Here is a 115,343-nt window from a genome sequence, read left to right as displayed (position 1 = left end):
ATTATTGAGCACTTACGTGGAAGCTCTTCCTAAGCTGATCAACGAGCGAACCGGAAAAATTCACACGTCGTTTAACCAGGCCATAGCGGCAACCGGGCGTTTGAGTTCGAACAATCCCAATTTGCAGAATATTCCCATTCGGGATGAAAACGGACGGGAAATCCGGAAAGCATTTGTTCCGTCGGATGACAAGCATGTTTACCTTTCGGCCGACTATTCTCAAATTGAACTGCGCATTATGGCAGCCATTTCAGCTGACAAGGCGATGATAGAAGCTTTCCGCAAGGGTGAGGACATTCACGCGACTACCGCAGCGAAGATTTACGGTGTCCCGTTGAAGGAAGTCACGTCCGACATGCGTCGGAAGGCCAAGACGGCCAATTTCGGCATCATTTACGGCATTTCAGCCTTCGGGCTATCCCAACGATTGAATATTCCGAGAACGGAAGCGAAACAGCTTATTGACGGCTATTTTGAGAACTTTAGTCGTGTGAAGCAGTTCATGGATGAGCAGATTCACAATGCCCGCGAAAAAGGTTACGTGGAAACGCTGATGGGACGGAAGCGCTACCTGCCCGATATCAACTCAAGCAATGCGGTGGTACGCGGCGTAGCCGAACGAAATGCTATCAATGCGCCCATTCAGGGCTCGGCCGCTGACGTTATCAAAGTTGCAATGATCAACATTCACAGGAAGATGCAGGAGAAAGGAATGAAATCGAAGATGATGCTGCAGGTGCATGATGAATTGAACTTCGATGCGCTGAAAGACGAACTGGAAGTGTTGAAAAAGCTGGTCAAACACGAAATGGAACACGCCGTAGAGCTGAACGTACCGCTGACTGTTGATATGCAGTCGGCCGCCAACTGGCTCGAGGCCCACTGATAAAATTTCTGTCGGGGCGTCAGGTGAGTGATACCACTTGCGCCCCGGTTGCTTTTTGCAAATCGGCGGGAGCGAGACGGAGCTGCAAACCGCGTTGCCCGGCACTAATGAAAATCTCCTCAAGTTCGAATGCCGATTCGTCGATGAAAACCGGGTAATTCTTTTTCATTCCTAACGGAGAACAACCGCCGCGAATGTAACCGGTAAGCGGCTCCAGTTCTTTCATCAGAACCATCGCCACCTTTTTGTTTCCGCTGGCTTTAGCTGCTTTTTTCAAATCGAGCGAGGCAGCGCCTGGTATCACGCACACAAAAATCCCGTTTCGGTCGCCGCGAGCCACCAGCGTTTTGTAGACTTTTTCTACCGGAAAACCGGAAACTTCAGCCAGGTGTTCGGCACTCAAATCATTTTCATCGACCGTATATTCAGCCAATTGGTAGCTAATTTTCTGGCGGTCGAGGATACGGGCAGCGTTGGTTTTCTTCATCATTCGTTGTTACAGTTCAAATTGGCGAAAAGCGTGGCTCACAGCTTCATCATATTTGGCTTCCGACGTGGCTTTTTTCACTTTCTTGAATACCTTTCGCGGTTCCGGAAAGCTTTCGCTGAAATAGCTCCAAAACTTAATCATCCTCATTTGTTGGTGGCTAAAGCCGCTCAGTTTTTCAGCGTAAGCGGAATAAATTTCAGAATGAAAATCTCGGAGAAGCTGAACTTTCTCTTTTTCCGTTGCAGTGGAAGTCCCGTTTATTTCCGAAGCCAGAAAAGGATTTTGCAAAATTCCACGGCCTATCATGAGTGTGGAAACATCTTCCCGTGAGGCATAATCTCTGGCGTCGTCGGCAGTTAATATATCTCCGTTATAAATCAGCGGACGCTGGCAAATTTCTTTGGCTTCCGTGAATAAATTTCGGTCAGCTTCGCCTTTGTACAAATCTTTGGCAATGCGCGGATGCAGGATGACTTCCGTTACCGGGAAATCGTTGAGCACTTGCAGAACGGGGGAAAGTTCGTCTTTCGACTCCAGGCCCGCCCGCAGTTTCACCGAAAGGGTAATTTCAGGAATGGCAAATGCATTCTCCAGGATTTCCCTGATTTTATCGGGATGGGGCAGAAGTCCGGCACCCCGGCCACGACGCGTTACCATCGGGTAAGGACAGCCCAGATTCCAGTTCATTTCACGGTAGCCCAACTCCATAATTTTATTGGCCAGCGATACAAATTCGTCGGTGGTGCCGGCCAGAATTTGCGGAACCGGCAAAACATCCGGATTATTTTCCGGCAGAATATCCCGCCAGGTTGATTTCTTCACCGAACCATTGTTTTGAAGGACGAGGTAGGGTGCAAAATATTTGTCCACTCCGCCGAACAACCGGAAATGCGCGTTACGGTAAACGGCATCGGTATATTCCTGCAACGGCGCGAGGTAGATTGGAATGGGATTCTTTTCTGCTTTCATTCCTGCAAAAATAAAGAGGATTCCCGGTCGGTGGTCACACGAATTGAAAAATGTGAGCCTGTATTGCATTATCCAATATTTTATATCTTTGCAGAGCCTGAAAAGTGCCTTATTTTATGGTGATTTCCCCTTTATTACAAAGTCAGCAAAGTGATTCTCTGCGAGTGGACTCGCTGGTGCAGCCGATTAAAACCGAGACGCACCAGGATACAGCCAAGCCGGTTCTGAAAGTTCAGCGCCAGACGGCTGTCGATACCTCAGCTGCCCGGATATTCAGGCAGATGGCCATCCGGGATTCAATCGCGAAAGCGCAGGCCGAGCAGGCTGCCAGGCGAAAAGCCCGTGCGGCGCGACAGGCGAGAATCAAGGCACAGCAAAAGCAAGATTCGATTCAGGCGGCGCAGCAAGCCCAGGCCAGCGATACGCTGATGGTTCATCAGGACTCACTTCAGGTGGATTCGCTAACCACTGTACAGGATACACTGCACCAGGATACTCTGACGACCGAATTGCCTATGATCCCGGTAGGGAAGGAAGGAAAGGAATTCGCTTCCGTTCGGCAAGATTGGTTGTTAGGAGTTATTTTGTTGGCATTGATTCTTTTTGCATCGGTTCGGTTGGTTTTTGGTAAATACCTCAATCACCTGTTTACCAGTTTGATTAACTATTCTACAGCCAGCCGGCTATTCCGCGAACGCGGTTACAAAATTTCCCATGGTTCTTTCCGTTTGGATGTGATGTCACTTGTTGTGACGTCAGTTTTCGTTTACCAAATTTCCAATCACGACGGAAGTTTTACCTGGCTCGGACTGGGAAGTTACAAGTTGTTAATAGCATACTTCATTTTACTAGGTGCCTACGGTATTGGAAAGATGATTTTGTACCATCTGAGTGGCGTTCTGTTTATGCGGGCACCAGTGGTTTCGGAAGTGTTTTTTAACTACGGAATATATACCAAAGCTTTAGGAATTTTTCTGCTACCCATCATAATTGTGACGTCTTTGGCACCCGAGTGGTCCAAAATTATGTTTGTAGCTGGAATATCGATTACCGTTGTACTCTACACGGCATCACTGATCCGGGGAGCATTGGTTGCTCTGAGAAATGGTATTTCTATATTCTATTTGATTTTGTACCTTTGTATCCTTGAAATTTTTCCGTTGCTTTTGGTTTATAAGCTCATTTTCGGGCAAGTATAAATCAACACGCAAACGCTTTTCACCCAAAAAATCTTGAAAAATTGAAGATCAAGAGCATTTTAGTATCGCAACCAGAACCTACTTCAGCTCGATCTCCCTACAAAGATCTTGCTGAGAAAAACCATTTGAAGATTGATTTTCGTCCGTTTATACAGGTTGAAGGGATATCTTCAAAAGATTTTAGAAAAGAGCGCATACAGATTCTGGATCACACAGCGGTTATCTTCACCAGTAGAACCGCCATCGACCATTTCTTCCGTATTGCTCAGGAACTGCGCATTACCGTTCCTGATTCCATGAAGTATTTCTGTATTTCGGAAGCGACCGCCTTCTACCTTCAGAAATACATCGTTTACCGGAAGAGAAAGATTTTTTACGGCAATGGAAGATTTGCCGATTTGGTTGACATCCTTAAGAAACATAAGGATGAAAAATACATCATCCCGCTTTCCGATATCCATAAGGCGGAAATACCTGAATTACTGGATAAAGCAAAGCTAAAGTACACCAAGGCGGTCATGTATCGCACGGTAAGTAGCGACCTTTCGGATTTGAAAGATGTGAATTACGATATTCTCGTATTCTTTAGTCCGTCCGGTATTAAATCATTGCTGCAGAATTTCCCTGATTTTGAGCAGAATGATACCAAGATTGCTACCTTTGGTCCATCCACTGCCAAGGCAGTTCGCGAAGCTGGTTTGAGACTGGATATCGAAGCTCCGGTCCCTGATGCGCCTTCCATGACCATGGCACTGGAGAAATACGTAAAGGATTTTAACAACAAGAAATAAATCAAAGCTTTCAAATAGCTTCGGAGAGAAAGGGGGATGGTTATTCCCCCTTTTTTGTACCGGAAAAACGTATGGCACGTTATACATTTCATAAAGAAGAACGGCTTTGCAGCCGGAAGCTTATCGGAACGCTGTTTGAGTCCGGGCGGTCTTTTCTTTGCTATCCGCTGAAGGTAGTCTACTATACTCCGGAGGTGTGGGAGGGAGATTTTCCGGTGCAGGTAGGATTTACCGTTCCTAAAAAGAATTTTAAACGTGCTGTGAAGCGGAATCTTTTAAAGCGCAGGATACGTGAGGCTTATCGTTTGCGAAAGCATGAGTTATACGAGTACCTGGAGACCACAGAGCAGCAACTGGGTGTGATGTTTATTTACGTGGGGAAAGAGCAGTTAAGCTATCGCAAGATTGAAGGCAGCGTACAAAAAGCTATTAACCGATTGAAAAAGGAACTGACCAAGAGTTCCAGCGCTGAAAAAAAAGCATAAAAAAAACACGGGCAAAAGCGTGTAAGGTGCTCCGGGGCCCGTGTTACATGACTGGTAAATAGTTTATTTCTTCTCAATCAATTCTGTTTGCTGACGTACTGAATCTTCGTGAATCAGCTGGAACAAAATCTTGATAAATGTTTCATCGAGGTGTAATTTGCCGGCCAAGCTGGTGCGGTCGTCCATCATCTGAGCCCACCGGTTAATCTGAAGTGCCGTTACTTTATTCTGCTTCTTATACTCACCGATTTGTTTCACCAATTCCATCCGTGAAGCAAGAATTTCCATCATTTCGTGGTCAATCTGGTCAATACGTCCGCGCAATTCTTCGAGTTTGTTTTCGAAATTCGGGTCGTCCGAGCTGGCATATTTAATTACCAGTTCATCCAGTATTTTGCCCAGATCGGCAGGAGTAACCTGTTGAGCTTTGTCGCTCAATGCACAGGATGGATCGATGTGGGATTCAAGCATCAGGCCATCCAGTCCCATATCGAATACTTTTTGCGAGATCTCCAGCAAATATTCACGTTTTCCGGCAATGTGGCTCGGATCACCGATAATCGGGAGATTTGGCAGCAATCGTTTCAGTTCGATAACCGTTTTCCAACCCGGGTAGTTTCGATACTTCGATTCCCGGAAGGGAGTAAAGCCGCGGTGAATAGCCACCAGGTTTTTAATTCCGGCCTGGTTCAGGCGTTCCAACGCACCTACCCAGAGTTGAACATCAGGGTTCACCGGGTTCTTTACCATTACCGTCTGGTCGGTACCCTTGAGCACATCGGCAATTTCCTGCACAGTGAACGGAGAAGCCGTCGAACGGGCGCCAATCCACATTACGTCGATGCCAGCTTTCAGGCATTCTTCCACATGTTGAGCGTTCGCTACTTCTGTTCCAACAGGTAAACCGGTCTCTTCTTTGATCCGTTTCATCCACTCAAGCCCGATAGAACCAACGCCTTCGAAAGAGCCAGGACGGGTACGGGGTTTCCAGATGCCGCCGCGATAGACAAATACACGCTTGTCTTTAGCCAGTTCGCGGGCAGTAGCCAGTGCCTGTTCTTCTGTTTCGAGGCTGCAAGGACCGGCAACCAGCAGGGGATTGTCGATGTTAGGCAGCCAGTGGCTTATAGGCATGATATCCAATTCAGCAACCATTGGGTCAATTTTTAGGAGTAAATAATTGAATTATTGTTTTTTCTTTTTTTGTCATCGATTGATTTCCACCGTCGAGCACGCTGCGAATGCCATTGGCGTGTTTGATGAGCTCCATCATTTCGCCGGCATCTTCGTTTTGAATGCTCTTTTTAAAGGCTTCCAGGTGCTTTTGGTACTCACCGATGGCTTCCACCATGTAATCGCGGTTTTGATGGAAAATAGGCCCCCACATTTCCGGCGAACTTTTGGCCAGACGCACAGTGGAACGAAATCCACCGGAAGCCAGGTCGAAAATGATGCTCCGGTCTTCTTTGGCCAATACCGCGTTTGCCAGTGCAAAAGCAGTAACGTGCGGTAAATGCGAAACAAACGCCGTGTTGTGGTCTTGTTCGTCACTGCTCATGTAAGCAGTTGACATCCCGATGGATTGATACATTTTTTCAATCAGCGCCACATGTTGCGGACGGGATTTCTCCTGGTCGCAAATGATGCAGATTTTGTCTTCGAACAAATTTTCAATTGCAGCAACCGGTCCGCTGTTTTCCGTTCCCGACATCGGGTGGGAGGGCACGTAATTTCCGCGCTTCGGATGCTTTTCAATCAGGCTGACAATTTCTCGTTTGGTCGAACCCACATCGGTGACGGTTGTATTTTCCGGAATCAAATCCAGCACTTTCGGAAGAACGATTTTGATTTTATCCACCGGAATAGCAATAACGACAAGGTCGGTTTGTTGAACGGCAGTTTCCAATTCCTCGTAACGGTCGGCAATTCCCAGTTCAACAGCTTTTTTCCCGTGTTCGGGATTGCTGTCGACACCCACAATTTCCGTGGCAAAGCCGGTTCGTTTCAGGTCTTTGGCAATGGAGCCGCCAATTAATCCAAGTCCGATAATCGTTACATTCATAGTGGCAATATCTTAAATTCGTTATTTGCTATAAGTTAGACATAAAAAAAGGTCCCCAATCATCTTGGGGACCTTTCTGTTTCATATCGTTTCGTTTCAGACAATACTTTACCGGTCGATCCCCGCTCTGAGGCCGAAATAATAAAACCAGTAATAAAAGCTATTGTTCTGAAATTGATTCATCGCTTTGTTTTTTCTCTTGGTGTCAAAGTAAAACTTAAAAATCTAAAAAAACAAATGCATTTTCCTTTCGGAATGAAAATTTGTGGTGATTTTAACACTAAGGTAACTTAACAACGTTTTATTTCCAGATGTCGGGACGGTACTTAGTGTCTTCCCCGAGCACCAGCGAAAGATACGACTCGTAGCGTGTCACCGGGATTTCTCCGGCTTCGAGAGCGGCCTTCACGGCACAACCGGGTTCATGAATATGCGTGCAGTTGTGGTATCGGCAATCTTTCAGCAATTTAAAAATCTCGGGGAAGAAGTGTGAGATCTCTTCCTTCTCCATGTCGATTACGCCAAAACCACGGATTCCGGGCGTATCGATGAGGTAGCCACCACCATGCATTTCAAACATTTCGGAAAACGTGGTGGTATGTTTTCCCTGGCGGTGATAATCGGAAATTTGTGCCGTTTTCAAATCCAGTTCCGGATCGAGCCGGTTGATGATGCTCGATTTTCCGACACCAGAGTGTCCGGACAGAACATTGATTTTGCCGCGCATGTCATCGCGAAGCGTATCGATATTGAAATTTTTTTCGGCTGAGACCTGGTAGCATTTGTAACCGATTTCCTCGTAGGTCCAAAGGTATTCTTCCAGTTTCTGGTAATCTTTCTCGTTGTAAATGTCGAGTTTGTTAATCACCAGACTGGCCGGAATCCGGTAAGCTTCGGCAGTCACCAGGAAGCGATCGATAAATCCCGGTAGGGTAACCGGGTCTTTGATGGTGATAATGAGAAAAGCCTGGTCAATATTGGCGGCAATAATCTGGCTCTCTTTCGACAGGTTGGAGGCTTTCCGGATAATGTAATTACGGCGTTCCTCAATGTCGGTGATTACCCCGATCGTGTTATGTGATTCGTTTTCTTCGACCCGATAAGTTACGCGGTCACCAACGGCGACCGGATTGGTGGTACGAATTCCTTTCATGCGGAATTTACCTTTAATCCGGCAATCGATAATCTCTCCGCTTTCCGTTTTCACAGAATACCAACTGCCTGTTGAACGTATGACCAGTCCTTTTTCCAAACTCGTGTAATTTTATCGTGTAAAACAAGTTGATGTCTAAAACCGTTTCAAAGTAAATGAAAAATAGCGTTATCAGGAAGTTGACAGGAGGACAGAGGCTTTTTCATTCAGGATAAGGCTTTGTGCACAGGGGATAGAGCCTGATAACATCTCTTAACAGGAAAATTGACGATTGATAATTTTGGTTTTATTACCTTTGCTTGATTCCAATTTTTATGAGGAGTAATTTACAGATTGATAATCCATTCGAACTTTTACGGGCAAATTGGTAATTTCACTAATGCTCCGTTGCAGACAAACAAACGGAAGGGATATCGTATATTAAGCATTAAATAAAAAAACAAATATTCTGAGTGGGACGGGCCAATGGCAACCAACTTTCACGAAAGGTTGCTGAGAGTATGGCGTACCCGGAGTTATCCGGGACTATCTGACCCTTGAAAAGAAAAAAGAAACACATGAAAAAAAGACGATTTCTGAAAACGGGCCTGGCGTCCTTACTGGTACTGGTATTGGCCTTTTCCTTCTGGGGATTTAACCGCGATCAGAAGAATTTCCAGATTGCTAAAAACCTGGATATCTACTATACGCTGTTCAGGGAACTGAATCTCTTCTACGTGGATCCAATCGACCCCGGGAAACTGGTCAAAGAGAGTATCGACGACATGCTTTCCTCACTTGATCCTTATACCGTCTACATTCCGGAATCGGAAATGGAAGACTTCAATTTCATGACCACCGGAGAGTATGCCGGTATCGGAGCGCTTATCAGCAAACATGGCGACGAAATTGTAGTGGCGGAACCTTACAAAGGATTTCCGGCGCAGAAAGCAGGTCTGAGAGCAGGTGATGTTTTCGTGGAAGTTGATGGGAAAAAGACAGCCGACATGAAAGTATCCGATGTTTCGGAATTACTCAAAGGACCGGCGAACAAGCCGATTCGTTTGACAATGCAACGTCCCGGCGAGAAGAAGCCGTACGAAGTGAGCATTGTTCGTCAGAAAATACAAATCAATCCGGTTCCTTATTACGGAATGCTGGATGACAGCGTCGGCTACATTCGTCTCACCAGCTTTACAGCCAATTGCGGTGATGATGTGAAAAACGCGCTGCTCGATCTGCGCAACAACAAACACGCTAAAAAACTGGTACTCGACTTGCGCGGAAACCCAGGCGGTTTGCTGGTGGAAGCAGTGAAGATTGCCAATCTATTTGTGAATCAGGGACAGGAAATTGTCAGTACGCGTGGAAAAGTAGCTCAGTGGGATAAAACTTACCGGGCAACCGAAGAACCGGTCGACACCATTATGCCATTGGTTATCCTGGTGAACAGAGGTTCCGCTTCGGCGTCCGAAATTGTGACCGGTTCGATGCAGGATCTGGACCGTGGTGTAGTGATGGGAACACGAACCTTTGGTAAAGGTTTGGTACAAACCACCCGCGATTTGAGTTATAACTCAAAACTGAAAGTAACCACGGCTAAGTACTACATTCCCAGTGGTCGCTGTATTCAGGCATTAGACTATGCTCACCGCAATCCTGACGGAAGTGTGGGAACGATTCCGGATTCATTAATTTCGAAATTCAGCACCAAGCACGGACGTACCGTATTTGATGGTGGAGGCATTTCACCTGACGTGAAAATCAATCAGGATCAACTGAGCAACATGGTCGTGCAATTGGTACAGAAGTTTATGATCTTCGATTTTGCCACGCATTTTGCCAATACGCATTCCAAAATTGCCCCTGCTGACGAATTTACCATCACCGATGATATTTACAATCAGTTCAAGGACTATGTGAAGGAACATCACTTTACGTACGAATCGAAAAGTGAACAGGCGTTGCAGGATTTGATTGAAACTGCCAAAAAGGAGAAATATTACGACGGAGCTGCAGACGCTTTCAAAACGTTACATGCCGATCTGTCGCATAATATCGATCAGGATTTGACCCGTTTCAGCGGCGACATCAAAGATTTACTGCGCGACGAGATTGTATCGCGGTATTATTACCAGAGCGGCGCTATTCAAACATCCATGAGAGATGACAAGGATATTGAAGCTGCGATTAAACTCTTGCATAATCCTGCTAAGTACAAAGCGTTACTGGCACCGGATAATGTAATCAGTGCAATGAAATAATTTGTTATGCTTTAGATATAGAAAATGCCCGCTTGCCGGGCATTTTTTCTTTGCACGAAATAACTTTTCAATTAATCGAATATGAAACCTAAGATTTTAATTACGTACCGGATTCCGAAGGAAGGTATCCGTGAACTGGAAGAGAAGTTTGATGTCGTTTATCCTGAAAAAGAAGAATTTTCTCCTGCTGACATCGAAGAACTAATTGTTGATTGCGATGCTGTTTTGTCGGTCTTTATTCGCCCGATAAATGCCGAATTGATAGCACGTGCACCGAAGTTGAAAATCATTGCCAATTTCGGGGTGGGGTACAACAACATCGATGTGGCGGAGGCTACCCGTCGTGGAATCGCGGTTTGTAACACGCCCAACGCGGTTACCGAACCAACAGCGGAAATGGCTCTGGGCTTGATGCTTGCAGTTATGCGCCGCATTGCCGAAACTGACCGTAACTTACGCACGAATCCCGATTTTCAGTGGGGAATGATGCGTAACCTGGGCTTCGGTTTAACCGGAAAAACATTGGGAATTATTGGCATGGGAAGAATCGGAAGAGCATTGGCCCGCCGGGCTGTTGCTTCGGGAATGAAGATCATCTACAACAACCGCAATCGCCTTGATGAGTCACTGGAAAAGCCTCTCAATGCGACCTACGTCTCGATGGATGAATTACTGAAGCGCTCGGACGTGATTTCGGTGAATACGCCTTTGACGGCGGAAACGCATCATCTTTTAGGCGAAAATGAGATGCAAAAAATGAAGGATGGCGTTTTTGTAGTCAATACCGCGAGAGGACCCGTGATCGACGAAAAAATGCTGGTTAAATACCTTCGAAACGGGAAGATTGCCGGAGCTGGCCTGGACGTGTTTGAAGAAGAGCCTAAAATCACGCAGGAGCTTTTTGAGATGGAGAATGTGGTTCTCACACCGCACAACGCAACCGGAACCATCGAAACACGGATTGAAACAGCCCGCGAAGCTTCACAAAACATTATCGGCTTCTTTTCCGGAAGAAAAGATATCTCGATTGTCAATCCGGAAATTTTCGCATAAAAATATCCCGCTGAAAATCGTCAGGTAAACGAAGATCAGCGGGATATCACATACATGCAAATAGGATCTTACCACTCAAATTCTGTTGGGAAGAATACGGTAAGACTTAAAATGAGTATGATAATGACCACCAGCGCAACAAAGAAAAGCGTTACTCCCATTTTGTAACGTTTGTTGCTTTTAACCAGTTGCTGTACAGATATAATCTTGGTGATCTTATTAACGATTTTTTTCAGTGCCATCTGGTCTTTCACGATATAATCGTAGGCACCGTATTTCATGGTATTAATAGCGACATCAATGCTGTCCTGTCCCGATAAGAAAATGAATTCGATTTCGGGATGTACTTTTTTTGCGGCTTTCAGCACGTCGATACCGTTCATTCCCTCCAAAAGATAGTCCTGAATAATGATATCTGGTTTTTTATCCAGGGCGTTCAGACAATCTTCACCACTGGTATAAGTTTCTACCCGATTGAATTTTTTAGAGCGTAGATAACTAACAACAAGTTTGTTGTAAACCTGATTGTCTTCAACAACGAAAATTAAGGGATCCTTAAGATTTTGCATGTCTGCCTGATTTTGATTTAGTCGCAATTGCGATGATGAAACGCTGTGTAATAATTATCAAATTGTTGTTTTCAGAAATAGAGTGAAGATAATAATTTTTTATGATTACCATCTTGAATATCTAATTCTCTACTACAACGTGGTTTTAAGATTATTTATTACCAAGAAAGTTAAAATATTTCAAATTTTAAATTCCCTCTGACCAAAACATCCCCCAAATAATCAGATTACTGGCTAAATATTTGAAGGCCATGAAGTAACTTTTTCCAGTTTTTTGCCAATTCTATTCCGTCATCAAAAAGCAGGTCACAACCGTTATCTGTCAAAATATCGTCATCCAGAATGCCTGTATTAATAGCCACTGTGAACAATCCTGCAGCTTTCGCTGACTGAATTCCCAGCGGCGCATTTTCGATAACCATCGCCTGCTGCCTTTCCAAATGAGACTTTTCCAGAGCCATTAGGTAAGGTTCGGGGTGCGGTTTACCATGTTTCACGTCTTTTCCGGTTACGACATGCGTCGGATCAATCAAACCAGGGAAATCGACCTTTAGGTTGTCGATGAAACGCATATGCGACGAGCCGGTAACAATCCAGATTTCGAGGCCGGCATTTTTCACTTGTTCCAGCATATTTTTCATTCCCTCCACGGGAAGAGCACGCGACATGGTGTGCAGTATCTCAGTCTTACGCCGGTAAATCTTTTGAATCTCATCATCGGTTGCCGTTCGGTTTTGCGCTTCTTTTACTGCAGTTAAAACTGTTGAAGCACCGGTTCTTCCCTCGTTCAGATAGGCCAGCTCTTCATGAAAATGAATTCCGGCTTCGGTGAAAGCTTTGGTCCACGAGGCGGCATGATGTCCCATCGAATCATACAACACGCCGTCCATGTCGAAGAAAACGGCCTTTAAATCAAAACGATTCAGTTGTTCCTGTTGAAGATATCTTTCTATCGCGTCGTTAAACATCTTATCTCATTTAATCCGGTAAAATCTCCTGCACACGACCCACATCACCCGAAGTTAACCGCACCTTAATGCCATGCGGATGTGTAGGCGAATTGGTCAGAATATCTTTCACAACTCCTTCGGTACGTTTGCCGGTCCGCTGATCTTTTTTCAGTACGATGGATACATGCAATCCGGGCTTTATATTCGAACGTTTTTTACCATCCATAGCTTTTCTATTCTTTTTGCAAAGAAAGTGTATTCGGTTGACCGGAAGATGAAGCCAGCGTTATTTCCTGTATAATCGGGTATTATCTGGTACGAAAAGTTTCAAAAGACGGTGAGATGGTGTAGTTTCGTCATGAACATTTAAAAAATGAAGAAATGCTGCTGGCAATCGATATTGGTAACTCGAACATCGTTTTCGGTATTCACGATAGTGAGAAATGGGTGAATGAATGGCGTATCCTGACGGTGCCCGATAAAACTGCCGACGAATATGAAGTCATTTTCCGGTCGTTGCTGACCAACTCGGTTGATTACGTGGAGAAGGTCGACCGGATTGTGGTGAGTAGTGTAGTTCCTCAGCTTTTGCGTGCCTTTACCGAAATGTTGGATTCGTTGTTCACAGTCAAGCCTTTGATTGTCGGACCGGAAATCTATCCGATGCTTCCGCTGAAGGTGCTCAATCCCTACGAAATCGGAACAGATTTGATTGCCAATTCGATGGCTGCATACAAGCGGTTTGGTTCGCTGTGTACTGTGGTCGATTTTGGAACTGCTTTGACGTTGACGACGATTTCGGATGATGGAGAAATCCTGGGGGTTTCCATTGCACCGGGATTGAAAACAGCAATCAAATCGTTGACCGGAAATACGGCCCAATTGCCTTCCGTGCATTTAACTCCGCCGCCTTCGGTGTTGGGCGAAAATACGGTTCACGCTTTACAATCGGGTGTTGTGCTGGGCTATTCGGGATTAGTGGATCACCTGATTGATCTACTCCGGAACGAGTTGGGAAATTCTCCGGAAGTAATTGCCACAGGCGGTTTGGCCAACGTGCTGTCACCCATTTCGAGATACATTCGTGTTGTAGACCAGCAACTGACACTCGAAGGTTTGCGCCTGATTAGCGATTGTGTAGCAGTATAAAAAAAGCCGGCTTTAACGGCCGGCAACGTATTTTACGATTCAAGTGAATAGCGCAATTGGTCGAGCATAATCGGAACGTCTTCTTGATCGACTCCCTGCCGAAGCAGATGTTCCAAATCTTCCCCGAAGGCATCCATAAATTCCGCTTCCGAGTTTTCTCTGTCCCGAATGCTTTTTCGGTACCATTCCAACGCTTCTTTGCGATTCCCGAGGCACCATTGCACGTGTCCCATGTTCATCAGATCGTATTTGTTGGGCGATCCTTCCGTTAACTTCCGGTAGTAATTCTCTGATTGTTCCAGTTTTCCAACCAGCAACGATGACCAGGCAATCGGGCGCCAAACGTTTTTGTTTCCGGGCGATAAGTACTCTACCTTAAAATAATACTTTAATGCATCCTCGTACTTTTTCAGCTCCATGTAACAATGCCCGACCGAGATGTGTGTACTCAGGTTATCGGGTTCCAAAATTTCGGCCTGTTTGTAATAATCCAACGCCTTCTCCGGTTCTTTCAGGTTGCGGTAACAGAGTGCTATTTTCTTGTGGTTCCAGATTTTATTGACGTCGAACAAATCCGCTTTCAGATAATACTTAAGCGCTTCCTCGTAATTGCCGGTTTTCTGATAACAAAAAGCCACTTTTTGGAGAAGTTCGCCATCTTCGTTTTCCTGCAAAAGCATGAGGTAAATTTCCGACGCTTCTTCAAAGTAGTTCTTGGCAAAGTAGAATTCGGCCATGTTCCGGAGGATGCCCAAATCTTCCTGTAAAAGAGGACGGAACGTGTTTTTATTATGAAAATCTAACCGCCAGGCGAATACATCTTCAAAATCGGTGTGGTTGGGGTGTAACTTAAAGAAACGGTACAAATCCTGGATGTATTGATTGGAAGCTACTTCGGCAGCTTTGTTGGGCGAAATGGCCAACTCATCCTGTTGCAATTCCTCCATCTGGTCCATTTCCGCCTTGAGCGAACCGGACATCATCTCCTTGTATTCATTCGGAATATTCTGCAAACTCAGGCAGAACGAGTATTTATCGGAGTTACAAAGCATCGGCGATTTCACGATGGCTTCCATGAAGGTGTTGGTCGCTTCATCGCTTTTGTCTCCGGTCACGCTGCTGATTTCGGGATGTTGCGGGAAAAACGGCATGAACCAGTTCACAAACTCACTGAAAAACGGGAAATTCTTCAGCATTGAAAAGGAACTCATAAACACATCGGCGCCTTCCATCTGCAACTCCGACAGCTCTTCCAGTTTATCCATCAAGCCGGGCGAATCGCTGAAAATGTCCTGCCAGTCGGGGTTTTTGTCGTCCACCATGCCTTCGCCCATCAGGTTGTCCATGTTCAGTTTGTTCCGGAGGTTCGGACTCAACCGCATCATTTCGGGGAGGATTTCGTCCTGCAGGCGACGCTGCAATTCTTCAGTTTCCTTGCTTCGAATGAATTGAAGAATCACTTTCTCGAACAAACGCTTGAACTCCGGATCTTCGTTCAGAATAGCCAGCCGGCCTGTAATCTGCGTAAAGAAGGGAAGACGCAAATCATACTGGTACAAGGTAAGCATCAGGCCAACCAACGCTCGCTGACGCACCAACTCATCGGTGGTATCGTAAGCTTCAAAGAGCAGATTGAATTTATGTTCGTCGAAATAACGGGCCAGACTGAAAGTAAGTGCCGTAACCAACAATGCCTTTTCGTGAACCGGAATGCTTTCGCCGGAAAGGAAGCTACGGGCAAAGCTCATTTCATCGTCATTCAGCAAATCGCGGAACCAGAGATGGTAGAAAACGTAATTCAGCTTTTCCAGGTGAGCGCGGGCTGCCTCTTCTTTTCCCGGCTGGGCCGAAATCGATTCATCAATCAACGACTGCAACTCGTTGTGCACGTGAAACTCCTCAATTTCCTGAAGTGTTTCCGAAAGATTTTCGACGTATAGTCCCGCAAAGCCTCTTTTCTTCTGGTAAGGAAACAAGTTGGAGAAACGCATTTTCAGGTTTTCGGTCACCTTGTCTGCCAACTCGAAAGTCGAGACCAGCAAATGGCGGTACACCTTCTGTCTTTCGGGGTCGTTAATCCCTTCGACCGTGTACTGCAACATGTATTTGTAGGTCTGCTCGAGATCGTGGTATTCATCGCGGAAATCGCCGGAGCCAGTTTCAGTAATCAGCTGTTCCAGCAGATCGAATGCGGGTTTCAGCTTCCGCGAAGCCAGTAATTGACAAATCTCGTTGAACTTTTGCGTTATCTCCTGATCATTCATAATGTATTCTTCCTATGTAAGCGTTGTTGGCAGAAATAGTCTTTCCGGTTATTCATCGATCAAAAGCTGAACCAATCAATCTCCTTTGAGAACCAATGAACGGTGGAAAGTTGGCTATTAAAACTTTTCATTGTAATAAAACACAGTAAATCAAATAATTACCGCCCCAGGATTGAGCGCGGACAAAATGCCCCGTTTTATGACAATTTGTCCTGAATATCGGTTGTTGCTCAACATGGAGCTACCGATTTAAATTTACTTGCCGTGTAACCAAGATAGAGGTTTAAGCGTCATATCACAATAATGTGATAGGTAAATCAAATCGTAAGGAAGTTGTTGACAACCTAATCCATGAAAACAGCAGGTGATTTTGCATCTTCAGAATCAATTGAAGCATGAGTAGACAGGAAAAACAAGAGATTATTGTGTTCTCCGTATCGGCGATAATCCTGAGTTCGTTAATTTGTTTTGTCGCATACAAAACTGACAATTCCAATTTATCCATATTATCTGTTTTCACTCCTTCCGTTCTTGCTCTTGTTTTTACTGCCATCAATAAAGGGAAGAAAGGAGTTGATGAATTGTTTGTTAAACAAACGATTCGGAAAACGAAGTTCAAATGGCTTCTCGTTTCCCTGCTTGGAATTCCTATTGTTGCTTCATTGGCTGTGCTTACCTCTTTGAATTTCGAACTTTCAAAGTTTAGTTTGAGAACTTCTCAGCTGATGCCCCAAGTGGTTGTCATCATATTAATTGCGTTGGGAGAAGAATATGGCTGGAGGGGATTCTTACTACCACGGTTGTTGAAGCGACTCAGTTTATTCTCGTCAGCAATAATACTTGGGTTCATATGGGGTTTTTGGCATTTCCCAGCATATCTGATTGGAACCGGAGTCCCTTTGCAGATGAACTTCCTGGTTTTCTTGTTGTGGGTTGTTTTGGGTTCCCTTTTTATCGGATGGATTTATTATTACACAAGAAGCGTACTGACATCTATACTGGCACATATCAGCGCGAACCTCGCTTTCAATTACCTGATGTTTTTGCCTGAGTTTACCGGCAGCATGAAGCCATTTTGGTTTTTCATACTCTATTTGTCAATCATGATGCTGGTCGTCCTGTATGTCACGAGAAAAGATTTAGTAAAAAGCTCTGCCGGAACATTGGATGCAACCTTCGCTAAATGAAGTCGTCTTTTTAATATGAATATTTTTTTGTTCAAGAATAAACCATACCAAATCTTATAAAGCATGAAAAACAAAGTTCTCTTTTCCGTTTTTACGCTTTCACTGATGTTCATTTCGCTTTCACTTTCTGCCCAATCCTGGTGGAACTTCGGGGGAGTGAAGGGAAATGGAAATGTCGTGAAAGTCGATCGTCACCTGACCGGATTCGATGAAATTTCCGTTAGCAGCGGTCTCGATTTGTATATCTCACAGGGAGATAATGAATCTGTTGTCGTTGAGGCTGATGAAAATTTGCAGGATATCATCATAACCAAAGTCGATGGTAACCGGTTGAAGTTATATGTCGATAAATCCATCCGGAATGCAAAGGCCATGAAAGTTCATGTAACCGTGAAAGACCTGAAGGAGCTGAAAGCTTCTGCCGGTTCCGATGTTAGGACCCAAACCGGCTTGACGGTTAGTTCGCTGGAGATTGGCGTTTCCAGTGGTTCGGATGTGAAGATGGAGGTATATGCTGATCAACTTTCGGGAGGAACCAGTAGCGGCAGTGATTTAACGTTGCGTGGGAAGGCAAAGAATTTCCATGCCGATTCTTCCAGCGGTTCCGACATTAACGCCTATGACCTGGCTGCTGAGGATTGCACCGCAGAAGCTTCCAGTGGTTCTGATATCCGTCTGACTGTAAACGGAAATTTTGAAGCACACGCGAGCAGCGGCGCTGATATTTATTACAAAGGAACACCTACATCCATCAACACCCACAGTTCCAGCGGTGGTGATGTAAACAAGAGATAAGAAAGTGTAAAGCTATTGGAGGCCGGTTTCTGAAGAAGCCGGCCTTTTTTGTTTCTTTACATTTTGTTTATCAAGAATTCATTACCATGAATCCCAAACATATTGTCATTACCGGCTCCACCCGCGGAATCGGGTTGGGAATGGCCCGGGCTTTTCTTTCCATGGGACACTTTGTCTCCGTTTCCGGAAGGCATCGGGAATCGGTGAATACCGTTGCCCGCCGACTGCAACAGGAATTTGGTTCCGAAAAAGTGGCCGGTTTTGTAGTTGATGTTGCAGTGCCCCGTAGTCTCGATCAGCTTTGGCTAAAGGCCTCGCTTTGGAAGCCGATTGATATCTGGATCAACAATGCCGGAGTGGGGCAGTCGGATGAGTTGTTTCATCATATTCATCCGGAAGAAATCAACGGTGTGATTCAAACCAACCTGATGGGTGTGATGAACGGAACCCGCGTCGCTTATTTGCACATGAAACAACAAGGGCACGGAGCGATATACAATATGGAAGGTTTCGGCAGCGGCGGAAGGATGATGCCCGGGATGACATTGTACGGAACGACCAAACGGGCTCTTCGGTATTTTACGCGCAGTTTTGCTAAGGAAATGGAAGGGGAGCGTGTTTTGATTGGGACATTGAGTCCCGGAATGGTGGTCACAGATTTGCTGCTCGATTCAGTAAAAAAGAATCCGGAAGCCCATCAACAAAGCATCCGTATATTCAACATTCTGGCTGATCGGGCAGAAACAGTGGCTCCTTTTCTTGCCGGGGAAATTCTAAAAAATCAGAAAAACGATGCGAGAATTGCCTGGCTGACCAGTTGGAAGATTGTATTTCGTTTTTTCCTCTCTTTCTTCCACAAAAGAACTCTGATTTTGGATGAAGATTTAAATAGTTAATATGTTATTTAATAGATAATTAATTCATTATATTTAAAATTTTAATACAAGTAACGAAATCCGATTCTTTTTCAAGAAATCTTTTCGAAGTAATTGATTTATTGAATACTTTAGTTGTATTTAATTAGAGTATTGATGATTAGTGTTATATGAAAATTAATAATGCGGAAGCTATCGTGATGATGATAACGAACCATCGAAAGGTCGATTCCGGTATTTTTTTCACAACTGTAATCCCAAGGAAGGCGCCGGCTGCTATGGCCGGAAGAATAAGAATATCGACCAGAAGGGTTGACCAATGAATTGTTTTCCAAACAAAAACATGCAGTGGGAACTTCGACAGGTTGACAATGAAAAAGAACCAGGCCGTGGTACCGATAAATACTTTCTTCGGAAGGTGCAAAGCCAACAGGTAAACGGCAAATATGGGGCCGGCCACGTTGCCAATCATGGTGGCAAAACCTCCGGCCAATCCCATCAAAGCTGCAAACCAGGGAGAATCGGGAACAGACTCTTTTTTCGCCACCCGGTCGCGCCAGAGCATAATTCCTACCGAAACAAAAATGGTAATCGCAATTAGTCGCTTGAACTGTAGGTCATTCACTTTCTCACCAACCCACAATGCAATTAGCACGCCCGCTAACGCCCAGGGCAAAGCCCGTAGCAAGTGTTTCCAGTTAGCATGTCGATGGTAATAACTTACGGCAAATACATCGGCCATAATGAGAATAGGTAGCAACACTCCGGTTGATTGTTTTCCTCCGAAGATGGAAGCGAGAACTGGGACGACCACCATGGAAACTCCGGGAACGCCCGTTTTCGACATGCCAATCAGCATTCCGCTAAGGGCAATTAAAATCCAATGAACCGGAGTTAGATGAAAGGAATCGAGCAAGCTGAGCATAAAAGGGATTTAAATTCAGCTCAAAATTAAGATTAATTCAGGGGTTTTGTAATTTTAGAACGTTATCATAGAGTTTATTCAGATGAATCGTACCATTAATCGCCGACGTTTTATGGCAACCACCTTATCAGTCCTGGCCGGAATTTCATTTCCTTCTTTTGCCTTTGGAAGAAGGAGGAGAAGGAAACTTCGCATTGGGATTTTGACCGATATTCATTATGCCAATCGCGAGCCCAACCTGGAAAGCAACCGCTATTATCGCCAGTCGCTGCAGAAGGTGCGGGAATGTGTTGAGGTGATGAACAGGGAGAAAGTGGATTTTCTGATTGAGATTGGCGACCTAAAGGACCAGGGCGATCCGCCTGATGAAAGTGAAACGCTTTCTTATCTGGCAGCCATTGAGTCGGAGTTGCAGGATTTCGACGGACCGGTTTTTCACGTGCTCGGAAACCATGACATGGACAGTCTTTCCAAAATCCAGTTTCTCGACCATATCACCAATCATGGACAGTACGATTCGCTGAATTACTACTCGTTTTCCGATCACGGTTATCATTTCGTTGTGCTGGACGCGAACTACTCACCGGATGGTTCGGATTACGACCGCGGAGATTTTGATTGGACAAAAGCTTTTGTTCCACACCAGCAACTGGAGTGGTTAAAAACCGATCTGGCTTTAACCGGTAAGCCGGTTATCGTTTTTATTCACCACCAGCTCGATTCGGCGAAGGTTCCGGATGATAGACATTGCCCGGTAAATGCTGCCGAGGTGCGACAGATTTTAGAAGATTCGGGAAAGGTGAGAGCGGTTTTCCAGGGACATTATCATGCTGGAAGTTTCTCTCAAATCAACGGCATTTTTTACTATACCCTGAAAGCGGTAGTGGACGGTAACGGACCGGAAAATAACAATTACGCAATTGTTGAGCTAAACGATGAAGAACCTATCAAAATCAGAGGGTTTCGTCAAACAAAAGACCAAATATTTAAATAATATTATTTTCAATTAGGTTGAGAGGACTAGATTTAGTCTATTAATAGAGATGGTTTTATTTAAATGTCTAGTAATAAAAATTTTATGATATTTAAATTAATGGATTTTAGAAGCTGGTTTCAATTGCTTTCAACTCTTTTTCTGAATAATTTTTAAACCATTCCTTTAACTTTTCGCGTGCCAACTCCCTGTGTTTGTCTTTGATGTTCTCTTTTAGCAACGATAGGGCCAGAAAAAGGACGCTTATGTCGTCGGTAAAGCCAATCAACGGAGCAAAATCCGGAATGGCATCAGCGGGGAAAATAAAATAGCCCAAAGCGCCAGCAAGGTAGAGCTTATTCTTGAAGGCAACTTCCGGATCATTCAGCATGTAATACAGCAGCAAAGCCGGATAGACCACTTTCACGCCCGCTTTTCCTCCATACATTTTTAGCTTTTCCCGAAAGGAGGACGGAGAGTAGTATTTCGTAAAATCGCGCAGTCGCATGAAACGAATATAAGTAAATCATCGGGAATGCCAAACAGTTCTATTTCAGACTCATGTTGGTATAATCGACACGGGTATCCCGGTATTTGTCGACAATCCGGTCGAGGATTTCCAGAACGTGTGTATGTTCTTCCGCCCGAAGGAGCGCAATCCGCAATTCACGAAAATCGGGGACACCCGGAAAATAGCGGGCAAAGTGGCGGCGCATCTCCCAAATGGCTTGCTTCTCGTACTCTTTCCACGAAAGTGATTGCTCCATTTGTTCTTTGATAACCTCGACAATTTCGGGGACAGTGGGAGGAGGTAACATTTCGCCGGTTTGGAAATAATGCTTGATTTCGCGGAAAATCCATGGGCGGCCGATGGCACCGCGACCAATCATCATTCCGTCAACGCCAGAAATATCCCGCGCTTCTTTCGCTTTTTCCGGACCATTGATATCACCATTCCCGACAAGGGGAATTTTAAAACGGGGATTACTTTTCACTTTACCAATCATTTCCCAGTCGGCCTCGCCGGTGTACAGCTGCTGGCGGGTACGTCCGTGAAGAGCGAGCATCTGAATGCCGACGTCCTGCAATCGTTCGGAAACTTCCACGATGGGTTTGTCATTGTCGTCCCAACCCACGCGGGTTTTAGCCGTTACCGGAAGATTGACGGCTTTGACGATTTGGCTCGCCATCTCAATCATCTTGGGAATGTCTCGCAACAAACCGGAACCAGCGCCTTTGCCGGCAATTTTTTTCATCGGGCAACCGAAGTTGATATCGATGTAGTTGGGCTGAAAGGTTTCGGCTACTTTGGCGGCTTCCACCATCGAATCAATATTGGCGCCGTAAATCTGGATGGCAATGGGGCGGTCGAACTCGAAAAGCGTCATTTTCCGCTTGGTTTTGTTCACGTCGCGGATGAGCGCTTCGGAAGAGATGAATTCGGTCGACATGACGTCGGCTCCGTATTTCTTACAGATGTACCGGAACGACTTGTAGGTCACGTCTTCCATCGGTGATAAAAACAATGGCATTTCGCCCAGTTCGAGTTCCCCAATCTTCACAATACCAGTTTTTTAAATTTTGCGTGCAAATATAAAAATTATTTAGTCGCCGAAAATCCAGAACAATAATGGCCGAAATTCAGTTTCATTAACTTGAATTCAGCGTGAGCTTTGCTCTCGAATGTTAACTTTGCCATGAATTCATTGAATGTTGATAATCATTTCTTAAACAGATACAAGTGAGATTCCGAATACTACGCACCTCAGGTCCGTTTACGCAGTTGATGTTTGCCACACTGGTGGTTTTGATTTTGGCCGTCGTGGCTCTGTTTGTTGGCTTTTTGCTGGCCATGCCGATATTTCACTTGAGCATCGGCGATATGGGCGCTGCCATGACCAATTTTTCGTCGCCGCAAGGAGTCGTTCTGATGAAATACTTCCAGACGGTTCAGGCCATCGGAATTTTCGTCATCCCGCCGTTCATTATCGCCTGGGTGTTGAGCGAACGTCCGATTAGCTATTTGCATCTCGATAAAATCACGACGTTTAAAAGCATCATCCTGGTAATGGTGTTGGTGTATTTTGCCAACCCAATGATTAACTGGATGGCTGAATTCAATTCGGGCTTGCAGTTACCTGACTGGCTTTCCGGTGTTCAGGACTGGATGAAAGCCTCGGAAGATCAGGCTGACCAGATTACCAAAGCCTTTCTGCATGTCGATGGTTTGGGAGGAATGTTCTTCAACCTTTTCATGATTGGATTGCTGCCGGCCATTGGTGAAGAGCTGCTTTTCAGAGGCATCGTACAACGGATTCTGAAGGACTGGACGAAGAATGCGCATGCAGCCATCTGGCTCAGTGCGGCGCTGTTCAGTGCTTTGCACATGCAGTTTTTCGGATTTTTACCAAGAATGATGCTGGGAGCACTGTTTGGCTACCTGCTCGAATGGAGCGGTTCTCTTTGGATTCCGATGGTTGGGCACTTCGTCAACAATGGTTCTGCTGTGATTATTTCCTATTTGATAGAAAAGGGAGTGGTCAGTTCCAGCGTGGAGAAAGTCGGAACATCAGACGGGCAGGGGACGTACCTCGCCATCCTCAGCCTGATTTTCGTGATGGTACTGCTGAGATCGTTCTACGTACAGGTGCGTGGAGCGGGAGAGTTGTGGACTACCACCGAAGAGCCGAATCCACCGGTTGATTAAAACGAAAGGTTCGTCTGCATTTTGCCGGCGTCGATTTTCTTTTTCTCGCTGGGGCGGAAGAAATAAACGATGCCGTATTCCTGTGCTTTCTGCCTTTTTTCTTCATCGGAAAAATGGCCATAGTGCAGTTCTACCTCATTCCAGATATTCAGAATTAATTCGTCGGCCTCTTTGCGCATTTCGGCTACTTTCTCCGACCAGCGCGCTGTGTTGCTCTGAAGTGTCTTCTGAAAATGATAGGCATCGGCAAATTGGTCGTATTTCACTTTTACAACGGCGATACTTGGATTGTAAATCGGACTTCCGCCGTGCATACTACGTTGCTGCTCTCCGTCGATAATTTTCTTTCCCCACTCCAGTAAATCCGATTCGAGGACCAATGAGGGCAGTTTATGGGTTTGGGTATCCATTCCATAGAATTCCCTCACTTCGGGCTTAATTTCGCCTCTAAGGATACAAAAATTGAGTACCTGGATAAAGTGTGAGACATAGAGGCGGGCTTTCTTCACCACCTCGTTGTATTTACGGCTATTGGCCGATTGTTGCCGTTTGGCTTGTTTGAGCTGTAGGATAGCACTTTCGAAGCCCGGAAAAAAGGCTCGTGCTTTGGTTAACGTGGCTGTCGAAAAAGCCAGGTCATCAATCGACTTCTGGAGGGCGATGTCGGTTGCAGCCTTTAAAGCCCGCAGGCGGGCCTGATCAGTGTTGGGTAATCTGCGATAAGGCATGAGCAAGCTATTGTTTTGATTGAATTATGGGATGAGAGCGAAGTTATAAAAAATGAAATGGAATTCAATATTCGCTGAAGAGTTTAACAATAACTTTAGAAACCGAGAGGTGTGAATACGAAAAAAGACTCCCTGTAACAGAGAGCCTTTCATCTATTGCTTGCTTGAAAGTTGATTGTTAATCAGAGAATTTCGCTTTCAGATATTCCCGGTTCAAACGGGCGATATGTGAAATAGAAATATTTTTCGGACAGGCCAGTTCGCAGGCACCGGTATTGGTACAACCACCGAATCCGAGCTCATCCATTTTGGCTACCATCGCTTTCGCACGACGTTTGGCCTCTACTTTTCCTTGCGGAAGCTTGGCAAACTGCGATACTTTGGCCGCTACAAACAGCATAGCCGAAGAGTTTTTACAGGTAGCAACACAGGCACCACAACCGATACAGGCAGCTGCGTCCATTGCTTCTTCAGCGTCAACCTGCGAAATCGGGATGGTATTTCCATCAGGGACACCGCCGGTATTAACCGATACATAACCACCAGCTTGTTGGATTTTATCAAAAGCCGTACGGTCAACAATCAGATCCTTAATAACCGGGAAAGCACCTGCGCGCCAAGGTTCAACCGTAATGGTTTCCCCATCTTCGAACCGGCGCATGTGCAACTGGCACGTGGTAATTTCGCTGTCCGGTCCGTGCGCATGACCGTTGATATACATGGAACACATACCGCAGATACCTTCGCGGCAGTCGTGGTCGAAAGCAATCGGGTCTTTGCCTTCGCGAATAAGCTGGTCGTTCAGGATGTCGATCATTTCGAGGAACGAACTACCCTGTGAAACATTTTCCACCTCGTAAGTTTCAAACCGACCTTTCTCGGAGGGATTGTTTTGCCTCCAAACCTTGACGTATATTTTCTTTAAGATTTTATCAGCCATTTTCTTAATTGTTTAGATTTAAGTAATTGTACCCGGATTTCTTTTTCCGGATACGGTACTTAACTCTTATTTATAACTTCTCTGGGTGAGTTTCACGTTCTCGAATACCAGCTCTTCGCGGTGCATCACCGGCTCTTTGTCTTCGCCCTGGAATTCCCAGGCAGAAGCATAACAACCAATTTCGTCGTTACGTTTGGCTTCACCGTCTTCGGTAACTGATTCTTCACGGAAGTGGCCACCGCACGATTCGTTGCGGTTCAGCGCGTCACGGGCCATCAGGTCACCAATGTCGAGGAAGTCAGCCAAACGGCCGGCTTTTTCAAGCTCCGGATTGATGTTATTCATTTCACCGGGAACGCGTACATTGCTCCAGAACTCTTTCTTCAGTTCGGCAATCTCTTCGATGGCTTTTTTCAGGCCCTCTTCGTTACGCGACATACCCACGTATTCCCACATGATGTGACCCAGTTTTTTGTGGAAGTAATCCACCGGCTGATCTCCTTTGATGTTGTAGAGTTTTTCCAACCGTCCGGTTACATTCTTTTCAGCCTCATCAAATTCGGGTGTATTGGTGTCAATCTTTGGTACCATGATTTCGCCAGCCAGGTAATCACCAATGGTGTAAGGCAGGATGAAATAACCGTCGGCCAGACCCTGCATCAATGCAGAAGCTCCGAGGCGGTTGGCACCGTGATCAGAGAAGTTAGCTTCGCCAATGGCATACAATCCGGGAATCGAAGTCATCAGGTTGTAATCAACCCATGTACCACCCATAGCATAGTGGATAGCCGGATAAATCTGCATCGGATGCGTGTACGGATCAACATCGGTAATCTTTTCGTACATCTGGAAAAGGTTACCATAGCGTTTTTCGATGGTTTCGCGACCCAGACGCTCAATGGCGTATTTGAAATCGAGGAATACCGCTTTACCTTCAGCATTTACACCGAAACCTGCATCGCAGCGCTCTTTGGCAGCACGTGATGCAACGTCGCGGGGAACGAGGTTACCGTATGACGGATAACGGCGTTCGAGGTAAAAGTCTCGGTCCTCGTCTTTGATATCGACAGCACTGATTTCGCCTTTGCGGAGACGCTCAGCATCTTCTTTTTTCTTCGGCACCCAAACCCGTCCGTCATTACGCAGCGATTCGGACATCAACGTCAGTTTCGACTGTTGTGAACCGTGAACCGGAATACAGGTTGGGTGAATCTGTACATAACAAGGATTGGAGAAGTAAGCGCCCTTTTTGTAGGCCTGCCATGCGGCAGAACCGTTAGAACCCATCGCGTTGGTCGACAGGAAGAATACGTTTCCGTAACCTCCGGTTGCCATTACCACAGCGTGCGCACCAAAACGTTTGATTTCGCCGTTTGTCAGGTCGCGGACAATAATTCCGCGGGCTTTTCCGTCGACAAGCACGACGTCGAGCATTTCGTGACGGGCGTACATTTCTACGCTGCCGGCATCAATCTGGCGGTTGAGGGCAGAGTAAGCACCCAGCAATAACTGCTGTCCGGTCTGTCCGCGAGCGTAAAATGTACGGCTGACCAGTACACCACCGAATGAGCGGTTGGCTAGCGTTCCTCCGTATTCACGTGCAAACGGAACACCTTGTGCAACACACTGGTCAATAATGTTGGGAGAAACTTCGGCCAGGCGATAAGTGTTCGCTTCGCGGGCGCGGTAGTCACCCCCTTTAATCGTATCGTAAAACAGACGATAAACCGAGTCGTTATCGTTCTGGTAGTTTTTTGCAGCGTTAATACCGCCCTGTGCGGCAATGGAGTGGGCGCGGCGCGGACTATCCTGGTAACAGAATGCTTTCACATTGTATCCCAGTTCGCCCAGCGATGCGGCAGCCGAAGCTCCGGCCAGTCCGGTTCCCACAACGATGATATCAAGTTTTCGTTTATTGGCAGGACTTACTACGCGGATAGCAGCTTTATGACGAGACCACTTTTCGGCCAACGGGCCTTCAGGTATTTTGGAATCTATGTTGCTCATGTCTTAAATGTCTTTAAGGTTCAATTAAAACTTAATGAGGAAATACAGCGGGATGTAAGCAAATCCGGCACCGATGAGGAAAGCCACCAGGTGAGCCAGAAACTTCAGACGAATCATCCATTTGCTGTTATTCAGGCCAATGGTTTGGAAAGCGCTCCAGAAACCGTGAGAAATGTGGAGTCCGACCAGAATACCTCCCAGGATGTAAATGATGTCGTAAACCGGATAATGAATAAATAGGTTGGCTACGAGTGCGTATGAGTTATGAACGCCGTCTTCCAGTCCCGGTCCCGGTTGATTCAGCAGTGGGTCGCCGGTGAAACGCATCTTTACGTAAAAATTGAAAAGGTGGATGATCAGGAAGATAAGAACCATGCCTCCCAGAATGAACATGTTCTTTGCCGGTGCATACCATTTCAATAAGTTGTCGCCGGCCTGGTATCCCTTCGGTCTCGCCTTCATGTTTTCGAGGGTAATCCATCCCGACCAAATAATGTGGATAATGAAACCAAGTGCCAGGATCGGTTCCATTATTTTAATAATTGGATTTGTAGCCATGAAATGCGCGGCCTCATTGAACAAAACTCCCGAGTCGTCAAACGTCAGGAGCAGGTTCAGTGTAAGGTGAACAAACAGGAAAATAATCAGAAAAAGTCCTGTTAAGCTCATAAAAAACTTCCGCCCAATCGAGGCTTTCATGAAACTGCTCATAAGTCCTTGTTTTAAGTAAATTATTCCATGTATGATTTGTGTTGCAAAAAAATCATCACAAATGTAGACGATGACCATATGCTAAACAACATAACCAGAGGTAAACCAAATAATTTATACTGTTTCTATTATTCCGCAGAAATTATCTGTTTTGGCCATCAATCCTACTATTTTCCGGCTTTTCCACCGAAAATTTCAAAAATTTTTCTAAAAATAAACTTTTCTCTTCGATGAAACCCACATGTCCGCAATTTTCCAACCCGACGAAAGTAGCATTTCGGATATGATGAGCTTCGTTCCATTGTTTGGCAGCTGCCAGTATTTTGTCTTCTTCCCCGGCAATTATCAGTACCGGAAAAGAAGCAGTGTTCAGAAATTCGAGGTACGACGGCCTTCCCATAATGGCTCGGATTGCCCGAACGGCCGCTTCCGGCGATACCCGGGAAGCCATTTCGCGCAACCGGTCATGCAACTCCGGGAACCGATTGAGGTTACAAGGCGCAAAGTTGTTGTGCAACGAATTGCGAATAATCAACTCCAGCCGTCCTTTTTCAATCAAACCCATTTCGCGGCGTCGCAGGTTCAGATGACTTTCCGATGCTTTGTCGGCTGATGCATGCAACAAAGCCAACCGTTTTACCCTTTTGGGGAAGAGGCCGGCAAAAGCCAGTGCATTATATCCTCCCATCGAATGTCCTGCCAGTGTCAATTGACCTGTATGGCCGATTTCTTCCAGAAGACTGTGCAATTCTTTCGCAAAATCGATAAAAGTATAGCCTTCCGGCGGAAGCTCGGAATGGCCGTGACCGGGGAAATCGACTGTCAGAATCTGAAAATGCCGGGTAAGTTCCGGCAGAAGGTCATCGAAAATATCCGATGATTCCAGGTACCCGTGAAGCAAAACCAGTAACTCACCTTCTCCCGAAAGGGAATAGGACAATTTACGACTGTTGGAGAAATGGTAAAGCTGGGTCTGGTTCATCCGTGCAAATTAACACATTTCTTCTTTTTCAGCAGGCGAATTGGAAGCATTTTATCCGTATGAGTTATGATAAATCAAATGTTTCAAAACATCATTTTATGTAGATATGAAAATGTATGATTATAATTTCGTTGTTATGATTCAATTTTGGGATTATGCCTTCTTTTCTCCCTCATATTGAAGTTAAAATCAAGATGTTTAATCATCAGGTGAAAATATTAAACAAAAATATTTATCTTGGTGTTTTATTTCAGACAAAACCAACAAAATGAAGAAAATACTATTCCTGATTGTAACCTTACTTATTTCGTGGCCCGTGTTCAGCCAGCAGGAGAATAACGGCGTGGTGAAGGGGCGCGTTTTCAATGCCAGCAATAACCAGCCGGTTCCCTTTGCCAATGTGGTGGTATTTGGCACCAATACCGGAACGACAGCCGACATTAACGGTAACTTTAAGCTAACCGGATTGACACCGGGATTTATCAAGTTGCAGGTTTCATCAGTTGGTTTTCAGATAAATATCACTGAATCCTTCCGGGTGACCAACGCCAGCGTAGCCGAGATTAATATTCCGATGGAGGAATCAACGGTCAATCTGGATGCCGTCACCGTGAAACCTTCCCAATTCCGGAAACGGGAAGAAAGTCCGGTTTCGTTGCGGAGCATTGGCATCGATGAAATCGAAAAGAATCCGGGCGGCAACCGCGATATTTCCAAAGTTATTCAGAGTTATCCGGGCGTATCGTCCACGCCTGCCTACCGGAATGATGTGATTGTCCGGGGAGGTGGTCCTTCGGAGAACCGCTTCTTTCTGGATGACGTGGAAATTCCAAACCTCAACCACTTTGCCACGCAAGGTGCTTCGGGAGGTCCGGTTGGTATCATCAATGTCGATTTTATTCGCAATGTGGATTTCTATTCCGGTGCTTTTCCGGCCGACCGGGGAAATGCTCTGAGTTCGGTGCTCGAGTTCAAACAGAAGAATGGAAACAGCGATAAGATGAAATACCGGGCCACACTGGGCGCCTCCGATTTGGCCCTGACGCTCGACGGGCCTTTGTCAAAAAACACGACGGCGATTTTCTCGGCCAGGCGTTCGTACCTCCAGTTCCTTTTTAGTGCGTTGGGGCTTCCCTTTTTGCCCACGTACAATGATTTCCAATTTAAGGTTCGCACCAAAATCGACGATAAAAACGAGGTGTACTTTACAGGAATTGGCGCCCTGGACCAGTTTAAACTGAATACCGACGCGAATGAAACTGAAGAGCAGCGCTATATTTTGGGTTACCTGCCGGTGAACAGACAGTGGAGTTATGCGGGCGGTGTTGTTTACAAACACTACCGTGAAAAAGGGTACGACACCTGGGTGCTGAGTCAGAACCGGCTCAACAACATTCAGTACAAATACCAGGACAACATCGAAAAGCCGGAAAACCTGCTACTCGATTACGATTCGTATGAGCGGGAAACCCGTTTTCGTTTTGAGCACAACTACACATCATCCAACGGGTTTCGGTTGAACTACGGCACGGGCCTGCAATATGCCGAATATTTTAACCGTACCTACCGAAAGAATTTCATCAACGGGCAATTGACCGAACTGAACTACCGGACGGATTTGTCCTTCTGGAAGTATGCATTCTTTGGTCAGTTAAGCCGCCATTTCTTCGACGAGCGCTTGGTGCTTTCGTTGGGGGTGCGAACCGATGCCAACAATTACTCATCTGAGATGAATAATTTGTTGAAACAGCTGTCGCCCCGTTTTTCAGCCAGCTATAATTTCACTCCTTCTTTTTCGGTCAGTATGAATACCGGCCGTTATTACCAGTTGCCCTCTTACACTACCATGGGCTACCGCGACAATTCGGGCTCTTTGGTCAACCGGCAAAATGGATTGAAATACATCTCGGTGAATCATTACGTAGCCGGAATAACCTGGCAGCCGCAGCCCGACCGGCAATTCTCGGTAGAAGGATTCTATAAGGGCTACAACGATTATCCGTTTTCGGTTGCCGATTCGGTTTCGCTGGCCAGCAAAGGAGCCGATTACGGAGTTTACGGCGATGAAGAAGTTTTGCCCATCAGTAACGGACGGGCCTACGGTTTCGAAATTCTGGGGCGCGACAAAGATATTCTGGGTTTCAACACTGTGTTTTCTTACACTTACGTTCGAAGCGAATTCCGCGAAGGCGATGGAAAATACATTCCGGCGTCGTGGGACAACCGACATATTTTCAATATTACTGCCAGCAGAAGCCTGAAGAAAAACTGGGACGTTGGTTTCAAGTGGCGTTACGTGGGCGGCGCTCCTTACACTCCGTGGGACATGAAAACATCCTCGCTTCGAACCGCTTGGGATGCGCAGGGGCGTGGTTACCTCGATTACAGCCGGTATAACCAACTCCGGCTGAAAGCTTTTCATCAGCTCGACTTCCGGGTAGATAAATCGTATTATTTCAAGAAGTGGTCGCTGATGCTGTATGTGGATGTGCAAAATGCCTACAACTTCAAAGCCGATCAACCGGCTGACCTGGTTCTGGTGGAAGATGCCAACGGGAATCCGGTTATCGACCCGAATGATCCGAGCCGTTATGAGTTAAAAACCATCAGTCCGGAAAGCGGCACTGTACTTCCTACCATCGGTGTAATGATTGAGTTTTAAGGAAAAAAGTGGCGATACCCGAAGGCATCGCCACTTTTGAACATTGTATGGACTTGAAAAACATTTACTTTCCTAAGCGCTCCTGAATAAGCACCGGGATTTCGGCTGGCTTACGGGCAACCGGAACTCCGGCTTCCTCGAACGCTTTAATTTTTTCTGCAGCTGTACCGCTTCCGCTGGAAATAATAGCACCAGCGTGTCCCATCCGTTTTCCGGGAGGTGCTGTCTGACCTGCAATAAAGGCTACTACCGGTTTGGTCACCTTTTCTTTGATGTATTGGGCTGCACGCTCTTCGGCATCACCACCAATTTCACCAATCAGCACAATAGCTTCCGTTTGCGGGTCGTTCTGGAACATTTCCAGTAACTCTTCATAGTAGAGTCCGGCAACCGGGTCACCGCCAATTCCTACGCAGGTACTTTGTCCGAGACCATTCGTGGTCAACTGGTTCACCATTTCGTAGGTAAGCGTACCACTTCGGCTCATCAAACCTACATTTCCTTGCTTGAAAATGCTTCCCGGAAGGATACCAACCAGCGCTTCGCCGGGAGTGACCAGCCCCGGACAGTTGGGTCCAATCAGTTTGGTGCCGTTCTTTTTCAGGTAGGGCATTAGTTTCACCATATCCAGTGTGGGAAGACCTTCGGTGATGGTAATCACCAGCTCTACGCCTGCTTCAGATGCTTCATAAACAGCATCAGCGGCAAATTTCGGTGGAACAAAAATGATGGATGCATTGGCCTTGGTTGCTGCTACGGCGTCTTTCACCGTATTGAAAACCGGAATATCGCCGACTTTCTGTCCACCTTTACCCGGTGAAACACCGCCAACGACATTGGTTCCGTATTCTTTCATTTTTTGTGCGTGGAAACTACCGTCACGACCGGTAATTCCCTGTACAATGAGGCGGGTATCTGAGTTGATTAGAATGCTCATTTGATTTGAATTAAAAATTGAAACAAAGGGTAAATCAGTTAATTAATTTCAGGAAACGTCAATTAAACAGTCTGGCTGGCCATTTCGATGGCTTTTTCAGCAGCTTCGCCCATGGAAGCAACCGTTACCAGGTTGGTTTTCTTCAAAATTTCCAAACCTTCAGCGGCATTGGTACCGGACAGGCGAACCACAATCGGGATGTTGATATTCATCTGGTCCAGTGCGCTGATAATACCTTTGGCTACATCATCGCAACGAGTGATACCACCGAAGATATTAATCATCACGGCTTTCACGTTTTTGTCGGCCAACAGCAGGTTCATGGCGTCAATTACCTTCTGCGGGTTCGAGCTACCACCAATATCGAGGAAGTTGGCGGGTTCGCCACCGTAAATCTTGATAATGTCCATGGTTGCCATGGCCAAGCCGGCGCCGTTCACCATACAACCAATGTTACCATCGAGTTTGATGAAACTTAATCCTTTTTCCTTTGCTTCGATCTCTGTCTTCTCGTCTTCGGTAGGCTCACGCATTTCCAGAATTTCCGCTTGACGGAACAGGGCGTTGTCATCGAAGTTCATCTTACCGTCGAGTGCCATCAGGTTACCGTCAGCAGTAATCACCAGCGGGTTGATTTCGGCCAGTGAAGCATCGGTATCCATGAAAACACGATAGAGTTTTTCGAACAAATCGGCCCCCTGGCGAACCAGCTTGATGTCGTCGAAAAGTTTGAAAGCAATCTGCCGTGCCTGGAAAGGCATCAAACCGATTTCGGCATCGATAACGAATTTGTGAATGGCATCGGGGTTGTCCTTGGCAACCTCTTCAATTTCGACACCACCTTCAGCGCTGGCCATAAACACAACCGACTTGGTGTTCCGGTCGATGGTCAGACCTACGTAAAATTCGTCGGTAAACGAAATGGCTTTGGCGGTCAACACTTTCTCGACAGTGTAACCTTTGATGTCCATGCCGAGGATCTGATTGGCTGCATCGACCAGTTCTTCTTTGGTTTTAGCGAGTTTTACACCTCCGGCTTTACCGCGTCCTCCGGCGAGAACCTGGGCTTTTACCACAACGGGCAATCCCAGTTTGTCAGCGGCTTTTTCCACGTCTTCAACTGAGTGACAGAGAATCTCATCCGAGACCGGGATCTCATAATCGGCAAATATCTGCTTTGCCTGGTATTCGTGAATTTTCATTTAATGCTGGTTGTTAGAGTTTTTAACTAACTATTTGAATAAAATTTTTACAGTCGTTCAATGAGCTAACAGGGTGTTTTTATGTAAAATTTCCCTGATAAATAAGCCTCTAAAGTATTGAAAAATATGAATAAATAAATATGTTGTATATCACATGAAAGAGGTTCGAAAAAGCATGCATTGTGCTCTTAAATGAAATCCGCTAACTTTAGAGGGTTTTCCATCATTAACAAAAGAATAGGTGATTGGTTTTACCTATCGCGAATTCATTTATCCATTGTAAATATTTGCTTATGCGTTCACATGAAATTGATTATCGTATTGTTGGCGGAGACCTTCAGTTTGTGGAGGTGGAACTCGATCCGGGAGAGACCGTAATTGCGGAAGCCGGAGCGATGATGTACATGGAAGATTCGGTGAGTTTTGAAACCCGAATGGGGGATGGTTCCGAAGCCAACCAGAGTATATTGGGAAAATTATTATCAGCCGGAGGTCGGTTGCTTACCGGCGAGTCACTTTTTCTGACCCATTTTACCCACCGGGGATTGGGAAAAGGACACGTGGCTTTTGCGGCACCTTATCCGGGAACAATTCTTCCGATTGACCTGCCCAACCACGGAGGTTCTATTTTGGCTCAGAAAGACGCCTTTTTGTGTGCCGCCTACGGGACAAAAGTGGGAGTGGCGTTGAACAGAAAGCTGGGCGCTGGATTTTTTGGTGGCGAAGGTTTTATTCTTCAGCGTTTCGATGGTGATGGTAAAGTATTTGTTCATGCCGGTGGAACAGTTGTGGAGCGGCAACTGAACAACGAAACATTGCGGGTAGACACCGGCTGTATTGTCGCATTTGAGCCATCCATCGATTTCTCAATTGAATCAGCTGGAGGTTTACGCTCCATGATTTTTGGTGGTGAAGGAATTTTTCTGGCGACCTTACGGGGAACCGGAAAAGTATGGTTACAGTCGATGCCGGTGAGCAAACTGATTAAGGCATTAGCTCCGGCAGGTAAAAATCAGGGAAAAGGCGATAGCTCCATTCTGGACAATTTGTTCGAGCGTTAAAATATTAGACAAAGCCCCGGAAAGTATTTAACTGCCGGGGCTTTTTATGATCTGTCAAAATATTTGCTTTATTCAACTTTTAACTCGGCATCCTTGCTGAACCAGGTGCCGTCGAGGTTGATTCCTTCCACATGTACGTTGTACGTCGACTTAAGCTTACTGGTTTTGAAGTTGAGAACAGTCTCTCCATTTCCATTTGTAAAAACCACCGGAGCCCACAGCAATGTCGATTGCAAATTGTACTTCACTTTCCCGAAAGGCTGAGGTGAAAAATTTCTTGACACTCGTAAACCTTTTTCGTATTCCGGTCCCGCTTCTTTTTTTGGTTGTATGCGTTCCCCCTTCTTCGTAGTAATTTCAATAACACCGACCGAGTTTAGCCCGGTGTACTTAGCCACATCCGAAAGTTTGGTTGACACGTTGATATCTTCCACGGTCAGTGGCGGAATCGCACTCAATGTTGATGCGGAGGTTCCCAGTTGCTGTCCGTCGACCACGATTAACGCACCGCCCTGGTTCATCAAACTGTTGTGTGAGCCTTTGAAGACAATTCGTTCCCCCATCAAATCGAAAGGTTTAATCATATTAATGATATCGAGCAGATTAGACGACTGGTCGAGATATGCTTTCCAGAAATCATCTTTTCTTTTGTTGGGTTCGATTACCTTATCAGGAACAGAAGCGAACAGGTCGGGATTGCTCTCAAAATATGATGCCTGTAGGAGTCCCATTTCTGATTTCCACGGATCGGCTACCGGTTTGCTGTTGATGTAATCAACCACTTTTTCCGCAAAGCTTTTGTCCAGTTTAACCGTGAGATCTTTCTTGCCTGAATCGTCGGTAGCGGTAATGGTCAGGTTGCCGGGGTTCGACAGGAGCGGCGAATCAATGGAAAAGTGCCCATTCTCGTCGCTGGTGGTGTTGAACATCTGCATACTGGAGTTAACGATGTTGATTTTTGCATTGGCTACGGGCTCATCCTTCCGGTTGAAAACCATTCCGGAAAGGCCGATATTCAGTTGTTCAGGCGCCTCAGTGGTTGAGTCTTTATATGTGCGGACTTCGTCCCAGTTAAAATTCTGCAGATGATTGGCCATCAGATAGAATTTAAACGAAGTAGCGTTTTTCTGCGCTTCAGGGTTCGAAAGCGGAATGGGCAGGGAAGTGCCGCAGTTTAACTGGGCGATTCCACTGGCTTTGGGAATATCCGCCCGCGCATCTGTTACCGACACGGCCACTTCTCCTTTTACCGGTTTTCCGTTCTCATCGGTTAGCTTGATACGGATCTTTCCTTCCTGATCAGTGCCCATCGATTCAGGGAATTGCGTTTTTACTGCGACCGATTTTTCTTTGTTGATATTGATAAGGCTCTGTGCCCGAAGTTTTCCCATATCGTCGAAAACGGAGAAGAGCGTAACTCCCTGACGAAAACTGCTCAGGCTAACCGGAATTTTACCGGCTGCCCCGATTTGGAATTCCGAAGCCCAGACTACTTCACCACGGTTGACAGCCAGCATGGAGTATTTATTTTTTTCACTGCCGGCCGGTCTTTTTAACGTGATCCAAAGTGTGTCGGCATTACTCTGGTTGGCGGTAATGGAAACAGCCTGCGCATCAGGTTTCGGCAACGGAAATTCCTGGCCTTTGCCGGGCTCACTGGTGACGACCAGCTTCAACTGGCTGTCATTCTGGGACACCAGGCTAAAAATTCCCAAGCCGGGAGCAATGGTTCCTGCTTTGGCCAGCAGTTTGCCGTTATGATCGACGACATCACCATTGACTACAATTGGATTGCCGAATGCATCGGAAGCACGAAATGCGACCATTTGGGCTGTTGCCGGTACCAGGTTCCCTCCTTCCGGGAAAAAGTGAATGTTCAGCGGTTCATTGGCAAGCGGCACATGGTTGCTGAAATGATAGTCTTCTTTATTTTCATTGAAATTGACAACCAGCATCATGGGCTTTTTCAACTGTTGATTGGGAGCGTTGAAAGTGATGAATGCACTTCCGTTTTTCTCGGTTTTTACTTTCCCCGAAGCAAAAGTGTTGTCGCCCGATTGTACCGTGTATTTTACCCGCACGTTCGATTCCGGTTTCCGGCTAAGATCCGTGACAAAGAGTTTGGCTGTCACCGTTTCGCCTGCCTGATAATTTGGCTTGTCGAATACCATGTTGTAGTGGAGGTTGTGCTGTTCGGGACTTTTAATGATAATGCGTTTGTAAAAAACCTGGTTCACGGGTCTGAAAGTCATTTCCGGAGTGTAGGCGATCAGGTAATAGTGGCCCTGCTTCACAGATTCCGGAATCTTGAAATCACCGTTGGTAATCCCGTTTTGAAGCTTGAACCGGTCGCTTCTGATTTCATCACCGTTGTCGCTGACCAACCTGACATCCAACTCGAGGCTTTTCAGCGAAGGAAGATGTGTGAGCACATCGGTTACATAGCCTTTGAACCAAAGACTTTCACCTGGCCGGTAAAGTGACTTATCGGTTGAAACATAGACTTCCTGATTCACGGTTTGCAAGCGGTAATTATTTAATTGATTGGTCAGTTGATCAATCAGATGAGGCTTTTCTGTATCCTGGGCGTGCAGCCATCCGGCGAACAGGAAAATCCCCGAAAGAACAAGGCGGACAATTGATTTCATAGCGATGGTGTTATTATTGATTTTTATTTTTAGTTGAATCGACGTTTTGTTTTAACGCATTACGCAGATCTTCATCTGGTTTAATCACGTTGTAGTTTTCCCAGAATTGCGGATCATAGTCACCGATAAAGTCGGTGAAAATGTCGTTCGACCGGAAAATTCCTGAGGGACCAAATCTGGCCCTTCGCGGAAACCGGTATTGCTGGGTAACCACCATGTCGGAAACACTCCGGAAAATAGAGCGCTGATGGTTTTCCTTATTGCGTACCCGGAACTGTACATCGGTACGCGCCATGTAGAAACTCCATTTTCCGTTTAATTCCCGGTAGGTAATTTTATATTCGGCCCTGATGGGCTGTGTTTTAACGTTATGCGGCTGTTTCTTGATAAACGATTCGCCCAGAATTTTCAAGCTCTTGTTATCCAGTGAGAAATCGGCCATAATAAGGGCATACGATTCGGCGTCGATAAGGAAGTAACCGTTGAAGCAGGGATAATCCACCCGCTCTTTTCGCGAAAATCGGATAACCCAGGCCACCCGGCCGTTATATACAATTGGTTGTTCGAATTTGTAGCGGTAAATCTGTTCGTATTGCGGATCGAGAAAACTTTCGAGGTTTTTCACTACATCAAGTTTGGTGATGTAGTAGGGGCCTCCCTGAATTTTGAGTTTTACGTCTTTGTATGAGCGGTTGAATTCACTTTTTCGCCCTTTGATAAACCGGACCCTATCGCTTCGAACCCCTCTGTACGGACTTTTGAGCATCTCCATCACGGCTTCCCACACTCCCATATATTTGCCGTCTTGTCTGACAGTTTCACGATAGAATGTGGTCATGAGCTGGGGAGTCAGGGTGTAATTGTCGACAATATGCGATCTGAACCGGGCAATAATTTCTTCAGGCTCGACCGGTTTGACCCTAACTTCGCGCAAGCGGTACGATACAGGTTTGAGGTCGATTTGACCGACATTTTTCAGGCTATCGGGCGTAATGCGATATTCGACATAGCCCAGACATCCGATAAGGACATCATGGTCGAGCAATCGTTGCGGGATAACCAAATCAAAACGACCGTCGGAGTTGGTGATGGTACCAATGCTCTGACCGTCGATGGTGACAGATGCGTACGGAACCGGTTCATGATTGTCGCGATCGATAATTTGTGCCGAAACACGCAATGGCGCCTTTTCGATGTATTTGATAATGATTTGATTATCGATAACCTCAATTTGGTAGTCAGCGGCCGGAAGAAGTTGACGCAAGACACTCTTCAACGGCTTTTTTTCGACATGACACGAATAAAGCCCCTGGGGCAGAATCTGAGGGTTGTACGAAAAATAGAGGTCGTTTTCGAGCACCAATTGGTCGATGATATCTTCGACCGATGAACTGTCGATGGAAATTGTGATAGGACGTTGTAGTACGGAAATAGCTTCCTGAGCACGTACTCCGGGCACAAGAAGGCATATCAGCCACAATAGAATTCCATACTTTTTAAACATAGGTTTAGAAAACTTTTTGCAGGCGAAAATCGGCTCTTATCAACTGTCCGTCTCTTTTCACCAGCATTTTTATATTTCGGTTCTCCCGACTCATCAGGAGTTGGTTGATTTCGCTCAACGAAATGTCTTTGGCCGCTGTATGGTTGATGTATACTATCACATCGTCGGGCAACAATCCTGCCAAATCGCCGGGAGAGCCCTCCCGGACATTGATGATTTTGTAATACGGCAAGCCCGGCATCGGATTCACAATATCGATTCCGCTCATATTATCATAGAACGGTTTGTGAACATGGCGTCCCGGCTGCAACAGCATCCGCTGATTTTGATAATCGATTACAACCGTAAAACGTCGCAAAATCTCGCCTCCAACACTCCCGTTTCGCTGTTTTCCGAGCGTTCCTCCAATGTGGCTGGTATCTGGGAACGAAGCTATCGGTTCGGCAAATTCTATGTTGCCAATCCGGATAGCCTGTATCCGGCCTTTCTTCCCGTAAAGGTTACCTGCCATTCCTCGTCCCAGGAACGTTTCGATACTGTTTCCCGGCGGCTGAAGCCGGTTATCAGAAACCGGAGATAACCAAACGGCATCACTGAATCCCAAGTCGACCATCAGTTTTACCGGAACGATTTCATCATTTTCCATGGTTACAGTGGCTTTCATCAGCGGTTTTGAAGCAGTGAGCTCGAGAGTGACCGTTTCCGATTTCCGCAAAGCCCGTTTCATGTTGAATCGCTCCGGTTGATAAAGGTAAATTATCTTTCGGCCATAATCGATTTTTACGACATAATCTTTAAACAGGTTAAATCCGATTACTCCGTGGACTGGGATGCCGATTAACGGTGATATCCTGAAGTCGGGGTTATCTAACACATGGATGGTTTGGTTATAACCGGTTAGTCCCGGGAATTCGATTTTATTATTGAACGAAGCGTAAGCACTTACTTTTTTCAGTTCGCCCAGTCCGGTAAGTTCCAGCGGTTGCAAAAATTTTAGCTTGAGTTGAATGGAGTCGGGAAATTCGGTAATGGTCGGTACTTTCACGCCTGTATCGAGAATAAAATTCAGGCTTTGCGAACTATTGATCCGCACCGGGACGATGATAAGATTACTGGCGTCGACGAACGGGATGGCAACGAATTTCCGTTCAGGGCGGTTGAAGACAAACGATCGGTGGTCTGATTTTTCGGTGGATTCTGTTTGGAACTGACTGTTCAGGTCGTTATTGAACAAATCGTGGACAATGAGATGCCTGTTCGATACCATGAAGTCAAGCCGGTAACGATTCAGTAATTCCTTTAGCACATCTCCCGCCGCCTGGTTCTCACACCTGAAACTGACCAGCTGATTCGCATCTGCATTGGCATTATAGGTTAATTGCAACCCGAGGGTATCACTTACGTGATGAATAATGTCAATGAGCGGTTGCTCCTTTGCGCGGAGCGATATTTTTTGTTGCAGGATAGCTTCCTGTGCTTTTGTATGCGGACAGGGAAGTGTAAAAAGGAAAATCACCATCAGGCTGAATGCAATAATGATACGTTTTCCTTTTTGCCGTTTCATGTAACGGCCTCCTTTCCTGTAGTTATTTCTTCATGGCAAACACGATACCATCGTCTGTTTTCGATACTTTCAGATTCAGAGTACGACCAATCACATCGACGATAAAATCGAGATTCTGTTTTTCAAAGTCTGCGGTATATCGCAGCGTATCGATGTGCGTATCGGCGCCTTCCACTTTGACGTGGTAGGTATTTTCGAGAACACTGAACACCTCTGAAAGGGGCGTATTCTTAAACCGGATGTCTTTGTTCACCCACGAAAGGTAATTGGGAGCCACACCCAATTGGCTGGACGTAGAACCATCGCTTAAATTCACCCATCCGCGCTGTCCGGCCGGAAGGATCTCTTCGGCTTGCTTACCTTTCTTGCGGGTCGAAACCAGCCGGACGGTACCGGTACGTACATTCACTTCCACTTTCTCCTTGCCGGGATAAGCCGACACATTGAAAGAAGTTCCCAGCACTTCAATTTGCGCTCCTTCGGTTTCGATGATAAACGGGTGCAGTGCATCGTGGTGAACGTCGAAAAATGCTTCACCAACCAGTTTTACAGTTCTTTTCTTGCCGGTGAAACCTTGAGGATACTCAATACGGGAATTGGCATTCAGGCTCACAACAGTTCCATCGGGCAAGGTCACTTGTTTGACAGCGGTTGGCTGTACCACGCTTTGCTGAACAACCCACTGCGATGTGATAGGCTTTTCAGGGCGGGTGAGCCAATAACCGGTAACGCCAAGTGCGACAAGTACCAGTATGGTAGCGGCATATTGCATCACGCGTCGGAATAAACGACGGGTTGGTTGTTCTGCCGGTTGAGGAGTTTTATCCAGTTGCTTATTTAGTTTATCCCAGGCCTTTTCCGGATCAGCAGCCGAATGGCTGAAAATCGTACCACTCAGCTCCCAGGCTTCTCTCATCTCTCTCATCTCAGAGGTTTCCTCTCCCGAAAACGTCTCCGCACCTCTTTCGCCGTTCAGGAAAGCAGCCCATTCTTCCGGCGTCAGTTTCGATATGTTCTTCTGGCTTTTCATAATCTGTATGGAAGACAGTTAATCAGCTTTTTACCCTTAACGGAAATGGAACGATATGGTAATTTTTCTTTAGTTTTATTTATCCCTGTTCCCAGGAAGAAGAGCACAAGGTGGCGATAATCTTTCAACAGCGTTCGTAATTGTTTTAAGGCCAGCGTCATTTGTGTTTCGACGGTTTTCACCGAAATATTTAATTGCTCGGCAATTTCCCGGTACTTCAAACCTTCTTCACGTGCCAGTCGAAAAATTTCCTGTCGTTTTTCCGGCAAAGCCGAAACCGCCGCATCGATTTTTTCTCTCAAACCTACCTCCACATAAAAATCACTGTAATCGTGGCGGTCCGATTCCCGTTCCATAACCATGCTGGCATAGCCCGACATAATTTTCCGGTGCTCGAGATAGTTGAGGCTGAGATTCCGGACTGCCCGAAACAAATAACTGCGAAGGGAAGAGGTAATCATCAATTCCTTCCGCTTTTGCCAGAATTTGAGAAAGACATCCTGCACGACACTTTCCGACGGCTCCATTTCGCCCAGAAACCGGAAAGCATAAGCGACCATCGGGCGATAACACTCATGAAAGAGCGCTTCAAAAGCCTGCTTGTCGCCTTCGCGGATAGCCTGAAGTCGTCTGTTGTCCTCGTTTGGTATCATCTGAGATTTTTGCATCGCCCCATCAATGTAATAGTATTATGACAGTTCATCATCAAAACACCCTTATGTTAAGAGGCATAATTTTTAATTGATGCTTTAATTTAATGAAAAAGAGGCACAATAAATGAGCAATGATGAAATTATTGGAAAGGGAATAATACCCGTTTTATGAAGAATTCGGGGTACAGAAACTTTCCTGCAAATTTTTATCTTTGAGATTTTTCGGAAAATATACCAAACGACTAATTTGACATTTGACATGACGGAGAGAGAAAGTACCTGGCGCTTTTCGCGCGCGTTTTGGGTGGCCAATACCGTTGAACTACTGGAGCGGGCGGCCTATTACGGAGTTTTCATTGTTATTACCCTTTACCTTTCAAGAATATTAGGCTTTTCAGATGTTCAGGCCGGATTCATTTCCGGAACCTTTTCTGCCTTGCTCTACTTTTTGCCCACTTTCAGCGGTGCAATTGCCGATAAAATAGGTTTTCGGAGTGGTTTGTTACTGGCGTTCGGTTTGCTTTCCATTGGTTATTTGGGATTAGCGATTCTGCCAACTACGCTTCAATCAGCCGGTCTGGTTCATTACGGACACACAACAGAATTTACGGGCTTAAGGAGCAGTACTGCCAAGTGGGGCATTTTGCCGGTAATGGCACTCATTATCATTGGCGGTTCCTTCATCAAATCGGTGATTTCCGGAACCGTCTCCAAAGAGACTACCGAACAGAACCGGGCCCGTGGCTTTTCGATATTTTATGCCATGGTGAATATTGGCGCCTTTTCGGGAAAAACCATCGTAAAACCTTTGCGGGAAGCGCTGGGAAACGAAGGTCTGATTACCCTGAATTACTTTTCGGCCGGAGCAACCTTGCTTGGATTTATCGTTGTTTTCTTCCTGTTCAAATCGTCACATCACGAAGGGCAGGGAAAATCGTTGAAAGAAATTTGGCAGGCGCTTATCCGCGTGGTTTCCAACGTGCGGTTGATTGTTCTGATTCTGATCATCACCGGCTTTTGGATGGTGCAGCACCAGTTGTATGCCACCATGCCGAAATACGTGTTGCGTATGGCTGGCGAAGGAGCTTCCCCGTCGTGGTACGCCAACGTTAATCCATTGGTCGTGGTACTGACGGTCGGTTTGGTTACACAGCTGATGCGCAAAAAAAAGGCGGTTACTTCCATGACGGTGGGAATGTTCATCATGCCGTTTTCCGCATTAGCGATGGCGTCCGGCAACATGATTGCTCAGGAACCGATTCTGGGCATGCACCCGGTAGCCTTCATGATGGTGGTGGGAATTGTTTTTCAGGGAGTTGCCGAATCGTTCATTTCACCCCGCTTCCTCGAATACTTTTCGTTGCAGGCGCCAAGAGGTGAGGAGGGACTTTATCTCGGATTCAGCCACCTTCATTCGTTCATCTCATCGTTGGTTGGGTTTGGCTTGTCGGGATACCTGCTTGGAAAATATTGTCCAGATCCGCTGACTTTAACAGATGCCGAAAAGCTTCACGCATACGATCATGCGCACTACATCTGGTTTGTGTTTGTGGGCATTGCGATTGTCTCGGCGATCTCGTTGGTAATTTACGGAAAAGTCACGGCAGCCATTGATGCCCGCCAAGTAAAGGAAATCTGAGTTTTTTCCGTGAAAAATATTTTTCGGAAGTGAATTTTTGATCTATATTTGTGCCGCGCCGGAAAAAACCGGTTGTCTACCTGCCCGGATGGCGGAATTGGTAGACGCGCTGGATTCAAAATCCAGTTCTGGCAACAGAGTGTGGGTTCGATTCCCACTCCGGGTACTGAAGCCTTCTTCCGAAAGGGAGAAGGTTTTTTTATGCCCCAAAATTCGTTTTAGTTGCCGAACAGTTTTTCTTCCCGAAAGGGAATATGGTGATAACGAAGAAACTCGATGTACTCTTCGCGGAAGGATTTATGCAGGTGATGTTGCTGGTGATTCTGAATAAAGCGCATGGTACTCTCCAGTTGTGAGCGGCTGATGGAGTAGGCCGCGAATCCCTTTTGCCAGGTAAAACCTTTACAATTATCGAAATGTTGTCGCAGCCAGGTCTGCGAGGCTTCTTTAAGTGGAAGTACAGCTGACTCAATGGAAAGTCTTGCAGGAATGGCCAGTAGCAAATGCACATGATTTTCGGTTCCGCCCAATGTAATCAACCGCGTTCCTCTCGATTTGGCAATGGCCGAAAGGTACGACACCATTTGGGAACGTATATCGGGCAGCAGGTAACTTCGCTGTCCCATCGTTCCAAATACCACATGCATCAAACAACTGATAAACGTATTTTCCATTAAAGTTTAAGTTCGTTTATTCTCAAGATAATAAATAATATCATTTGATGCGCAGTCAATCATTACGTTAACTAAATTTCGGAGTGAAAAATGTAATGTTATTGTTGCTTTGACTGTAAGATTGATTTTTCTATCTTGCAGCGTCCAAATCATTGCATACTAACTAACTATGAAACTTACTAAAGCTTTGTCGATGCTGGCCATTGGGCTGGTTTTCGTACCCAGAATTGTATGTGCTTCCGGAAATATGCCCCCGACCAATCCGACTTTTTCGTTTTCACGGAAGGATTCCACCGTTACCATTAATACCATCAACAGCGACTATGTTCTGCATGTAAAAAAGCGGACAGGGCCCATCAAACTGGACGGCGTGCTGGATGAAGAAGACTGGAAACGGGCGCAAAAGGCTACAGACTTTTACATGGTCTTGCCTTACGATACCGGCTATTCCGCCGCGAAGTCGGAAGTGATGATGACTTACGGGGACAAAGCTTTTTACCTGGCCTTTGTTTTTTACGATACCATTCCGGGGAAACGGCCCGTTGAGTCATTGCGACGCGATTTTGTTTTTGGTAACAATGATAATTTCCTGTTATTTCTCGATACCTACAACGACCAGACCACGGGTTATTCGTTCGGAGCCAATGCGGCCGGCGCCAAGTGGGACGGCACAATGAGTGACGGTCACAACGTGAATCTGATTTGGGACTGCAAGTGGCAATCGAAGACAAAGAATTACAAAGACCGCTGGGTGACCGAGATGCGAATTCCGTTTAAGTCTATACGGTACCAGAGTGGAGTGGACCACTGGAATGTGCAATTTTCCCGGTTGGATTTGAAAAGGAATGAAAAGTCGGCGTGGGCGCCGGTTCCCAGACAATTTCCAACAGCGTCGCTGGCCTATGCGGGAGTATTGGAATGGGAAACGCCTCCACCCAAATCCGGTCTGCAATTTTCCTTGATTCCCTACATTTTTGGAAGTGTTTCGCGCGACTTTGAAGCGGGAACCGATACCCGTTACCGGAAGGACTTCGGGATGGATGCCAAGCTCGGACTATCGTCGTCTCTAAATCTTGATCTGACTTACAATCCCGATTTTTCCCAGGCCGAAGTGGACGACCAGGTGACGAATCTCGATAGGTTCGAGCTGTATTACCCCGAAAAGCGGCAGTTTTTTCTTGAGAACAGTGACCTGTTTGCCAATTACGGTTCCGACCAGATTCGTCCGTTTTTTTCGCGGCGCATCGGACTCGACGCGCCGGTTCTGGCTGGAGCCCGGTTGAGTGGTAAAATTGGAAATGACTGGCGGATTGGGGTGATGGACATGCAGACGGAAAAACACAACAATTTACTGGCGCGGAACTTTTTTGTGGCTTCGGTCCAGAAGAAGGTTTTTTCCCGCTCGAACATTGGGGCCATCTTAGTGAATAAGCAAAATATGAATGTTCCTTCCGGTTTTACCGGGAATGAATACAACCGGGTCGCGGGTTTGGAGTACAACCTGGCGAGCTCGAATAATTACTGGACGGGTGAATTTTTCGGGTTACGTTCGTTTACCCCGGGCCTGAATTCCGGGAAGCAGTTTACCCAGGGAGCACAACTTAGTTATTCGCGGAAGCAATATGAGTTGTCGATGATTGAATATTACGTAGGGAAAAATTTCAATGCCGAAACCGGTTATGTTCCCAGAGTCGACTACTTACGACTGAATCCAAGAGCGACCGTACGGTTTTATCCTGAAAATAATGGAGTTGAATATCACGGTTTTTTTACCGAACTGGATACTTACTTCCGTCCGGGAGATATGGATTTGACCGATCGGGAAGTGAGTTTCGATTACTTTTTTCAGTTTCACAACCGGAGTCACCTGGAGTTGGAAACCAATTTCTGGTACATCAAACTGCGAAATGAGTTTGATCCCACCAACCAGGGGAATCATTTTCTACAATCTGGAACCGATTACAACTGGTTCGACGCTACGTTGATTTATCAGTCGGACAACCGCAAGACGTTCAAGTACGAGCTTTCTTCCGGTTACGGAGGCTTTTACAACGGGAACCGTTGGCACGCTGAAGGTTTGTTGAATTACCGCTTTCAGCCTCTTGGGTACATTTCTATGGTGTTCAGTTACAACAACCTGATGTTGCCGCAGCCCTGGGGTGACGTGGATTACTGGTTGGTGGGCCCGAAACTGGACGTTACTTTTACCGACAAATTGTTTTTCACCACTTACGTGCAGTACAACGAACAAATCGACAACATCAATGTGAATGCCCGGTTGCAGTGGCGTTATCAACCGGTATCGGATATCTACCTGGTGTACACCGATAATTATTTCCCGGGGAACATGGAGGCAAAGAACAGGGCGCTGGTTTTCAAGATGACCTATTGGTTCAATTAAATGTCAGGATAATTGATGAATCGCTAGTCATTTGTCAGCAAAAGGATTGATTTACTTTCAGTGCATTTTTCAGGTTACGCTGCTTAACTAAAATATTTTTGTATATATTTGAAATTCACAGGACCCAAAAGCTGAACATACGTGGAAAACCCAGAGAAGAAACCCGTTATTCTTGTTGTTGAAGATGCCGAATCTAACTATCTGTATCTGAAGGCTGTATTGCGTAAGATTGATGCGGAAATGATTTGGGTTAAGAATGGACAGGAAGCGGTTGAAACGGTTAAAAAAAATCCGGAAGTAAATCTGGTATTGATGGATTTGCAGATGCCTATCATGAACGGGTTTGATGCTACCCGGAAAATTAAGGAAATCCGGCCCGATCTGCCGGTCATTGCGCAAACCGCGTTTGTGATGCCCGAAGATGTTGAGATGGCGAAAGAGAGTGGCTGTGACGACTTCTGGGCCAAGCCCATCAAGTCGAAAGATATTCTGGATAAAGTAAAGAATTTCCTCTGAACGACTGATACCATGTACACCGCCTCGTTCAAGGCGGTTTTTTTTCATGTGCTTTTTCTACGACCTAACCTAAGTGCAGTTATTAAGTAAATTAATGCATTGAATGGATAAAACGAATAGTCGCAAACAAGCGTTACTGGATTATCGCTATCTGCGTATGGCTCGTATCTGGGCCGAAAATTCGTATTGTAAACGCCGGCAGGTAGGAGCTTTGCTGGTGAAAGACAAGATGATCATTTCGGATGGTTACAACGGTACGCCATCAGGCTTTGAAAACAACTGCGAGGACGAGGAGAACAAAACCAAACCGTACGTGTTGCATGCTGAGGCGAATGCCATTACCAAAGTGGCCAAGTCGAACAACAGCAGCGAACGTGCCACGTTGTATGTCACCTCGTCACCTTGTCTCGAATGCTCGAAACTGATTATCCAGGCGGGCATTAGCCGGGTGGTTTTCTCCGACTCGTACCGGCTGAACGATGGCATTGAATTGTTGAAAAGGGCTTCGATAGAAATTGTACAGATAGATTTGGAATCAAACAGACAGATAGAAGAAAATGGATAAGAAGAACAGAAGGTTAATTACATGGACCCCGGTATTACTGGCATTTGCCATCATAGTTGGAATTTTTATCGGGATCGTCCTGCAACGTCGGCAGCAATCTGCTTTCGACCACGTTAAGTCGCCGGGCAATAGTAAGATCGATCTCATCTTGAATCTGGTCAACGACTATTACGTCGACTCAGTGAACGAAAAACAACTGGTGAACAACGCTATCCCCGATATACTTAAACAACTCGATCCGCATACGACCTACATTCCCAAGAAGGACATGAAGGAAGTGAATGAGGAAATGTCGGGTAATTTCGGTGGAATTGGCGTTCAGTTTTCTATTCAGAACGACACGGTTACTGTAGTAGATGTGATCTCTGGTGGACCGTCCCAGAAGCTCGGTATTCAGGCTGGTGACCGCATCGTTATGGTGAATGATACGACCATTGCCGGAGTGGGAATTACCAACGATAAAGTTATCCAGAAACTGCGCGGCAAAAAAGGAACACACGTAAAGGTCTCCATTGCCCGCCGGGGTATTCCCAATTTGATTGACTTCGATATTACCCGTGGCGATATTCCGCTCTACAGCGTCGATGTTTCGTACATGATCGATAAAAATACCGGCTATGTGAAGGTCGGTCGTTTTGCTGAAAACACGTACACTGAGTTCATGAAGGCGCTCGACAAATTAAATCAGGACAGCGTTAAGAATGTCATCATCGACCTGCGAGGTAACCCGGGTGGTTATTTGGCAGCGGTCATCAAGATGGTGAGTGAGTTCCTCGATAAGGGAGAGCTGATTGTGTACACAAAAGGATTGCACCAACCGAAAAAAATGTTCCGCGCTGACGGCAAAGGAAGTATGCTGGGCAAAAAAGTAGTGGTGCTGATTGACGAGTTCTCGGCCTCAGCCAGCGAGATTTTCTCCGGAGCGATTCAGGACAACGACCGCGGATTAATTGTTGGTCGCCGTTCGTTCGGTAAAGGACTGGTACAGGAGCAGATTCCGTTCAGCGACGGTTCCGCCATGCGATTAACGGTAGCCCGCTATTACACGCCTTCCGGCAGATGTATCCAGAAACCGTATGACGAAGGTAACAAAGCCTACTACCAAGATATTGCACGCCGGTTTAAACACGGTGAATTTGAGCAAAGAGACAGTATTCACTTCAATGATTCATTGAAGTATCATACCCGCCTTGGCAGAGTAGTGTACGGCGGCGGCGGAATCATGCCCGATGTGTTTGTCCCGGCTGATACAACCGGTTTCTCCGACTATTATGGAAAGATTACATCGAAAGGCCTCGTTTACCGTTATGCCTTCGATTATGCCGATGCGCATCGCGAAGTTCTTTCTAAACTGAAAGATGCGAAAGCGATGGAGGCTTACCTGAATAAACAGGATGTATTTGCAAAATTCATTCGGTTTGCCGCGAAAAACGGTGTTCCGCGTGACAGCAAAGGCCTGAAAATTTCAGGGAAAATAATCAAGACACAACTCAACGCTTACATAGCCCGGAATATTTTGGGTGAAGAAGGTTTCTATCCCATCATCAAAGAGATTGATACCACCTTGCAAAAGGCAATTAGCGTAATTGAATCAGATAAAATGCCGGATTAAGGAATGGCAATAGCAGACAGATACAGAAAGGTTGCTCTCTTCAGGGCAACCTTTTTTGTTTTCTACGAATAAGTAAATTGAAAAAAATAGACCATAGCTGTAACTTTAACAGGAAACAATCGTCTTACCCCGAAAAAGTAATTGTAGCCTGACCGGATGACCCTTGATGAATACAACAGCGCAGTAGATGAATGGGCTGACAGAGTGTACCGCTTTGTCGTGAAAAGTATGCACGATGAAGACGGCGCAAGGGACGTTGTACAGGACAGTTACGAAAAGATGTGGCGGCATCGCGAAAATATCGACGGAACGAAGGTGAAAACCTACCTTTTTACCACGGCTTATCATACCATGATTGACCGGATACGGAAAAGCAACCGCGAGGTAATTGGTGATCCGTCGGAACATGTGATCCGCCACGAACGAAACGGTTTTTCCGATTTGCAGGAGGTGCTTCATGAAGCAATATCCCGTTTGCCGGAAAAACAACGAAGCGTGGTTTTGCTACGAGATTATGAAGGCTATTCCTACCGGGAAATTGCCGACATTTCCGGTTTAACCGAAGCACAGGTCAAGGTGTATATTTACCGGGCCCGTGTTTTTCTGAAGAAGTACATCGGTAGCATTGATGTGGTGGTGTAATGAATATAACGACTGAAAATTACGAGGAATTTGTTCTGGATTATCTGGAAGGGAACCTGGAACCAGAAACGCGGAAGGAGCTGGAAGCTTTCTTCGCGGAGCATCCCCGTTTAGCTCCTGACGAGGAAGGAATTTCGTCGTTGGTACTTCTGCCGGAAGAGCTTTCCATGGGTGGAAAGAAATCGTTGCATAAATCACTGTTCGATACACCGGAAGGACTGGAGAATGCAGCCATTGCTCTTTCAGAAGATGACCTTTCGGAAGAAGAAGCGGCCGCTTTCCAAACCTGGCTGAAAAATCACCCTGAAGCGGAAGAAACGGTCAACGCGTTTGGACGACTGAAACTGCAACCGGATTCCGCAACTGTTTTTCCTGTTAAGGCAAAGCTGAAAAGAAAGACCCGTGTACTGCCCATCTGGTGGAGTGTTGCTGCCGCAGCTGTGTTGGCGCTGGGCATTTTCCTTTTCTATCCCGAAAAAGATGCACCTGTTCAACAGCAAATGACTCCGCAAGTCGCAGAAACTTCTGTTCCGGATACTCCGGTGGAATCAGCTCCTGATAAGGGAGAAGTGAAAGCTTCTGATAAAGCGGGTCCTTCACCCAAAGAAAAGATCGTCAGAGAAAAACCGGTGCAGGTCGCAGAAATCCTTCCTGCGAAAGCCAAAGTAACACCTCAAAAAGAGGAACATCCCGAACCCGTTCGGATAGCAATGAACATTCCGGAACCCATGAAAGCAAAAGTCATCCGGTTTGATGTGCAGCCTGAAAAAGTGGTGATGGTGCTCGATTATCAGGACACTGAAAAAGCTCTGGCGGATGAAGTTCCGGTGGAAGACCTGCTCGACAGAAGGCTCGCAAGATCGTTGCATAGTGACGACCGGGAACTGCTTTCACCCGATAACATTGCGCTGGGCGGACTTCAGTTGATTGCCAGAGCATCGGGAGATCGGCTGGTAGGAAAGCGTAACAATGACGGCGAAATAAAGGCTATCTCGTTTCACAGTCGTTTGCTTTCTTTCTCCCTTCCGGTGAATAAAAACCGCTAAGCTGTAACAAAATCCGGCAACGGTTCGTCCTACCCACAAAACGAAAACAAAAAGCTATGTTTGGTAGAATACTTCTGAGCTTCATGCTGATCATGTTCAGCACTCAGTATATGATGGCACAGGATACCGTTCGGGTTAAAGTGCTTGGTAAAAATGCCGTGACCGTAGTGGATGGGATGGGCAAAACCAACGTCCAGGTCGGCGATAATTCGGTTGATGTGAACTCCTTCGACAACGACACGGTGAAAATTCGACTGGGGCGAAGGACAATTGTTTTTGTTGACGGTTGGAGCGGCTCCTATGTCGATTTCGATACCCTGGACGACGACGAATTTGAAAAATGGACCGGTCACCGGCCGAAATTCAAAGGGCACTGGGCGTTTTTCGAGATGGGGGTGAATTCGTTTGCCAATGTCAGTTATGCCGGTTTCCCGGATGCCAACTGGATGGATTTGAACCACAACAAATCGTACGAAGTGAACATCAACTTCCTGCAGTACAACATTGGCCTGCAAAAGGAGCGTAACACCATTGGATTGGTCACCGGCCTGGGCCTGAACTGGAACGACTACCGGTTCTCCAACAAAAACACGGTAGTGAATGACAACGGTGTAACAGCGCCTGTTTACCTGACCTATGACAACCAGCAGAAAACCAAGCTCAATACATTGTATCTGCAAGCGCCCTTGATGCTGGAATTTCAGATTCCTGTGAACAAATCCCATAAACGAATCTACCTTTCCGGAGGAGTCATCGGCGGGCTGAGACTGGGCTCGCATACCAAGATAAAGCATAGCGGTACCAAGGATAAAAACAGGGATGATTTCAATATTTCACCCTTCCGTTATGGGGCAACAACCCGAATTGGTTACAAGGGAATTAACCTGTTTGCAACCTATTATTTTACGCCTTTCTACGAAAGTGGACGCGGACCTGAAATGTATCCCTTCACCATTGGTTTAGGGCTGGTGAATTGGTAATAAAAGACATAGAAACATCATAGACTCTGGGCCGGATTACTACCGGCCCATTTTTTTTCTGCTCCTTTTTCAGTTAAATTTGTACAAACCTCGGTCCATGACAAGAAAATACCTGATAGTCACAATAGCAGCACTGTTGTTTTCACCGGTCCTTTTTGCGCAACAAAACGATACGATAACAATTGTACCGGCGAAACCTCGCCACGCTGTCTCTATTAACGATTTTATGGGCAACCAGGATGAGTACAAAAGCTTCTGGGATCGTAATTTTTCCGGTCACTGGAGTGGCTTCCACCTGGGGATTAACTCATTCCTGCAAAAGGATTATTCAGCGTATCCTCCTTCACAGGATGGATTTATGAATTTGAAAATCTGGCGCTCGTTTTCCTACCAGGTTAACTTTTGGCAGAAAAGTATCAGTTTGCAGCGTTATCACGATGCCATCGGTCTGGTAACCGGTTTGGGGTTGTGTTTTGACGATTATCGTTTCAATCCGGAGGTGACCATCGAAGCAGACGGTAATGGAGTGATCCAGCCTATCTATCCCGATTATGAGGAGATGCGGAAATCCAAACTTAGTACGTTTTATGGCCGAATTCCGCTGCTGCTCGAGTTTCAGATTCCCATGGGACATTTCCAGCGACGGTTCTTCATATCAGGAGGAGTGGTTTTCGGATACAAATTGGGAAGTCATACGAAAATCAAGTACCATCAGGCGGGTATCAGTGAAAAGGTGAAATTTCGCGACGAATTGTACCTGAACGAATACCGTTATAGTTACACCGTTCGGATGGGATATAAATGGTTCAACGTATTTGCGGAGTATTCACCGGTTCCGTTTTTCAAAGAAGGTCACGGCCCGGTGCTCTATCCGTTTACGGCAGGCATCACCCTGGTTAGTTTTTAGTTCAGTCTACCTGAATAATTAGACCATTATCCTGTGATTCCTTCTTTTTTCATTCCCTGAATTTGACTTAATTGCGTTCCGGAAAAAATAAATCGAATCAATAAAACTATGCAACTTTTACTCATCAGTAACTCGACGATGGCCGGAGAGCCATACCTCGATTACCCCAAACATGAAATCAAGAAATTCCTTGGCGATAAACCCGTAAAAGCACTTTTCATCCCTTACGCAGCGGTAACGTTTTCATTCGATGATTACGAAGCGAAAGTAGAGCAGCGCTTTGCTGAAATCGGGCACCACGTGCGTGGAATTCACCATTACGACGACCCGGTGAAAGCGGTGGAAGAAGCCGAAGCCATTGTTGTGGGTGGAGGAAACACCTGGCAATTGGTGCGGATGCTGCACGACAACAACCTGATGAAACCGATTGCCAAAAGAGTGGCCAGCGGAATGCCATACATTGGCTGGAGTGCCGGTTCCAATGTGGCTTGTCCCACGCTGCGTACTACCAACGATATGCCCATCATCGATCCGATGGGATTTGACTGCCTGAAGTTGGTTCCTTTCCAGATCAATCCTCATTACCAGGATAAGAATCCGGAAGGACATGCCGGAGAGACACGCGAACAGCGTATCGAAGAGTTTCTGGAAATTAATCCCGATACCTATGTGGTCGGCTTACGCGAAGGAACTATGTTGAAATACGACGATGGCAAGCTTTCGCTGATTGGAAACCTCACAGCAAGAATTTTCAAAAAGGATCAAAAGCCATTGGAGCTAAGCAGTGAAGATAATTTCAACTTCCTGTTAAAGGAATAGTTGTTCAGGATACGACAGAAGAAAAGGGAGGAATTTGATTTCCTCCCTTTTTGTTTTATTCTTCTTTCAGCACTTCTACCGGATTGCGGTTGGCAGCCTTGTAACTTTGCCAGCTTACGGCGACGACAGCAATAATGAGGGTGAACATAGCTGCCGAAGCAAAAATCCACCAGCTTAAAGCGGTTTTCCAGGCGAAATTTTCAAGCCATTTGTGCATGAGATACCATGAGAGGGGAATGCCCACAATAAACGCCGAAATCACCCATTTCAGAATGTCGCCGTTGAGCATAGTCATGATGGAACCAACGGAAGCGCCGTTTACTTTGCGAACGCCAATTTCCTTCCGGCGAATAACACCTGAATACATGGCCAATGCCCATAATCCGAGACAAGCGATGAATACCGCTAACGCGGAGAAAAATCCGAATACCGAACCAAAGCGTTGGTCGGACTGGTATTGTTGTTCGTAAAACCGGTCGACGAAGAAATAATCGAACGTAGATTGTGGGAAGAAGCGTTCCCACAAATTCCGGATATCAGCTATGGTTTTCGCCGATGGATTTCCCGTCATTTTTACAGAAATAAAGCGGGGAGGAATCCACGGAATGCGGTCGTAGCGAAGCATCATAATCGGCGTGTAAGCCTTCACCAGCGATTGCTGATGATAGTTCTTCATGATACCGATAATTTCGAATGGCTCTTCTTCGCCTTCCACGCTTACCCTCCGTCCAATGGATTCTTCGGTATCGGGAAGGTCGAGCAGTTTCAAAGCTTCCTCGTTCACCACCAGTTTATTGCGGTCGTCGCCAAAATCTTCCGAAAAGCCACGCCCGGCAATGATGTTCATTCCGAAGGTTGAAGCGAAGTTATCATCGACCCCCATCATCTCATACAAGCGGTTTTGCATGTTCGGGTCGTCGGCCCGGTGGTTCGAGGCGAAAAACGCTACTTCCATTCCGGGTACGGCACTGGAAATCGTGGCATTTTTCACGGTAGTGAAGTTTTTTACCTCCTTGCGGAAACTCAACACTTTTTGCTGTAAATCATCGGTTTGTGCCGGAAACTTAATGGCCATCACGCGATTGATATCCACACCGGTTGGCTGGTTCATCATGTAATCCAACTGGTGGTAAACCACAATCGTGCTGAATATCAAAACGAACGACGCCACAAACTGAACGATGACAAGCCCTTTCCGCATGGTGCCGGTGCCTTTGGACTGTTTGCTTTTCCCGCGAAGGATGGAAATCGGCTTAATGGAAGCGAGTATGGATGCCGGGTAGAATCCGGAAATAAAGATTCCGGCCAGGAAAACCAGCACAATCGGAATCCAGAAAGTCGGGTTGGCCCAAAGCTGGAACGGAATAGTTTTGCCGGTCAGTTGATTGAACCAGCCCACCGAAACCAACATGACTCCAATGGCGAGCAACAAAGCTACGCCGTTCACCAGCAACGATTCCATCAGGAATTGAATGACGATATGCCTTTTCGATGCGCCTGACACCTTTCGGACGCTCACTTCCCGGGCACGGTCCAAAGCACGGGCGGTGGTCAGGTTGATGTAATTGAACCAGGCAATCACCAGGATAGCCAGTGCAACCAGCATTAGTGCATTCACAGCGTTTCGGTTCCCCTTGGCTTCGCGCTCGTATTGTTTCTGCGGTGTGAGATGAATATTCCGCAGCGGGTTGAGGTGGATGGCCCAGGTTTTATTCTTCAGTGCCGGCAGTGTTTTGTACTGCTCGGCCATTTTGGGGAAAGCATTCTCAATACTGGTCGGCGACACATTTGGCTGCAGCAAAACATAGGTGTAAACTTCGTGCAGGTACCAGAAGTTTTTCATCCACTCGGGGAGTGTTTCCCACGAAATAAAAAAGTCGAAATGAAAATGGGAATTGGGCGGCAAGTCGGCCAAAACGCCGGTGACTTCGCAATTTTTAATCGAGCCGGTTGTGCTGAACTTCAATATTTTCCCGATAGGATTTTCGTCGCCAAAGTAGCGGTGCGCGGCCGTTTGGGTAATCACCACTTTGTTGGGGCCTTCCAGCGCCGTTTTCGGATCTCCTTCCAGTAATGGAAAATCGAAAATCCGGAAAAACGAAGGCTCGGTTACGGTAACATCGCTTTCGCGGAAACGCTTATCGTGGTAACTAACAATTTGCTCGGTTTCGTGAATATCCACCCGAACAGCATCTTCGATTCCGGAAATATGCTGCATCATGGCCGGGGCATAACCAAACGAACTGGTTGGCCAGTCGTCGGTCATAGTGTTGCCTTCATAGAAACGCGACTCCACCCGGTAAATGCGTTTGGCCAGGTGGTGCATGTTGTCGTAGCTGAACTCGAAGTTCACGTAGTTCAGTATCAGTAGCGAAACCGCCATCCCAATGGCCAGTCCAAGGATATTGATGACCGTGAACATTTTGTTCTTCAGCAGATGGCGAATCGCTGCCAAAAGGTAGTTTCGTAGCATGGTTTGGTGTCGGTTTAGTTTGGTGTTTCAGTAAAAATAGTAAGAATGCCCAACTTTAACTGTTGGCAATTTCTTCCTCTATTTCTCCGTCGGTCAGCCTGATGATGCGTTTCCCGTAATTGGCAAATTCCTGGTTGTGTGTCACCTGAATGATGGTCATACCTTCATCGTTCAGTTTTTTCAGCAAGTCCATGATCATTTTTCCCTGGTCGTGATGCAGATTCCCGGTAGGTTCGTCGGCTAACAAAAGTTTAGGCTTGCCGGCGATGGCGCGGGCTATTCCGACCAATTGCTGCTGTCCGCCCGAAAGTTGCTGCGGGAACAAATCCTTTTTTGCCACCATATTGAAGCGATCGAGCAAATCGGCGATCACCGCTTGGCGCTCTTTCTTTTTCATCCCTTTGTAGAATAAAGGCGTCTCGATATTTTCATACACCGTCATTTCCTCAATCAGGTGAAAAGCCTGGAAGATAAAGCCTACATGGTGACGGTGAAAGTCTACTTTCTTCTTCTCATTTAGTTGGTGCGCCGGTTGATCGAGGAAGAAATATTCCCCTTCGTTCGGATCATCCAGCAACCCGATGATGTTGAGTAAGGTCGATTTTCCAGCACCGCTGGGCCCCATCACCGACACAAAATCGCCTTCGGCCACATCGAGGTTCACATTTTTCAGGATGTACGTCCGTTCGTATTTGTTGTCGTAGTACTTGTAGATTTTCTTCAGGTTGATCATGATGATGTATGTTTAATGCGTTAATGTTTATTCGTATCGCAGGGCGTCAACGGGATTGCGGGTAGCGGCTTTCCAACTTTGCCAGCCAACAGCAGCTGTTGCAACCAGCAGGGCGAACATTCCACTGATAATAAAGTAACCCGGATGCAGTGAAACCCGGTTCGCGTAATTGCTGAGCCAATGATTCAGTGCAAAATAATCGGCGGCAAAAGCGAGCAGCATGGCACCTACAACCCAAATGAGCATATCAAAAAGTAGCAGTTGCAGGATTTCCCGTACCGAACTTCCCATCACTTTGCGTACGCCAATTTCTTTGGTTCGGCGGGCCGTGGTGAAAATCGACAGTGCCATGATGCCCATGAAACTAATGATGATGGCGAGCACGGTTCCTGCTGAAATCAATCGCATCACCCGCTCTTCGTTCGCAAATTTCTCGTTGTACCGGTCGGTTAATTCGTAGGTGCTGAAGATAAAGTTGGGGTCGTATTGCTGAAAGATGGAGGCCACCTGCTTTTGCTCGGCTTTGGTAAATTTCCCCGGAATCCTGACATAAAAACAGTTTACTTTATCGCTGTAGTTGGTCAGCATCAGCGGGGCTATTTTTTCGCTACTGCTGGAATTGTAATAAAAATCTTTTACCACTCCGATAATCTTCATCGGGTCTTTGTACATGGTTACCAGCTTTCCTACTGGATCTTTCAACCCCAGCATTTTTACTGCTGCTTCGTTGAGAATAACGGCCATATGATCGGTTTCCCGATCGTCGAAGAACCGGCCTTGCAAAAGATGGAGTTGCATGGTTTTTCCGAATCCGGGGTGAACCCGGTATTCATGGATTGAGTTCAGATTACCCGATGCATCGCTATACAGTTTAATTCCCTGTCCGCTGGAACCTGAGCCCATGTTGTGGATGGAGGCAGCAGCGCTCGTGACAAACGGAAGTTTGCTGAGCTCTTCTTTTATGGCATGTCTGTGAGTTTTGGTATCCTTATTCAGTCCGGAAATTTCGATAACATGGGAAGCGTTGAATCCTAACGGAATATCTTTCAGGTAGGAAATTTGGGACCGGATAACGATTAAGGAAGTAATCAGGAACACCGCCACTGAAAACTGAACAACCACCGAAGCTATTGACAATGGACTTTTCCTGCGTTGTTTTTCTCGTTGACCTTTTAGTCCGGTAACCAGATTGATTCCGGACAGGTTGAATGAAGGATAGGCTCCACTGACGAAGATGAGAAGAATAAGAAAAGCTACGACGATGAGAAGCCCGGCAGGAGAAAACAAGTCGGAAGCCGGAAGCGAGCGCTGCATCAGGTGAGCAAACCATGGACGGGCCAGTTCCGTAATCCAGAAAGCGATGAACAAAGCGAAGAAGCTGATGACTCCAGTTTCGGTGTAAAACAGCTTGGCCAGTGTCCACTTGTCGGCTCCCAACGCCTTGCGGGAAGCAATCTCTTTGATTCTTTTTTCTCCGTGAAGGACATACAGGTTAATGTAGTTGATCATGGCGAGCAACAGGATGAAAAAGGCCAGGCCGGCAATGAGGTAAATACTGCTCAAACTTCCTTTTTCCGATAAATCGAAATCTGCTTTGGTGTGCAGATGAATCCGGGTCAGCGGCTCTATTCCCGAGTTCGCGTTCAAATTGAACATGTCGGCCAACGGCTTCATCAGCTGGTCATTCAGCGCATTGATCTTCGCTTCTGTCTGCTCCCGGTTGGCATTTTTGTTCAGCAGAAAGTAGGTGAAGAATTCAAATCCACCGAATTTTTCCGGGTGAACCGATGACATGCTGGCCAGCAAATCGAAATGAAAGTGGGTGGTTGTGGGCAGCTGTTTCATGACGCCCGTCACGGTAAACGGCTGGTCGGAAATGGTGATGGTTTTTCCGACACAATTGGTGGTGCCGAAAAACTTTTTAGCCGTTGGCACAGTCAATACTACGGAGTTCAAATCCCGTAACGCCGTTTTCTTGTTTCCGGCCAGCAAATTCAACCCAAATACATCGAAAAAGCCGGGATCGGCATACAACAATTGATTCTTCTCGAATCGTTTGTTTTTCCTTTCCACATTCACATTCCAGCCACGATAAATTTGTACCGCTGCATCGATTTCGGGAACTTTCGCAGGAATTTCTGTGTATGCACTGCGGAGCGAAAGAGGAGAGGTTTCAGTAGAATTTCGCTGTGTTATAGAGTTATATAATCTGACAACGCGGTCTTTGGTCGGGAATTGCTGGTCGTAACTCAGTTCGTGGCGAACATAAACCGAGAGCAATAAAAAGGCAGCCAGACCGAATGCCAGGCCGGGAAGGGTAACGAAAACCAGTAACGGATTTCGTTTCAACATGCGGAAGGTGTAACGAAGTTGCTTCATGGGACAAGGTTTTGTGTTCAGCTTTCCTTCTTCACGATTCCTGTCAGCACATGCTGTTCACTGTAAGCTAATTGATAAAATGGGAAAGAGGATGGGCAAAATCCAAACGGAAATTGCACCATCCCTGCTAGTTTGTCTTATGGATGAAAAAGAACCTATCTGTTATGCTTTTCTGTAATAATCTGACCGTCGAACAGGTTGATGATGCGGTGTGCAAAATCGGCGTCGTGCTGCGAGTGAGTTACCATCACAATGGTGGTTCCCTCTTCATTCAGTTCCGAAAGCAGGTTCATCACTTCCAAACCGTTGTTGGAGTCAAGGTTACCGGTGGGCTCATCGGCGAGAATGAGGCCAGGATTGGCTGCCACGGCCCGCGCAATGGCTACGCGCTGCTGCTGACCTCCTGAAAGCTGTCGAGGAAAGTGTTTCCGGCGGTGACTGATTTTCATTCGTTCCAGAATTTTCTCGACGCGTTCTTTGCGTTCTGATGCTTTCATCTTCAGGTAAATGAGCGGCATTTCGACGTTTTCGAAAACAGTCAGCTCGTCAATCAGGTTAAAGCTCTGGAAGACAAAGCCTATGTTTCCCTTCCGCAGTTGGGTTCGATCTTTTTCCCGCATACGCGAAACATCAACACCGTCGAACATATAGGAACCCGACGACGGATTATCGAGTAGCCCAACGATGTTCAGCAGGGTTGATTTTCCGCAACCTGATGGTCCCATAATGGCCACGAATTCACCTTTTTTTACGTTGAAGTTGACCTCATTCAGGGCAGTTGTTTCCACCTCTTCGGTTTGGAAAACTTTTGTCAGATTTTCAGTTTGTATCATGATGTAAAAATTTTGTAGTCGGTATATTTTTGTGAAAATTTAATCAGAATTATTCGTTTCGTAAACTGTCAACCGGGTTGGTATTGGCGGCCTTGTAGCTGAAATAGTTAATCACTAACAAACAGACAGAAAGCACAATAAGTCCGGCACTAATGAATATCCACCAGGGAAGATTGGTCCGGTAAGCAAAGTTTTGCAGCCACTGGTGCATGAAATACCAGGCAACCGGAACAGCGATGACCACGGCGATTCCAATCCAGCGGATAAAGCTTTGATTCAGCAGTGCCAGTATTTGCATGGTCGAAGCGCCGTTGGTTTTGCGTAAGGCAATCTCTTTCGCACGCTTTTGGGTCAGGTACGTCACCAGACCGATGATTCCAATCAGGGCAATCAGCAGCGACATCAACGTGCCGAACTGAATGAAGTTAGCCAGTTTGTTTTCTCGACTATACAATGACGCATATTTCTGATCGAGGAACCCAATGGACGGTGGCGGAGCCGATGAGAATTTCGCCCAGGTATTTTTGATGTACTGAGTTGTTTGCGTAAGGTTGCCGGGGCGTACTTTCAGCAGAATGTAACGCTGCCAGACTGGGTTGTCAGTCAGCCAGAAGACCATGGGCTGCAGTTGTTCACGCAACGACGAGTAGGTAACATTTTTTGCTACACCAATCACATGGCCATCTCCGCCCAGTGCCGGGAAAGTAACATCCAGCGGATCTTTCCATCCAAAATTCTGAACCGCCTTTTCGTTTACGATCAGGTCATTCCGGTCGGCTTCCATATTTTGAGAGAAAGCACGCCCCTGGTCAATCTGGATGTGAAAGAAATCAAGGAACCGTTCGTCAACCGGCCAGGCCCATATTTTGATACGTTGTTCGTTGACATCGCGTCCCCACGACATTTGCACTTGTCCGGGAACGAAAGCACTGTATGTATAGTTGGTAATCTGTTGATCCTTCAGTAACTCTTCCGCAAAAGCGCGGCTATGCTGAGTGATGGACCCATCGGTTTGCAGGTATATCACATTGTTGGGTGACAAACCGGTATCGAAATTTTTCCAGTAATTCAGCTGGCGATGAATCGTGAAAGCTCCGATGATGAGCGCGGTAGAAATGACCAGCTGCAAAGTCGTCAACGTAGCCCGTAGGATTTTTCCGTTTCCGGAGAAGTGAACCTCGCCATGCAGAATCTTGGTTGGTTCGGCCGACGATAGCAGATAGGCCGGATACAGGCCGGCGAAAAAACCGAACAGAATGGCCAGGCCGGTTGGAAGAAGCAACAGATCCAGCTGGTTCATCATCGGCAAGTCCTGGTATGGCAGAATTCCGTTCATGTCGGTTCCGAGAAGCTCAACCACCACGGTAGCTAACAAGAATGCGATCAGTGCGAGCGCAATAGCTTCGAAAATGATCTGCAGCTGCACCTGGAACCGGGTGGCCCCCAAAGCCCGCTGAATTCCCAGCTGGTGAATCCGTTTCCCGGCTTGTACCGAAATCAGGTTGATGTAATTCACAAAGGCCATGAGCAAAATCAAAAGGGCAACGGAGGCAAATATTTTCAGGAACAACGGATTGACCGGATTTAGGTAGGCCATGCTGCCATCGCTGGTAAAGTGAACCTGTTTGAACGGTTTCAGATAGAGGACCCGATCGGCGTGAAAAGCTTTCTTAAAACCTTCGAAATCCTCTTTCATGCTACCCGAATTGGCCTCAATTTTTTGAGCGGTTTGATCGGGATTGGCTCCCGGTTTTAGCAAAAACGCGAGAATGAAATTATACTCAGATCGTTGGTTAGCTGCGTTGTTTGGGTCTTCCGATTCGGTGGCAAACGATAAAAAACAGTCGGTTTTAATGGATGAGTTGGATGGGATGTCCTTCATCACACCGGTAATGGTGAACGGGCTCTTCCCTCTTTGATACAAAATTTGCTTTCCAACCGGATTTTGGTCGCCAAATATTTTGCGTGCCAGCGACTGGGAAATCACCGCGGTAAAAGGTTTGCTCAGCACTGTTTGTGGATTTCCCTGAACCAGCGGAAAAGTAAACGCGGTAAAGACCTCTTTGCTGGCATATACCGGAGTGGCATTATAGTCATCATTCGGCTTATCGACACGATGAATATACTCCAGGCGTGGGATTTGATGAAACACAACCACGTCATCTACTTCCGGCACTGAATTTCCAATCTCTTTTTTCAGCAAGGCGGGGAGGGTGGCTTGCGGCTTCCCCTGATCCATTTTGGCGGTCAACAGGTATATGCGGTCGTAATTTCTATTAAATTTATCGTAGCTCAGTTCATGTTGCAGGTAAATCATGATGAGCAGGAAACCGAAGAAAGCCAGTGTCAGGCCCAGAATGTTGAGCAAAGTCGTCAGCTTCTGCTTCAGCAGGCTTTTCAATGCAATTTTAAGTCCTTTGAATATCATCGTTGTTCAGGTATCTCGTTTTTGAAATGTGATTTACTTTCTCCCACTATGGGTTTATTTAAAAACCACTCGCTCGTTATCGCCAAAGGTGTCGTACCCGGAAGTAATCACCTGTTCGCCCGGTTTCAGTCCTTCCAGCACTTCGTAGTACTGCGGGTTCTGCCGGCCAATCCGGATATTGCGGCGGGTTGCTTCACTACCATCTTTGCTTAGCACGAAAATCCACTGTCCACCGGTCGACTGGAAGAAACCTCCTCTTGGAATCAGCACGGATTTTTGCGCTTGTCCCAATTGCAGTTCCACGTGATATGTTTGTCCTGAGCGAATATTTTGGGGCACCTCGTTATCGAAAACCATGTCGATTTTGAAGGTTCCGTTGCGGACTTCGGGATAGACTTTCTTTACGGACATATCGTAACTTTTATCCTGGCGGGTAAAGGATGCCTTCAATCCTTTTCGTACCCGGTCGATGTAATGCTCGTCGACCTGTGCAGTCACTTTGAAAGCGCTCAGATCGTTCACCTGACCGATGCGGCTGCCTTGTGGAATGGACTGTCCGATTTCAGCGTCGAGCAGGCCAATTTGACCGTCGATAGGTGCTTTCACATCGAGGTTTTCCATTCGCTGTTTCACCAGGTCCAGGTTGGTTTTCATCCGGTCGAGGTTATATTCCATCTGCTTCACCTGGACAGCCCGGAAAGCGGAGTCGGTCTTCTGCCGCTCGTCCAGAATTTTACTGGTTTTCACCGCATATTCGTAATCTTCTTTGGAAGCCAGGTATTCATCTTCCGATATCATATCTTTTTTGTAGAAGCGCTGGTTCTGAGTGTACTTCCGCTTCTTTTTCAGAATGTCGTAATCCATCTGCAGGATTTGGCGCTGAAGGGTCAGCTTATCCTGTTCCATCTGGATGCGGGTGTTCCGGAGGAAGTTAATTTGCTCGGCCAGCCGGGCTTCGGCAGTCAGTATATTCAGTTTCAAATCCGGATTGGATAGTTTCAGGATGATATCTCCCTTCTTCACCATCGCACCTTCATCGTTGATAATTTGTTCGACACGTCCGCCTTCGGTCGCATCGAGGTAAATAAAACGAATCGGTTCCACGGTTCCAATTACCCGGATGTAGTCGTTAAAAAGTCCCTCGGTCACCGGACTGATGGAGACTTTATCCCGGTCTACCCGAATGGTGGATTCGTGATTACCGAAAACCAGCGACATCAGGAAGACGAGAAAAGCCAGTGCTCCTCCAATCATCCAGAAGTGCTTCTTTTTCAATCCTTTCTTTTTCTCTATTTGGCGATCCATTCCAGACATAAGAATTCAAAAAATTAGAAAGTCGTTATCGACTTGCGTTTATAAATCAGCATTAAGTTGTTGGTACTTTTCGTCCGAAAAAGCGTTGTTTATCCTCTTTAGCGTACACTTTTCCGGCTTCGCACACCTCTTTATCCAATTCTATGCCAACAGAAGCAATGTGTACATAGTCAGTTGGATAGATATGTTTGTTCTCTTGTTGAGGAGCCTGAAATGTCAAGTTTCTTGACAAGTTCGACAAATGTTTTTACAACCCCTTGATTGTCGGGGATTGGCAACTTATCTTTGATTATCAAATTGTGCCTATGACTTCCGGAAATATATTAGTCGTCGACGACAACCGAACCGTTTTACGTGCCCTGGAGCTGGTGCTTCAGCCGGAGTTCGGTTCAGTATCGACACTTTCCAATCCCAACCGCTTACCCTTTTTCCTTCAAACGAACACAGTGGATGTGATTCTGCTGGACATGAACTTCGTGGCCGGGGTGAATACCGGTAATGAAGGAATTTACTGGCTGAATGAAATCAAAAAGATGAAGCCGGACATTCCGGTCGTGATGATCACAGCCTTCGGGGATGTGGATTTGGCGGTGAAAGCGTTGAAGATGGGAGCGTCGGATTTTGTGCTGAAACCGTGGGACAACAACCGGTTGATCGAAACATTGAAATCGGCAGTCCGGGTACGGCAATCGCAGGAAAAGCTGGGCAAGTCGGCCGGCAAAGCCGAGAAGAGCGATCACAAAGAGGAAAAGGTGGAATTGCTGGGGCAGTCCAGCGCGATGAAATATGTCTTCAAGTTGATTGAAAAAGTGGCACCTACGAAAGCCAATGTCTTGATCACTGGCGAAAACGGTACAGGTAAAGAACTGATTGCCCAGGCCATTCACCGGCACTCAGAACGGGCGAACAAATCGTTGGTGAGTGTCGACATGGGAGCCATTAGCGAAACGCTGTTCGAAAGCGAACTGTTCGGCCATGTAAAAGGCGCTTTTACAGATGCGCGTGTCGACCGTGAGGGGAAGATTGTGATAGCCAATGACGGCACTCTTTTCCTCGACGAAATCGGGAACCTCTCGTTGCCTTTGCAGGCGAAATTGCTGGCCGTATTGGAAAACCGGCAGGTGATCCCGGTGGGAGCCAACCGGCCCGTTCCGGTCGATATCCGTTTGATTTGTGCCACCAACTGCAACTTGGAGACCATGGTGGAAGAAGGAAAATTCCGGGAAGATTTACTTTTCCGCATCAATACCATCCGCATCGAAGCGCCACCGTTGCGGGAACGGGAAGAAGACATTGTATTGCTGGCGAAACACTTCCTGGGATTCTACGGAGAAAAATACCACAAGCAACATCTCACCCTTTCGGGAATGGCACGGGAGAAAATACGCCGGTATTCCTGGCCGGGAAACGTGCGGGAGTTACGGCACGCCATTGAGAAAGCCGTTATTTTAGCGGAAGGTGAGGTGCTACAGCCCGAAGATTTTCATTTCCGTCCGGTCATCGAGCAGGAAGAGGCGCCCACCACGCTGGAGGAAATGGAGCGCAGCATGATTGAGCAAGCGCTCGAAGAGAGCAGCGGCAACATGAGCTCGGCAGCCACGCGGCTCGGAATTACACGACAAACGCTCTACAATAAAGTGAAGAAATATGGGCTTTAACCGATTCAACCGGAGACTCGCCGGCTTTATTCTGGTGATGGGAGCCCTGGCCATTCTGGCGGCCTTTTTGTGGTTCGCCGGAGGATACCTGTGGAGTGGAATTGCGGCTTTTGTGTTCCTGATAGTAGCCGGTCGGTTATACCATTTCCTGGGGAAAACCAACCGCGATTTGAGCCTGTTTTTCGAAGGTATGCTGAACGAGGATTCATCATTAAATCTGGAAAAAGGGGTAGCCCCCCCGGGATTCGACGAGCTGAAGGAGTCGTTGCTCCGGTTGCGGAGTGCCATCCGGAAAGAGCGGGTGCACAACCGTTTTCAGGAACAGTTTTACGCTGAATTAATAGGTCATTCGGGAACCGGGTTACTGGCTTACGACGAGCAGGGAAAAGTGATCATCGCCAATCCGGCCTTGCTGGAGTTGCTCGAATTGCATCATCTCACTTCCGTGAAGACGCTGGAACACCGCGTGCCTGAATTTTACCAGAAACTGCAGCGACTGAAACCGGGCAAGCCTTTGCTTTATAAGTTTTCCGTCAATGGGCAGGTGGTGGTATTGCAGCTTCGTGCCAGCGAATTCATTTTCGGTGATAAGCACTATCATTTGCTGGCGTTGCAAAACATCAAGGCCGAGCTGGAAGAGCGCGAAGTGGAATCGTGGCAAAAGCTTTTCCGCATCATGTCGCACGAAATCATGAACTCCATTGCCCCAATTACCTCGCTGGCTCAGTCCATCGGTCGTTCGTTGCCCGAGGAGGTTTCCGAAATCTGTACCCAGTCCGGCATCGATATCGAGCGCATCCGGAACAGCGCCGGCGCCATCGAGGAGCAGGGCGATTTGATGATGTCGTTCGTTGAGCGGTACCGAAAATTGTATAAGATTCCGGAACCTGCGCTGAAGCCCATCTCCATTGAAGACTGGCTCTCACGTTTCCGGATTTTGTACCACCAGGAAATGCAGCAGCGGAATATCCATTTCAACGTTAACGTATCGAACGGAATTACAGAATTCACGGCCGACGACAAACTGATTTCGCAGGTCGTGATTAACCTGCTGAAAAATGCCGTGGAAGCGGTGTCGGAAGTGGAGCATGCCGAGATCAACCTGAGCGTGCAGAAAGGCGAGCAGGAAACCCGAATTGTGGTGGCCGATAACGGAGTGGGCATTCCGGAAGAATATGCAGACCAGGTTTTCGTTCCATTTTTCACGACCCGGCAGGGAGGAAGCGGAATCGGGCTTGCCCTCTCGCGGCAGATTGTTCACCGCCACAGCGGAACCCTTTCGTTTCATTCCATTCCCGGAATGGGAACCACCTTCACGGTCGTTTTACCCGGTTAGCCCGGAAAAGAAAAACGGAGCACCGGTTTCCCGAATGCTCCGTTCCGTCAGTATGTGTAAGCAAAATGATTATGCTTCGCTGAGGTATTGCCGCAACACGTATTGCAGAATGCCGCCGTGGCGGTAATACTCGATTTCGATTCGTGAATCGAGGCGGGCCACTGCTTTGAACTGAACAGTTTGCCCGTTTTCCTTCTGTGCTTCCAAATCCAGGTCCTGCAGCGGTTTCATGTCATCGCTGATGCCTTTCACACTAAAGGTTTCTTTCCCCGTCAGGCCCAGCGATTCACTGCTTTCGCCTTCTTTGAATTGGAGCGGCAGTACGCCCATGCCAATCAGGTTGCTGCGGTGGATACGCTCGTAACTTTCGGCCAGCACCGCTTTGATGCCGAGTAGCGAGGTTCCCTTGGCGGCCCAGTCACGCGATGAACCGCTTCCGTACTCCTTCCCGGCCAGCACCATCAATGGCGTTCCGTCGTCGTGGTATTTCATGGCGGCGTCGTACACCGGCATCTCTTCGCCGGAAGGCAAATAGGTCGTAAAACCGCCTTCCTGCTCAGCCAGCTTGTTTTTGATCCGCACGTTGGCAAACGTTCCACGCACCATCACCTCGTCGTTTCCGCGACGCGAACCGTACGAGTTGAAATTCTTCTGCTTCACGTCCCGTTCGGTCAGGTATTTCCCGGCAGGAGAATCAGCTTTGAACGAACCCGCCGGCGAAATGTGGTCGGTGGTTACGCTGTCGCCCAGCGATAGCAGAACACGTGCACCTTCAATCTCCTGCAGTTTTTCCGGTTCTTCCGGAAGCTCAGTGAAGAACGGCGCTTCCTTGATGTAGGTGGACGTTTCTTCCCAGGAATAAAGCTGTTCATCGGGCGCCTGCAGGTTTTGCCATATTTCGTTTCCGTCGGTTATCGTGCTGTAATCCTTGCGGAAATCGTCGGTCGACAGCACGTTCTGCATGGTTTCGTATATCTCTTCCGGCGTCGGCCAGATATCCTTCAGGTAAACCGGTTGCTGATTGGTGTCGTAACCCACCGGCTCGTTGTTCAGGTCGATGTCGACGCGGCCAGCAATGGCAAAGGCAACCACCAGCATGGGCGACATCAGGAAATTCATTTTCACCTGCGGGTGAACGCGGGCCTCGAAGTTCCGGTTTCCCGAAAGGACAGAAGAAACAATCAGTTCGTTATCATCGACTGCCTGTGCGATGTGCGGCGGGAGCGGACCGGAGTTTCCGATACACGAAGTACAGCCGTAGCCTACCAGGTGGAACCGCAGTGCTTCCAGGTCGGTGAGCAGACCGGCTTTTTCGAGGTAATCGGTGACCACTTTGGAACCGGGTGCCAGCGACGTTTTTACCCACGGGCGGGAAGTCAGTCCCAGCCTGCGGGCCTTGCGGGCGACCAGTCCGGCGCCAATCATCACCGACGGGTTGGACGTGTTGGTGCACGAGGTGATGGCGGCAATGACTACGGAACCATCCGAAAGCTGGAATTTTTCCTGCCCCAGTGTTACCTGCACCATCTTCAGGCCTTTTTCGTTCTGGCTTTCTACTTCCACTTCGCGCTGACCGCCGGCATAGGTGTGTACCGGCTGGCTGCCTCCTTCGGCCGACCAGCGTACGATTTCGCGGTTGTCCGGCTCGATGTATCTGCGCCCAAAGCTTTCTTTTAGCAAGTCGACAAACTTCGGCTTGAATTCACGCAGTAAAATCTTGTCTTGCGGCCGTTTCGGTCCGGCAACTGTCGGTTCCACCGTTGAAAGGTTGAGTTCCAGCACATCGGTGTAGGTAATCTCTTCTTTACCGGTTCGCCACAGATTGTTGGCTTTGCAGTAATCTTTCACCAGTTGGATCTGTTCCTCCGAGCGGCCGGTCTTCTGCATGTAGTCGAGCGTCTGGTCGTCGATGGGGAAGTAACTGACGGTGCAGCCAAACTCCGGTGACATGTTGCTGATCGTGGCTCGGTCGGGAACGGTCAGATGGTCGAGGCCGGGCCCGAAGACTTCGACGAATTTGCCCACCACACCGTAGTTACGCAGCAGCTGTGTGATGGTCAGTACCATATCGGTCGCCGTCGTTCCGGGCGGTAATTGGCCGGTCAGTTTCAGTCCGATCACTTCCGGCATGATGAAATAGATGGGTTGACCCAGCAGTGCCGCTTCGGCTTCGATACCGCCAACGCCCCAGCCAACCACGCCGATTCCGTTCACCATCGGGGTGTGGCTGTCGGTTCCCACGAGTGTGTCGGGGAAAACCGTTCCATCGCGCTCGATGACGCCCTGGGCGAGGTATTCCAGGTTCACCTGGTGGCAAATGCCCATGCCGGGCGGCACCACGCTGAAATTTTTGAACGCCTTTTGCGCCCATTTCAGGAACTGGTAGCGCTCGCCGTTGCGTTCGTACTCCACTTCCACGTTTCGCCGGTAGGCATATTCGGTACCGAAATAGTCGACCTGCACCGAGTGGTCGATGACCAGGTCGACCGGAATTTGCGGGTTCAGCTTGTCCGGGTTTTTGCCTTTGCGGGCCAGTTCGGCGCGCAACGAAGCAATGTCTACCACGGCCGGAACACCGGTGAAATCCTGCATCAGTACTCGGGCCGGCTTGTACGGAATGTCTTTGTCGGACGGTTCCGGCTTCCAGTTGAGCAGCGTTTCGATGTGCTCACCGGTGACGGCAAAATCGTCGTAGTTGCGCAGGGCATTTTCCAGCAGAATGCGGATGGAAAACGGCAGGTGAGAAATGCTGTGTCCTTTGGCTTCCAGTTCGGGCAAACTGAAATACCGGAAGGAGCCCTTGGCGGTTTTCAATTCTTTTTCGAATCGATATGGTGATTCAGACTTCATACTAACAGGTTTTTATGGTGTGAAATTCGATGTTTGGTTCGGTCGGATGAATCGGCGGCTGACACACGGTATGCGCCAGCCAGTAATTTTCTAACACTCAACGGGGAGGGAATGTTTGGGGAAGAAGCAGGTTATTAAAGGAGCCGAACCTGAGTCAGCAGCTAACTAGTGGTCATCAAAAAATAATAAACTATTTCATTAAATTTGGATACATGGTCTTAGTTTTTATACGAGAAAAAAGATTTGTCTCATGATAATACCTACTTCATGATATATAAAAGAAGATTACCTGACTGCAGGAGTACGATAGCTTTTCTGCCAAAGATAAATCCAAAAAGGAAATAGGATGGAACAAGATAACTTGCAAAATATTATCATTTACAACACGCCTGACGGTAGGGCTTCCGTATCCCTTTATGCTAAAGATGGGAGTGTGTGGATGAACCAAAGTCAGCTGGCAGAACTTTTTGACACCTCGGTTCCCAATATCAGTATGCACATATCCAACATATTGAAAGAGGGGGAGTTGTATGATAAATCAGTTGTTAAGAATTACTTAACAACTGCTGCAGATGGCAAGGAATATAGTGTAACATTTTATGCGCTTGATGTGATTTTGGCGATAGGCTTTCGGGTGCGGAGCAAAAGAGGAACGCAATTCCGAATGTGGGCAAATCGCAACCTGAAAGAATACATGATTAAGGGCTTTGTAATGGATGATGAACGTTTGAAAAACCCGGACGGGAGACCCGACTACTTTGATGAGCTCTTAAGTCGTATTCGGGATATACGGGCATCAGAAAAACGTTTCTACCAGAAAGTTCGCGACCTTTTTTCATTAAGCAGTGATTACGATTCTTCCGATAAAGCAACGCAAATGTTCTTTGCAGAGACACAAAATAAGTTGCTGTATGCCGTCACAGGTAAAACTGCGGCTGAGATTATTGTTTCGCGGGCCAGTGCTGATGCGCCTAATATGAATTTAACTTCATGGAAAGGAAGCATTGTTCGGAAAGGCGATATTTTCACGGCTAAAAATTACCTCACAGCAGATGAGATAGATACCCTCAACCGTTTAGTTGTCATTTTCCTGGAAAGTGCCGAGTTGCGAGCGAAAAACAGGCTTGACTTGACCATCTCTTTTTGGAGAGAAAATGTCGATCGGATTTTGGATTTTAATGATCAAAAGATTCTTCGGGGAAAAGGCACCATTAGCAATGCGATAATGGAGAAGAAGGTAAGAGAAATTTACGAACAATTTGATTCGAAGCGAAAAGCCTGGGAAGCGCGACAGGCCGATGAACAGGATTTGAAGGAAATTGAACAGGAAATAAAATCCAGAAAGAAAGAATAATATATAGCTGACCTCATGTCTTTCCGTAAAGTAATGCTCATAAAGGAAAAGGGCAGACATTTTTAAAATATTGTAGAGCGTAATTCTTTCGGTGCCGCATCCGGTGTCAAAAACAAAAAAACCTCCTGAAAATCAGGAGGTGTGGTAGCCCCACTAGAACATAAATAATTGTCTGCAAGTATTTTAAAAACAGTTTAATAGCAAGAAAATAAAAACCTATTTTGCGGCATGTTTTGCGGAAAAGGCTGGTTTATGTGTGTTGAGAGGCTCCGGAGAAAAGTATTTCGGGACGGAAACTGAATGTCGTTTTTCATTACAGGACCGCGCCAGGCTGCTTCCCATCTTGATTTCTAACCATGGCCCGGAAGGGCCGTTTTATTGTCGTGAGCCTGGTAAGGCGAACACCTTTTAGTTGTCCTTACTCAATTACTCTTAAAATTCCCCCGAACCCCCTTTAATGTAATATCTGGGCATGGGGTTAACTATGTTCGTAGTTGAAAGAAAGCTCCGGATGTTGAAAACCTTGTATTTGATGCTGCGAAAGGTTGCGTAAACCGCCGTTTCTATTACGACTTTTCATTTTTTGATTGTGTAAGTAAAAAACCCGGCTACAGTGGCTACACTAAAGACTTATTAAAAGTTTTATTATTGATTATTAGTTATATAATTATTGGTATAGTGTGTTTTACCGTAGCCGACCGTAGCCAAAAAGGCGCCTTGTGTAGCCAATGACCATACATTTGTTGCCGGTGGCTACGTTTAACCCTCATTTGGCTACGGTTTTGAGGGTGTAGCCGGTGATTGGCTACGGTGTAGTGTTCTGATAGTATGCTTTTTAAAGTAAATTCACAGGGGGCGTAGCCGGTGTAGCCGCTTTTTTTTTCGGTATCACTTTTATTTTTTCTTTAGTTACAAAGTACGACGTCAAAAATTTTGAGTCCACTAAAAGAGTTTTCAACGTGAGTATATGTTACCTGGCTACGGTTCATAGGTGTAGCCAATATACTGGCTACATGTGAAATTGCTGATAATTAGCTTGTTGTGTGGAGTTTTTGGGAGTGTAGCCGATGTAGCCGGTTTTTTTAATGGGTGCTAATTTAAATTTGCCGAAAGGCGTGAAAATAATTACCTACACTACCTACACTTACTACTTATTAAAAGTTATATAATTAATTATCATATATATTACAGTTAATTAACTTATTTCGAAGCGTAGGTAGATGTAGGTGAAATAGATTGAAATGTAGGTAAAAACAGTTGAAATGTAGGTTTACCTACAAAACGACACTCTTTACCTACGGTTTTAGGGGTGTAGGTAAATCTTACCTACAGATTAATCTGCTGTATGAAAGCTTATTAAAGCAAAATTTCGAGGTGTGTAGGTAACGTAGGTGGCTTTTTCGACAGGGGTTCTTTTTATGATTTAGATCGCGAGAACGGATTTACTTTCTCCCCGGATTTAGTTGCGAAACTTTTTTTGTAAAACACTGATACACTGATTATATTGCGGGTGCCAAAACCTTTAAAAATACCTACACCTATGCCACTATATATCAAACCCTCAGATGTATCACGATTGGAAGGGTGTAGTTCCCCCACTGCATCCCGGCTGTTGAATCAGGTCCGGGATGCACTGGGTAAATCAGCAAAAAAGCCTATAACGATTTCAGAGTATTGCGAATATTTTGAAGTCGACCAAGAAGAGGTTGCCAAATATCTTCACTCCGCTATTGCTTCATAATTTCTGTCTTTATCCGTAATGTTTTAGATTGGTTTTTTTCTGCACGGCCCCGGCTCCCCGCCGGGGCTTTTTTTGCGCCTTGGAACATATTGCATTTTGATACAAATGTTGCAATTATTGCATCTGTTGCATTTCTGTCATGACTGTTAACAGTATACTGTAAACTTGTACACAATCAGTAAACAATTTGGTTATGAGTGAAAAAGAATTTACAGTAAAAAATCCGTTTACAGCTCGCCTTTCTCAGGATGAACACCAGATGTTCCAGGAGTCTGTAATTGACATTGCACCGGACGTCGACCCCAATGACCTTAACAACCGTCTTCTATTGGTTAGGATGCTTGAAATCTCCACTACGAAGTTAAGAAAGCAGAATGAAGCACGGGGGGAGATTGAGCGCTTGAGCAATGAATGTGCGATGTTGGAGGCACAAAAAACGGAGTTGTCGGAAAAGCTCGCGAGTTTACGGGAACCGAAACCGGGTGAGGTAAGAATTAAACTTTCTCCAATTCAAACAGCATTGCTGAATGAAACGTGTAAACGACTGTCAAAAGATTTGAAAGAGCCGGTGACACCGGGTAAACTGTTAATCGATATGTTTTACCGCTATATCACACGGCAGGAAACAGAAATCTTTTTCCCGTTTGTACTGTCCACAAGAGAAATTCAGGAAATCGCTGAAAAGGTAAGAAAGTCCAACCAGCCAAAACACCATGCTAATGTTGGATAGCCCTATTGTTCAAATGTTCGTCCGGACCCAGCTCCCAAACATCAAAAACTATCTCAAGCAAGGAGAGGAAGCCTACAAAAAGTATCTGGACAAAATCCCCCTTCAGGATGGAGAAACACATGTAGCTGCTTTTACTGAAATCTTCGGAGAGAATGTCTTTATCGTTATTGGAGCCTTCTCGGGTAAAACTTTTGTCCGGACGATTGAAGCCCGGCCCTTTGTCGACTGGCTGTCAAATTTATTAACGAAAAATATTGGCGATGAGGAAAGGAATGGTGAATCCTGATGAGCTTAAAAGTGTGGCACCCACACTGGAAAGTGAGGATGCTACAGCAACAAAAGGCGGCTATTCCTTCGCTTCAGACGATGACTTGGCCGGGCTTCTTTCCGAAATGCAGGAAGAAAAGGAGGTTTTTGAAAAAACTCCGGTTCAGGAAGATTTTGAAGAGCAAAAACCGATTAGTCAGGCTCAAAAAAAGCAAAGCAATACAACGGCTGAATTTGCTGTCAAAACTCTCGACAAGACAATAGCCACTGTTCTGGCTGTTTACGCAAAATCACAGACTCCGGAAGACTTCTATGCCGACGATGCTGATATAAAGGAACTGGCTCAATATTGGGGTGTTTACTTCCAGTATTCATCGATGGACCTTCCTCCATGGGTTATCGCGTCAGTGTTTACACTGATTGTAATGACCAAAAAGTTTAGAGCTGCCAACAGCATCAGGAAAGTAAACCTGGCATTAGAATCTGAGCGTAAAAAAACGGCCGATTTGGAATCACAGATTAAAGAGCTGAAAAAGAAGAAGGAAATCAACGAGCTCAAGCAACAGGTACAGGAACTTAAGGAGGAAACAAAGGATGAGGACAACTAAACAGATTATTCTGCTAGGGTTCAATGGTACCGGTAAAACAACGCTCACCCGGAAATTTGTTGAATCCGAAATAAGCCGGGGTGGCAAAGTCTTGGTCATCACTCCGGATTATTCTGAGTGGAATAATTTAGAGGTTACCAGGTTGGACAAACCTACAGACTTTGATTACATCGGTGCCCGCCGGTATGTATGGGAAGATGAAAGAATTTTGAAGAAAATCAATGCATTTTGGTTTGATGGCCTGATTGTTTTTGATGACTGCCGTGCATACCTCACTACGGTAACCAGTCCGGAACTCAAACGGATGTATATCCGCCGCCGGCAAAAGATGACTGATATTATCATGGTCGGCCACGGTTTTACTGATGTGCCTCCCCAGGCATTTACCAATGCCTCCGAATTCATCCTATTCAAGACAAAAGACAATGTGAACCGGAGGAAAAATGTCATTCTGAATTTCGATGAAATCGCCGAAGCTCAACAGAGAGTAAACAAGGAATCCGATTCTAATATTCACCACTACGAAATCATTAAAACCTAACCATGTCGCACCTGAAACATACCCCCTTCACTGCATTAGCCAGTTTAAAACGAAAGCGTGATTGCCAGATTCTGCCCGGTGGAGTCATCGCGGTAATTTCCCCAAAATCACCCCATCGGGCCGGTGACCTTGGAAACGGCTCCTGGGGCCGCATCGATTACCTGGTAAAAGTTGCCGGTTTTCGCCTGCAAAGAGTTTGGAAATTTTAAAGCCTACAGCCATGCCCAAATCAAGAAACCGGAAGAAACACAAAAAGAAGCTCCGGAATTACAAACAGAGCTTCAATGCCGGACATTCATCATGGATGCGGTCAATTTTGAACAGATACAACAACCTCGATGGAAAATAACAGTGATAATCGATACCGGTGCATAACCAAAGGAGAATTGGCCAAATTATGTGGCGTTTCCGCCACCACAGTGAGAACCTGGTTGAACATCAGGTATTATCCGGAACTAAAGAAACTGGGTTATTTTCCAAGACAGAAAATACTACTGCCTCCACAGGTCAGGTTTTTAGTTGATAAACTGGTAATTATCGAAGATGATTCCTGGTTGAAGGAGCAAGGAGAGGAAAGAGAAGAATCGAAGTAGATCTGAAAAGAATTTTTTGGAGAGCACTGGACCGGGTTAGGAGAATAGATTGATTTTAAAAGAGAAGAACCCGGTTATTGGCCGGGTTCTTTACTCTTTTCAATTTCATCGAAATACCGAATAAGGACTGTTTCCACGAAATTACTAATGGGACGATTCTCCTTCTTGGCCTGTTCTTTGACCTTGTCCCAGATAACCTCATCAACGGTGATTGTTTTGGCTGACTTTGTCATAAGGTATTTAATATTTGTTTGTACTACGAAAATAATATAATAATATCATATGTCATAATATATTTATTATACATTTGTTTTATTATAATATATTATTTTATAAATTTACAGCATGAATCAATTAATAATTCAGTTATGGAACAGACAAATGAAACGTTAAAGGTTAACGGGATAGAGCTTTCTAAAGAAGCAATTGAAGAAATCAAGTTTTACCAGAAAGAAGAAAACATTGTTATTGATGCAACTATTAATTCATTGAATAAGGTCATCGATTTAATTTCTCTGGCAAATATTGACGAATTTACTGCAAGGGATAAATTTGACGCTATTTCCACTGTCGTTGCTACAAAAGTTTTTCTTAACAAGATGAAAAAGAAGTAAATTCATGAAAAACGCATAAAAAAGGGTCTTCCAAATCGGTAGACCTTTTTTTATGTCCAGGAACCGGCCCAACTTCATATAAATATTGGGAGTAAACAGTAGTATTCAACAGGTTGGATGTTTCTTCACCCCTATATTTGTGTAAACAACAAATTCAAATCAAAAAATGAATGATATTATGAATTACACCGGTGCCGATATCCAAGCGGCCGAACAGGCAATTGTTGACGCCTGGAATGTCTACTTACAACGAAAAGAAAGATACGATGGAAGCGTGTCAAAGGGTCATGAAGGATATGCGAAAAGACACTTTCTGAAACCGATGAATCAGGCCTATGCAGATTGGGAAAGAGCGGTACAGTATCGCGACAGCATCGTTTCTGGAATTGATACCGTTGAGAACCTGGATTACATGAATGCCCAGAGAGATTATCAGTCGGCCCAGCTCGATGGGGCCAGCTCCGGAACCTCACAACAGGATGTCTCGTCTTATATTTACCTGGGCTTGGCTGTCCTGGTAATCGCGTACTTTTGGCAAAGCTAAAATCCCCAGCTGTCGCAATGTTGCCAGCTGGGGACCTCCAGTCTCATTAAATCAGAAATCAATCAGTTCATCGAACTGTTTCATCTGTTTATTGATTTGCTGGTCAGTAATATGGACATAAACCATAGTCGTGGTAATGCTGGAATGTCCTAACAGTTTTTGAAGCGTTGCCACATCCGCGGTCTTCTGGATAAATAGCGTTGCGAATGTGTGACGGCCGACATGGGTGGTAACCCTCTTATTTATTTTGTGGTCTTCTGCAATTTGCTTCAAAACCTTGTTCATTCTGGGTTCTGTGTAAGCTGCAAAACAATTTCCATCCTTCTTTCCTTCATCGTCAATCAGACGAATCGCTTTACTCGTAAGGGGAAGTTTGGTGGTTTCCTTTTTCTGTGTCATGGTTTTTTCCCGGACGAAAACCAATGTGTTCCCGAAAATATTATCAAAACGAACCGATTCTCTTAATCCCCCGTGGTCCATACCCGTGAAGCACATAAACAGAAAATGTCGCAAAACTGTGTGTTTGGCTGGACTGTCGATGTACTTTCCTTCTAGGTAACTTTCCCAGAGCTCCTGCAGTTCATCTTCTTCCAGGAATACCCGATCCGTTTTTTGCTTCTTCACCCTGATGGACACAAACGGGTTCTCTTTGATGATACCCTTCCTTTTTGCGATATTCAGATACAGCCGGAAAATTTTTAACTGTTTATGGAGGGTGTTTGTCTCATTCTTATGCTCCTTTTTCAGCCAACGACGGAACAATTCAATAAATTCTGCATCAATCTCGGAGAATGCTATTTCTTTCCGAAATTCCTTCAGTCGACGCTGAAAGACTTCATCCCGGGCAATGGTTCGAGGAGCGGATTCATCTTTTCTTTCTTTAATAGCCTCTTCCAGAAATTTGTGAAAATCGATTCTCAGTGCTGGGTTGTTGTACTCATTCTTTAGCAATTTGGGAGTAAGTTTCTTATTCTGCAATTCATAATCAATAAACACCTTATTCAATCTGGATCTACAATTTTCAATTATAAGGTTTTGCTGATTAACCCTTTTGCCTCTGCCTTTCACTCTCCCTTTAACTTTATCGAACTTATCCGGATGGCAATATACATGGGTGAGAAATTGAACTCTATCGCGATTTACATAGGTCACAATGTAAACAGGGGCTGTTCCATCATTTCTGACCTTTCCTAAGTTAGTTATAACGCTCATTTTCTTTGTCGTTTTTTTGCGGTTTGTAGATTAATTTGCGGTGATTTTGCGGTAAAATCGAAAGAAAGGTATATACAAACCGCCTTAAAAACAAGAGGAGTAGCATAAATATACTACTCCTCAGTAGCCCCACCAGGACTCGAACCTGGATCTACAGTTTAGGAAACTGTCGTTCTATCCCTTGAACTATGGGGCCATAAAAAACACTGCGCTCGGGCAGTGCAAAAATAGATAAAAATCAGTTACAGACAAGCCGGGCGGTTGGCAATTACCTCGCCGGATCCAACACCGGAACAGCGCACAAACGTTTGGCTGCTTCTTCCAGCACATCGTTATTGCGGGCAAAGCAAATGCGCAGCATCCTTGACTTGGTTTTCTCGTGCCGGAAAGCCGAAAGCGGCAGCACCGAAACACCGTATTCCTTCACCAACCGCATGGCAAACTCCACGTCGGTTTCGTCGGAAATATTGCTGTAATCGAGAATTTCGTAATAGGTTCCGGTGGCCGGAATGATTTCGAAATTGCTTTCGCTCATCAGGCGGTTGAAATAGTTTCGCCGGCCCTGGTAGAAATCCGCAATCTCTTCGTATTTGTTATCCTCTTCGAGAAATTCGGCCAGCGCAAACTGTCCGGGCGTGTTGACGCTGTATCCCTGGAATTGCTGGATTTTCCGGAATTCGCTCATCAGTTTTTCAGGGCCCACCACGTAGGCAATTCCCCAGCCACTGATTTTGTACACTGGTCCGAAAGAGGAAACCACGATGCTGCGTTCCGCCAGTTCGGGAACCGACGACATGCTGCGGTGTTTCTCATCGTCGAATACAATGTGTTCGAAAATCTCGTTGGCCAGAATCACAATCCGCGTTCCATTGGTCAGCCGTTTCAACTGGTTGATGTCCTCTTCGTTCATCACCCTGCCGGTAGGGTTCTGCGGGTTGTTGATGATGATCATCCGGGTTTTGGCGTTCATCAGCTTCTTCACCTCGTCCCAGTCGATATGGAAATCGGGCTTCTTCAGATTCACGTACACCGGACGTCCGCCATTCAGCTCGATGGCCGAGATGTAGGATTCCGAAACCGGTTCGAACAACAACACCTCTTCGCCTTCCTTAATCATCGCACTGATGGTGGTAGCCATGGCTTGCGTAGATCCGGCGGTGATGGTGATTTCGGTGTTCGGATTGTATTCTTTGTTGTGTAGTTGCTTAATGCGGTCGACAATAACGCGGCGCAGCGGCTCGATTCCCTCCATGGGCGCATAATGGTTGTATCCTTCCGATACATATTTATGCATCAGCTTAACGAGCTGTTCCGGGCTGGGAAGATCAGAAACCGACAGGGCGAGGTCAATGGCGTTATGTTCTTTTGCCAAGTCAGTCATCGTCGCAATGATACTTCTTCTTGATGTTGGCAATTTTGATGAAACCATATATTCTTTTAGAAGATTGGGGTCAAAAGTAGTAATTATTTGGAAGGCGCAACAGCCTTTTTACACCTACAATTTACTTGATTTTTCGGGAAGAGAAAACGCTTGTGTGAAGATTATGCTACGAAAATAATTCCCTTAGTACCGGGAGGGATTTAATGTGGATGGTGCTCCCGAGATGCAAACTGAAATAGTCGAGGAGTGCTTCGAGGTAGCGGTCGCGTAATTTGTGATCGAGTTTCAGCGTTTCGAGCGAGTCGAAATTCACGTGAATCAGCTTCGCGAACAGGCGGCTTTCGTCCTTGCGAAGGTACTCGGAATGCGGAGGTGGCATGGTGACAAACACGCCGTTGCGCAAGTCGAAATACGGTTTTTCTTCGGAATAATTGTCCCTCGGTCCGAAGCCCAGATAGCGGGCAAACTGCAAGAGAAATACCAGGTGGAAGTTGGCGGTTCCTTCGGTCGCCAAATCAAGGTATTGTACCGCGTGAAACAGAAATTCAAACAGTTCGGGGCGCGGTTCTTCTTCCTGCAACACCTTGTAGAGGATTTCCGAGAGGAACATCGCCTGTGTCGATTTCCCGATTTCGAATGGAATGGAAGAGTAAGGCACGGCATTGCGCATCTCTTTCACGCGCTGCAATTCGCGGCCCGGCTTGTACGATACTTCCATATCGAGCAGGAAGAGCGGCTGTAACAGGTTGGCTTTGCTGCGCGACTTTTTTCCGCGAACGCCCTGCATCATGAACGACATCCGCCCGAACGCTTCGGTGTACAGCGTGACAATCATGCTGGTTTCGCCGTAGCGAAGGTAATGGAGGACGATGGCGCGTGTTTTCTGTTGCATGGTTTACCGGATAAAAAGGAGTTTGGTCACGAAACTCTGGTCGCCGTTCTGGTCGGAGCAGAAGACCAGGTACACACCGGTGTTCACCCGGCGTCCGTAAGAATCTTTTCCATTCCAGATAGCCCGGCCACCATTAGAAGTGGTTTGGAAAACCAGGTTGCCGGCAATGTCGGTAATCTTCACGGTCGACTGGTCCATTAAACCATCGATGGTAATATCGCCGTGGTACGTTTCCCTCACCGGGTTGGGAAACACATATACGTTGGCGAATGTTTGGTTACCACCCGATGCATCGCTCATGTACGACTGAATGCCATAGTCGGTAGCAAAGAATACTTCGCCGTTTTTCGCATTGATGGTTATCGACTTGATATTGTTGGAGAGAAGGGGCGAATTTTCGGTATTGAAATGGCGAATGAGTGTTTGCCCGTCATCCGAAAAGAGAAACGTGCCGGAATTCTTCGTTCCGAACCATTTCCGGTTGCCGCCGTCCACCGCAATGGAGGTCACCACTTCTTTTTCCAGCAGCGGGTGATAGAGACCGTCGCCCAAATCAACGCCGGGTTGAATGCCGTAAAAGTCGGACGTGTCGAACACCTTATCGGGATTGTAATATTCCACCACGCCTTTTCCGGTTCCGACCCATAAGGCACCATCCTGATCTTCGGCCATGCACTGGATGTTGGAATAGAGCTTGGAAATGGAGGTTTCGTTGTTGGAGAAAACGCTTCTCACGGTCAGCTTCCGGTATTTGTCGTCGGTCTGGTCGTCTATGGTGCGGTTGTCGTCGAAGGCAAACAAACCCACATTCGTGATGATAACCCATTTGATGCCTGATTTCGTAGCCAGAATATCGCCCACAAAATTGTCGGTGCTTTCCAGTCCCGGATATTTCAGACTCGCCCAGTTTCCGTCTTCTTTCAGCACTTTTACCTGGTGCTCGACCAATGCGTTAGTCATCCAGAGGTTGTTATTCCGGTCGAACGACAAGCCGCCAATCCAACACAGGTTGTCGCCATAGGCTTCAAGTGGAGAGTTCGATGGATCGTAATGCTCCGTTGCCTGGAGAATATCGAAAGCAATCAATCCTTTTCCCCATGAAGCGGCATAAAACCTGTCGGGATTTCCGGGTACGGAAGCCACCCGGACCAAGTCATTTACATTATCGAGATTCTTCGTGGTGTTGGCGTTGATGGTATGCCACTCGCCGTTGCTTAAAAGATGAACTTCGGCGGGCAGGAATACATCGCCGCTTTTGGAACCGGTCGCAGCAAATACCGTCCCGTTGCCGGATGAGAGTGAAGCGCCCAAATTATCGGATGGACCATCCGGAATGATTTGCTGAAAGCTTCCGCCGTTAGTCCGTTCAATCATCCCGAATTTGCTGTCGCCGATCCAGAGATTACCGTTGCTTCCGGCAAAAGCGTCGGAGGGAGAGATGGTTTGCCACTGCACAATTTCGGGGCTATAGGTGGTGATAGACGAGAGCGAAGAGCCGTTGTACAAATCAACCGACTCACTTCGGGTAATGACCAGTTGGTCGTTGCTGCTGGTCAGGTTCAAGCAATCATTCATGCCGGTGAACGCTGTTTGCCAGTAATTTCCGTTCCATCGGTACAATTGTTTGGCGGTATTGTCGAAAGCGTAAACTTCGTTTTGAAAGGCAGCAATGGAGGTGAAGTCGTCGGTGTTGCCCGGAACCGAGGTTTGCTGTTCCCAGTTGGCGTAATCCTGCAGGTTGGGTTCATCCTTTCGCGCCCGGTAAATTCCGCTTGCTGTGGCTGCCCAGTAATACTGGTTGTCGATGGCCAACGCGTCCACCATGACGGAAGCGCCGCCACTCCCAATCAACCACGTTTCGCTGATTTCCCGTTTCTCCAGGTTCAGTTTTACAATGCCGAAACCACAACTGAGGTAGGCATCGCTGCCGTCGGTAATGATTTGATTGATGGACTTTCGTGTCAGATTGGTTTTGCGTTTGATGGCGGAAATGTTGTGCACGGTTTCGCCGTCCAGCAAATCGATGTTGCCGTTGGAATAACCAATCACCAGTATGCCCGCCGCATCCGACCAGCCAATGGCTGAAATGCCGGCATCCGATAGTCCTTCCACCCGGGTGAAGGTCTCTACACTATTATCGCTTTGGTTGTAACTGAAAAGTCCCTGACTGGTAGCCGCGAACACTTTTCCGTCGGCTTCGGTCACAGCTATCACATCGTTAAACGAAAGATGCGATCGCCAGTGGTACAAAGGCACCTGGGCCTGGGTGATTCCGGTTACCAGTAAAAGCAGGAGGAAGTAGATTCGTTTGTGCATTCCGTCAGGTTTGTTTTCTTGCCCCAAGTTAAAAAAATCGCGTCAGGCAACCGTTTTCTTTTTTCGCTTCCGCAGAAAAGTGTCCCACAAGAGCCAAACTAACAAAAGCAAAAAGCTGATGGCTGAAACCGCAAAAGCTGCCAACACTTTGGTCGGATGGTAGCGGAACCGGATGTGATGTTCACCGGTTGGCACCGAAATCTTCATCAAGGCTTTGTAGGCCGGTTGAATTTCTGTCGCTTTCCCATCGATGAAAGCCTGCCAGCCGTTTTTGAAATTCTGCAGATATATCAATTCAGAAGGTCCCTTTAGCGAAACATCCGCTTCGAGGTAATTAGCACCGAATCCGGTGATGGAAATTTGGGTTGAATCATTGTCATTTTCCTTCCGGAAGTAGAGCAATGGATGGTCGATAACGTCCCGAAAAACGGACGAATCTTCAAATGCGAGCCAGGTGCGATACTGATAAGGCGAATATCCGTCGAAACTGATTTGCTTGTAGAAAGTTGGCACATTTCGCCACAGCGGACGAACATCAGGCGTTCGCTGACGAACGGTGGCAATTCGTTGATTCAAATCGGGAAATGGAAAACCTTTGGGCAGCCGGTTTAGTTCGGCTTGTGTTTGAGTTGGCCGGAAATCGTCGATGACTGACATGTGAATGTTGCTCTGAACGGCAAACAACATGTCGATGAAAATAAGTCCGGGAAGAACAAGTCGCCAGTTTTTCTTCTTCCAACGGTTTATGGTTAGCCAAAGGACGAAAATCAGCACTTCCTGCAAGAGTGCTTGTCTGAAAATAGCATGAAGCGACTCATTTTCAAGTTTCCCAATAAGCGTGTACAGTAAAAGGGCAACAAAAACCGGAAAAACGAAGAGGCTTACTAACATAATTTGCCCTAGTCGTCGCTTATCATATTTAATTAATCTGTTAAGTAATGAACCTGCTAAAAGCAGGCTGAAAAACACGAAAAACAGCCGGAAAAGGGCCGGAATGCGGAAATAGTTGAAAAGTGGCAGGGCGTAATAAAGCCACGTCCGTAACGGCAGGCCTTGTCCCAGCGACACGGCCAGAAAAAAAATAGCGGCCGCGAAATACCACCATTCGGTTCGTTTTTTTCCTTTGGCAAAAATCCAGGCAACGAACAGCATCATGGGCAGTATGCCTAAGTAAACGTTGATCATCGACTGGTCACCAATCCAAAATGTGCGGCTGTAGTTTTGTGCTGCCGGGAAGAAGAGTGATAGCAGGTCGATTGGGTAAAAGGGAACCGATAGTGCCCGCTCCAGCGAAATACCGTTTCCGCGGTGCATCGCCGGTATCAGGTCGAGCAGCGAAACCCACACGACAGCACTGACGGCAGCGAAGAGTACGCCGAGCAATAGGTGGTTTTTCCATTGGCTGGCCAGTCGGGCAAATTTCTTGTTTCGGATTTCCCGATAGGTACGCCACAGAAAAATGCCGATCAGAATATAGACGGTGGTGACAAAAAAGGCGAGATAACCCCCGGTGAACAGGAAAAAGAGATAAAGAACCGTCAAAGCTAAGTGGCGCGGTTTTCCCTTTTTCAGGAAAAGGAGATAGGCTTCGAGCACGAACGGCAGCCAGGTTCCGCTGACAATCCAACCAAGATGTTGGGCATTTCCCACAAAGAAGCCCGACAACATGTACCCGATGGAGCAGAAAAGTGCTACTTCTGGAAGCAGTCCACGACTTCGCGACAAGCGAAACATGCCCCAGCCGGCCAGAAAAATATGCAGCAGGAACTCCAGGCTTAGTGAGTAAAGCGTGTATTTTCCCGCCAGGGCAAAAAGCCAGAAGATGGGATACCAGGTTTGTGGGTCGCTGTGCTGCGAAAAACCGAGAAACTGGAACGGATTCCAGAGCGGCAACTCGCCATGCCACGCTGTAGCGGTGATGATGAACCGCCACGGAAAGGAGATATCCAGCGCGTCCCATTTGAGCGTGTTGCGAAAAAAGGCCACCTGCCAGAAAGCGGACAGTACGGCCACCAGCAAGATGAGGAAGGTCTTTTTTCGCGTTAGCTGCATAACGGAGGTTTAGTTTTTCTTCAGGTAGTCGACCAGTTTGGCGACAGCGCGGCCCCGGTGACTGATTTCATTCTTTTCGTCGGCTTCCATCTCGGCAAACGCTTTTTCTTTTCCTTCCGGAAGGAAAATCGGGTCGTAGCCGAAGCCGGCTTCACCGCGTGTTTCGATGAGGATTTCACCTTCTACAATTCCATCGAATTGCGTCTCTTTTCCATCGATAATGAGGGAAATGACGGTGCGGAAGCGGGCGGTCCGGTTCGTTTCACCGTTCATCAGGCGCAATACCTTCTTCACATTTTCGCTGGCATCTTTGGCTTCGCCGGCATAGCGGGCAGAGTAAACTCCCGGCTCACCATTCAGTGCATCAATTTCGAGACCGGTGTCGTCGGCAAAGCAGTTGATTTGGTAACGATCCCAGATGTAAAATGATTTCTGGGCGGCATTGGCTTCCAGCGTGTCACCCGTTTCCGGGATGTCGTCGGTACAGCCGATGTCGTTCAGGCTGAGCAGTTCGAATTGTTCACCCAGTATTTCGCGAAGTTCTCTCAGTTTGTGCGGATTGTTGGTGGCAAAAACCAGTTTTTTCATAAATGATTGCAAATGCGTTTTGCACAAATGTAAAGCATTTAAGGCGAATCGTCGTTTTCACGAGGAAGGTTCTGTGGTTTTTTCGAGCGGGAGTTGAAGAACAAACGGATGGTGATGCAAAGCGAAACACCGATGAAGAGTCCGGACAGAAACAGCAACGAAGGGTCGTAGCGGGAAATCACCAAAAACAGCAATCCGGCAATGGCTGCGAGAACGGCCATGGCAAGCCAGGTGATTCGCCGGTTATTTCTTCCTGATGTATTCATGACCAGCGGGTTTGGTTGTGATTAAGGTACGAAAAAAGGAAGTGTAAGGAAAGCCAGGGGTTACGGTAAATAAAAAACGGCCGGAAGTATCTCCCGGCCGCATTCAATATTTTGCTCGCCAACCCTTAGTTGACCGAATAGGTTTTCGTTTCGATGGCGTCCTGAACTGACTGCGGGAGTTCCGACAGGAAGTTGTAGCCGGTCGCATCTTCAATGTCCCTTACGGTGACAATGTATTGGGTCCAATCCGCATCGATGTTGTTGGTGTTTGGCGTATTTACGGCCAGAACCATTGTCGTGGAATCAATCCGGCTCAAATCGTTGTCGCCGGTTTTCAACATGACGGCTATTTTCCAGACATGGGAAGGCACCGTGATGTTTCCGTTATCGATGGTGTTAACGGTAGTGCCGTAATAGCCACTTCCGCCTTCACCATACGACCCCATGATGATGTAGATTTCGTAACCTTTGTCCACTTCACCACGCAGGTAATTCTCGAGGTCGGCCCAGGTATGTTGATTGTTGTTGGGCGCTTGCGGAATCATGTTGGTCATCAGGAATGTGGACGAGTTGGCGTTATATGAGCTGGTTCGATCGGCCGAAGGGCAGTTGTGTCCACGGTCGAAACCACTTCCGTGGTAGCTGTTATCCTGTACCTGGAACCAGTCGGAAGGCAAATCGGCCCACGCGGCGAAATTATCCTGCCGGCTCACGGCATGGGTAATGTTCGAAGCATCGAGGTGCCAGCTCACCCAGTTCGGTTCGGCCCGGCTCGCACTATACGACTCGGTGTAGTAACCCATATCGATGAGGTAATTGTCTTTCGAAACGATGGAATTCACGGCATCCGACGGATTTCCCAGCAGCATATTGCTGTTGTCTCCGGATGTGGGCGGCGCATCGGTTCCAACGGTTACATTTCTTGGCTCAGCTGCATCCGAAGTGGAACCACCACCGCCACCGGTTGAGGTTGTATCGGGCTCGGAAACAGAAACACCCGGGTCGCCGATTCCTTTGAATGTAATATCGTCGAGATTGACCCGGTTATCGCTGGATTTCATGATTTTGAACCGTACCGCCAGCGTATCGCTGATACTGAACGAGTCGGTCTTCAGCGTGGTGGACGTTTCGGAAATATCGCTTCCGATTTGGGTGTATGTCGAACCGCCGTCGTCGGAAAGCATGAGCTTCCAGGTGGAATTACCGTCGTTGCCGAATTTCGCGTGCTTCACATATAGCATTTGCACACCGTTGATGTCAAAATTCATCGCAATGCTTCCGTTGCGCAACCGGACCGATTGATTGCCTTCTTTGGCATCGCTGGTCAGGTTTCCGAGGAGTGCATCGTCCATGTGCCAACTACCGGTGCTTAGCGTCACATCTCCGGCGGCATAGGCCGTTTTTTGGCCACTCTCGAAGGTTTCGGTTATCGAGAAAGGATCGGTATTCGTTCCGGATTGAGAGCCTGAGTCTGAATTCGAATCGGAACCCGAATCGGTTCCGGTTTGATTGTCATCGGAAGGAGTAACCGGTGCATCGTTTTTAGAACAGCTGGCAACGGCCAGAATAACGAAGGCCATGAAAAGCCATCGCTGCAGATTTGTCGGTAGTTTTTTCATATCATAAAAATCCTCTAAAACTCGCAGAAACGGGGGAGTTTTGCTGTCAGTTAATCATTGGTAACCCAAACTTAGGAAAATTACAATGGAAAACGTGTTAAAATTACAACAGGGATTCACGGTTATCTGATTTGAGGATATAAAAAGGCAGGGGACAGGTCTGAAGCAGAAGTTTGGAAATAAAAAAAGAGGCAGTGCATTCGAAAAAACTGCCTCTTCAAAGGTTTGCCCGAAAGCCGGACTAGTACCCGCTATGATAACGATAGTCAGGTTCGGGCATAATGATGGCCAGCACGAAATAGAGCACTACCATCAGCGGATTTATAAATGATAATACAACCCAGGCTATTCGCACGAATACCGGGTCCATTTGTGGATTCAAATATTCGGAAATGCCGCCGCATACGCCAAGTAAGCTTTTGTGATACGAGCGGGTTAATCTTTTCTGCATCGCTAACTAAAATTTTGTTGTTTAAAGGTCTATCTGGCTTTCGCCGATTGATTTCAACTCATCGAGGTTGCGGACATCCATGTCACCATAAAAAGAGATGAGGCAGTTCAATCCACTCGGATTATCATTCCCAATCACGATGTGGCATTCGCGCACTTTACGTTTGTTGCCTTTAATCCAGAACGCAACATTGTCAGACGGATCGCTGTCTTCGGGTTCTGCCTTTTTGTAGTGCATCCGCGAAAGCTTATGGTTCATCATCCGGTAGAAGTCCTTATGCAGTTCCGCCTTTTTCGGATTGAAAACCATGATCCGGATCTCTTTCAAATCACCCGTTACTTTTTTGTTTTCATCGTCCAGTGTCAGGTCTACCACATCGAGCATATTTTTCGATACGGAAAACCAGGAGAAACCGTCCTGTTGGTCAAATTCGTTGTAAATCCGGTACGATTTACTTTGCCCGTTGGAGACCAGTGAGGTCAGCAACAGTGCAATCATGATTCCAATTTTATAAATTAAACTCATCTCGGTTTAGTTTTTATGGATGAATTATGGTGTCCGGCAAACCGTTTATTTTGCCATTGAGAGTCCCTGAGGTGTCATGGTCCAGTATTTTCCAACCATGTCGCCATCCCAGGTATTGGTAGTATTTTCGATGTCGTTGATAATTTTAACCATTCTGTCGCCGAGATAAACGGTTTTTCCTACCGGAAGACGAAGAATGACATGCACTTCCTGGTCGCGCCACTGTTTTCCTTCTGCAATTTCGAACCAGGGTGAAAAGTTGACCAGCGAATCTCTGATGACAATCTTATAATTAGCATCTTCCGCGTTGTCCTGTGCCATGTCGATGGTCTTTCCACGCGCTTTCGAACGGATAATCAGTTCCGGTTCGGTGCTGGAAGTCGACTCAATGTCAAAGGTCGGGTGGCCAACCAGCACATCGCGTCCGTTCAGCGAGGCAATGCGCATGTCGTCAAACTGAATATCGTCGTTGATGTAATCGCGGTACTCATCCGGAGCCAGTTTCAGGTAGAGTGTATCTGCTTTCGACGTTATTTCGCGCCGCTGTGTATACGTTCCCTGGCGTTTGAAATAGTTGACTTTGCTGATGCCGGTTCCCAGAAGAATCATCAGGGCAATAATCCAGAGTGCAAAAGCCGAGAGGCCAACGGCCGCGTTATTTGATTTGTAACGGAAAACCAGTTTCGTTCCGAGGTAAATTAACGCCAGCAGTGGAATTCCAACCAAGGCGGCAACGGAAATCATTAACCAGTTCAACGTGTCGGTTCCCACATAGAAGTGGAAGAAATTCGGGACTACATGACTGCTCCAGGGAACAATTCCCAAAAAGGCATTCGAGATGAATAACGAACCGACCAAACCGATGATGGTAAGCAATCCTCCGACAATGAGGACAACCCCAACAACTATGACGAAAATTTTAAGGACTACGCGGAGTGCAGAACCAAGCACGCTGCCTGCATCATTTATTTTTTCCCGCCCCCGCGTGTACGAAGGGGAATTTCGGAACTTTTGATAATTTTTTTTTACGTCCTGAAATTCATCCTTGATGGTCTTTTTTATGTTGTCGATGTTGACATCCTCACCTCGCATCTCAAGGCGTTGCGAAGTGGTGATGGCCTTTGGGACCACAATCCAGAAAATCAGGTAAAGCAACACGATAATTCCATGAGAAATCAGGAAGAGTAAAACGAATGCCAGACGGAAAATCACCGGGTCAAGATTGAAATAGGCACCCAATCCGCCGCAAACACCACCTATTACCTGGTGTTCAGGATCGCGGTAAAGCCTTTTTCCTGTCCGGAACGTCCGCTTCTTGTGTTCTGTTGGTTCTTCCTCCTCTTCTTCAGCGGCAAAGTCTGATGGCCGGCCCATCACTTCGATTACCTCTTCTACATGTTGTATGGTGACTACATTGCCGTCGGTTTTTGTCTTTTCCTGGAAGAGTTCAGCTATACGGGCTTCGATGTCCATAATGATTTCTCTTCCTTCCGGATCGGAACCGAAATACCGGTTAATGTCGAGAAGATAAGCCTGTAACTTATCGTAAGCATCTTCATCGATGTGAAAAACGGTTCCGCTGATATTAATGGTTAGTGTTCTTTTCATGTCCAATGTTTTTGTGTTTCGGGCGATTCCAGTTAACTGTTTTTGATTTCAGCGACAGCTCCGACCAGTTCCTGCCACGAGCCTTCCAGTTCGGAGAGGAATTGGCTGCCGTTTTCGGTTAATTCGTAGTATTTCCGGGGAGGTCCCTGCGACGATTCCTCCCAGCGATATCCGAGCAAACCGGCATTCTTCAGTCGGGTTAGCAGCGGATAAAGGGTGCCTTCCACCACAATCATGCGAGCCGACTTCATCTCTCCGATGATGTCGGAAGCATAGGATGGGCGCTTGGAGAGTATCAGGAGAATGCAGTACTCCAGTACTCCTTTGCGCATTTGTGCTTTTGTATTTTCCAGTTTCATTGCGATCCCTTTCTTTATCTACATCAGCTGGCAACTAACCGGGGCGTCCTGGGGTTTGGTGTCCGGGGTCGATTCGTTGCTGTTTTTCAGCTTGGTAGTTCCACTAGTACTTGTATGGCTATTGTTATTTGATGCTTTTGTGTCTTTGAGTGTTTTGTTGTCTTTCTTTAACGGAATGGGGTTGGCAATCCGGGTATGTATCGGAAGACTTAACACTTTTTCGGAAGCGTTTTGCTTGACTTCTTTTTTATGTTTCTGTTTATTCTTCATAAAATGAGCTTCCATTTCGGTGACGGTTGCATCGATCAACTTTCCAGGAAGTCTCAATAGAACAGTTGAAATCACCGTGCTTTTTGAACTTTCTCCAACCAGTAGGGAGGCTGGGCGAAAGCCGGCAGCTGGTGTGCAGGAATTTAAAAACAGCATCGCTGCCAGTGCCAGGGTTACCGTGATGTGATTTCCTATTCGTTTCATCATTTTTCGATTTACATTTTCAAAAATACCTTTTAAGGCATTGAAGTATGTAATGCAAATATATGAACAAAGAATGGTACTATGCAATACAAAGTAGTATATTTTTTCAGAAATACATCGAATTTTTTTACTTTATGAAGTAAATAGCAGTCTGAAAACCTTTAATTTAAAAGAGAAACAGGCTGTTTATGAGAATGAGATTTTTGTCAGATTTTTTTGATATAAACCGAAAAAATTCAGCTCATTTTAAAAATTATGTCTTCTTCCGGAAGAAAAAAAGGCTGCCTGCCGAAAAAATAGTCCGGAGGCAGCCTTTGGGGTTTCAAGATTGGTTATTTAATTGGGCTTACTGTTTCAATAATTTGAACTGATATACGCGGCTATTCTGTTTAATGTGCAACAGGTAAATACCATCCATCTGATTTTGCAAATCGAGCGTCACTTCGGTTCCTTTATTCTCCAGGTGGATGAGCCGGCTACCACTAATGGCATAGAGATCTAGTTCATCGATACCGGAAGATGACACGATTCGCACTTTACCTTTGGTTGGATTTGGATAGAGTCGAATATCGGAAAGTGAAATATCCGGCACGTCCGAACAGATGACACTCAAAACCGCTGAGGGATCAGATAAGCAACCGGCATCACTTTCCGCGACAGCGAAAAAATCTCCGCTTTGCGAAATGACATATTGGTCGGATAGCTCATCCTGAATTTCCGCATCGTTAAAATACCAGTGGTTGATTCCGGTAAAATTCGAAATCAGGGTATCTTCATTCTGCGTTAGCGTTGGTGTAGCCGGCAGTGAGTTCACCGAGACCAGGATGGTATCCCGGTTGAAGCATCCGTTATCATCACCTACTACCAAAACTACTTCACCAGCACTGAAAACCTCCTGTTCCTCAGTTCCCACAACTTGATTCCATGCGTAGGAGACCATCTCTGAAGGCCCGGTTAAAACGACCGAACTACCTTCACAGAAGGCTAGATCAGGTCCAAGGTCTACTGTTGGCAAAGGATTTACGATTGCCACAATCGTGTCGGAAGCGGAACATCCACTCGCGTTGGTCACTTTCAGTACGTAGGTTCCTTCGGAATCGATCGTCATCGATTCCGTTCCGACGACATTGTTCCACTCGTAGGAAGCAAATCCTGATTCAGCCGTTATGGTAATGGAACTTCCCTCGCAGAATGCAACATCGGGCCCTAAATCTACAGTCGGTAATTCGTTAACCGTGACTAAGACATCGTCGGAAGCCTGACAACCGTTATTATCGGTTACCACAAGGGTGTAGGTTGCCTGACTGTTCACGACCAATGAATCAACGCCGGTTACTCCATTCCATTCGTATGTCTCGAAATCGGATGGAGCCTTCAGCGTTGCTGATTCTCCCTGACAGAGCTGAATATCGGGGCCTAATTCAAGTGTTGGCAACGGATTAACGGTTGCCACGATGGTGTCAGAGGCCGAGCATCCACTCGCATTCGTGACTTTCAGCACGTACGTTCCTTCGGTATCGATGGTCAGCGATTCTGTTCCGGCGACATCGTTCCATTCGTAGGAAGTAAATCCTGATTCAGCAGTTATGGTAATGGAACTGCCCTCGCAGAAAGCAATATCCGGTCCTAAATCGACAGTTGGCAAATCGTTTACTGTAACTAAGGCATCGTCTGAAGCCTGGCATCCGTTATTATCGGTTACAACGAGTGTATAAGTCGCCTGACTGTTCACGACCAATGAATCAACGCCTGTTACTCCATTCCATTCGTATGTCTGGAAATCGGATGGCGCCTTCAGTGTTGCTGATTCTCCCTGGCAGAGCTGAATATCGGGGCCTAAGTCAAGCGTCGGCATCGGATTGACGGTCGCCACGATGGTATCAGAAGCAGAACACCCACTCGCGTTAGTCACTTTCAGTACGTACGTTCCTTCGGTACTGATGATCAGTGATTCCGTTCCGGCGACGTCGTTCCATTCGTAGGAAGCAAACCCTGATTCAGCCGTTATGGTAATGGAACTTCCCTGGCAGAAAGCAACATCCGGTCCCAAATCGACAGTTGGCAAATCGTTTACCGTAACTAAGACATCGTCTGAAGCCTGGCATCCGTTATTATCATTTACCACGAGGGTATAAGTTGCCTGACTGTTCACGACCAATGAATCAACGCCGGTTACTTCATTCCATTCGTATGTCTGGAAATCGGATGGCGCCTTCAAAGTCGCCGACTCTCCCTGGCACAACTGAATATCCGGGCCAAGATTAAGATTGGGGAGCGCATTGACGGTTGCGGTGATGGTGTCGGTAGCCGAACATCCAAATTCGTCGGTTACTTTCAACACATAGGTTCCGGCCGTATCGGTTGTCAATGATTCGGTTCCTGGCACCTCGTTCCATTCATAGGACGTAAATCCGGTTGCTGCGTCAATAGTTACTGAACTTCCTTCGCAGAAGGCTACATCAGGGACTAAATCCAAAGTCGGATTGGCATGGACTGTGATATAATTATCTATCGCAACAGAGTCTTTTAGGTTGTCAGTAGTGTAAATGGCTACCAGTTTTACACTGAAGGTTCCGGCTGTTTCGTATTGATGAACAGGCGAGGTTTCCGTGCTGGTTTGTCCATCGCCAAAATCCCAGTAAAAGGCATCGGCATCGCGGCTGGTATTCGTAAAAGTAACGTCAAGAGGTTGACATCCTTCTACGATATCAGCCGTAAACTGAGCTTTCGGGACAGCTTTGCGTTCAAATTCCCGTGACACTACCGGAGACCATTTTCCTTCTGAATCCATTGCTTGGAAATGCGCCAGATGGCCAGTCCCGATTGGAATAGCTGAAACATCGATATTGGCATCGAATGCCAAGACAGCGACAGGTTGCTCAAGAATAACAGTGTCCATGCTACTCATATCATCGTCGAACCAATAACGGTATTGTGTGATTAGGGCTGGGCTTGAAGATTGACCTCTGACTATAAATTGCTTTGACTGCAGACTGCTCCAAATACCGCTTTCGTCCTGAACTCTGTAGTTCAACAGATGGACGCCCTCATTCAAACCGGAAACATCGATCGTGTTGTCGACACCCAAAGTGGCTGTCGCCGGAATGTCAGTTGTGATGGCATTCGGGTAATCTCTGTCGAACCAATACTGATACCGAACCAAATTGTGAGGTTTTGTAGCCCCGTCTCGTTTAACGAACTGTTTGGTCAGAACCGGACTCCATTTTTGGCTTTCGCTCAGCGACCTGAAATTAAGCGTGTGAACACCGTCACTCAGGGAAGAAATATCAATTGCTTCATCGAATGTGACAGCATCGGCTGCCGGAACTGTTGTTGTAACGGCATTACCGAAATCTTTGTCGAACCAGTATTGATGGGCAATTATTTTCTGAGATGCGCCCAGGTCGACACGTTTAACGAATTGCCTTGTTGCTAAAGGAGTCCAAATTCCATTCTCGTCACGGACTCTGAAGTTTAGCGTATGCACTCCGTCGGTTAATGCTGATACGTCAACCTGATCATCTATATTCATTATATCCGTAGGAGGGAATAGGGAAGTAACCGCATTTCCCACATCATTGTCGAACCAGTATTGACTGGCAACAAGATTATGAGTTAGGGTACTGGCTGTACGTTTGATGAACTGACGGGTTAATACCGGAGTCCAGGCACTGTTTTCATCCAGAAAACGGAAGTTCACAATGTGAACTCCATCGGCCAGTGTGGAAACCGAAAGATCAAGTTCAACATCGATGACAGGCAAAGGAGACGGGAGATCGACCCGCACTTTTCCTGCATCGTTCGTATCGAACCAATATTCATAGCCAGTGACTTTATTCTGCCCCAAAAGCGGAACAAGCCACAGCCACAATATGGCTAAAAGCAAGAGGCGCTTCATAACTCTTTTTTTATTGATGAGATATGATTAGCGTTCCTGGGCAGCGACACCGATTTTTACATTAAGCAAACCATTGGCGTCGTTTTCACTGGCCACCTGAGCTTTGTAAACATGAGGAGTGGAGGGAACAGCTCCCGGTTTGAACGGATCGGCAGCATCGTAAATCCCTGCATCAACGAGTGGTTCACCGGTATTACCGGCAATTCCGGTAGCAGGAGAACCATCAGCCAGATGATAATCGTTGGCATAATCGAACGTATATTCTAGTCCACTTTCGAGATGGACAAATATCGAATTGATGTCAACATTTACGACATTATAATCATCCGGTGTCGTCAGCGTTGGGTTGGAGACGAACACGTTTTTAAGGAAAGTGATGTCGGCAGCAAAATTGAAATAAGTGGAAAGGATAACATTTGATACGATTTGACAGCCAGATGAATAGGCAAACATGTTTGCTGAAAAGGTCGTGCTACCTTTATTTAGAAAAATATTATTCTGAAAGCGGGAAGTATTGTAGAAATAGGTTATTCTCCCCTGAATGATTGATTTCTCGACGAGTACGTTATCCAGTTTGGGATCGCCTGTTAAGTTACCTCGAAGAACAGACTCGGAAATAATAACCCCATTGCTTCCGGTTGCCGGGTTGTTTCTGAAACTGATCGAAGAGACGTTACAACGGTTGATTTGAAAGTTGTCAATGTTTTCACCACTGTAATAATTGATGTCAATTGAAAGATAGAAGCCTTCTAAATGACTTCCGCTGGCTCCACCATAAACGTTGATCGAACCAAAGATTTCGGTCATACCGGATGCTTTGGTCGAATCGGGATGGAAACCGGCACCATAAATAACAAGCTTTTTATTAAGGGTTAGACTTTCGGTGAAAGACGAACCCGGTATATAAACGGTGTCATTGTCGACAGCGGCCGTTAAAGCCTCGCCAATTGTTTTGTAAAAAGTTGAAGTACCTTGATGGTTGAGTGTGACAAATCCTGCCTGCGCAGAAGCCAGTTGAGTACCGGCGACGAAAATAGCAACCAGAAAGAGGCTGCCGATAAAAAGCTTTTTCATGTCGTTTCTGTTAGGTTAGTATTGATTTTCTTTGATTTGAGTTTTAATAAAACAATTTAAGTTAAATTCTGATAATCAGGATGTACATAGTGTAAAAGTCAATTATCAAATCGTAAATATTTTACACAGTATGGCTTGGAGTCTCAATAAAATAGGGGACAAGAGCTTATTTCTTTTTTGTGGTAAAAAAGTTGACAGGGTAATTTGTATGACGCTGAAATAATGAGGAAAAGCCTTTTTGAAAAAAGTAGAGACATAAAAAAACCACTCCGGTTGGGAGTGGTTCCTGATATATATTGGGTGAATTTATTTCTTCGAAGCGCGTTTCCGTTCGTTTTCATCCAGCAAAATTTTACGCAGTCGGATGGACTTAGGTGTCACTTCCACATACTCATCTTTCTGAATGTATTCGAGAGCTTCTTCCAAACTAAATCGGATGGGCGGTGCCAGACGTACTTTGTCGTCGGAACCGGATGCGCGCATGTTGGTCAACTTTTTCGATTTGGTGACATTGAGAACGATATCCCCCTCACGACTGTTTTCACCGACTACCTGGCCAGCGTAAATATCTTCCTGCGGGTCAATGAAGAAACGTCCGCGATCCTGTAGCTTATTCAACGCGTAAGCGAATGCAGTTCCGGTTTCCATGGCAATTAATGAACCGTTCAGTCGCGTTTCGATAGGACCTTTAAACAGGTCGTATTTATGGAAACGGTGCGACATCACAGCTTCGCCTTGGGTGGCTGTCAGCATGCCGGTACGCAGACCAATGATACCACGGGAAGGAATCTCGAATTCGAGGTGAATACGATCGCCTTTGCGTTCCATGTTCATCATCTCTCCCTTGCGGCGGGTGACCATATCCACAGCGGTTCCGCTCATTTCTTCCGGAAGGTCGATGTGCAGCAATTCGACCGGTTCGTGTTTCTCTCCGCCAATTTCGCGGAAGAGTACCTGCGGCTGTCCTACCTGCATTTCATAACCTTCGCGGCGCATGGTTTCAATCAAAACGGACAAGTGCAATACGCCCCGCCCGTGCACATTCCATGCATCGGCCGATTCGGTGGTTTCGACACGCAGTGCCAGGTTCTTTTCCAGCTCCTGCATCAACCGGTCGTGGATGTGGCGGCTGGTGACAAATTTTCCTTCTTTACCAAAGAACGGAGAGTTGTTGATGGTGAACAACATACTCATCGTGGGCTCGTCGACTGCAATCGGGTCGAGTGGCTCCGGGTTTTCGAAATCGCAAACTGTGTCGCCAATATCGAAACCGTCAATCCCGACCAAGGCACAAATATCGCCGTCCTGAACAGAATCTACTTTTTCGCGGCCCAGACCGGTGAATGTTTGCAGCTCTTTGATCTTCGTCCGGATAACTTTGCCGTCGCGCTTTACGAGCGAAACGTTCATGCCTTCTTTCAGCTCGCCCCGGTTAACCCGGCCAATGGCAATTCGTCCGACATATTTTGAATAGTCGAGCGAGGTGATGAGCATTTGCGGTGTTCCCTTGTTTTCGATGGGAGCAGGGATATGCTCTACAATCGCGTCAAGCAATGGGATAATATCGTCAGTTTTCTCTTTCCAGTCGGCACTCATCCAGCCCTGTTTGGCTGAACCGTATACGGTTGGGAAGTCGAGCTGTTTTTCTGTCGCGTCAAGCGAGAACATCAGGTCGAAAACTTCTTCCTGAACTTCTTCCGGACGGCAGTTGGGTTTGTCAACCTTGTTAATGACAACGATAGGTTTCAGCCCCAGCTGAATAGCTTTTTGTAACACGAAGCGGGTTTGCGGCATGGTTCCCTCAAAAGCGTCAACCAACAGCAAAACACCATCGGCCATGTTCAGTACACGCTCTACTTCGCCTCCAAAGTCGGAGTGACCAGGGGTATCGATGATGTTGATCTTAATATCCTTGTAAACAACTGAAACGTTTTTTGACAGAATGGTAATTCCCCGTTCCCGTTCCAAATCGTTGCTATCGAGGATCAGTTCGCCCGGTTTTTGGTTATCACGAAAGATCTTCGAATGAAGTATCATCTTGTCAACCAGCGTTGTTTTTCCGTGGTCGACGTGGGCAATAATGGCAATATTGCGAATGTTCTGCATCTTCAAAAATTTAGTCGGCAAATATAGGAATTTAATCCATGTACTATTTTGAGTCTGAAAGATTAAACCAAACCATAACATTCGCTTAAACCATATTGGAGGTATGGGTATTAAAAAAGGGGGCAAATGCCCCCTCTTAATGAAGTGTATTTTTAATCGGATTTATTCGACAGGAGTTGGTCCTTCAACCAGTTCGAAACTTGGGTCAGGTCCTGACTTGGTACACTGGAGAGTTACCGTGTACTTTCCGTAACTACCATCGTTCTCGTAAGAGTTGAATGAAATAACATACATCACATCCACACCACTTACCTGGGCAACGGCGTTGGGGAATTTAGCTTTCAACATCACAACAATACCTTCGACGACACGGTCCATGATCAGAGTACTTGCCTCCTCATCTGAAAGGCCATCGTATTCTGATTGGGCGAATTCGCCACTGTTCCGTTTCACAATACGAAGGTCGAAGTTGTTGTAAAACGAATTTGCACCGTAGTAGAATTCACCGGTTCCATAACTATCAACCAGGTTCTTCGTATCGGAATTGGCTTTCACCGCATCAACGATCAATTGAAAATCAGAAGAAGACATGGTGAATTTAACGGTCGGGTCGAAGATCCACTTGGAACCGATATTTATGAATTGGTCTGTTTTTACTTCCACTGGGTTGTAAAGGCTCCATGTTCCACTGATGAAATCATATTCGTCGGCATAAATTCTTACTCCACCTGAATAATACTTATAGACGACAGCCATTGTGTCATTCTCCTGGGCATAAGGATATTTTTGAGCCATGAATTGTGGCAGATAATCATTCGCAGGAGCTGAGCTGGAGAAGTTGTTGTAAGCTCCTGGTTCTCCCATTGCATCATAATCTGCATCACTCAAATAGACAACATTTGTCATCGCTACCCAGCTGGAACCATTGTATTTGTAATAGTCGCCTCTGCCATAAATTGTAGAAGCAGCTTTTAGTGAGGCATTTTTGGTACTAAGGACTTCCTCAAATACCGGGTTAGTACCTGCAGAAGTGCAGACAAAGACACGGGTAGGAGTGGCACTACTACTACCATCATATGTTTTGTATGTCACAGAATATTGCTTGTCGACTACTGCGTCGGCACCAATCTTAAGTTCCAGGAACTTGATCAATCCTTCGGTTAATCTCTCCTGTATGAGTGCTTCTGCATCGGCATCGGATAAACCACTGAATTCGGCATAGCCGGTTCTGTTTGAAAGACGAAGATCGAAGTTATCATAATAGTAGGATGCACCATAATAGTATTCAGAATTGTCGTAGTCCGGATCCATGTAAGCACTTAATGTTGGATCGTTTTTGACATAATTGACCAGCAGCTCATAGTCAGCTTTTTCCATGGTTAATACTTCCATGTTTTCAGAGAATGTAGGAGTATCGCCGGCGGCAGTGCAGATAAATGTAGCAGTTGGTGTTTCTGAGGTGGTTCCATCATAAGTTTTGTAGGTCACCTCATACTTCATTCCTTCGATAGCCTTTGCACCAAACTTCAACTGCAGCATTTTTATCAGGCCTTCTTTGAGCCTGCTAGCAATCAAAGCATTTGCTTCAGCATCTGTCAGACCTGCAAATTCCGGATAATCAGCTCGCTTGGAAATTCGGATATCGAAATTATTGTAATAGTACGAAGCACCATAATAATATTCAGAGTTATCGTAATTCGGATCCATGTATGAACTGAGATCCGGGTCGTTCATGACATAATTGACCAGCAATTCATAGTCGCTTGAACTCATCGTAAATGCCACTACTCCTTCTTCACCGGTGTAATCCGGGTCAGTATCAGAATATTCGTAGGTAACCAATCGGATATCTCCACTGGAAGCTCCTGAAACACCATTGTTTAAGATAGTCGGGAGATAATCTTCCGGAGGATTTGACGGAGAAAAATATTTAAATTCAGCAACTGCTCCACCAAATTGCATGTAGTCATCATCGCTGACACCATATTCCGGAGCAGATTTGATATCGTAAAGATATGCTTTTGGACCATTGGTGAAATTATAGCTCACTTTGGCTACCGAATTTTTTCCAAGAGCCGGGTGAAGTTCACTCATGAGTGCAGGAATGTAATCCGCAGCAAATCCTTCAGGAAGAGCCAAATCTTCAGCAATAGCATCAGCTATGGCTGAGTCTTGATGAGACGAAGCATTTTCCAATGCATAAGATGAGATGCTTGAATAATCAGCATCCGAGAGGGTGTATTCAAATTCTGCCGTAGGAGCTTCTTTCTGCTGATCCAACTGGTTATTGATATCTTCCATCGGATTACAGCCTGCCAGAGCAACGGCAATGATGATCAGAAATTTATATAACTTATTCATTCTTATCAGATTTTTCACGGTTAAATCATTCTATTCATAGATTAAAACCTGACTTTTAAACCAGTTGACCAGGTCCGGCCAAATCCGTACCATACCAGTGCTGAAGCAGCATCGTGGTTGGTTCCGTCTGTGGCATCGGTGATGTAAACATTGTCAAACAAGTTGTTCACATTTCCGTAGAGTGATGCATCGAAATTTCCGATTTTGAAACCATAGTTGATATTCAAATCGAAGAGGGCAGCATCGGGCATTTTCCATGCGTCTGAGCGGTCAGCTGCATCGGTACGGTTCGACGGGTCGAAGTCGGCGTAGTTACGTCCGTAGTAGTTCCAGTCGAGACCAATTTTCAGATCGGGCAATACTTCCATTTCTGCGCCAAAGGCTGCAGTCGTCTGAGCTGAGTTACCCACGTGGATACCGCTCAAATAAGCATTGTATGTTCCCTGGTATACATTGTTGTCATCGTATACGTCAAATGACACGTCGTTTTGCCATTTCCAGTCACCAACGGAAACCATACCGCGAAGGCTCAGTTTCGGAATCGGTTTGTAGTTACCTTCCAATTCAACTCCCTGGTGAAGCGCGTTCAAACCACTGATGTTTGAGCTAACTTGTCCGAGTGATACACGCAAACCTTTGTCCATCCAGTTGGTGCGATACACACCCAGTTTCACGTTCAGTTTGCTGCTGGTATATCCATAACCTACTTCCGTAGAAAGAACACGTTCGTATTTCGCGTCTTTATTGATGTCGTTTGTGTAGTTAGGATAAACGATGTTGTAGTAAGGAGTTCGCGTGAAGTAACCTCCGTTTACATATACATTGTGATGCTTGTTGATGTTGTAGTTGGCACCACCTTTTACACTCCATGGCATGAAGTTCACCCATCCTGACATCTGGTCACCGGGAGTATACTGAAAGTAGTCTTTCCGGTTGTATGACTGAGATGAGATAGAAGCCGACAGGAATGCTGAGAAGTTGTCTACTACGTATTCTGCTTGCGAGAAAACACCAATCCAACGAACAATACCGTCGTTGTGATAGGAGTAGTAATCACCTTTTTTCAGCGGGCTGTTTGCCGGCCGGTTGATGTTGACGTTGTCAATAAAGAATGCGCCACCCAGCAAATCATCCACCTGTTTGGCATGTTTACCAATGTAATAACGACCGTCTAAACCTGCAGTGATGTTGATGTTATTCACCTTGGTATTCAAAGTCGACAACATTCCGTACCATTGGTGCGAGTTCACACTCATACCGATGATGGCTTCAGAACCATTGAGCGATGCCTTATTGATATCCATTACGGCGTTGTAATCGTAGTAGCCTTCCGGTGTCAGTTTGGTTGTACCGTAGGGGCGGTCATTGCGATAGTCCCAGTTCAACATCTGGCTGCCGGTACCGTCCACACGACGTCCACCTCCGTTGGTAACAGAAGCATAAACTGCGGTTGAGAGGAAAGTCTCTTCGTTAATTTTGTAGTACCAGTTCAACGAAGCCTGTGGTTTATGGTATACGTTGTATCCGTAGGCACCACCATATACTTTACCATTGCGGTATCCGAAATCGCTGTTGTATTTGTATCCGTCTTGTACCGGATAGGGAATTTCGGGATTTTCGCCGCGGTAAGTGATAATTTTGTGCTGGTTACCGCGTTGATTGTGCCATTGAGGAGCTCCAAAGATGGTAAATGAAAGACGGTTGGCGTCGTTGATTTGTTTTGAAACGTTGAGGAAATAGGAATATCCGTCATAATTGGTTCCGCGAATATAGCCATCACCGTAGCTATGCGCTCCGGAAATAGTTACTGCCCAGCCATTTTCCAACAAACCGGTCGATGCGGTAAACATGTATTTATGCATGCCATCGTTTCCGATTCCGGCATACACCGAACCGCCTTTTTCAGCATCGGTACTACGGGTAATGATGTTGATGGTACCACCAACCGAAGACAGAGCCAGTTTGGAAGCTCCCAGACCACGCTGAACCTGCATGGTTTGTGTAACATCGGAAAGACCAGCCCAGTTTGACCAGTAAACTTTGCCATTTTCCATATCGTTCACCGGAACGCCGTTAATCAGCACCCCAATGTTATTGGAATCAAATCCACGAAGGTTGATACGTGAGTCACCATAACCTCCACCTTGCTTGGTTGCATAAACCGACGGTGTAGATTTCAAAATTTCGGGAAATTCCTGGTTACCCAGTTTTTCCTGAATCAATTGAGGCTGAATGGTGGAAAGAGCAACCGGAGTCTGGCGGTCGCGGGCGAAAGAGCTGACAACCAGAACCTCGTCGATACCTACCGTATTCGACTTTAGTTTTACGTTGCCCAGGTCGAGTACCTGACCATCTTTTACTGTTATTTCCTTCTCGGAAGGAATGTATCCGATGTAGGAAAATAACAGCGTTTGTTTGCCTGCAGGAACCTGCAGAGAAAAACTTCCATCAAAAAGAGAGGCTGTACCAATGGAGGTGCCCTTCACAACGGCTGCAGCACCCACCAGGTTTTCACCTGTTGATGAATCGACTAAAACTCCCTTTACGGTTCCTTGTCCAAAGGCTGTAACGGAGAATAGCGATAGAAAAGCTAAAAGGAAAACCCTAATAAATCTTGCTTTCATACTTTCTAGGTTAGATTACAAATTAACTTGTTGAATAATAAATATTTGAATAAATAAAAAAGAAATACAGGTATGTAGGGTAGGTAAAAAAGCATGTTCGGATAAAGAAAAAGGGAGATGTCCGCAAAAGGCTAAACCATACGGAACAGACGGTTTGACTACGGTTGTAGCAGGTTTGTTGGTCTTAGTTGGTTTCATAGGAAGGCCTAATATATTGAACTTTCCTTAATTAGTTTGGCATTTATGTTGCACAATATCTTATTCCTAAAATGAACATAACAAAGATGAGATTGATCTCTCATTCCAGAGTGTTATAAATGTTAAAAAATGTTTATGTTATCAGATACCTGTCTGTCTCCCAGTACTCTAATTTGGTCTAAATCTTAATAATATTATTTGAGTCCGGGCTATTAGTTTCATATGGAAAGTGAATTGATCGTTAAGATTATCAAAAGGGTTTTGGTGATTTGTTTATCAAGATTAAATTCGCCGACGATAAAAGTTATAAATCTAAGTAATCGGATTTACTGAATCTTATTTTTTCTGGCAACGTATCAAATGAAAATTTCCAGATTTCCTGATATGAGATTTTTACTTTCCCATCCCGGTAGGGTACTTCATCCTTACCCCGCAATGAACATCTTTATTCCACAATCACTTTTTAAATCCCTGCAGTATGGTGAGTTTTCACAACAGCGAAGAAAAATTTTTGGGAGTATTGTGTCTGTGTTTTTCTATAAGCAGCTGGTTGTGTGGCGAATAAATGTAGCCAAAATTATTGTTGTAACATGTTTGTAATTTTTGATTATCGTTCACTTAACAAATCGTTAATGGCAGCTTTCAGTTCGTCGATGGGCAAGACTATAATTTTACAGCGCGTTCAGGAACAGGTATTCGAACATCAAAATGTATCTATATACTAGCAACAAACACATAGTTTAACTGGAATTTTACTAATTAATATTTTATGAAAAAGTCAGTCTTTGCTGTCCTTCTCGGAATGATAATGGGGCTTTACTCATTTACCGCTTTTGGACAGGGAACAATTACCGGAAAGGTAGTTGACGCAGAAACAGGCGAGAGCCTGATTGGTGCCGCAGTCACTGTTAGTGGCACAACCATTGGAACGGCAACCGATTTCAATGGAAGCTATAAATTGCAGGTCCCTGCCGGAGAGCAAACCGTTGTATTCTCTTATATTGGCTATGAGCAAAAGAAGCAAACCGTATCGGTAAAAAATGGTGCGACAGTCGATATGAAAAAAGTTTCGCTGAAGAACGACGCAGTAGGTCTTTCTGAAGTGAATGTAATGGCCAACGTGGCAGTATCGCGTAAAACACCGGTTGCTGCTACTACGATTAATGCTAAAACCATCCAGTTGGAGCTCGGTTCTCAGGAATTTCCTGCAATCATGAAAATGACACCGAGTGTTTACACCAGTAATTTAGGTGGTGGTTATGGTGACTCCCGTATCAACGTTCGTGGTTTCGATCAGAAAAACGTTGCAGTATTGATCAACGGCATTCCGGTGAACGATATGGAAAACGGATGGGTGTACTGGTCAAACTGGGCTGGTCTGTCTGATGCTACCCGCATGATGCAGGTTCAGCGTGGTCTGGGTGCTTCGAAATTGGCTATCAGCTCTGTTGGAGGTACGTTGAACATTATCACCAAAACCACCGACGCTAAAAAAGGTGGATTTGCACAGTACGGAATGACCGATTATGGCCGCAAGAAGTACATGGTTGGACTTTCTACCGGTTTGATGGATAACGGATGGGCCGTTTCTTTCATTGGTAGCCGCACCGAAGGGACCGGCTATATCCAGTCTACCTGGGTAGATGCATGGTCATACTTTCTTTCGATTTCGAAGCAGCTGAACGACAAAAACCTGCTACAGTTTACTGCTATCGGTGCTCCGCAGAAACACGGACAGCGTCCGAACAATGAGTATTCTGCCATGACCGAAACGGTTCACGATGCCATGGGAACCAAATTCAACATGCGTTACGGTTACCTCGACGGTAAGAAAATGAACGAAAAAGAAAACTACTACCACAAGCCTCAGTTTGCCTTGAACTGGTACTGGGATATCAATGAGAATGCTAAATTGCAGACTTCTCTGTATGCCTCTGTTGGTCGTGGTGGTGGTTCCGGCTTGCTGGGACGTTACTATGGTCCTTTCCAGTACATGGGCGAAACCGTTCCCGGGTTCTACTACAAATATGACGTACCGAAAGTTGGTTTCGGAACTGATGGTTACGATATTAAGAATCCGATGGCACATGAAGATTTCAATATTTCACGTGCAGCCAACATCAATGCTGCTAACAACGGCGAAGGTGCTGTTCAGATTCTTCGTAACTCGGTTAACCAGCACAACTGGGAAGGTATTCTTTCTTCTTTGAATGCACACTTGGGTGAGAACCTGAACCTGGTTGCCGGCATCGACGGTCGTATTTACAAAGGTATTCACTACCGTGAAGTACGCGATCTGTTGGGCGCTAACTACTACGATGATTCTGGTCGGGGATACCTGTCTGGTAACGCGAGGGCAAAGGTTGGTGACAAAATTGCCTACTACGACGATGGTCTGGTTAACTACTTCGGTGGTTTCGGTCAGTTGGAGTATTCAAACGACATTTGGTCAGCTTTCGTTGCTGCAACACTCTCGAATACCTGGTACAAGCGTATCGACTATTTCACCTACGACAGCAACACGTATAATACCAATGGTTATAACGGTGAGCCGAACTACAAAGGCGTTAAAAGTCCGACTGAGAACCAGTTAGGATATAATGTAAAAGGTGGTGTTAACTGGAATGTTAGCCCGCGTTCGAACTTCTTCGTGAATGCAGGTTACTATGCTCGTGCACCTTACTTCGACTACGTATTTATTAACTATTCAAACGATGTAAATCCGGATTACACTACCGAGAAAATATCATCGATTGAAGCTGGTTACGGATACAAATCGAAAAAATTCGATGCACGCATCAACGCATACTACACGCAGTGGAACGACCGGTGGACCAATGGTTCTTATCGCTATACTATGCCTGACGGAACTTCTGCCAACCAGACTGTATATTTCAAAGGTCTGAACGAGTTGCACAAAGGTGTTGAGGCAGAGTTGAAATACAACCCGACTCACTGGTTGCGTTTGGCTGCCAACGGTTCGGTTAACGACTGGCACTATACAAAAGACGTGAACGTTGACATTTTCGACGACAGTCACGCAAAAGTAGGTTCTGCTACGCTGTATACGAAGGATCTGAAAGTGGCTGATGCACCGCAGACTCAGTTTGGATTGGCTGCTAAAGCAAATCTGACCAAGCAGATTGACTTGGGACTGAACTGGTTGTACAACGCTGATTTCTACGCAAAATTCTCTCCTGAGAAACGTACCGATCCGAATGATCGTCAGCAGTCATGGAAAATCCCGAACTACAACACATTGGATGCCCGTATCGGATATGCATTCAAACTTGGAGGTCTTGATTCTTATTTCAATGCCAACTGTTACAACGTATTCAATACGTCGTACATTGCCGATGCATGGGACCGCGGTTCAGGTGTTGGAAACCACACCCGCGACAACATGGTTGGTTTCTGGGGATTCGGACGTAACTTCAACTTCTCACTTCGTGTGAACTTCTAAGAAGTACCGAAAGACCAAATAATACACAAAAGGGTTGTCTTTTCAGGCAGCCCTTTTTATTTGTCTCTGTTTTTTCAATGCTGGTAATCATTACATTTACTTAGCAGGAAGATGAGTTGTTTGAACCAGTGGGAAAATTGATTGTATTAGTGGTATATAAATGTATCAAATGAAACAAAAAGTCGCTTTGGTATTGGGCAGCGGTGGCGCCCGGGGCTTAGCCCATATTGGAGTTATCGAGGAGCTGGAAGCCCGTGGTTATGAAATCAGCTCGGTTGCCGGCACATCGATGGGGGCCATGGTTGGCGGATTTTACGCTGCAGGCGTATTGGAACCGTTTGCCAAACGAATGTGTAAGCTCACCATGCGCGATTTGTGGCATTACATGGATTTGACCATCAGCAGTCGGGGATTTGTGAAGGGCGACCGGATATTCAAGACCATCCACGAAGAATTTACCCATGATGTGAATATTGAAGATTTAGATATTCCGTTTACCGCCGTTGCGACCGATTTGGTCAGTCATCAACTGGAGGTATTCGACAAAGGTTCGCTGTTTACAGCAGTTCGCGCTTCCATCTCGGTGCCCGATGTTTTTACGCCGGTAGAGGTGGGCAAAAAAAGACTGGTCGACGGAGCGGTGATATCGCCTATCCCGATTCCTTACGTGAAGCGGCAGAAAGACGACATCCTGGTGGTTGTTAACCTTTCGGGAGATGACAAGAGTTATGAGGAGCAATCGAAGAAAATGCTTCGGAAATCGGGTAAGGAAATAAAAAAGAAGGAAGAGGAAAAGCAGACGCTTCACCAGAAGCTGGCCCAGTTTTTCACTTTCCAGATGCCCGGCATCAAGTTCGATTACCTGGAAACCATGGGGAAAACAATCGAGTTGATGCAGCGCGAAATTGCAGCGTTGACGATTCGGAATCACCAACCCGATATTGTGATTGACATCCCGTTTCAGTTGGCCACGCCCTGGGAATTCGAGCGTTCGGCCGAAATCCGGGCAGCCGGAAGAGAAATTGCCGTATCAGCACTGGATGCATGGGAAGAAAAACGCCTGATTAAATCGGCTGGATAGTAATTTTTTCTGCCGTTCCGGAATGGTCCGGCGGTGCTGTTACACTCGCATTTCGTTTGCAGATAAATTCTTACCTTTGCCTCCGTTATTTTGCCTCGTGGCATCCAAACATAACCGTTTAAAGATTGAGAGAGGAATGGAAGAAGTAGCAATCCGGCAAATGCTGGAGGATAAAGGGTTTATCGACGAACCTGTTTCCCCGCAGGTCAACCTGGTTGAAGAGATTCAGCGATTGAAGCGGGAAAAGAATGCGGTCATTCTGGGACATTTCTATATCACTCCTGAGTTACAGGATATTTCCGATTTTTTGGGCGATTCACTGGCTTTGGCCAGGAAAGCACAGGAGACTGACGCTGACGTCATCGTTTTCCTGGGCGTTCATTTTATGGCCGAAACGGCCAAGATTCTGAATCCTGATAAGAAAGTAATCATACCGGACCTGAAAGCCGGTTGTTCGCTGGCCGAATCGGCACCCAAAGAGGCTTTCGCCAAATTCAAGGCCGAACATCCCGACCATAAAGTGATTTCGTACATCAACTGTACAGCCGACATCAAAACACTCTCCGATGTGATTGTTACTTCGTCGAACGCGAAGAAGATTGTCGATTCGTTCCCGGAAGATGCCAAACTCATCTTTGCACCGGATAAGAATTTAGGCAATTACCTGAACTCGCAAACAGGTCGCGATATGGTATTGTGGGATGGAGCTTGCATGGTACATGAAAAATATTCGCTGGAGCGGATTTTGGAGCTGATGGACGAAAATCCGGATGCAGAGTTCATTGCTCATCCCGAGTGCGAAAAACCGGTGCTGATGGTCGCCAAATACGTGGGCTCAACGACAGCACTGCTCAACTACGTTCAGCAGCACGAGGCGAAAAAGTTTATTGTGGCTACCGAAAGCGGTATTCTGCACCAGATGCAGAAAGCCTGCCCCGATAAAGTATTCATTCCGGCTCCATCCATCGACTCGACGTGTGGTTGCAACGATTGTACCTACATGAAGCTGAATACGGTTCAGAAGCTGTACCTGGCGCTGAAACACGAGCGTCCGGAAATTAACCTGGATGCTGACACCATCGAAAAAGCCAAAGCGCCCATTCTGCGGATGTTGGAGCTTTCGTAATAGATTCCCGTTACGACAAAAAAGCCATCTACAAATGGTAGATGGTTCCCGTCAGGAAAAAAGGGTCGTCTACAAACGGTAGATGGTCCCCGTCAGGAAAAAAGAGCAGTCTACGAGCGGTAGATGGTTCCCGCCAGGAAGAAAGAGCGATCTGCGAGCGGCAGATTGTTCCCGCAATGAATCGCCAGTCATCTTCAGACGGCAGATTGACCTTTCCCCGATGCGAAAGTAGAGAACAAGCTTTCAGGCATAAAAAAACCGTCTTCCCGGTAGGGAAAACGGTTGAAAGCCAGTTGGAGCTGACTCTTATTTTTTATTCAATTACTTCAGTCCATCCGTAAGGATCCGGTTCGGTTCCGTACTGAATGGCGCGAAGTTTATCGTACAGTTTTTGACTGACTGTGCCCGGTTCTTTTCCGTACGTATATTCCTTATCGATATCGGCGTCGTAAACCCGTTTGATGGGCGAAATAACAGCTGCCGTACCGCAAGCTCCCACTTCCTCGAACTCGGCCAGTTCTTCTACCGGAATTTTCCGTTCTTCTACGGTCATTCCCATATCAGCAGCCAGCTGACGAAGACTCATGTTCGTTATGGATGGCAGAATAGAAGTGGATTTCGGCGTAACATAGGTATTGTTTTTAATACCGAAGAAGTTGGCTGGTCCGCACTCGTCGAGGTATTTTTTCTCTTTGGCATCGAGATAAAGTACGGCGGAGTATCCTTCTTTATGCGCGCGGGTTCCGGCCTGCAGACTGGCAGCGTAGTTTCCACCCACTTTATAAATACCGGTTCCGTGAGGTGCAGCCCGGTCATATTCACGATAGATAACCAAATCAGTCGGTTTAAAGCCTTCTTTAAAGTAAGGGCCTACCGGCATCACAAATACCATGAAAAGGTATTCTTCCGCAGGTTTTACGCCAATTTGCGGTCCCGTACCAATCAGTAACGGACGAATATAAAGTGATGCTCCTGATTCGAACGGAGGCACGTATTCTTCGTTCATCTTAACCGCTTTCCGGATAGCGTCCATGAAAAGGTCTTCCGGAACCGGAGCCATCATGATTCCGTTGGCGGAATTGCGCAGACGCTTGGCATTTTCATCCATGCGGAAAACGCGTACTTTGTTGTCTTTTCCACGAAAAGCTTTCAGTCCTTCAAATGCTTCCTGGCCGTAATGCAGTGCGGTGGCTGCCATGTGCATGGTTACCTGTTCCGAATCGGATACCTCCAGTTCGCCCCATTTTCCATTGCGATACCAGCACCGGATATTGTAATCGGCTTTCCGGTAGCCGAATCCTAAATTTTTCCAGTCGATAGTTTCCATATGATGCGTAATTATATTATTCAATATATCAATTCCCGGCTTGGGAATGATGTATAAACTAAGGTAAAATTACAGGAAAATAAAATGATTTTCTTCCCAATTCCCGAGTCACAGGTCTTAATTTCAGACCAGATGCGAAGATAGCTAATTTTAAATGGATAGTCGCCTGAATTCAATTAATCATCGTAACGGCTTTTTGAATTCGAGATTCATATTCGGAGGGAATTATTGGTGATAATTTTATAAGAATAATTCATAATATTATATTTACCAATAACACCAACCAAACGGTTTATCGCTCATGACAAAATCGGATTTAATGTTGAATAACATGCCAGTTGAGCCTGAAAATCAGGAGACCTGTAAGAATTGCGGAACAACTTTTCAGGGGCATTATTGCCCGGAATGCGGACAATCAGTTCGTGATTTTCAGAAACCTTTTGGGATGGTAGCTATCGATTTTCTGGGGAATGTAGCCGCATTCGATACCCGTTTATGGCATACCATCAAGCCACTTTTTCTCCAACCCGGAAGATTGACGAAAGAATTTCTGGCCGGAAAAAGGGTGCGTTATGTTCCGCCATTCCGGTTGTTGTTTTTCTTCAGTTTTGTATTCTTTTTATTGCTGAGCTTTCATTACCGGGGAGTTCTCCGAACACATCTCAAAGACGCAGACAAAGTCGAAAAACAGCTCAGTAGCCGGGGACTACCGGTCGATTCGTTGCAGAATAAAGCCGCGGAGAAGATGAAGACGCATGGCGACATACTGAAGGAAGTTTCGAAACAGATGGAAGCCGCGAAAGATATCGTTAGGAGCTCGTCAGAGGAGAGAGTCTTTCAGAAGGTTTCGATGTTGTTGAAATATCCGGAGGTATTTATCTCTAAGTTGTTGCAGACGACTTCCTGGCTGGTGTTTTTGTTGATACCGGTGTTTGCTCTTTTGATGAGTTTGTTTTTCAGGAAGACGCATCCGTATTACATCAATCATTTGATTTTCACGGTGCATTTTCATGCCTTTCTGTACCTGGCGGGGATTGTTGCATTACTCGGAATTTGGGTGGCCGGCCCTAAGCTTGACGGATACATTACGCTATTGCTTTTCGCAGGAGCCGGAGTTTATTTCTTCCTGGCCATTCGGAAATTCTATCAACGGAGTTGGTGGGTAACCGTCAAACGGTTTATATGGGTTTCCTTCTTCTATTTCATCTCATTAATGGTCATGCTTTCGGCAGCGGTCTATATTTCCTTCAGGTTTCTGTAATCAGGCTTTAAGCTCCACGAAGTAGCCGTTGTGAGCACGGACATTGAAAACCCGATCATCATCGAAGATGAGGTATTGTCCTTTGATGCCACTGAGCTCACCTTCCACCTGGTGTGTTTTATCGAGCGAAATGCTTTTAATCTTATCAGGAAATTTTTCTACAGGATAGGTGAGCGACATGATTTCATGTTCGTCGCTGAGGTACTTTCGGAGCTCTTCCGGCAGTAGCGTTGCAACGCGTTCCTTCTCGTCAGCCAAATCGATCGATTCATCCACTTCGTTGCGTAGCATGGCGCGCCAGTTGGTTTTGTCGTTCAGGTAGTTTTTTAGATACGATTCAATCACGCCGGCGATGTGCCGGTTGGGCGTTTTGGCCAGTTTGATGGCGTAACTGGCGCCCTGGTCAATCCAACGGGTAGGCACCTGGTGATAGCGGGTCACACCTACTTTGAGTGCGTCCGTTACGGCCAGGTAGACGTAATGGTCAATCAAATCATGTTTTTGTGCCCATTCCAAATCGCGTGCAATTCCCAGGTGGGAACGCGACAATTCCGGCCGCATCACGCTGGGATCGGCCTCGGGAGCGGTTTGGAAACATTGGTAGCAAAAACCCTGTCCGAAGGAACGCTTGGTCTTCTTACCGCAATGGATACAATTGATTTGCCCCGAAAAACTGATGGTCAGTTGATTTCCAATCAAGTCGTTCATGGCAATAACCTCTTCGCCAAGGGGTAAAAAATAACGGACGGGACTTTCCGCTTCCGTTCTCATCTTAATCAGGTTTCCTTCGTGCTGCATGGTGAAGATTTGCTACAATTTTGTGATGTTAAAGGTAACGGAAAAATCTTCGAAGAGTTTAACGAACTTTGGATGAACTACCGACTTTTTCGGGTCCATTTTATTCGGTGACCAATCGTCCACGCTATGTAATCGGCGTTGGAAAACTGAGTAGCCCGCAGGCCTATAGCCGCAAATGTATTTTTATGGAAGAAAAACTTCAGGCCAACTACCTGGTAGAGTTTGTGCCCGTCCTCGTTGTCGTTTTTCCGGATAACGTAATATCCCAGTTGAGTCCAGACGGCAAATCGGTTCAAATAGAATTCGGCTGAGCCGAAAAATCCCAGGCTGATTCCATCCCAGAAATTCCCATGTACTTTGTACGGATTATTCTGCTCGTCGAAAGCCAGGGTGGTATTAAAAGTTTCGTCGTACACTACGTCGGTACCAAAGCCCGCTTTTACAATATGGCTAACCGGTCTTTGGAAATTCAGGCTCAGGTTGCAGGCATTGAATAATTTGTCATTCCACGGAGAAACTCCGGGCATCTTCGATATATCGAGTTGCAATTGCTTGACACCATACCCTACGGCCAAGTTGGTCTCCCAGATTTTCGAAATAGGGGCAGGAGGCTGCCACTTGAACTCCGGTCGTTCGTTGAACTGGTAGTTCAGCTGCACAAACGGAGCGACCAGGTTGATGCCTTTGTTGGGCTTTTTCAGCGAACCGTTGGAGAAGTGGTTGAACTGACCGCCAGCAACCAATTCAAAATGTTTGGAAAGGGGAACGGATACGTTGGTACCAAACTCAATGTACACTGTTTCCTTTGAACCAATCACGGTGTTGAATGGATTGGTAACAGGGTCGTACGGTTTCCAGTTGTAAGTAAGGCCCAACCCAACCGTGTAGTTTAATGCCACTTTATTGAATCGTTTAAACGGCCCCCTGAAAAATCCATAGAGAGCAACGGGCTTACCCAGTTCACCACTTTCGCCTGGGTAAGTTGCTGTATAAAATCCAATCCCGTATGCCGGATAACCGTAATATTGTTCCCATTCGCGGTCGCCATAGGATTGCCAGCCCAGGATGATGGTTCCCGAATAATTGTGGTCAATTGGGGCAGAGTTCTCATTATAGCCCCTAAAGAAGTTGGATGTCTGCATGACAAATCCCGGGGCATATTTCAACCCAATGAACAGGTGCTTTTGAACCTTCGCCCGTAGTGTATCGCCAAGTAGCCCTTTTCCATAGAGTTGAACGGATATCAACAAGAAAAGGAGCACGATGAATTTCTTCATTGTGAATGATTTGGGATAAACATTCTAAATTTCTTGTCGGTAATGTCAAGCAGGATAAGAAGACTAAAAATAGGAAATAAACTTGGGAAATTAAGCTGATTGGTGTAGCGGAAAAGACAGTTTTTAGAAAAAACTAAATATGTTTTTTTACCAACGCTACGAGTTCTTTCGGGAGATAGGGTTTGAGAAGGAAATCATCGAAAATGGACTGTTGTTTTGATGAATTTTGATGATTGAGTTGCTGCGCACTTTGACCAATGACTAGAATTCCCGGGCATTTCTCTTTTATCAGACGGGCCGTTTCTGCTCCATCTATTCCCGGTAGGTTTAGATCCATAAGAACGAGCCGGATGGAGGAGTCCTCGGCGCAGATTTTAATGGCTGATTCGCCGTCTTTAACAAAGATGACCTCCGCACTCACTTCTTTCAACGCCTCTTTAATCAGAAGGGTGGAGGCGTGCTCGTCTTCTACAATCAGAATGGCTGGGTTTTCGGTTTTAACAGAAGAGACGTTATTCTTTTTCGGTGCAAACGTTGCCTTATCGGGATGATTGGTTTGAGCCGGAATACAAATGTGGAACACGGAACCTTTTCCGTGTTCCGATTCGAGTTTCAGTGAGCCACCCAGAAGTTCAGTTAAGCCAAGGGAAATGGTCAATCCCAGTCCGGTTCCTCCGTATTTCCGGGTCGTCGAATCGTCTACCTGGCGGAATCGCTCGAAAATGGCTTTTTGGTCTTCAGGAGCAATGCCTATTCCTGTGTCAGCGATAGAGAAACAAACTTCGCCATTTTCAACGGAGGAGCTGATGCTGATTTCACCCTCCTGCGTAAATTTTATTGCATTCCCGGTGATGTTGATGAGGATCTGCTTCAGTTTGGCTTCGTCTGTATAAATATGTGCTTTGTCTTTCGGAAGAAGATTCTTGATGGTCAGTTCTATCCCTTTGTCATCGGCCTGAAGCGCGAACAGGTCGTAAATGTCGGATATCACCTTGTTTAAATCGGTTTCCTGACGGATAATTTTTAGTTGTCCGGTTTCCAATCGGGATATATCTAAAACGTTGTTGACAATCACCAGCAGCATTTCCGCATTTTCGGCAATAATACGGCTGTACCATTTCCGTCGTTCATCCGGAAGTTCGTCGTTTCCCAGTAGCTCGGCAAAGCCGATGATGCTGTTCATGGGCGTTCGTATCTCGTGGGAGATGTTGGCGAGGAATACTGACTTCAGGCGCTCGCTTTGCTCGGCATACTGCTTTGCAGTTAGAATGTCTTTCTCGACCTTTTTCTCATCGATAATATCTTTAACGATCACCCAGATTTCCTCGCTATCACCCGTTGGAGCCGGCATTTTGTAGGCCATTAGCGACACGGGGACTTTTTGCCCTGCAGCATTCAGCAGCTCGATGTCGATGATATCGGTGTAGCCTCTTTCGTCGATGGCCGATAGAAGCTGGTGACACCCCATCGGGCAGAGTTCACGGTAGTGTTTACCAATTAGCTGTTCAGAGCTAAACTGGAGCATATTAAGAAAAGCTGGGTTGGTCCCTTTTATATTCCCGGCTGCGTCGAGCCAGGCGAAACCCTCGCGAATATTTTTATACAACCCGAGAAAACGCTTTTGACTCGAACGTTTTTCATTTTGAAATTGGCGGATCGTTTCGAGGCTCTCGGAGAGTTCGTCATTTCGTAAACGTAACAAATCTTCAACAGCATTCCGCTTTCGGATTTCCTGCCGGATAAGAAAAAAGATGAGTAGGGCAGTGGAGATAACAAAAAACCAACCTTTGTAATTTTGCAGACGGGTGAGATCTTCGGCAGTTTGCCCGAACATGAGTATCGCTTCGTCGGAGAG

At 46.2% G+C, this 115,343-nt stretch carries 94 protein-coding genes, 2 tRNA genes and 1 pseudogene (2 of these 97 cut by a window edge); 40 read left to right on the top strand and 57 right to left on the bottom strand.

Annotation, left to right across the window (positions count from 1 at the left end; translation table 11 throughout):
* Positions 1–886, top strand: partial view of a DNA polymerase I gene (gene polA, locus CLV93_RS04410; protein ID WP_106540966.1) — the final stretch only. The gene continues 1,904 nt to the left of window position 1, outside the view; only the last 886 of its 2,790 coding nucleotides appear in the window; the start codon falls outside the window, past its left edge; its stop codon occupies positions 884–886.
* Positions 887–905: 19 nt separating this feature from the next.
* On the opposite strand, the gene ybaK is transcribed toward polA, so the two are convergent.
* Together ybaK and CLV93_RS04400 are read right to left on the bottom strand one after the other, a co-directional pair.
* Positions 906–1,376 carry a Cys-tRNA(Pro) deacylase gene (ybaK, locus tag CLV93_RS04405; protein ID WP_211297745.1) on the bottom strand — a complete coding sequence of 157 codons (471 nt, stop codon included), beginning with the start codon at positions 1,374–1,376 and terminating at the stop codon, positions 906–908.
* 6 nt (positions 1,377–1,382) lie between these two features.
* Positions 1,383–2,414 carry a tRNA dihydrouridine synthase gene (locus tag CLV93_RS04400; RefSeq protein WP_106540965.1) on the bottom strand — a complete coding sequence of 344 codons (1,032 nt, stop codon included), beginning with the start codon at positions 2,412–2,414 and terminating at the stop codon, positions 1,383–1,385.
* A 47-nt stretch (positions 2,415–2,461) separates the two neighbouring features.
* Here CLV93_RS04400 and CLV93_RS04395 point away from each other — a divergent pair, with 47 nt between their 5' ends.
* From CLV93_RS04395 to rnpA, 3 genes are all read left to right on the top strand, one after another.
* Positions 2,462–3,544, top strand: a complete 1,083-nt coding sequence (locus CLV93_RS04395; protein WP_106540964.1) for a DUF4271 domain-containing protein — start codon at positions 2,462–2,464, stop codon at positions 3,542–3,544.
* A 41-nt stretch (positions 3,545–3,585) separates the two neighbouring features.
* Positions 3,586–4,335: a uroporphyrinogen-III synthase gene (locus tag CLV93_RS04390; protein ID WP_106540963.1), complete on the top strand. Its 750-nt coding sequence runs from the start codon at positions 3,586–3,588 to the stop codon at positions 4,333–4,335.
* A gap of 71 nt (positions 4,336–4,406) precedes the next feature.
* Positions 4,407–4,820: a ribonuclease P protein component gene (rnpA, locus tag CLV93_RS04385; RefSeq protein WP_106540962.1), complete on the top strand. Its 414-nt coding sequence runs from the start codon at positions 4,407–4,409 to the stop codon at positions 4,818–4,820.
* A gap of 63 nt (positions 4,821–4,883) precedes the next feature.
* Here rnpA and CLV93_RS04380 read toward each other — a convergent pair whose 3' ends face one another.
* From CLV93_RS04380 to rsgA, 3 genes are all read right to left on the bottom strand, one after another.
* Entirely contained in the window at positions 4,884–5,975 is a 1,092-nt protein-coding gene (locus CLV93_RS04380) for a chorismate mutase (RefSeq protein ID WP_106540961.1), read from the bottom strand.
* Positions 5,976–5,979: 4 nt separating this feature from the next.
* Entirely contained in the window at positions 5,980–6,882 is a 903-nt protein-coding gene (locus tag CLV93_RS04375; RefSeq protein ID WP_106540960.1) for a prephenate dehydrogenase, read from the bottom strand.
* A 301-nt stretch (positions 6,883–7,183) separates the two neighbouring features.
* Positions 7,184–8,134 carry a ribosome small subunit-dependent GTPase A gene (gene rsgA, locus CLV93_RS04370; RefSeq protein ID WP_106540959.1) on the bottom strand — a complete coding sequence of 317 codons (951 nt, stop codon included), beginning with the start codon at positions 8,132–8,134 and terminating at the stop codon, positions 7,184–7,186.
* 458 nt (positions 8,135–8,592) lie between these two features.
* Between rsgA and CLV93_RS04365 the strand changes: the two genes are divergently transcribed.
* Both CLV93_RS04365 and CLV93_RS04360 read left to right on the top strand, forming a co-directional pair.
* Positions 8,593–10,278, top strand: coding sequence for a S41 family peptidase (locus tag CLV93_RS04365; protein WP_106540958.1), 1,686 nt, complete (start codon positions 8,593–8,595; stop codon positions 10,276–10,278).
* Between the two features lie 81 nt (positions 10,279–10,359).
* Positions 10,360–11,331: an NAD(P)-dependent oxidoreductase gene (locus CLV93_RS04360; RefSeq protein ID WP_106540957.1), complete on the top strand. Its 972-nt coding sequence runs from the start codon at positions 10,360–10,362 to the stop codon at positions 11,329–11,331.
* Positions 11,332–11,399: 68 nt separating this feature from the next.
* Here CLV93_RS04360 and CLV93_RS04355 read toward each other — a convergent pair whose 3' ends face one another.
* The 3 genes from CLV93_RS04355 to CLV93_RS04345 form a co-directional block, all read right to left on the bottom strand.
* Complete coding sequence (locus tag CLV93_RS04355; protein WP_106540956.1) at positions 11,400–11,900, bottom strand: response regulator; 501 nt, start codon at positions 11,898–11,900, stop codon at positions 11,400–11,402.
* 227 nt (positions 11,901–12,127) lie between these two features.
* Complete coding sequence (locus CLV93_RS04350; protein ID WP_106540955.1) at positions 12,128–12,868, bottom strand: inorganic diphosphatase; 741 nt, start codon at positions 12,866–12,868, stop codon at positions 12,128–12,130.
* Between the two features lie 10 nt (positions 12,869–12,878).
* Entirely contained in the window at positions 12,879–13,076 is a 198-nt protein-coding gene (locus tag CLV93_RS04345; protein WP_106540954.1) for a YwbE family protein, read from the bottom strand.
* Between the two features lie 155 nt (positions 13,077–13,231).
* Between CLV93_RS04345 and CLV93_RS04340 the strand changes: the two genes are divergently transcribed.
* Entirely contained in the window at positions 13,232–13,999 is a 768-nt protein-coding gene (locus CLV93_RS04340; protein ID WP_106540953.1) for a type III pantothenate kinase, read from the top strand.
* Between the two features lie 32 nt (positions 14,000–14,031).
* Here CLV93_RS04340 and CLV93_RS04335 read toward each other — a convergent pair whose 3' ends face one another.
* On the bottom strand, positions 14,032–16,263 hold the full coding sequence (locus CLV93_RS04335) for a tetratricopeptide repeat protein (RefSeq protein ID WP_106540952.1): 2,232 nt from the start codon (positions 16,261–16,263) through the stop codon (positions 14,032–14,034).
* 395 nt (positions 16,264–16,658) lie between these two features.
* On the opposite strand from CLV93_RS04335, the gene CLV93_RS04330 reads away from it, so the two are divergent.
* The 3 genes from CLV93_RS04330 (at position 16,659) to CLV93_RS04320 (ending at position 19,141) form a co-directional block, all read left to right on the top strand.
* Positions 16,659–17,450, top strand: coding sequence for a CPBP family intramembrane glutamic endopeptidase (locus CLV93_RS04330; RefSeq protein WP_106540951.1), 792 nt, complete (start codon positions 16,659–16,661; stop codon positions 17,448–17,450).
* 63 nt (positions 17,451–17,513) lie between these two features.
* Positions 17,514–18,245, top strand: coding sequence for a head GIN domain-containing protein (locus CLV93_RS04325; RefSeq protein ID WP_106540950.1), 732 nt, complete (start codon positions 17,514–17,516; stop codon positions 18,243–18,245).
* Between the two features lie 86 nt (positions 18,246–18,331).
* On the top strand, positions 18,332–19,141 hold the full coding sequence (locus tag CLV93_RS04320) for an SDR family NAD(P)-dependent oxidoreductase (RefSeq protein ID WP_106540949.1): 810 nt from the start codon (positions 18,332–18,334) through the stop codon (positions 19,139–19,141).
* Positions 19,142–19,286: 145 nt separating this feature from the next.
* On the opposite strand, the gene CLV93_RS04315 is transcribed toward CLV93_RS04320, so the two are convergent.
* Positions 19,287–20,045: a sulfite exporter TauE/SafE family protein gene (locus CLV93_RS04315; RefSeq protein ID WP_106540948.1), complete on the bottom strand. Its 759-nt coding sequence runs from the start codon at positions 20,043–20,045 to the stop codon at positions 19,287–19,289.
* A gap of 112 nt (positions 20,046–20,157) precedes the next feature.
* Here CLV93_RS04315 and CLV93_RS04310 point away from each other — a divergent pair, with 112 nt between their 5' ends.
* Complete coding sequence (locus tag CLV93_RS04310) at positions 20,158–21,039, top strand: metallophosphoesterase (RefSeq protein WP_106540947.1); 882 nt, start codon at positions 20,158–20,160, stop codon at positions 21,037–21,039.
* 106 nt (positions 21,040–21,145) lie between these two features.
* Here CLV93_RS04310 and CLV93_RS04305 read toward each other — a convergent pair whose 3' ends face one another.
* The gene (locus CLV93_RS04305; RefSeq protein ID WP_106540946.1) at positions 21,146–21,526 is read right to left on the bottom strand and encodes a YkvA family protein; all 381 of its coding nucleotides are present in this window, start codon (positions 21,524–21,526) and stop codon (positions 21,146–21,148) included.
* 40 nt (positions 21,527–21,566) lie between these two features.
* Positions 21,567–22,580: a tRNA dihydrouridine synthase DusB gene (dusB, locus tag CLV93_RS04300; RefSeq protein WP_106540945.1), complete on the bottom strand. Its 1,014-nt coding sequence runs from the start codon at positions 22,578–22,580 to the stop codon at positions 21,567–21,569.
* Positions 22,581–22,759: 179 nt separating this feature from the next.
* Here dusB and CLV93_RS04295 point away from each other — a divergent pair, with 179 nt between their 5' ends.
* Positions 22,760–23,725: a CPBP family intramembrane glutamic endopeptidase gene (locus CLV93_RS04295; protein ID WP_146141947.1), complete on the top strand. Its 966-nt coding sequence runs from the start codon at positions 22,760–22,762 to the stop codon at positions 23,723–23,725.
* On the opposite strand, the gene CLV93_RS04290 is transcribed toward CLV93_RS04295, so the two are convergent.
* The 5 genes from CLV93_RS04290 to CLV93_RS04270 form a co-directional block, all read right to left on the bottom strand.
* Entirely contained in the window at positions 23,722–24,453 is a 732-nt protein-coding gene (locus CLV93_RS04290; RefSeq protein WP_106540943.1) for a hypothetical protein, read from the bottom strand. The two genes, CLV93_RS04295 and CLV93_RS04290, sit on opposite strands and share 4 nt — an antisense overlap.
* A gap of 178 nt (positions 24,454–24,631) precedes the next feature.
* A complete protein-coding gene (locus CLV93_RS04285) occupies positions 24,632–25,393 on the bottom strand; it encodes a succinate dehydrogenase/fumarate reductase iron-sulfur subunit (RefSeq protein WP_106540942.1) in 762 nt (253 codons plus the stop codon).
* A 66-nt stretch (positions 25,394–25,459) separates the two neighbouring features.
* Entirely contained in the window at positions 25,460–27,400 is a 1,941-nt protein-coding gene (locus tag CLV93_RS04280) for a fumarate reductase/succinate dehydrogenase flavoprotein subunit (protein ID WP_106540941.1), read from the bottom strand.
* 24 nt (positions 27,401–27,424) lie between these two features.
* Positions 27,425–28,111, bottom strand: coding sequence for a succinate dehydrogenase cytochrome b subunit (locus CLV93_RS04275; RefSeq protein ID WP_106540940.1), 687 nt, complete (start codon positions 28,109–28,111; stop codon positions 27,425–27,427).
* A 142-nt stretch (positions 28,112–28,253) separates the two neighbouring features.
* On the bottom strand, positions 28,254–29,093 hold the full coding sequence (locus CLV93_RS04270; RefSeq protein WP_106540939.1) for an alpha/beta fold hydrolase: 840 nt from the start codon (positions 29,091–29,093) through the stop codon (positions 28,254–28,256).
* A gap of 268 nt (positions 29,094–29,361) precedes the next feature.
* On the opposite strand from CLV93_RS04270, the gene CLV93_RS04265 reads away from it, so the two are divergent.
* Complete coding sequence (locus tag CLV93_RS04265; RefSeq protein WP_106540938.1) at positions 29,362–31,755, top strand: TonB-dependent receptor; 2,394 nt, start codon at positions 29,362–29,364, stop codon at positions 31,753–31,755.
* A 64-nt stretch (positions 31,756–31,819) separates the two neighbouring features.
* Here the strand turns inward: CLV93_RS04265 and sucD are convergent, their stop codons facing one another.
* Together sucD and sucC are read right to left on the bottom strand one after the other, a co-directional pair.
* Positions 31,820–32,692, bottom strand: coding sequence for a succinate--CoA ligase subunit alpha (gene sucD / locus CLV93_RS04260; protein ID WP_106540937.1), 873 nt, complete (start codon positions 32,690–32,692; stop codon positions 31,820–31,822).
* Between the two features lie 62 nt (positions 32,693–32,754).
* On the bottom strand, positions 32,755–33,894 hold the full coding sequence (gene sucC / locus CLV93_RS04255; protein WP_106540936.1) for an ADP-forming succinate--CoA ligase subunit beta: 1,140 nt from the start codon (positions 33,892–33,894) through the stop codon (positions 32,755–32,757).
* A 293-nt stretch (positions 33,895–34,187) separates the two neighbouring features.
* On the opposite strand from sucC, the gene CLV93_RS04250 reads away from it, so the two are divergent.
* Positions 34,188–34,955, top strand: a complete 768-nt coding sequence (locus CLV93_RS04250; protein WP_106540935.1) for a TIGR00266 family protein — start codon at positions 34,188–34,190, stop codon at positions 34,953–34,955.
* A gap of 68 nt (positions 34,956–35,023) precedes the next feature.
* On the opposite strand, the gene CLV93_RS04245 is transcribed toward CLV93_RS04250, so the two are convergent.
* From CLV93_RS04245 to CLV93_RS04225, 5 genes are read right to left on the bottom strand one after another with little or no spacing between them, the layout of a single operon-like run.
* Positions 35,024–37,603 carry a carboxypeptidase-like regulatory domain-containing protein gene (locus CLV93_RS04245; RefSeq protein WP_106540934.1) on the bottom strand — a complete coding sequence of 860 codons (2,580 nt, stop codon included), beginning with the start codon at positions 37,601–37,603 and terminating at the stop codon, positions 35,024–35,026.
* Positions 37,604–37,616: 13 nt separating this feature from the next.
* A complete protein-coding gene (locus CLV93_RS04240) occupies positions 37,617–39,107 on the bottom strand; it encodes a carboxypeptidase-like regulatory domain-containing protein (protein ID WP_106540933.1) in 1,491 nt (496 codons plus the stop codon).
* Positions 39,108–39,111: 4 nt separating this feature from the next.
* On the bottom strand, positions 39,112–40,671 hold the full coding sequence (locus tag CLV93_RS04235) for a PDZ domain-containing protein (protein ID WP_106540932.1): 1,560 nt from the start codon (positions 40,669–40,671) through the stop codon (positions 39,112–39,114).
* Positions 40,672–40,693: 22 nt separating this feature from the next.
* Complete coding sequence (locus CLV93_RS04230) at positions 40,694–41,701, bottom strand: FecR family protein (protein ID WP_106540931.1); 1,008 nt, start codon at positions 41,699–41,701, stop codon at positions 40,694–40,696.
* A complete protein-coding gene (locus tag CLV93_RS04225) occupies positions 41,698–42,354 on the bottom strand; it encodes an RNA polymerase sigma-70 factor (protein WP_170108861.1) in 657 nt (218 codons plus the stop codon). The genes CLV93_RS04230 and CLV93_RS04225 overlap by 4 nt, the downstream gene beginning before the upstream one ends.
* A 259-nt stretch (positions 42,355–42,613) precedes the next feature.
* Between CLV93_RS04225 and CLV93_RS04220 the strand changes: the two genes are divergently transcribed.
* Entirely contained in the window at positions 42,614–43,993 is a 1,380-nt protein-coding gene (locus tag CLV93_RS04220) for an MFS transporter (protein ID WP_106540929.1), read from the top strand.
* A gap of 82 nt (positions 43,994–44,075) precedes the next feature.
* Positions 44,076–44,159, top strand: a tRNA-Leu gene (locus tag CLV93_RS04215).
* Between the two features lie 52 nt (positions 44,160–44,211).
* Here the strand turns inward: CLV93_RS04215 and CLV93_RS04210 are convergent.
* On the bottom strand, positions 44,212–44,667 hold the full coding sequence (locus CLV93_RS04210) for a transposase (protein ID WP_106540928.1): 456 nt from the start codon (positions 44,665–44,667) through the stop codon (positions 44,212–44,214).
* Positions 44,668–44,836: 169 nt separating this feature from the next.
* Here CLV93_RS04210 and CLV93_RS04205 point away from each other — a divergent pair, with 169 nt between their 5' ends.
* The 9 genes from CLV93_RS04205 to pepE all read left to right on the top strand — a co-directional run bounded on the left by CLV93_RS04205 (position 44,837) and on the right by pepE (position 54,155).
* Positions 44,837–47,068, top strand: coding sequence for a carbohydrate binding family 9 domain-containing protein (locus CLV93_RS04205; RefSeq protein WP_211297744.1), 2,232 nt, complete (start codon positions 44,837–44,839; stop codon positions 47,066–47,068).
* Positions 47,069–47,209: 141 nt separating this feature from the next.
* Positions 47,210–47,584, top strand: a complete 375-nt coding sequence (locus CLV93_RS04200; protein ID WP_106540927.1) for a response regulator — start codon at positions 47,210–47,212, stop codon at positions 47,582–47,584.
* Positions 47,585–47,687: 103 nt separating this feature from the next.
* Positions 47,688–48,149, top strand: coding sequence for a dCMP deaminase family protein (locus CLV93_RS04195; RefSeq protein ID WP_106540926.1), 462 nt, complete (start codon positions 47,688–47,690; stop codon positions 48,147–48,149).
* Positions 48,142–49,761, top strand: a complete 1,620-nt coding sequence (locus tag CLV93_RS04190; RefSeq protein ID WP_106540925.1) for a S41 family peptidase — start codon at positions 48,142–48,144, stop codon at positions 49,759–49,761. Before CLV93_RS04195 ends, CLV93_RS04190 begins: the two co-directional genes overlap by 8 nt.
* 156 nt (positions 49,762–49,917) lie before the next feature.
* Complete coding sequence (locus CLV93_RS04185; RefSeq protein WP_106540924.1) at positions 49,918–50,403, top strand: RNA polymerase sigma factor; 486 nt, start codon at positions 49,918–49,920, stop codon at positions 50,401–50,403.
* Positions 50,403–51,449, top strand: coding sequence for a hypothetical protein (locus tag CLV93_RS04180; RefSeq protein ID WP_106540923.1), 1,047 nt, complete (start codon positions 50,403–50,405; stop codon positions 51,447–51,449). The genes CLV93_RS04185 and CLV93_RS04180 overlap by 1 nt, the downstream gene beginning before the upstream one ends.
* A gap of 56 nt (positions 51,450–51,505) precedes the next feature.
* Positions 51,506–52,429 carry an outer membrane beta-barrel protein gene (locus tag CLV93_RS04175; protein WP_106540922.1) on the top strand — a complete coding sequence of 308 codons (924 nt, stop codon included), beginning with the start codon at positions 51,506–51,508 and terminating at the stop codon, positions 52,427–52,429.
* A 97-nt stretch (positions 52,430–52,526) separates the two neighbouring features.
* Complete coding sequence (locus CLV93_RS04170) at positions 52,527–53,336, top strand: outer membrane beta-barrel protein (RefSeq protein ID WP_106540921.1); 810 nt, start codon at positions 52,527–52,529, stop codon at positions 53,334–53,336.
* 108 nt (positions 53,337–53,444) lie between these two features.
* Positions 53,445–54,155: a dipeptidase PepE gene (pepE, locus tag CLV93_RS04165; RefSeq protein WP_106540920.1), complete on the top strand. Its 711-nt coding sequence runs from the start codon at positions 53,445–53,447 to the stop codon at positions 54,153–54,155.
* 55 nt (positions 54,156–54,210) lie between these two features.
* Here the strand turns inward: pepE and CLV93_RS04160 are convergent, their stop codons facing one another.
* From CLV93_RS04160 to CLV93_RS20090, 7 genes and pseudogenes are all read right to left on the bottom strand, one after another.
* Positions 54,211–56,628 (bottom strand): ABC transporter permease, encoded by a 2,418-nt coding sequence (locus CLV93_RS04160; RefSeq protein ID WP_106540919.1) that lies wholly within the window; start codon positions 56,626–56,628, stop codon positions 54,211–54,213.
* 55 nt (positions 56,629–56,683) lie between these two features.
* Entirely contained in the window at positions 56,684–57,361 is a 678-nt protein-coding gene (locus CLV93_RS04155; RefSeq protein WP_106540918.1) for an ABC transporter ATP-binding protein, read from the bottom strand.
* Positions 57,362–57,388: 27 nt separating this feature from the next.
* A complete protein-coding gene (locus tag CLV93_RS04150) occupies positions 57,389–59,740 on the bottom strand; it encodes an ABC transporter permease (RefSeq protein ID WP_106540917.1) in 2,352 nt (783 codons plus the stop codon).
* A 155-nt stretch (positions 59,741–59,895) separates the two neighbouring features.
* Positions 59,896–60,573, bottom strand: a complete 678-nt coding sequence (locus tag CLV93_RS04145; RefSeq protein WP_106540916.1) for an ABC transporter ATP-binding protein — start codon at positions 60,571–60,573, stop codon at positions 59,896–59,898.
* Positions 60,574–60,658: 85 nt separating this feature from the next.
* Positions 60,659–63,001: pseudogene (locus CLV93_RS04140) on the bottom strand (ABC transporter permease); the annotation flags it as partial.
* A 54-nt stretch (positions 63,002–63,055) separates the two neighbouring features.
* The gene (locus CLV93_RS04135) at positions 63,056–64,306 is read right to left on the bottom strand and encodes an efflux RND transporter periplasmic adaptor subunit (protein WP_106540914.1); all 1,251 of its coding nucleotides are present in this window, start codon (positions 64,304–64,306) and stop codon (positions 63,056–63,058) included.
* Between the two features lie 61 nt (positions 64,307–64,367).
* Positions 64,368–64,547: a hypothetical protein gene (locus tag CLV93_RS20090; protein ID WP_146141946.1), complete on the bottom strand. Its 180-nt coding sequence runs from the start codon at positions 64,545–64,547 to the stop codon at positions 64,368–64,370.
* A gap of 73 nt (positions 64,548–64,620) precedes the next feature.
* Here CLV93_RS20090 and CLV93_RS04130 point away from each other — a divergent pair, with 73 nt between their 5' ends.
* On the top strand, positions 64,621–65,973 hold the full coding sequence (locus CLV93_RS04130; RefSeq protein ID WP_106540913.1) for a sigma-54-dependent transcriptional regulator: 1,353 nt from the start codon (positions 64,621–64,623) through the stop codon (positions 65,971–65,973).
* Positions 65,963–67,309: a sensor histidine kinase gene (locus CLV93_RS04125; protein WP_106540912.1), complete on the top strand. Its 1,347-nt coding sequence runs from the start codon at positions 65,963–65,965 to the stop codon at positions 67,307–67,309. Before CLV93_RS04130 ends, CLV93_RS04125 begins: the two co-directional genes overlap by 11 nt.
* Before the next feature lie 69 nt (positions 67,310–67,378).
* Here CLV93_RS04125 and acnA read toward each other — a convergent pair whose 3' ends face one another.
* The gene (acnA, locus tag CLV93_RS04120) at positions 67,379–70,159 is read right to left on the bottom strand and encodes an aconitate hydratase AcnA (protein WP_106540911.1); all 2,781 of its coding nucleotides are present in this window, start codon (positions 70,157–70,159) and stop codon (positions 67,379–67,381) included.
* Positions 70,160–70,505: 346 nt separating this feature from the next.
* Between acnA and CLV93_RS04115 the strand changes: the two genes are divergently transcribed.
* The 7 genes from CLV93_RS04115 (at position 70,506) to CLV93_RS04085 (ending at position 75,993) form a co-directional block, all read left to right on the top strand.
* Entirely contained in the window at positions 70,506–71,513 is a 1,008-nt protein-coding gene (locus tag CLV93_RS04115; protein ID WP_106540910.1) for a virulence RhuM family protein, read from the top strand.
* 1,934 nt (positions 71,514–73,447) lie between these two features.
* A complete protein-coding gene (locus CLV93_RS04110; RefSeq protein ID WP_106540909.1) occupies positions 73,448–73,984 on the top strand; it encodes a hypothetical protein in 537 nt (178 codons plus the stop codon).
* On the top strand, positions 73,974–74,270 hold the full coding sequence (locus CLV93_RS04105) for a hypothetical protein (protein ID WP_106540908.1): 297 nt from the start codon (positions 73,974–73,976) through the stop codon (positions 74,268–74,270). The genes CLV93_RS04110 and CLV93_RS04105 overlap by 11 nt, the downstream gene beginning before the upstream one ends.
* Complete coding sequence (locus tag CLV93_RS04100; RefSeq protein ID WP_106540907.1) at positions 74,245–74,859, top strand: hypothetical protein; 615 nt, start codon at positions 74,245–74,247, stop codon at positions 74,857–74,859. The genes CLV93_RS04105 and CLV93_RS04100 overlap by 26 nt, the downstream gene beginning before the upstream one ends.
* Positions 74,846–75,400 carry a P-loop NTPase family protein gene (locus CLV93_RS04095; protein WP_106540906.1) on the top strand — a complete coding sequence of 185 codons (555 nt, stop codon included), beginning with the start codon at positions 74,846–74,848 and terminating at the stop codon, positions 75,398–75,400. The genes CLV93_RS04100 and CLV93_RS04095 overlap by 14 nt, the downstream gene beginning before the upstream one ends.
* A 2-nt stretch (positions 75,401–75,402) precedes the next feature.
* Complete coding sequence (locus CLV93_RS04090; RefSeq protein ID WP_106540905.1) at positions 75,403–75,609, top strand: hypothetical protein; 207 nt, start codon at positions 75,403–75,405, stop codon at positions 75,607–75,609.
* A gap of 129 nt (positions 75,610–75,738) precedes the next feature.
* Positions 75,739–75,993, top strand: coding sequence for a hypothetical protein (locus tag CLV93_RS04085; protein WP_106540904.1), 255 nt, complete (start codon positions 75,739–75,741; stop codon positions 75,991–75,993).
* A gap of 74 nt (positions 75,994–76,067) precedes the next feature.
* Here CLV93_RS04085 and CLV93_RS20210 read toward each other — a convergent pair whose 3' ends face one another.
* Positions 76,068–76,226, bottom strand: a complete 159-nt coding sequence (locus CLV93_RS20210) for a hypothetical protein (protein ID WP_153637028.1) — start codon at positions 76,224–76,226, stop codon at positions 76,068–76,070.
* A gap of 135 nt (positions 76,227–76,361) precedes the next feature.
* Between CLV93_RS20210 and CLV93_RS04080 the strand changes: the two genes are divergently transcribed.
* Together CLV93_RS04080 and CLV93_RS04075 are read left to right on the top strand one after the other, a co-directional pair.
* The gene (locus CLV93_RS04080; RefSeq protein ID WP_106540903.1) at positions 76,362–76,607 is read left to right on the top strand and encodes a hypothetical protein; all 246 of its coding nucleotides are present in this window, start codon (positions 76,362–76,364) and stop codon (positions 76,605–76,607) included.
* 166 nt (positions 76,608–76,773) lie between these two features.
* On the top strand, positions 76,774–77,151 hold the full coding sequence (locus CLV93_RS04075; RefSeq protein ID WP_106540902.1) for a hypothetical protein: 378 nt from the start codon (positions 76,774–76,776) through the stop codon (positions 77,149–77,151).
* 51 nt (positions 77,152–77,202) lie between these two features.
* Here CLV93_RS04075 and CLV93_RS04070 read toward each other — a convergent pair whose 3' ends face one another.
* The 19 genes from CLV93_RS04070 to CLV93_RS03980 form a co-directional block, all read right to left on the bottom strand.
* Complete coding sequence (locus CLV93_RS04070) at positions 77,203–78,363, bottom strand: site-specific integrase (RefSeq protein WP_106540901.1); 1,161 nt, start codon at positions 78,361–78,363, stop codon at positions 77,203–77,205.
* Positions 78,364–78,487: 124 nt separating this feature from the next.
* Positions 78,488–78,559, bottom strand: a tRNA-Arg gene (locus CLV93_RS04065).
* A gap of 72 nt (positions 78,560–78,631) precedes the next feature.
* Positions 78,632–79,792 (bottom strand): methionine aminotransferase, encoded by a 1,161-nt coding sequence (locus CLV93_RS04060; protein ID WP_106540900.1) that lies wholly within the window; start codon positions 79,790–79,792, stop codon positions 78,632–78,634.
* Positions 79,793–79,910: 118 nt separating this feature from the next.
* The gene (recO, locus tag CLV93_RS04055) at positions 79,911–80,636 is read right to left on the bottom strand and encodes a DNA repair protein RecO (protein ID WP_106540899.1); all 726 of its coding nucleotides are present in this window, start codon (positions 80,634–80,636) and stop codon (positions 79,911–79,913) included.
* Between the two features lie 3 nt (positions 80,637–80,639).
* A complete protein-coding gene (gene porZ, locus CLV93_RS04050; protein ID WP_106540898.1) occupies positions 80,640–82,952 on the bottom strand; it encodes a type IX secretion system anionic LPS delivery protein PorZ in 2,313 nt (770 codons plus the stop codon).
* A gap of 42 nt (positions 82,953–82,994) precedes the next feature.
* Positions 82,995–85,004, bottom strand: a complete 2,010-nt coding sequence (locus CLV93_RS04045) for a YfhO family protein (protein ID WP_106540897.1) — start codon at positions 85,002–85,004, stop codon at positions 82,995–82,997.
* 9 nt (positions 85,005–85,013) lie between these two features.
* The gene (locus CLV93_RS04040) at positions 85,014–85,592 is read right to left on the bottom strand and encodes a non-canonical purine NTP diphosphatase (RefSeq protein ID WP_106540896.1); all 579 of its coding nucleotides are present in this window, start codon (positions 85,590–85,592) and stop codon (positions 85,014–85,016) included.
* A gap of 38 nt (positions 85,593–85,630) precedes the next feature.
* Positions 85,631–85,858, bottom strand: a complete 228-nt coding sequence (locus CLV93_RS04035) for a hypothetical protein (RefSeq protein ID WP_106540895.1) — start codon at positions 85,856–85,858, stop codon at positions 85,631–85,633.
* 125 nt (positions 85,859–85,983) lie between these two features.
* Complete coding sequence (locus CLV93_RS04030) at positions 85,984–87,477, bottom strand: DNA/RNA non-specific endonuclease (protein ID WP_170108860.1); 1,494 nt, start codon at positions 87,475–87,477, stop codon at positions 85,984–85,986.
* A gap of 241 nt (positions 87,478–87,718) precedes the next feature.
* On the bottom strand, positions 87,719–87,928 hold the full coding sequence (locus CLV93_RS04025; protein ID WP_025862545.1) for a PspC domain-containing protein: 210 nt from the start codon (positions 87,926–87,928) through the stop codon (positions 87,719–87,721).
* Positions 87,929–87,949: 21 nt separating this feature from the next.
* Positions 87,950–88,453, bottom strand: a complete 504-nt coding sequence (locus tag CLV93_RS04020; RefSeq protein ID WP_106540893.1) for a DUF4252 domain-containing protein — start codon at positions 88,451–88,453, stop codon at positions 87,950–87,952.
* A gap of 45 nt (positions 88,454–88,498) precedes the next feature.
* A complete protein-coding gene (locus tag CLV93_RS04015; RefSeq protein ID WP_106540892.1) occupies positions 88,499–90,061 on the bottom strand; it encodes a PspC domain-containing protein in 1,563 nt (520 codons plus the stop codon).
* Positions 90,062–90,093: 32 nt separating this feature from the next.
* Positions 90,094–90,420, bottom strand: coding sequence for a PadR family transcriptional regulator (locus CLV93_RS04010; RefSeq protein ID WP_025862542.1), 327 nt, complete (start codon positions 90,418–90,420; stop codon positions 90,094–90,096).
* A gap of 18 nt (positions 90,421–90,438) precedes the next feature.
* On the bottom strand, positions 90,439–90,897 hold the full coding sequence (locus CLV93_RS04005; RefSeq protein WP_106540891.1) for a hypothetical protein: 459 nt from the start codon (positions 90,895–90,897) through the stop codon (positions 90,439–90,441).
* Positions 90,898–91,240: 343 nt separating this feature from the next.
* The gene (locus tag CLV93_RS04000; protein ID WP_106540890.1) at positions 91,241–94,792 is read right to left on the bottom strand and encodes a T9SS type A sorting domain-containing protein; all 3,552 of its coding nucleotides are present in this window, start codon (positions 94,790–94,792) and stop codon (positions 91,241–91,243) included.
* Positions 94,793–94,819: 27 nt separating this feature from the next.
* Positions 94,820–95,866: a right-handed parallel beta-helix repeat-containing protein gene (locus CLV93_RS03995; protein WP_106540889.1), complete on the bottom strand. Its 1,047-nt coding sequence runs from the start codon at positions 95,864–95,866 to the stop codon at positions 94,820–94,822.
* Between the two features lie 306 nt (positions 95,867–96,172).
* Positions 96,173–97,972 carry a translational GTPase TypA gene (gene typA / locus CLV93_RS03990; RefSeq protein WP_106540888.1) on the bottom strand — a complete coding sequence of 600 codons (1,800 nt, stop codon included), beginning with the start codon at positions 97,970–97,972 and terminating at the stop codon, positions 96,173–96,175.
* 162 nt (positions 97,973–98,134) lie between these two features.
* Positions 98,135–100,333, bottom strand: a complete 2,199-nt coding sequence (locus tag CLV93_RS03985; RefSeq protein WP_106540887.1) for a hypothetical protein — start codon at positions 100,331–100,333, stop codon at positions 98,135–98,137.
* A 41-nt stretch (positions 100,334–100,374) separates the two neighbouring features.
* Complete coding sequence (locus CLV93_RS03980; RefSeq protein ID WP_106540886.1) at positions 100,375–102,957, bottom strand: TonB-dependent receptor; 2,583 nt, start codon at positions 102,955–102,957, stop codon at positions 100,375–100,377.
* A 967-nt stretch (positions 102,958–103,924) separates the two neighbouring features.
* Between CLV93_RS03980 and CLV93_RS03970 the strand changes: the two genes are divergently transcribed.
* The 3 genes from CLV93_RS03970 (at position 103,925) to nadA (ending at position 108,825) form a co-directional block, all read left to right on the top strand.
* On the top strand, positions 103,925–106,618 hold the full coding sequence (locus CLV93_RS03970) for a TonB-dependent receptor (protein ID WP_106540884.1): 2,694 nt from the start codon (positions 103,925–103,927) through the stop codon (positions 106,616–106,618).
* A 169-nt stretch (positions 106,619–106,787) separates the two neighbouring features.
* Positions 106,788–107,699: a patatin-like phospholipase family protein gene (locus tag CLV93_RS03965; RefSeq protein WP_170108859.1), complete on the top strand. Its 912-nt coding sequence runs from the start codon at positions 106,788–106,790 to the stop codon at positions 107,697–107,699.
* Positions 107,700–107,835: 136 nt separating this feature from the next.
* Positions 107,836–108,825 carry a quinolinate synthase NadA gene (gene nadA, locus CLV93_RS03960; RefSeq protein ID WP_106540882.1) on the top strand — a complete coding sequence of 330 codons (990 nt, stop codon included), beginning with the start codon at positions 107,836–107,838 and terminating at the stop codon, positions 108,823–108,825.
* A gap of 313 nt (positions 108,826–109,138) precedes the next feature.
* On the opposite strand, the gene CLV93_RS03955 is transcribed toward nadA, so the two are convergent.
* Positions 109,139–110,152, bottom strand: a complete 1,014-nt coding sequence (locus CLV93_RS03955; protein WP_106540881.1) for a branched-chain amino acid aminotransferase — start codon at positions 110,150–110,152, stop codon at positions 109,139–109,141.
* A 319-nt stretch (positions 110,153–110,471) separates the two neighbouring features.
* Between CLV93_RS03955 and CLV93_RS03950 the strand changes: the two genes are divergently transcribed.
* The gene (locus CLV93_RS03950) at positions 110,472–111,413 is read left to right on the top strand and encodes a DUF3667 domain-containing protein (protein WP_170108858.1); all 942 of its coding nucleotides are present in this window, start codon (positions 110,472–110,474) and stop codon (positions 111,411–111,413) included.
* Here CLV93_RS03950 and CLV93_RS03945 read toward each other — a convergent pair whose 3' ends face one another.
* From CLV93_RS03945 to CLV93_RS03935, 3 genes are all read right to left on the bottom strand, one after another.
* Positions 111,414–112,211 carry a DUF2797 domain-containing protein gene (locus tag CLV93_RS03945; RefSeq protein ID WP_106540879.1) on the bottom strand — a complete coding sequence of 266 codons (798 nt, stop codon included), beginning with the start codon at positions 112,209–112,211 and terminating at the stop codon, positions 111,414–111,416.
* 77 nt (positions 112,212–112,288) lie between these two features.
* The gene (locus CLV93_RS03940; RefSeq protein WP_106540878.1) at positions 112,289–113,488 is read right to left on the bottom strand and encodes an acyloxyacyl hydrolase; all 1,200 of its coding nucleotides are present in this window, start codon (positions 113,486–113,488) and stop codon (positions 112,289–112,291) included.
* Positions 113,489–113,621: 133 nt separating this feature from the next.
* On the bottom strand, positions 113,622–115,343 hold the 3' portion of the coding sequence (locus tag CLV93_RS03935; protein ID WP_106540877.1) for a PAS domain-containing hybrid sensor histidine kinase/response regulator. It continues 96 nt past the right edge of the window; 1,722 of the gene's 1,818 nt are visible here — the last part of the coding sequence; its start codon lies beyond the right edge, outside the window — the gene reads right to left on this strand; it ends in the stop codon at positions 113,622–113,624.

Origin of the sequence: Prolixibacter denitrificans (assembly GCF_003014495.1) — a bacterium.
Classification (GTDB): domain Bacteria; phylum Bacteroidota; class Bacteroidia; order Bacteroidales; family Prolixibacteraceae; genus Prolixibacter; species Prolixibacter denitrificans.
Note: the sequence above shows the minus strand (reverse complement) of the source record. Positions and strands in the feature narration are given on the sequence as shown.

Coding starts and splice junctions, on each gene's coding strand:
- ybaK (WP_211297745.1), bottom strand. CDS start 1,376: ATGATGAAGAAAACCAACGCTGCCCGTATCCTCGACCGCCAGAAAATT.
- CLV93_RS04400 (WP_106540965.1), bottom strand. CDS start 2,414: ATGCAATACAGGCTCACATTTTTCAATTCGTGTGACCACCGACCGGGA.
- CLV93_RS04395 (WP_106540964.1), top strand. CDS start 2,462: ATGGTGATTTCCCCTTTATTACAAAGTCAGCAAAGTGATTCTCTGCGA.
- rnpA (WP_106540962.1), top strand. CDS start 4,407: ATGGCACGTTATACATTTCATAAAGAAGAACGGCTTTGCAGCCGGAAG.
- CLV93_RS04380 (WP_106540961.1), bottom strand. CDS start 5,975: ATGGTTGCTGAATTGGATATCATGCCTATAAGCCACTGGCTGCCTAAC.
- CLV93_RS04375 (WP_106540960.1), bottom strand. CDS start 6,882: ATGAATGTAACGATTATCGGACTTGGATTAATTGGCGGCTCCATTGCC.
- CLV93_RS04365 (WP_106540958.1), top strand. CDS start 8,593: ATGAAAAAAAGACGATTTCTGAAAACGGGCCTGGCGTCCTTACTGGTA.
- CLV93_RS04360 (WP_106540957.1), top strand. CDS start 10,360: ATGAAACCTAAGATTTTAATTACGTACCGGATTCCGAAGGAAGGTATC.
- CLV93_RS04355 (WP_106540956.1), bottom strand. CDS start 11,900: ATGCAAAATCTTAAGGATCCCTTAATTTTCGTTGTTGAAGACAATCAG.
- CLV93_RS04350 (WP_106540955.1), bottom strand. CDS start 12,868: ATGTTTAACGACGCGATAGAAAGATATCTTCAACAGGAACAACTGAAT.
- CLV93_RS04345 (WP_106540954.1), bottom strand. CDS start 13,076: ATGGATGGTAAAAAACGTTCGAATATAAAGCCCGGATTGCATGTATCC.
- CLV93_RS04340 (WP_106540953.1), top strand. CDS start 13,232: ATGCTGCTGGCAATCGATATTGGTAACTCGAACATCGTTTTCGGTATT.
- CLV93_RS04335 (WP_106540952.1), bottom strand. CDS start 16,263: ATGAATGATCAGGAGATAACGCAAAAGTTCAACGAGATTTGTCAATTA.
- CLV93_RS04330 (WP_106540951.1), top strand. CDS start 16,659: ATGAGTAGACAGGAAAAACAAGAGATTATTGTGTTCTCCGTATCGGCG.
- CLV93_RS04325 (WP_106540950.1), top strand. CDS start 17,514: ATGAAAAACAAAGTTCTCTTTTCCGTTTTTACGCTTTCACTGATGTTC.
- CLV93_RS04320 (WP_106540949.1), top strand. CDS start 18,332: ATGAATCCCAAACATATTGTCATTACCGGCTCCACCCGCGGAATCGGG.
- CLV93_RS04315 (WP_106540948.1), bottom strand. CDS start 20,045: ATGCTCAGCTTGCTCGATTCCTTTCATCTAACTCCGGTTCATTGGATT.
- CLV93_RS04310 (WP_106540947.1), top strand. CDS start 20,158: ATGGCAACCACCTTATCAGTCCTGGCCGGAATTTCATTTCCTTCTTTT.
- CLV93_RS04305 (WP_106540946.1), bottom strand. CDS start 21,526: ATGCGACTGCGCGATTTTACGAAATACTACTCTCCGTCCTCCTTTCGG.
- CLV93_RS04290 (WP_106540943.1), bottom strand. CDS start 24,453: ATGCCTTATCGCAGATTACCCAACACTGATCAGGCCCGCCTGCGGGCT.
- CLV93_RS04285 (WP_106540942.1), bottom strand. CDS start 25,393: ATGGCTGATAAAATCTTAAAGAAAATATACGTCAAGGTTTGGAGGCAA.
- CLV93_RS04280 (WP_106540941.1), bottom strand. CDS start 27,400: ATGAGCAACATAGATTCCAAAATACCTGAAGGCCCGTTGGCCGAAAAG.
- CLV93_RS04275 (WP_106540940.1), bottom strand. CDS start 28,111: ATGAGCAGTTTCATGAAAGCCTCGATTGGGCGGAAGTTTTTTATGAGC.
- CLV93_RS04270 (WP_106540939.1), bottom strand. CDS start 29,093: ATGAACCAGACCCAGCTTTACCATTTCTCCAACAGTCGTAAATTGTCC.
- CLV93_RS04265 (WP_106540938.1), top strand. CDS start 29,362: ATGAAGAAAATACTATTCCTGATTGTAACCTTACTTATTTCGTGGCCC.
- sucD (WP_106540937.1), bottom strand. CDS start 32,692: ATGAGCATTCTAATCAACTCAGATACCCGCCTCATTGTACAGGGAATT.
- sucC (WP_106540936.1), bottom strand. CDS start 33,894: ATGAAAATTCACGAATACCAGGCAAAGCAGATATTTGCCGATTATGAG.
- CLV93_RS04250 (WP_106540935.1), top strand. CDS start 34,188: ATGCGTTCACATGAAATTGATTATCGTATTGTTGGCGGAGACCTTCAG.
- CLV93_RS04245 (WP_106540934.1), bottom strand. CDS start 37,603: ATGAAATCAATTGTCCGCCTTGTTCTTTCGGGGATTTTCCTGTTCGCC.
- CLV93_RS04240 (WP_106540933.1), bottom strand. CDS start 39,107: ATGTTTAAAAAGTATGGAATTCTATTGTGGCTGATATGCCTTCTTGTG.
- CLV93_RS04235 (WP_106540932.1), bottom strand. CDS start 40,671: ATGAAACGGCAAAAAGGAAAACGTATCATTATTGCATTCAGCCTGATG.
- CLV93_RS04230 (WP_106540931.1), bottom strand. CDS start 41,701: ATGAAAAGCCAGAAGAACATATCGAAACTGACGCCGGAAGAATGGGCT.
- CLV93_RS04225 (WP_170108861.1), bottom strand. CDS start 42,354: ATGATACCAAACGAGGACAACAGACGACTTCAGGCTATCCGCGAAGGC.
- CLV93_RS04220 (WP_106540929.1), top strand. CDS start 42,614: ATGACGGAGAGAGAAAGTACCTGGCGCTTTTCGCGCGCGTTTTGGGTG.
- CLV93_RS04210 (WP_106540928.1), bottom strand. CDS start 44,667: ATGGAAAATACGTTTATCAGTTGTTTGATGCATGTGGTATTTGGAACG.
- CLV93_RS04205 (WP_211297744.1), top strand. CDS start 44,837: ATGAAACTTACTAAAGCTTTGTCGATGCTGGCCATTGGGCTGGTTTTC.
- CLV93_RS04195 (WP_106540926.1), top strand. CDS start 47,688: ATGGATAAAACGAATAGTCGCAAACAAGCGTTACTGGATTATCGCTAT.
- CLV93_RS04190 (WP_106540925.1), top strand. CDS start 48,142: ATGGATAAGAAGAACAGAAGGTTAATTACATGGACCCCGGTATTACTG.
- CLV93_RS04185 (WP_106540924.1), top strand. CDS start 49,918: ATGACCCTTGATGAATACAACAGCGCAGTAGATGAATGGGCTGACAGA.
- CLV93_RS04180 (WP_106540923.1), top strand. CDS start 50,403: ATGAATATAACGACTGAAAATTACGAGGAATTTGTTCTGGATTATCTG.
- CLV93_RS04175 (WP_106540922.1), top strand. CDS start 51,506: ATGTTTGGTAGAATACTTCTGAGCTTCATGCTGATCATGTTCAGCACT.
- CLV93_RS04170 (WP_106540921.1), top strand. CDS start 52,527: ATGACAAGAAAATACCTGATAGTCACAATAGCAGCACTGTTGTTTTCA.
- pepE (WP_106540920.1), top strand. CDS start 53,445: ATGCAACTTTTACTCATCAGTAACTCGACGATGGCCGGAGAGCCATAC.
- CLV93_RS04160 (WP_106540919.1), bottom strand. CDS start 56,628: ATGCTACGAAACTACCTTTTGGCAGCGATTCGCCATCTGCTGAAGAAC.
- CLV93_RS04155 (WP_106540918.1), bottom strand. CDS start 57,361: ATGATCAACCTGAAGAAAATCTACAAGTACTACGACAACAAATACGAA.
- CLV93_RS04150 (WP_106540917.1), bottom strand. CDS start 59,740: ATGAAGCAACTTCGTTACACCTTCCGCATGTTGAAACGAAATCCGTTA.
- CLV93_RS04145 (WP_106540916.1), bottom strand. CDS start 60,573: ATGATACAAACTGAAAATCTGACAAAAGTTTTCCAAACCGAAGAGGTG.
- CLV93_RS04135 (WP_106540914.1), bottom strand. CDS start 64,306: ATGGATCGCCAAATAGAGAAAAAGAAAGGATTGAAAAAGAAGCACTTC.
- CLV93_RS04130 (WP_106540913.1), top strand. CDS start 64,621: ATGACTTCCGGAAATATATTAGTCGTCGACGACAACCGAACCGTTTTA.
- CLV93_RS04125 (WP_106540912.1), top strand. CDS start 65,963: ATGGGCTTTAACCGATTCAACCGGAGACTCGCCGGCTTTATTCTGGTG.
- acnA (WP_106540911.1), bottom strand. CDS start 70,159: ATGAAGTCTGAATCACCATATCGATTCGAAAAAGAATTGAAAACCGCC.
- CLV93_RS04115 (WP_106540910.1), top strand. CDS start 70,506: ATGGAACAAGATAACTTGCAAAATATTATCATTTACAACACGCCTGAC.
- CLV93_RS04110 (WP_106540909.1), top strand. CDS start 73,448: ATGAGTGAAAAAGAATTTACAGTAAAAAATCCGTTTACAGCTCGCCTT.
- CLV93_RS04105 (WP_106540908.1), top strand. CDS start 73,974: ATGTTGGATAGCCCTATTGTTCAAATGTTCGTCCGGACCCAGCTCCCA.
- CLV93_RS04100 (WP_106540907.1), top strand. CDS start 74,245: ATGAGGAAAGGAATGGTGAATCCTGATGAGCTTAAAAGTGTGGCACCC.
- CLV93_RS04095 (WP_106540906.1), top strand. CDS start 74,846: ATGAGGACAACTAAACAGATTATTCTGCTAGGGTTCAATGGTACCGGT.
- CLV93_RS04090 (WP_106540905.1), top strand. CDS start 75,403: ATGTCGCACCTGAAACATACCCCCTTCACTGCATTAGCCAGTTTAAAA.
- CLV93_RS04085 (WP_106540904.1), top strand. CDS start 75,739: ATGGAAAATAACAGTGATAATCGATACCGGTGCATAACCAAAGGAGAA.
- CLV93_RS20210 (WP_153637028.1), bottom strand. CDS start 76,226: ATGACAAAGTCAGCCAAAACAATCACCGTTGATGAGGTTATCTGGGAC.
- CLV93_RS04080 (WP_106540903.1), top strand. CDS start 76,362: ATGGAACAGACAAATGAAACGTTAAAGGTTAACGGGATAGAGCTTTCT.
- CLV93_RS04075 (WP_106540902.1), top strand. CDS start 76,774: ATGAATGATATTATGAATTACACCGGTGCCGATATCCAAGCGGCCGAA.
- CLV93_RS04070 (WP_106540901.1), bottom strand. CDS start 78,363: ATGAGCGTTATAACTAACTTAGGAAAGGTCAGAAATGATGGAACAGCC.
- CLV93_RS04060 (WP_106540900.1), bottom strand. CDS start 79,792: ATGGTTTCATCAAAATTGCCAACATCAAGAAGAAGTATCATTGCGACG.
- recO (WP_106540899.1), bottom strand. CDS start 80,636: ATGCAACAGAAAACACGCGCCATCGTCCTCCATTACCTTCGCTACGGC.
- porZ (WP_106540898.1), bottom strand. CDS start 82,952: ATGCACAAACGAATCTACTTCCTCCTGCTTTTACTGGTAACCGGAATC.
- CLV93_RS04045 (WP_106540897.1), bottom strand. CDS start 85,004: ATGCAGCTAACGCGAAAAAAGACCTTCCTCATCTTGCTGGTGGCCGTA.
- CLV93_RS04040 (WP_106540896.1), bottom strand. CDS start 85,592: ATGAAAAAACTGGTTTTTGCCACCAACAATCCGCACAAACTGAGAGAA.
- CLV93_RS04035 (WP_106540895.1), bottom strand. CDS start 85,858: ATGAATACATCAGGAAGAAATAACCGGCGAATCACCTGGCTTGCCATG.
- CLV93_RS04030 (WP_170108860.1), bottom strand. CDS start 87,477: ATGAAAAAACTACCGACAAATCTGCAGCGATGGCTTTTCATGGCCTTC.
- CLV93_RS04025 (WP_025862545.1), bottom strand. CDS start 87,928: ATGCAGAAAAGATTAACCCGCTCGTATCACAAAAGCTTACTTGGCGTA.
- CLV93_RS04020 (WP_106540893.1), bottom strand. CDS start 88,453: ATGAGTTTAATTTATAAAATTGGAATCATGATTGCACTGTTGCTGACC.
- CLV93_RS04015 (WP_106540892.1), bottom strand. CDS start 90,061: ATGAAAAGAACACTAACCATTAATATCAGCGGAACCGTTTTTCACATC.
- CLV93_RS04010 (WP_025862542.1), bottom strand. CDS start 90,420: ATGAAACTGGAAAATACAAAAGCACAAATGCGCAAAGGAGTACTGGAG.
- CLV93_RS04005 (WP_106540891.1), bottom strand. CDS start 90,897: ATGATGAAACGAATAGGAAATCACATCACGGTAACCCTGGCACTGGCA.
- CLV93_RS04000 (WP_106540890.1), bottom strand. CDS start 94,792: ATGAAGCGCCTCTTGCTTTTAGCCATATTGTGGCTGTGGCTTGTTCCG.
- CLV93_RS03995 (WP_106540889.1), bottom strand. CDS start 95,866: ATGAAAAAGCTTTTTATCGGCAGCCTCTTTCTGGTTGCTATTTTCGTC.
- typA (WP_106540888.1), bottom strand. CDS start 97,972: ATGCAGAACATTCGCAATATTGCCATTATTGCCCACGTCGACCACGGA.
- CLV93_RS03985 (WP_106540887.1), bottom strand. CDS start 100,333: ATGAATAAGTTATATAAATTTCTGATCATCATTGCCGTTGCTCTGGCA.
- CLV93_RS03980 (WP_106540886.1), bottom strand. CDS start 102,957: ATGAAAGCAAGATTTATTAGGGTTTTCCTTTTAGCTTTTCTATCGCTA.
- CLV93_RS03970 (WP_106540884.1), top strand. CDS start 103,925: ATGAAAAAGTCAGTCTTTGCTGTCCTTCTCGGAATGATAATGGGGCTT.
- CLV93_RS03965 (WP_170108859.1), top strand. CDS start 106,788: ATGAAACAAAAAGTCGCTTTGGTATTGGGCAGCGGTGGCGCCCGGGGC.
- nadA (WP_106540882.1), top strand. CDS start 107,836: ATGGAAGAAGTAGCAATCCGGCAAATGCTGGAGGATAAAGGGTTTATC.
- CLV93_RS03955 (WP_106540881.1), bottom strand. CDS start 110,152: ATGGAAACTATCGACTGGAAAAATTTAGGATTCGGCTACCGGAAAGCC.
- CLV93_RS03950 (WP_170108858.1), top strand. CDS start 110,472: ATGTTGAATAACATGCCAGTTGAGCCTGAAAATCAGGAGACCTGTAAG.
- CLV93_RS03945 (WP_106540879.1), bottom strand. CDS start 112,211: ATGCAGCACGAAGGAAACCTGATTAAGATGAGAACGGAAGCGGAAAGT.
- CLV93_RS03940 (WP_106540878.1), bottom strand. CDS start 113,488: ATGAAGAAATTCATCGTGCTCCTTTTCTTGTTGATATCCGTTCAACTC.